An 82,726-nucleotide genomic window follows, 5' to 3' on the forward strand; every position below is an offset into this window, starting at 1 on the left:
AATAGTCGTTGCCCGGATCATGAGCCAATTCTTTAGCTTCGTCATACAGGTTGGACGCATTTGGAACCTTATCGTGGTCGATAGCAGCCACCAGCCCCAAGTTGTTTAATGCTTCGGCAAAAGGCGACGAGACGAAAAGAACGTCGTAGCCCTTACCGCCACCAGCTACGACCTTGCCCATGATTTCTTCGTTGGTGCCATGAACCGAGAGCTCGGCCTCTATACCAGTTTCCTTCGTGAAATTCTCGAGCAGGTCCGGCGGCATGTAGCCGTCCCAGTTCGAGATGACGATTTTCTCTGCTTGGGCCGCTCCGGCGAATACACTGAGTGCGCAGACCGCCCCGGCGGTGAGCCAAGCAAATGGCAAACGGAACGAATTGGTGAACTTGTTGGTCATGTCTTCCTCCCTTGACATTCGCGCTCGCTTCTGGGGCGAGATATATGATGCAATCACGGTATTTTTTGATGAATTAAAACTCAACAATTTTTTGAATCATTTTTGTGTGGCTCGGTGAGGTCATTTAAGATACGGTTTTTATTGTATATTAGTTGGGTATGACGAAAGCGTCCTTCTTATGCCGCCAAGCAAACACTTGAAACTTGCCCAAAAAATACTGGATGTCGCGATGGATCTCGATTTGCATCAGGGTGACAGGCTGGTGGAAAAAACCCTTGCTGATTCGTGCAGCGTCTCTCGCACTCCGGTCAGATCCGCATTGAGGCTGCTGGAGCAGGAGGGGATGGCACGCAAAGCGGCAGAAGGCGGGTTTGTTCTGGAATGTGAACCCGAGAAGGGGCATTCGGTACTCAACCAGCATGCGGTCGGAGCTGGTGCCGATCTCGCCAGTGCCATCCTACGCGATCGCGGCGCCCGACGCCTGGGCGGCTCCATCAATGTCACGGACCTGATCCGGAGATATTCGGTTTCCCGCAGCGCTGCACAGCGTGCGCTCGAAGCTCTCCTGGCCCAAGGCGTGATTCAGAAAGCCGAAGGTCAATCCTGGGTGTTCACGCGCATGCCCGGAGACCGTTCTGGACGAATTGAGAGCTACGAATTTCGTCTGATACTGGAACCGCAGGCCATTCTGTCCGACGGTTTCAAGTTGGACACCAAGCGCGCCGATCTGGTCCGCAGCCAGACCGAAGCGCTTCTGGCGCAGTCGGAAAACTCTTTCAATAGCCAGGATTTCCAAGACGCGGATCTTGCCTTTCACAAGCTCATCGCTCGATCGTCCGGAAACCAGTATCTAGCTTCTGCTCTCATGGCCCATCATGGGTTGCGCCACCTGCCAGGCGGATCATTCGGTATGATCGACTTTCGGATGAGGCAGGCGCTCGATGAACATCTGCGTATACTTGATTTCATAGCGCAGGGTCATTTCGACCTTGCTGCGGATCTGATGAGGGTGCATTTGCGGCTTTCAATGAACCAAAGACCCAGCGTCGCCAATCGTGGTGCTCCGGCGCTAGTCCAAGCGACTCGCGGGTCAATCCGGTGAGTGAATGATGAACCGCAAGGAAGCACCCGTAATCGCGTTTTTCCCCGAAGCTAGTTTTGGGGCTGCACTGAATTGTGTGGGGATCGCTCAGGAACTTCGCGCAATGGGTGCACACCCCGTTTTCCTGACCCACGGTGGCTTTGGTGGCGTATTCGCAGATTACGGTTTTGACGAGTTCGCCGTCCCTGTTCAGTCAGAGTTGACAGAAGAGGAAACCCAGACCTACTGGCAGGAATTCCTGAGCCATCATCTGCCGCATTTTGACATGCATCCAACTGACCAACTGACCACCTATGTAGAGCCCGTTTGGAACGCAATCGTCGAGACTGCGGAATCGGTTGAGCAGGGGTTGGAAACGGCGCTAGAGCGGATCAACCCGGATGTTGTCGTCCTCGACAACGTCATCATGTTCCCGGCCATCGTACGATCCGAGCGCCCATGGGTCAGGGTCATTTCTTGCGCGGAAACCGAGTTGCCAGACAACTGCCTACCGCCGTACCTGTCCGGCTTGCCGGCATCTGACGCTGCCGGGTGCGCGGCATTCCGGAACCAGTACCTGGAGACCCTTGGCCCAATTCATGCTCGCTACAACAAATTTCGCATGGATCGGGGACTTGGGCTATTGCCTAAAGGTGAGTTCCTAGAAACATCACCGCATCAAAACCTTCTTTTGGCGCCATCTATAATTCGCCATGATCGTGATCAGGCGCTGAGTCCTGGACAATTCACCTTTCTCGAAGGCTGCGTACGCCAGGAAGGTCCCTACCGTGTACCTCAGATGCCCCGTAACGACGGGCCTCTGGTGTATGTGAGTTTTGGTAGCCTGGGTGCTATGGATGTCACTTTTTTTGAAAGCCTGTTCGACGTATTCAAGAAAATGGACATGAGGTTTCTGGTCAATGTCGGGGCCCAGATCGATGCCTATTCCAGAGTACCAGACAATGTTCATCTGCAGGAATGGTTCCCGCAGCCGTCCGTGGTTGAACAATGCGATCTGTTTATTCACCACGGCGGCAACAACAGCTTTTGCGAAGCGCTGTATTTCGGGGTCCCGTCGCTGATCCTTCCCTATTGCTGGGACGGACACGATAACGCCCAGCGGGCAGTTGAAACCAGTGTCGGACTCAGGGTAAATCGATGGGATTGGACACCGGAGCAGTTGGAGAATACGATTAACCAACTACTTGGGGACGCGGAGATGAAGACCCGGCTGGCTGCGAACTCAGAGATCATGCAGTTGAAAAAGTCGGTTCCGTTAGCTGCTCAAAAAATTCTGGATTGTGTAAAACCTAACCGAATCTAGTTTATTCCCGTCGGTCATCCGTTTTGTCATGAAGGATGGAAGGGTACATCGCAACGAACTCTAAATCACTGAACCTAAAGGGCTCTGATGATGTGACCGCCCCCCGACGGCATCATTGTGCCAAGGTGGGTCTGCAACGATCCACAAAGGAGAGCGGTCATGTCAGAGATTATCACGGTCGGGCTCGATCTGGCGAAGAATGTGTTTCAGGCCCACGGGGCAGATGCAGCGGGGCAGCCTATTCTGCGCAGGAAACTGCGTAGAGTTCAGGTGCTGACCTTCTTCAGCGAGTTGCAGCCCTGTGTTGTCGCGATGGAAGCCTGTGGCGGCGCTCATTTCTGGGGTCGCAAGATCGGCAAGCTGGGTCATGAGGTGCGGCTCATCCCACCCGCCGGGATCGTGTACATGCCGGTCTCGGCGCCGCTGTCGTCCATCACCGGCCGCACGGTGATGGAACTGAGCAGCGTGCGTCGCGCGATGTCCTCGGCCAGTTCCTCGATCGACACGCCCGCCTTGACGTGGCGCACGTTCGACTGGCTGAGCATCAGCTTGTTGAAGGGGATGTCGCGCGAGGCGCTGAGGGTGATTTTCTGTTGCTTGGTCATCGGGATATCTCCGCGACGGGCCAGCCGGGAGCCTCTCTCCCAACCTCCAAACCCGTCACGGAAAACCCGGCACCCCTCTCACTCTCTGGCTAATTCAAGCGTCTCAACAAGTCGGCAAGCAATTCAAGCTTGCACTTTGACCATGCAAGACAATGAAAGGTCGCACCGACTTGAAATGAAGAAAAAACTATGGAAAGCAATCTATCACTGGGTTTGCCTTCGCATTACCCCCAATACTCGACAGGTAAAAGTTCGCAACAAGAGCCCTTGCTGAAAAAATATCGCTACCTGTGAGCCAGATTTCCGTGGAATAGCGTCGCTCTTCCGTTCCACCAAAGTACACGGCTGGCATTGACTGACTGTACGTAAAGATCGGCGTCAGTTCTCCACTTGTATTTTCCAGGTACAAATCAGCATTGAACGTACCACTTTTCATTTTTACGCCATTTGAAAACGTAACCGTCAGGTTAATCGGGTATGTCCGCCAGTCATGATAGAAAACATACTCAAACCCTTCATCAGCGGCAGTGAACTGATAGAGCTTACCGTCTGGCGGGCGCACCTCTAGATCAATGTAGCCAAACATCTTATCGATGTAGATTCTTCGTCCTGTTGGATACTGCCCATCTCTACAGCGCATTTTTGCTTCAAAGTGCATTGCTGCTGGAAGTATTGCATCTCTCGAAAACGCGATTCTTTGCTCATTGATGACATCTTCAGAGGCAGGTTCTCCGAACAGTACTCCTGCCATCTGCGTGTGAACGTGATCGTTTGTGGGTGTCTCCACTTCATCCCTCCCGATAAAATTGAGATTTGGATGTTCACGCAGAATTTCGTCGATGTCGTGGTCTGCAAAGACTTTTGACCCATAAAGACCTAGCAACAGACTTAACGCAAAGCTCGGAAAACTGAATTTTCTGTACCTCCGTTTCATGCGTAGGTCCTTCTAGAAATTGCGGTTAGATTAGCACATGCGCTTCATCGGAAAATTCAGCCGATCAAGAATTAAATAGGGGTCTCATTTGGATCTGGCTCTTCGCCGTCATCCGCCAAGAATTTCTTGATTTCTTCTTCAGTCAAATTGTATTCAATTTCCTCACCAGTCTCGATATCTTCGCTATCAAGACTTGTAGGTCGAACAAAACCCCCGCGAGGAGGGGTGCCTGGGATCCCAACTCCAGTTGGGTCATGTCGAATAACGTCTACGTCTTCATCGACCGCCGTGGCATAAAGAACGTAGATAGGAAACTTCGAATGCCAACATTTGTAGCCTACGTGATAGTCTAGGTCCTTGTTGTTGCCCGCTCTGGTCCGACGAAATCGAACGCGTCCTGGTCCGCCATTCGCTCGGCTCTTTATCGTGAAGCACGCTTTCTCACCACCAATTGAGGTCCAAATTTTGTGTTCTGTCCCACGCGTAATGACGAATTTGGTACCCATCTTTATGTCCCCCGTTTTAAATCGCCTCTTGCAAGAGTATCTCGTCTAAACGTAGCACGTTGGGACTGATCCTGCACCTATTTCGCGGTCTCCAACAACGTTTTCGCCTTCCCCTCCATCACCAGCCGCGCATCCTGCTGCGGCCTCGACCGGGCGACCGCGGTGATCCCCTGCACGAAGTCGAAGACGCTCTCGGGCGGGCGGCCTTCCTCGGCCAGCACCGTCTCGACAATCCGACCCGTTTCCGCCTTTGAGAATCCGCGCTTGCGGAGGAAGTCCTGACGGTCCTCGTCCGACCGCGCGACGATCTTCTCCCGCGCCGCGCGGATATGCGTGTAGCGACGCAGCATTTTCCAATCCTTGTGGCCGGTGACCAGCGAGACCTGTTCAATGGCGAAGCCGGCCTCGAACAGGCGGCTTGTGCCCTCATGGCGTAGATCGTGGAAATGCAGGTCCTTCACGCTGACCTCGACGCAGGCGCGCCGGAAGGCGGTTCCGACCGATTTCGAGTTATAGGGAAAGATCCGGCCTCTTGCGTGCCCGAGTTCCTTGGCCTGTTCGGTGACCAATGCCCGGGCATCGAACCCCGTGGCGGCGAAGAGTGGGATCCGCTGGTCGTTCCCGGTCTTGTTGCGCGGGTCCTTTCTGTCGCGGATCATGAGCATCCGGCGGTCGACGTCGAGATCGGTCCATGCGACGCGGCAAATCTCGTCGAGCCGCATCGCCGTGGCCACCGCGAACTTCACGATCCGTGTCATCGGCAGGGTCAGGCGTCCGTTGTCATCGAAGCAACGGAAGAGGCGGTTCAATTCATCCGTGGTGGGGCGGCGGTCCCGCTCGGTGCCTTTGCCGATCAGGCCGAACCACTTGAGCGCGACACGTGCCAGATCAACGGGTTCCGGAGAAATGTCGAGCCCGTGCACGGCTGCCGCATGGGTGATGATCATCTTGATCACGCCGATATCGATGCTGAGGGTCACCGGACCGGCGCCTTGATCAGCGCGCGTCTTTCCATAGTCGATCAGCTTTTGCCGGTCGAGGTGCCCGATCTTCTCCTTGCCCAGATCGCGCTTGAGCGTCTTGAGCGTGGCGGCCTTGGCTCGCGACGCGGCGGTTTGCCTACCTCGCACATATCGATTATGTGGAGATCGATGAGATCGCCGAAGGTGGTCAGGCGGGAGACGGACGACTTGTTCGGCGCCAACCCCTGATCTACCCGGGTCTCCGCTAGGCGGGCCCAGCGATGGGCATCGTCGCGACGTAGAAACGTCTCGCTCGCGTAGCGGCCCTTTCGTCTGATCTGGACCCGGTATGCACCGGAGGGGAGCTTGGTGATGGAGGCCATTTTCGTGTGCGCTGTGTGTGCAATGAGTCGTCGTAGAGGGGCAAATTCGGGGATATTGGGGCGTATTCCAGCGTAGCAGAATCCGCCGCCAACAGTTTGAAGATAAACAAAAAATGAAAATAAATCAACACGCTAGATTATCCTGTGCCCCTATGATGGACTGGACGGACCGCCATTGTCGGTACCTGCACAGGTTATTGAGCCGCAATACCCTGCTTTACACGGAAATGGTCACGGCGCCTGCATTGGTGCGGGGTGGTGCGTTGCACCTGCTTGACTACAACACCGAAGAACACCCTGTGGCACTGCAACTGGGCGGTTCCGACCCCGAAGAACTGGCGCAGGCCGCGCGGTTGGGGGTGCAAGCCGGGTATGATGAAATAAACCTCAACTGCGGCTGTCCCTCTGACCGGGTGCAGTCCGGCACATTCGGCGCGGTGCTGATGCAAGAGCCGGATCGCGTCGCCGCCTGCGTTTCCTCCATGCGCGACGTGGTTGACGTGGACGTGACCGTGAAATGCCGCATCGGTGTCGATGACCAGGACCCCGATCAGGTACTGCCGGCCTTTCTGGAGAAGATTGCGCAGGCCGGGTGCGAGCGGGTCACCATTCATGCCCGCAAGGCGTGGTTGCAGGGCCTCAGCCCCAAGGAAAACCGTGATATCCCGCCTCTGGACTATGACCTCGTGCACCGGATGAAGCGCGATTTCCCACAGATGCACATCTCGATCAACGGAGGGATTTCGTCCTTGGCGCAGGCCAGAGCGCATCTTGAGGCCGGGCTGGACGGCGTGATGATCGGCCGCGCCGCCTATCACCAGCCGTCAGACATTCTTTGCGGGGCGGATCGCCAGATTTTCGGAACTGGTCAGATCACGAATCCGTTGGATGCGGTGGCCGGGATGTTGCCCTATATCGAACGGCATCTCAGCCGGGGCGGGCGTTTGCACCAGATTACCCGGCACATGCTGGGCCTGTTTGCCGGGCGTCCCGGCGCACGGGGCTGGCGGCGGGCCTTGTCCGAAGGGGCGGTGCGCGAAGGGGCCGGGCCGGAAGTGGTCGAGGCAGCCCTGAACCGGATCGCGCCTCTGGTCGGGACTGCACAAGCGGTGTAACAAGGCCCGCAGGCTGATCGGGAGGGGACGATGCCAGAGACGATGCTGTTGGTCCAGATGCTGGGCCTGTTGCTGGTGATCGGCGCCTTTGCGGGCGTTCTGGCAGGCCTGTTGGGTGTCGGCGGGGGTATCGTGCTTGTGCCTGCCTTTTTCTACACATTTCAAACTCTTGGCTATGGTGGTCCACAACTGATGCAGATGTGTCTGGCCACGTCGCTGGCCACGATTATCGTCACCTCGGTCCGCTCGGTTCTGAGCCACAACAAGAAGGGCGCGGTTGATTGGTCCATCCTGCGCGGCTGGGGGGCGGGGATCGCTCTGGGGGCAATCATCGGCGTTTTGGTGGCCTCGACCTTGCGGTCAGAGGCGTTGCAGGCGCTGTTCGGTGTGCTTGGTATGGTGATCGGCGCCTATCTGGGACTTGGCAAGTCCGAATGGCGCTTGGGCGATGCGATGCCCGGCGGTCTGCGCCGTATCGCATTGTCGCCGATGGTGGGGTTTCTATCGGTATTGATGGGGATCGGCGGCGGCAGTTTTGGTGTGCCGTTGATGAGCCTTTACAACACGCCGATTCACCGGGCGGTCGCAACTGCTGCCGGGTTTGGCGTAATCATCGCGGTGCCCGGCGTTCTGGGCTTTCTGTTTCTCGACATCGCACCTGAACACCGCCCACCCCTGACGTTTGGTGCGGTCAACCTGATTGCTTTTGGCATCGTTATCGCCATGACGCTGATCACCACGCCCTGGGGGGTCCGGCTGGCACATGCGATGGACCCCAAGCCGCTCAAACGGGTGTTCGCTGTGTTCCTGACGCTGGTGGCGCTCAACATGCTGCGCAAGGCGTTGGGATGGTAAACGACTTCTTTGTTCGCGGCTGGCTCCGCTTTCCCTATGATCCGGTTCTGGCAGACTGGGTCAGCCATGCCTTGCCCGCGGCGCAAAAATCGGTTCACGACCCGGCGCACGCCCAGTGGCATGATTGCGAAGGTACATGGTTCATTGGTGTCGATGCACTGGGCAATGATGCGCAGGGCAGGGTGGGCAACTCCGGCCCCTTGTCCGGCAATGCAGTGGATTTCATCACGCGACATCTTGGGTTTCACCCGCTGCACAAAGGTCAGGTTTCGGTGATTTACCCCGGCTATCCGCGCCCGCGCCGCGGCGAAGGCGAGGCGACCGCGCGATATCGCGTCAGACGCGACGCGGCGCATGTGGACGGGTTGAAACCCAGCGGCCCGGATCGCCGCCGCAAGGTTGACGAGCCGCACGCCTGGATCTTGGGTATTCCCCTGACCGAAACCAGCGCCGACGCAGCTCCCTTGGTGGTCTGGGAAGGCAGCCACAAGATCCTTGGCGACGCCTTTGCTCAGGCGCTCGCGGGCCTGCCGCGCGACACCCTTCACCTGGCCAATGTGACAGACATCTATCAACAGGCCCGGCGTGTTGTGTTCGACACCTGCCCCCGGATCGAGCTGCCCGCGCGCCCGGGCGAGGCCTACCTGCTGCACCGTCACACCCTGCACGGGGTCGCCCCCTGGGCCGATACCGCGACCGGCGGACCTGATGGCCGCATGATCGCCTATTTCCGCCCGGAATTGCCCGGAGGTGTGGCCGAATGGATCGAATCCCCGTAACCTTCCTGCAATTCTTTTTAATTGTGGGGATTTGAGACAATGATCAGCATCACGACCCAAATGGACGGCGCCTTGATCGAGGCGGAACTGTCCGGCGAAATCACCAGCGCCGACTATGCCGACACTCTGGTTCCGGCGGTCGAGGCCGCGCTTGCCGATCACGACCGTGTCCGTCTGCTGGTCATCATGGGGCAGGAGTTCAAGGGGTATGACCTGAGCGCAGCCTGGGCCGATACGATGCTGGGCCTCAGCCATTGGCGCGGCTTTGATCGGATTGCGGTCGTGGCCGATCAGAGGTGGGTGCAGAACGGCGTACGTCTGGCCGCGCCGATCCTGCCCTGTCCGGTGAGCGTGTTCGAACTGGCCGAGGTCGAAACCGCCCGCCGCTGGATTCGCGAGTCGCTGGGAACGATTCACGTTACCGATCTGGGCGGCCCGTGCATTCAGATCAAGCTGATGGGCAAGCTCGACCCCGAAGCCTATGAAGAGGCCGAAGGCGATCTGGACGCAATGATCCGCGCCAAGGACGGGTTCCGCCTTTTGATCAACCTGACCGAATTCGAAGGATGGCAAGGCCTGTCCGGACTGGCTGCGCATTTCCGGCTTGCCGGCAGCCACGTGGGCTTGTTGGACCGGGCTGCCATTGTCGGCGACAAGACCTGGCAGCGCATGGCCGAACGGGTGGGGCGACATATCGTCAACGCCAAGACACAGTTCTTTCCCGCCGCTGAACTGGACGCCGCCAAGGCCTGGCTCGCGGCAGGTTGATGCCGGGGCAATCATGAGTATCCGCACTGAACTGCAATCTCTCTTCGATCGTTATGTTTCGGCCTATCGCAAGGGCGATGCGGCGGGATGTTCAGCCTGTTTTACCGACAACGCCGAACTTTACTCGCCGTACGGACCGGCAGCAAAAGGGCGCAAGGCCATCGTGGATACCCACGCCGAATGGGTCGCGGAGGGCGGCGAGGACAAGACAATCGCGGTCGTGCAGGCTGGTCAGGATGGCGACCTGGCCTGGTGTCTCGCGCAGTTTGCCGAGGGCGATGGAGCCGACGAAGGGATATCTCTCAATGTCTGCGAACGTCAGCCGGACGACACCTGGCTGATCCGGATGTGCAGCCTGAACGAAGGGTAAATTTCAGCGGTCCAGTCGCGCTGCACGCCCGCCGCGCCGCTTGAACAGGCGGGGTTTGCGGTTGGGCAGCTCTTCCATGATCCCGGCGCGCTCTGTGCTGTCCATCTTTGACCAGCGGCTGATCTCGTCGATGGTGCGGAAACAGCCGGTGCAGATCCGTTCGGTCGGGTGCACGACGCAGATCTGGACGCAAGGGCTTTCAACCTCGTTCCGTTTCCAAACCATCTTCGTCATCGGTGGTCTCCGACCCGTTACAGAAAGCGCATCCGATCCAGCGCACCCTGCAAGATATAACCTGCGGCGACGTGATCAATCACCTGTCCGCGACGTTTTCGTGTCGTATCCGCCTCAAGAAGTGCTTTTTCAGCCGCAACCGTGCTTAGCCGTTCATCCCAGAACCCGATGGGCAGGTCCGTCAGCCGCGACAGATTGCGGGCGAACGCGCGCGTCGACTGGCACCTTGGCCCCTCGGTCCCGTCCATGTTTCTGGGCAGGCCCAGCAGGACACCCCCGATCTCGCGATCCCCGGCGATTTCCAGCAGCCGCGCGGCGTCAACACCGAACTTCTTGCGGCGCACTGTCTCCAACGGGCTGGCAATCCCGCGCGTCCGGTCCGAAACCGCGACCCCGATGGTCTTTTCCCCCAGATCCAGCCCCATCAGCGCCGACATGGGCGCAAGTGCTGCGGCAAAATCCTCGAAAACGTCGTGGATCATTCGCCCAGACCCGCCTGCCTTGCGGCGCTGGCGATCATCTCCCGTGCCGCGTCGTTCTCGGCAAATACACTCAGCGCTTCATCGCGAATTGCAACGGCCCTGTCAGCCTCTCCCAGAACGCTCAGGGCCGTGATCAGACGCGCCCATTCCTCCGGCGCGCCGCCCTCGGTCGCAAGGCGGTCGGACAGATTCTCGACCATGCCGCGGATCATGTCCTGCCGTTCTTCGGCCGTCATTTCGCTGGCTGCGTCCACGTCATCACCCGTTGGTCCCGACAAGGGCGCCGGGCTGGCCGGAGGCGTATAGTTGACGCCAGCGCGATAGGCCAGGTCCTCGATCTGCGCGCGAATGGCCTGCGACCACGGCGCGTGCGGCGACGAAATGCGCAGGGTTTCCTCCCACAGGCTGAACGCCAGGTCGGGGCGCCCGACCTGCGTCAGCATCTGGCCCCAGTAATAGCGCGCGGGTCCATTTGCCGGATCGATATCCAGCGCTTGCAGCAACACCGCTTCAGCTTCCGGCGACACGTAACCGCCCGCCGCCTGGATCATCAACTCTGCCTTGTCGCCAAAATCATCCGCCGTGGCCGCGTCGCCCATCAGTTCGATGGCCCTGTCCTTGGCCTGATAAGCCGCCTTGAAGTCTCCGACATTCGCCTCGTGCTGCGCCAGCAGGTTATGGCCCTGAATGTCGTCGGGCCGGCCCGCGACCGTCTCGCGCAACTGCCGCAGCAGGTTGGCGTAACTGTCGTCGATCTCGGGCTTGGGCTGGACGGGCAGCTTATCTTCGGCGGTCAACTGGTCGGGCCGGTCCTTGCGGAACTCTTCGGCCATCTCGATCCGCAGCGTCAGCGGCAGGTCGCCATATCCCGGTGCGCCCAGCCTGTCATAAAGCAGAACACCGCCGCCCGTCAGAATCAGCGCCGACAAAACTGCGACAACGATCGTGACCGCCCGCGTCGGCCCGCCACCGTCACGTTCCTGCTGTATCTGGGCGTCGGCAGCCAGAATGCGGCGCGAAATCTCGGTGCGCACGCGCTCGGCATCGGCCTCGGCAATCACCCCGCGTGCCAGATCCCGGTCGACACTGGCAAGCTGTTCGCGATAGACACGCAGATCATAGGCCGCCGCCGGTTCACCGTTACGCCGTCCACGCAGCATGGTCAGGCCAAGCAGCGCCGCGATCATCAGCGCCATGAGGGAAATCAGAATCCAGAAGGTCATGTGCTCTCCGAGAGTGTTGCCCCCATCTAGACCTGCAGGCGGGTCGAAAAAAGAGGCAAATGGCCGCGATCTTGGGCGTATGTCGCAATAGTGCTCTATTGCGACGCAGTACGGCACGGGTAAACTCCGGTCGCGCGGCATATCTGCGACCAATCACGAACCGGATCGGATTCGCTCATGAGACACTATTCAGCTTTTGCAGTGGCGCGCGAAGCGCTGCGCCATCACACCGGATGGGAACGCGCCTGGCGTTCACCCGAACCCAAGAAACGCTATGACGTCATCATCGTCGGCGCGGGCGGGCACGGCCTGGCGACCGCCTACTACCTTGGCAAGAACTACGGTATCACCAACGTTGCCGTGATCGAAAAAGGGTGGCTGGGCGGTGGCAACACCGGCCGCAATACCACGATCATCCGCTCGAACTATCTGCAGGACCCGTCGGCAGCGATCTATGAAAAGGCGCGCGGGCTTTACGAGGATCTCAGCCAGGAACTGAATTACAACGTCATGTTCAGCCCACGCGGCGTCATGATGCTGGCTCAGACCCAGCACGAGATTCGCGGATATCAGCGCACGGCGCATGCCAACGCGCTGCAGGGCGTCAAGACCGAATGGATCACTCCCGAACGCGTCAAGGAACTGGTGCCGATCATCAATATCCACGGCCCCCGCTATCCGGTTCTGGGTGCGCTCTGGCAGGAACGCGGCGGCACCGCGCGCCACGACGCCGTGGCCTGGGGCTATGCCCGTGCCTGTTCCAACATGGGCATGGACATCATCCAGAAATGCGAGGTCACCGGCGTGCGCCGCGAAAACGGTCGCGTGATGGGTGTCGAAACCACCAAGGGCGCCATCGAATGTGACAAGCTCGGCATCGTGGTTGCAGGTCATTCGGGCCAGTTGGCCGAAATGGCGGGCTTCCGTCTGCCCGTTGAATCGCTGGCGTTGCAGGCGCTGGTTTCCGAACCGATCAAACCCTGCATGGATGTGGTGGTGATGGCCAACACCGTGCACGGTTACATGTCGCAATCCGACAAGGGCGAGATGGTGATCGGCGGCGGCACCGACGGGTTCAACAACTTCACTCAGCGCGGCAGCTTCCACCATATCGAAGAAACCGTGCGAGCGCTCAACGAAACCTTCCCGATGATCTCACGTCTCAAGATGCTGCGCCAGTGGGGCGGGATCGTCGACATGACAGGCGACCGTTCGCCCATCCTGTCGAAAACCCCGCTTGACGGCTGCTTCATCAACTGCGGCTGGGGCACCGGCGGCTTCAAGTCGATCCCCGGTTCGGGCTGGGGCATGGCACAGCTGATGGCCACCGGCCATTCGTCGCTGACCGAGGCGTTTTCGCTCGACCGCTTCAAAGAAGGCCGCTTCATCGACGAAAGCGTCGCCGCCGGGGTGGCGCACTGATGACCATCTATCGGGCATGTCGCGAACGTTCCGGCGTTCGGAAAGGGTGGGCGTGATGGCCTATTCCGAGGACATGGCCGAAATCATGCGTGCGGATCTGGGCGTGGAGCCGGGACTGACCGAGAAGAAGATGTTCGGCGGCCTGTGTTTCCTTCTCCATGGCAACATGGTCTGCGGCGTTCACAAGGACGGGGCGATGTACCGCCCCGGCAAGGGCGGCGAGGCCGAGGCGTTGTCCGCCGGGGCGCAACCGCTCTCCTTCACCGGTCGCCGGATGGGCGGCATGGTCGAGGTGGACGCCGGAGGCTTCGAGAACACTGCGCTGCGCGCAAAACTGACTGAATTGTCGCTGGCCCATGCGGCCAGCCTGCCACCGAAATAACGTGCAAAGGATGACGATATGCTGATCCTGAATTGCCCCTATTGCGGCGTCGACGCCGAAGAAACCGAACTGGCCGCAGGCGGCGAGGCGCATCTCAAGCGCTTCGGTCCCGGCTCTTCCGAGGATGATTTTCACGACTACCTGTTCATGCGTGAAAACCCCAAGGGTGTTCACCTGGAACGCTGGCGGCATGCCAATGGCTGCGGCAAGTGGTTTCACGCCGCGCGCTGCACCAACACGCTCGAAGTGTTCGGCACCTATCCGGCCCAGACCACCGAGCCGCCGCAAGCGATCAAGGATGCCATCTCGGCCAAGCGCCCGGGCTGGTCTTGGAAAGACTTCTCCTGATGCTTCATCTCTTCAAAAATACTCCCGCCGGAGGCTCCGACGCCTCCTCTTGCGAAAGGTCCGCATGACATGAGCACCCGTCTCGCAAATCAGGGCCGGCTGATTAACCGGTCCAAGCAGGTCACATTCACGTTCAACGGCGCCACGATGCAGGGCTACGAGGGCGACACGCTGGCCTCGGCCCTGCTGGCCAACGATCAGATGATGATGGGCCGGTCGTTCAAGTACCACCGTCCGCGCGGCGTGGTGGCGTCTGGCGCCGAAGAACCCAACGCCCTGGTCGGGCTGGGGCAGGGCAGCCGGTTCGAGCCGAACCAGCGCGCCACCACAACCGAGCTGTTCGAGGGGCTTTCGGCCGCCTCGCAGAACCACTGGCCGAACCTGAATTTCGACATCCTGGCGGTGAACAACAAGCTGGCGCGCTTTCTGCCGTCGGGCTTTTACTACAAAACGTTCATCCATCCCAAACCGTTCTGGAAACACGTCTACGAACCGATCATCCGCCAATCGGCGGGTCTGGGCAAAGCGCCCGACAAGGAAACCCGCGACGCGGATACCTACGAGCATTTCTATGCCTTTGCCGACGTCGTCGTGATCGGCGGCGGTGTCGCCGGTCTGCAGGCGGCCAAGGTCGCGGCGCAGTCGGGTGCCAGGGTCATGCTCATCGAGCAGACCGCGCATTGGGGCGGTCGCGCTCCGGTTGACGGCGGCACCATCGACGGCGAGCCTGTGGATAACTTCGTGGAGCAAACCGTTGCCGAGCTGCAGGCCATGGACAACGTCACGTTGCGCACGCGCTGCATGGCGGCGGGCGTCTATGACCACGGCTATCTGTTGGGATACGAACGAATTTCCGATCACAAGCCCGGCGCGCAGGGTCCGCGCCACCGCTTGTGGCGCATTCGTGCCAAGCAGATCGTCACCGCGACAGGCGCCATCGAGCGCCCGCTGTCCTTCGCGGGCAACGACGTGCCCGGCGTGATGCTCGCCGGGGCGATGCGCGACTATGTGGTGAACTGGGGCGTGACGCCGGGTGAGCGGGTCATCGTCGCCACCAACAACGACGATGCCTATCGCACCGCGATCATTCTTAAGCAGGCCGGTGTTGACGTGCTGCGCATCGTCGATGCCCGCACAACAGCAGGCGCGCTGGCCGACGAGGCGCGCGCGCTTGGTATCCGGGTCGACCCCGGCAAGGCCATTGCCAAGGTCAAGGGTGGCAAGCGCGTCAAGACTGTTGCGCTGTGCAATCAGGAAGGCGTTGGCGGCGCACGGGAAGAAGTCGAATGTGATGCAGTCGCCATGTCGGGCGGCTGGTCTCCGGTTGTTCACATGTGGTCGCATTGCGGCGGCAAGCTGATCTGGGACGAGGCCAACGCCCATTTCCGCCCCGACCCCGACCGCCCGCCGCTGGGCGCGAATGGCGAAGGCTTCGTTGTTGCCGCCGGGTCCGCCAACGGTCCGTTGTCGCTGGGCGATGTGATGGCCGACGCGCAGGCGGCAGGCAAGGCCGCGGCCAGGGCCGCAGGCTTCAAGCCCAGGAACACCAAGGCCCCGGTCGGCGAAAGCACCGAAGAGGCCGCGATGCAGGCCGTCTGGCTGATGCCCGCCAATGCCGACATGCAGCTGCGCGCCAAGTCCTGGCTGGACTTCCAGAACGACGTCAAGGTCTCGGACGTGCAGCTTGCTGCGCGCGAAGGCTATGAAAGCGTCGAACACACCAAGCGCTATACCACGCTCGGCATGGCAACGGATCAGGGCAAACTAAGCAACATCAACGGCTTGGCGATCCTTGCTGATGCACTAAATTCCGAGATTCCGCAGGTTGGAACCACCACGTTCCGCCCGCCCTATACCCCCATTTCGATGGGTGTGATCGGCGGAGAGGCGCGAGGCGACATCTTCCAGCCGATCCGCCGCACGCCGATGCACGATTGGCATGATCGCAACGGCGCGGATTGGGAGCCGGTCGGCCAGTGGCGCCGGACCTATGCCTATGTCCGTCCCGGCGAAACCGTGCATGACGCGGTCAATCGCGAGGTCAAGAACACCCGCCAGAACCTTGGCCTGCTGGATGCCTCGACGCTGGGCAAGCTGATCGTCAAGGGACCGGATGCGGGCAAGTTCCTGGACATGCTCTATACCAACATGATGTCCACGCTGAAGCCCGGCAAATGCCGTTATGGCCTGATGTGTTCGGAAAACGGCTTCCTCATTGACGATGGCGTTGTCGCCCGCATCGACGAGGACACGTTCCTGTGCCACACAACCACCGGCGGCGCCGAACGCATCCATGGCCACATGGAAGAATGGCTGCAGACCGAATGGTGGGACTGGAAAGTCTATGTCGCCAACGTGACCGAACAATACGCGCAGGTTGCCGTGGTCGGCCCCAACGCCCGCAAGGTGCTGGACAAGCTGAACGCTCAGGCTGGCGGCGGCATGGACCTGTCGAAAGAGGCGCTGCCCTTCATGGAATGGCGCGACGGCAAGATTGGCGCGTTCGATTGCCGCGCCTACCGGATCTCGTTCTCGGGTGAACTCAGCTATGAAATCGCCGTGCCTGCGTCGCAGGGGCAGGCCTTCTGGGATGCCCTGATGGAGGCCGGAAAAGAGTTCGGCGTGATGCCTTACGGCACCGAATGCCTGCACATTCTGCGCGCCGAAAAGGGCTTCATCATGATCGGTGACGAAACCGACGGCACCGTGATCCCGCAGGATCTGGGTCTGCACTGGGCGATCTCTAAAAAGAAAGAGGATTTCCTGGGCAAACGGGCGCAGGAACGCACCCACATGACCGATCCCGACCGCTGGAAACTGGTGGGTCTCGAGACTGTGGATGGTTCAGTTATCCCCGACGGCGCCTATGCGGCGGGTGATGGCGTCAACGCCAACGGCCAGCGCAACATGATCGGGCGCGTGACCTCGACCTACTACTCGGCCAACCTGGGCCGTGGCATCGCCATGGGTCTGGTCAAGCACGGCCCCGACCGCATGGGAGAGGTGATCGAGTTCCCGGGCACCGACGGCAAAACCTACAAGGCAAAGATCGTTGACCCGATCTTCTTCGACAAGGACGGGGAGAAGCAGAATGTCTGAACCCATCAGCGCACTGAACCACGCCAGCTATGACGGTATCGCCAAGATCGAGGAATGCGGCCTGCAGGGTATGATCACCCTGCGCGGCGATCTCGCCGACAAGGCTCTGGCCAAGGCCGTCAAGGACGCAACCGGTCATAAAGTCCCCGGCCAGCGCGAGGCGCTCGTCGATGGTGACACCGGCGTGTGCTGGATGTCCCCGGACGAATTGCTGGTGCTTGTGCCCTATGCCGAGGTCGAGGCCAAACTGGCCGCGATGACAAAGGCGCTTGGCAGTACTCATTCACTGGCCGTCAATGTCTCGGACGCCCGTGCGGTGTTCCGCGTCTCGGGGGCCTATGCCCGCGAGGTGATGGCCAAGGTCTCGCCGGTCGATCTGTCGAAAGAGGTGTTCCAGCCCGGCCAGATCCGCCGCTCGCGGCTGGCCCAGATTGCCGGCGCCTTCTGGATGGATGGCGACGACACCTTCCGCGTCGTCTGCTTCCGCTCGGCCGCGGATTACGCCTTCAAACTGCTCAAGGTTGCCGCGCAGCCGGGCAGTCAGGTCGACTACTACTGAATATCTGCCAAACGGTCCCTTCGGGGGCCGTTTCAGTCTGTGAACAGATAGGTTCCGAACCGCTCCAACGCCGGGTCACGCACCGCGTCATCCTTCACGATTGGGGTTCCCTTGTCATCCGTACAGTTCGGATAGAATGACAGGGCATCGAACAACTCCAGCGTCCTGTTCTTGCGTTCAGTTTCATTCAGATACGGCGCGTGTGTCGAAAGATAAAGCGCCGGGCGCTGGTCTTTCAGCCAGTCCACCAGCGTCGGAAGAACCGTATACTCCGCCCCTTCGATATCCATCTTGACCAGTGAAACCCGCGACAAATCCGTCGCAGTGCAAAACTGATCCCAGCCGATGGTCAAGGCATCGGTTCCATGATCCGCATCGCTCAGCAGCGAGGTGGTGGAATCCCCCGGCTCCCCGCGCACCGAGGCCATGCGCGCCACGCCGAACCCGCCCGACAGCGCCACCCCAAAGGCCGATACGTTGCGGATATCGTTCAATTCCAGATTCCACGCCAGATGGCGATAGGCGGTCGGGTCTGGCTCAAAGCACCAGACATGCCGTGCCCTGCGCGCGCCATACAGAACCGTCGGGCCGATCCATGCACCGATATCCAGGTAATCCCGGTCGGGTGACAGGTATTCATCAAGCACCGCGAAGGTCTCCGGCTCCCAACCTCCCGCCGATCCCTTGCGCCAGAACTTGGAATGGTACGGGTCCAGCCGGAACCGCTCGCCATTCAGGTTCCCCGCATAGTATCCGCGGGCGCGATAGAACATCTTGCGCGCTTTGGTCAGCATCCCTGCCTCCGGGTTTTCTTGTCTCGGCCCTTGACCTCGCGGCGCTGCCAAAGCATGTAAACTTGGGAACGCAACTCATATTTCAACAGGGGGCCAAGATGGCTTTTGAACTTCCTGATCTTCCTTATGCACATGACGCGCTGGCATCCAAGGGCATGTCGGCGGAAACGCTGGAATATCATCACGATCTGCACCACAAGGCCTATGTCGACAACGGCAACAAGCTGATCGCGGGCACCGAATGGGACGGCAAGAGCCTGGAAGAGATCATCACCGGCACCTATGACGCCGGCGCGGTGGCACAGAACGGCATCTTCAACAACATCAGCCAGCTCTGGAACCACAACCAGTTCTGGGAAATGATGGGCCCGGGCACCAGTGCCATGCCGGGCGAGCTTGAGGCAGCCCTCAATGAAAGCTTCGGCTCGGTCGACGAGTTCAAATCGCAGTTCTCCGCCGCCGGCGCCGGTCAGTTCGGCTCGGGCTGGTGCTGGCTGGTCAAGAACGCCGACGGCTCGCTGGCCGTGACCAAGACCGAGAACGGCGTCAACCCGCTCTGCTTCGGCCAGACCGCGCTCTTGGGCTGCGACGTGTGGGAGCACAGCTACTACATCGATTTCCGCAACAAGCGCCCGGCTTACCTGTCGAACTTCCTCGACAATCTGGTGAACTGGGAAAACGTCGCGTCCCGGATGTGATAGATTGACCCGACGCGGGTTTATCAAGGGGCTGCTGGCGTCGTTGCTGGCAGCCTTTTTTGCGGCCACCTACGGTTTCTTCATCGAACCGGCCCTGCGCCTGCGGGTGCGGCGCTGGATCATCCGGCGCGACGACTGGACAGCACGGCCCCTGCGTATCGCGGTGATCGCGGATCTGCATGTCGGTGAACCCTTTGTCGGGTTGAGTCGCGTCGAACGCCTGGTGCGCCGCACCAACGCATTGGGTGCCGACCTGATCGTGCTGCTGGGCGATTTCGCGGCGGGACATCGGTTCGTGACCGAACCGGTGCCGATCAGCGACCTGGTGCCGGTACTGGCCAAACTCTCGGCCCCGGAAGGTGTCTATGCGGTCCTGGGCAATCACGACTGGTGGGACGACCTGTCGGCGCAGGCTCGTGGCGGTGGTCCGAATCTTTATGGCGAGGCGCTCAGACAAGCGGGCATTCCCGTCCTGTCCAACGCCGCCGTCAAACTGGCCCGATCCGGCACCTGGCTGGCAGGGTTGGAGGATCAGCTCGCGCTGGTGCGGGGCGGGGGCAGGTTCGACGGGCTGGACGATCTGCCCGGAACGCTGGCGCAGATCACCGATGACGATCCGGTCATCCTGCTGGCGCACGAGCCCGATATCTTTCCGCAGGTTCCCGCCCGCGTGGCCCTGACCCTTTCCGGGCATACGCATGGGGGGCAGGTGCGCCTGTTCGGATACTCCCCGATTGTCCCCTCGCGGTTCGGCAATCGCTACGCCTATGGGCACGTACGCGAAGATGCGCGCGATCTGGTCGTCTCAGGCGGCATCGGGTGTTCGATCCTGCCGGTCCGGTTCGGTGTGGTGCCCGAGATCACCCTGATCGAGATCAGCGCTTGACCTTGCCCCGTCCCCGTGGTTCCGGTGGCGGCGGAGGGCGATCATGACAGAAGCATTCAAGGGCATCCTTGCCATGGTCGCGGCCTGCACGATCTGGGGCCTGTCGCCACTGTTCTACAAACTCCTGACGCATGTTCCACCGCCCGAGGTGCTGTCGCACCGCACGCTGTGGTCCGTCGTCTTTTTCGCCGGAATGCTGGCGCTTCAGGGGCGGTTGCACGAGATTGCCTCGGCCTTTGCCGGGCGCAGGCAGACGGCCGTCATTGCCCTCGCGGCGGCGATGATCTCGGCCAACTGGTTCGTGTTCATCCTGTCGATCCAGATCGGCAAGGCGACCGAAGCGTCGCTGGGCTATTACATCTTTCCGCTGATCACGGTGCTGATCGGCTGGTTCTGGTTCGGCGAACGGCTTGGTATCGCGCAATGGGGCGCCATCGCGCTTGCCGCTCTGGCGGTCATCGTGCTGACCGTCGGCCTTGGCGTGGCGCCGTGGATATCGTTGATCCTGTCCTCGACCTTTGCCGTCTATGGGGCAGTGAAAAAGAAACTGGCGCTGGGGCCAGTCGTGTCCGTTACCTGCGAGATCCTGATCTACCTGCCGTTCTGGCTGGCGGTTCTGGCCTGGTATCACGGCATGGGGCAGGGGCATTTCGCCAGTGACTGGCGCACCAGCCTGCTGCTTATACTCGCCGGCCCGCTGACGGCGATGCCCCTGATCCTGTTCAGCTATGCGGCCCGCCGCGTCCGCCTGTCCACCGTGGGCGTGATGCAATACCTCAACCCGACCCTGCAATTCTTCTGCGCCGTCTTGGTTTTTGGCGAGCCCTTCACCTTCTGGCACCAGGTCGCATTTGCGCTGATCTGGACGGCGGTCGCGATCTTTTCGGTCTCGGCGCTCGCTCAGGACAGGGCCGCGCGCAGGGCATCCATGGCGGCGCTTGCTGTATCCGCCCAGATCAGGAACTCCCCCAGCGACGGGTCGGCAAAACCCTGAGCGATCACCTGATCCAGAAGCTCGCGCAGCTTGTCCCAATAGCCATCGACATTCAGAATCAGGATCGGTTTGTCGTGCAGTCCCAGCTGCCGCCATGTCAGCGCTTCGAACAACTCGTCCAAAGACCCCGGTCCGCCCGGCAAAACCACGACCGCATCGGCGTTCATGATCATCACCTTCTTGCGCTCGTGCATCGTCTCGGTGATGACGAAATGGGTCAGATCTGTCTTGCCGACCTCACGGCGCACCAGATGAACCGGGATTACGCCGAAAGTCACACCACCCGCCGCCTGGGCCGCGCGCGCAACTTCGCCCATCAGACCTACATCTCCGGCGCCATAGACCAGCCGCCAGCCCTGAACGGCCAGCATCTGGCCAAACGCCCTTGCCGCGTCCGAATAGGCAGGGATTGCACCATTGCGTGACCCGCAATACACACAGACGGATTTCTGGGACATGAAACGGCCTTTCCGGGCTTGTGTCAGAGCTTTTGACCCGTGATAGCGGGATTGGTAAGCTGGCTCAACTGCGTGGCGCGGATGCCGGCCTGGGGATGGCACACGCCACGGATTGAAAGGACTGAAATGGCTGCGAAGTCGGGAAGCGGGAGTTTCACCTGGGGGCTGCTCGCCGGGGGTGTTGCCCTGATCGGGGCAGGAGTTCTGTATTACACCGGGATTTTCGGGACATCATCCGAGCCTGTGCCGGAACCGGCAGAGCAGGCGGCGCAGTCCGAACCGCAGCCACAGGATACGGCGAAACCTGCGCAAGAGGGCAACACGGACCCGCAGTCCGCAACCGAAGAGGCCGAAGAACACGCCGCGGCCAAGGAACCGGCCCCTTCCGAACACCCGGCCCCCGTGCTCGATCAGATCTATGTCGAAAAAGACGGCAATGCCTTGCTGTCCGGCAGCGCGGTGCCGGGCAGTTCCATCACGGTTCTGCTGGATGGTGCGAAAGTGCACGACTTTGTCGTCGACAACAGCGGCAGTTTTGCCGAGTTCCTGTCACTTCCCTTCAGCGATGCCGCCCGCGGGTTGGTACTCGAAGGCGAACTTGATGGGCAGAAACAACTCTCCGACGACTATCTGATTGCCGCTCTGCCAGAACCGGAGCCCCAGCCGGAACAGGTTGCGAGCGCCGAGAGCATTGCGCCGGAACCCGCCGCCGAACCTGCGCAGGAAACCGCGTCCGCCGATCCGCAGGATAGCCCGGCGCAAGAACCAGCGGCGCAAGTCGCACAGGCCGATACAGACACGGGCTCGCAAGAGCAGGGCACCGAAGCGGCCGCAATCGATGACACCGCAGACGCTTCGACCAACACGGAAACCGCCGAAACCGTCCAACCGGCGGAAACCGCCGAAACTGCCAGCGCCGAACAGCTCCCTCAGCCCGAAACCACCGAAACACCCGCCCCCGAAAGCACGGGCCAGGTTGCCATTCTCCGCTCCGGAGAAGACGGCGTCGAACTGGTTCAATCCCCGGCCAAACAGGCGGACGTGCCAACAGGGCAGGTCACGCTTGACACGATCGGCTATTCCGAGAGCGGCGATGTACAGCTTTCGGGCCGCGCCCAGCCGCGCGCCGTGATCCGCCTTTATCTCGACAATCGCGCGATCACCGACATGCCGACCAGCGATCAGGGCAGATGGCGCGGAGAGATCGAAGGCATCGAACCCGGTATCTATACCCTGCGGCTGGATGAGATCGGCGGCGACGGCACCGTTCTCAGCCGCCTTGAAACCCCGTTCAAACGGGAGTCACTTGAGGTTCTGCAACCAGCAACTCCGGTTGTTACCGCCGAAGCGTCCACCTCCGACACGTCCACCGAGGCACCCGCCACGACCACAACTGCAGAAACAGCGCCTGCGGCAATCGCAGAGACTGAATCGCCGGTGCCAGCCCCAACCCCTGCGCCGGCAATTCGTGCCGTGACCGTGCAAAAGGGCGACACCCTCTGGGCCATTTCGCGCGAACGTTATGGCGACGGATTTTTGTACGTACGGGTGTTCGACGCCAACCGCGAGTCGATCCGCGACCCGGATCTGATCTACCCGGGGCAGGTCTTCACTATCCCCGAATGATCCCTGCCTCTGGCCTTTCCCGGGCCAAGGGCTATCTCTGACCGCAATCAAGGTACGCGATGAGACGTCTGGCCCCTTTGCATTCCGACGACATGCCGCCCGAGGATGACCGCGCCTCGGGCTGGCGCACGATCCGAAAGGTGGCCCCATACCTGTGGCCAGAGGACGAGCCGTGGGTGAAGAAACGTGTCATCCTGGCGATGGCTATGCTGGTGCTGGCCAAGCTGATCGCCGTCTATACGCCGATCCTCTACAAGGGCGCGGTGGATAGTCTGGCCAAGGACGGCGCGCCGCCGATGCTGCTGGGCGCGGTCGGGCTGACCGTGGCTTATGGCGTTGCTCGGATGCTGACGGTCGGGTTCCAGCAACTGCGCGACGCTTTGTTTGCACCGGTCGGACAGCGGGCGTTGCGGGCGCTGGCGCTTGAGACCTTCCAGCATATTCACCGCCTGTCGATGCGCTATCACATCACCCGCCGCACCGGCGGTCTCAGCCGCATCATCGAGCGCGGGGTGAAGGGCGTCGAATTCCTGCTGCGCTTTCTGCTGTTCTCCATCGGGCCGCTGATCCTGGAACTGCTGCTGGTCGCCATCATCCTGATGTGGCTTTTCGATGTCTGGTATCTGGTCGTCGTCGCCGTCACCATCGCGCTTTACATCTGGTTCACCTTTGCGGTGACCGAATGGCGGGTCAAGCTGCGCCGCGAGATGAACGATCAGGATACCGAGGCCAACCAGCGCGCCATCGACAGCCTGTTGAACTTCGAAACCGTCAAATATTTCAACGCCGAAGACCGCGAAGCTCAACGTTACGACGTATCGATGAAGGCCTATGCGCAGGCGGCGCTGAAAACGGCCTATTCGCTGGCTCTCCTGAATTTCGGCCAATCCTTCCTGATCACCTGCGGCCTGATCGGGGTGATGGTTCTGGCGGCTCTCGGTGTACAGAACGGCACGCTGACGGTGGGCGATTTCGTCATGGTCAACGCGTACATGATCCAGATCACAGTGCCGCTTAACTTCCTTGGCACGGTTTACCGCGAAATCCGTCAGGCGCTGGTGGACATGGGCCAGATGTTCCAGCTTCTGGAACAGCCCTCGGAAGTCACCGAAAAACCCGACGCGCCTGCGCTCAGGGTCAATGGCGGCGAGGTGACGCTCGACAAGGTCCATTTCGGTTACGACCCGGATCGCGAGATCCTCAAGGGCATTTCCCTGACTGTCCCGGCAGGACAGACCGTCGCCATCGTCGGCGCCACCGGCTCGGGCAAATCGACCATCGGGCGGCTTCTGTTCCGGTTCTACGACGTCACCGTCGGGGCGCTCAGGATCGACGGACAGGATGTGCGCGACGTGTCGCAATCCAGCCTGCACGCCGCCATCGGAGTGGTGCCGCAGGACACGGTGCTGTTCAACGACACCATTCGCTACAACATCGCCTATGGCCGCGACGGGGCCAGCCAGGCCGAAGTGGAAGAGGCCGCGCGCGCCGCGCAAATCCACGATTTCATCGTGACGTTGCCCGAAGGCTATGACACCCGCGTTGGCGAACGCGGCCTGAAACTGTCAGGCGGTGAAAAACAGCGCGTGGGCATTGCCCGAACCCTGCTCAAGAACCCGCCGATCCTGCTCCTGGACGAGGCGACGTCGGCGCTCGACACCGAGACCGAGCAGGAAATCAAGGGCGCTCTGGCCCGCGCGGGCGAGGGGCGCACGGTGATCACCATCGCCCACCGCCTGTCCACCATTGCCGAGGCCGACCGCATCGTGGTGCTGGAACGCGGTGAGATAGTCGAGCAGGGCACGCATGACGAATTGCTATCGCGCGACGGCCGCTATGCCCAGCTCTGGAGCCGCCAGCAGGCGGATGCCGACGCCGCCTGACAGCTTTGTCGGGCGCAAGGGAAATGATATGATGGGGCCCTGATTCCGGAGGTCTCATCATGTATCGATACCTGCGAATGACCCTGACCCTGGCCACCCTTTCCGCAAGCCCGTTCTTGCTGCCAGCCGTTGCATACGCCGATCCGATCATCGGCGTCTGGAAAACGCAGCCAGACCGCAAGAACCTGACATCGCACATCCGGATATCCGCCTGTGGTGACAAGTTCTGCGGTCAGATCCTCTCGGCCTATGATCCGTCGGGAAAGAAAGTCCAAACCCCCAATATCGGCAAGCGGCTGTTCTGGGGGGTCACCAGCGAAGGCGGCGGGAAATACGGCGGCGGTACTTTCTGGGTGCCGCTGGTCAACGTTCAGGCGGTGCCCCAGATGACGCTCAAGGGAAATACCCTCAAGGTCAGGGGCTGCGCCCACCACATCTGCGGCCACCAGTCCTGGACGCGGCTCTGAGTTTTCTTCGCGTCACATCAACAGCCAGAGTCTGTTTCGGGCGGGAATGAAACGATCAAGCCGTCAACCTTGGGGAGGGCATATGTTCAATCAGGACTTGTTTATCGATTTCTCGCTTGCGCTCTTTGCGTTCGTCAACCCCCTCTATACAGTCCCCGTCTTTGTCGCCATGACACAAGGCTTCAACAACGCAGAGCGCCTGCGAACCTCGCTCATCGCAGCCGCAACGATGTTCTGCGTGCTGATGCTGACCGTGATAGTCGGAGATCAGGTCCTCCTGATTTTTGGCATCAATCTACCGTCCTTCAAAATTGCCGGAGGACTGATTATTCTGGGTCTTGCATTCAAGATGCTCTTTCTGAACCTGGACAAGAACGAAGACCCCGCCCAGTCGTCGCAAGACATGCCCGTGCCGCCAAAGAAGGATATCGGCGTCTACCCGTTGACGATCCCCGTTCTTGCCGGGCCCGGACTGTTCACGACGGCCATCGTTTTCAGCAGCGAGCTGACAACGCTTTCCGATTTCGCCGCGATCTGCGCCGTTGCGGTCGTCACCGCGCTTCAGTACTGGCTATCCATGATTTTTGCAGGTGTCGTGACGCGATACCTGAACAACACGACAATTCAGATCGGCACAAACGTCCTCGGAATTCTGTTGGCCGCAGTTTCCGTGGAACTCATGCTGTCCGGCGTTGAAGAATTTGTGCTTTCTATCCAATTGCCGGTCTGAACGCATTTCCCGGCGCAGGTTCTCGCCGGGAAAAATGGGCTTTGGCCCCTGGCCGTTACTCCGCCGCCTTGAGCGGTGGTGTTGGCGGCTGCGTGCTTTCCGGGTCTTTCGGGCTCCCATCGCGGATCTCCGGCGCCGTACTATCCTCCCAGATCACCTCGGTTGCCTGCATTCCGCTCGCCGCCCGGCCCAGGGCCATGTCCTGCGCGATACGGCTGGACCGGCCGGCGGTCAGACGCGCCAGCGCGCGGCCCAGCCAGATCGCATAGGTCGTGACCCACACCCGCAGCGCCAGGAACGACGGGGTGACGATCAGCGTCAGCACGGTGGCAATGCCCAACCCGAACACAACCGCCGTGGCCAGCTGCTTCCACCACAACGCCGTGGGGCTGTCGATCGAATAGCCGCCATTGATGAAATCCAGCGACAGGCCGAACATCATCGGCGTCAGGCCCGCCATCGTGGTCAGCGTGGTCAGCAGAACGGGGCGGATACGCGCCTCGGCTGTGCGTACGATGGCCTCGATCTTGGGCATATAGGCGCTGTATTCCTGATAGGTGTCGATCAGCACGATATTGTTGTTCACCACGATACCGGCCAGCGCCACGATCCCGGTTCCGGTCATGATGATCGAAAACGGCTGGTCCATCACCAGCATGCCCACCAGAACGCCCGTGGTGGACAGCACCACCGCCAGCAGCACCAGAACCGAATTGTAAAAGCTGTTGAACTGCGCCAGCAGGATCACGAACATCAGCCCCAGCGCCGCCAGGAATGCCTTGGACAGAAACTCCTGGCTTTCCGCCTGATCCTCCTGATCGCCGGTCCATTCCCAGCTGATGCTGTTGGGGAAGGGGCTGGTGTTCAGCCATTCGGTCAGCGCCACGATACGTTCATTCGGGTTGATCGGCGCAAATCGCGCCTCTTCGGCATCTATCCGGTCCTGCAGGATGTCCGCGTTTTCGACGTCGAACAGTCGAACCAGCGCATAGGTCTTGCCGTCGGCCCGTTCGACCGTCACGTCCTGCGCGGAGGTTCCCTCTTCGATTTCGCGCACGATGGCGAGGGTCTGTTCCGACCCGTCCGTATCCGTTGCCACAATCTTGATCAGCCCGCTTTCGACATCCGACTTGACGTCGTAATAACGCTGTTGGTCCACCCGGTTGATCTGGGCCAGCTTGTCGACCGGCTTGCGGGTGATAAAGTTCGACAGCGGCACCAGCCCGTCGGGCGTGCGCACCTTGAGTGTGTCCAGCGTCGACAGCACCCGGTCCTCTTCCGGCAGGCGCACGCGGATTTCGATTTCCTCGTCATTGCTCTCGGGCCGCATTTCGCCCAACAGGATGCCCCGCGTCACCAGCTGCACCATCGCGCCGACGGTGGCCACATCGGCGCCGAACCGGCCCGCCTTGGCCACATCAACGTCGATCTGCCAGTCGATGCCGGGCAGGGGCAGGTTGTCCTCGATCCGGATCAGGCCGGGGGTGGTCTCGAATTTTTCCCGTGCGGCCAGCGTGGCGGCGGTCAGATCCTCCCAGCCATCGCCCTTGATACGCAAGTGCACCGGCTTGGCCGAGGCCGGGCCGCGGCCCAAAACCTCAATCTCGACTTCGAAACCGGGCAGCTTGGCCAACTCTGTGTTCAGCTGTTCGATCACCGTGTTGCCGGCATAGTCCGGCGCGACAACCTCGCGCGACATCAGGCCGCCCAGCATCGGTTCGGCTACCTTCGGGCGGTCCTCCCATGGGGTGATCTCGAACTGCACCCGACCGACCGTGTCGGCAGGTGCCTGCGAGCCTCCGGTATTCTGGTTCAGCCCGCCTTCACCCGCAAAGGCAAAGATATTGGTGATCGCCGGGTGTGCGCCGATCACCGCTTCGGTCGCCTTCACCATCGCGTCCTTTTCGGTCAGCGAAAGGTTGCCGCGTGCCCGGACATAAGCGGTGGCCTGTTCCGGTTCGCTGTCGACAAAGAACTCCACGCCACGGTTGTTCTCGCCATAGATGTTCATGACGGTCATCACCGCAAAGCCGACAGCAGCGATCGAAACGATCGGCATGATCGGATTGCCAACGAGGAACTTGATGAAATGGCCAAACAGCGTGTGTTCCTCGGCGGAATGCACATGATCATCGGTCCGTTCGATCCGCGCCGCCCCAAGCGTCACCGACCCGGCAAAGGCACCAAACAGGAACAGCAACACGCCAAGGAGCGTGCCACCCGACGCACCCTCGGGCAGCAGGTAATGCGGATTCAATAGCTGCATCGCACCCAGGAAGATCGTGTAGAGCGCAGGGGGTACCAGCGCGGCCCGCACCAGCCACGGCGTTCGGACGCGCAGCCAGTCCGAGATGCGGCCGAACACCCGGCTCAGCCGCCCCGAAACCCCTCCCATCACAGGCAGATAGATCAGCGCCACCACCAGCGAAGCGGAAAGGACAAAGATCAGCGTGACGGGCAGCATGCCCATGAACTCGCCCGGAATGCCGGGCCAGAACAGCATGGGCAAAAACGCGCACAGTGTCGTTGCTGTCGACGACACGATGGGCCAGAACATCCGCTGCGCCGCCTCGACATAGGCGTGCATCGGGCCGACGCCTTCCTTGATGCGTTTGTCGGCATATTCGACAACCACGATGGCGCCGTCGACCAGCATGCCCACCGCAAGGATCAGACCGAACATCACGATGTTCGAGATGCTGACGCCCATCACGGCGAGGAAGGCAAAGCACAACAGGAACGAGGTGGGAATGGCGAACCCCACCAGCAGCGCCGCGCGCGACCCAAGCGAGGCCAGAACCACGATCATCACCAGTGCGATGGCGGTCAGGACCGAGCCCTCAAGCTGGCTGACCATCGATCCCACGACGCGGCTCTGGTCGTTCGACGTGCCGACCTCGACCGCCGCTTTCAATTCTTCGGGCCATTTCTCGCTTGAGGCCGCGACGGTCTGTTTCACCGCCTGAACCGTGTCGATCAGATTGAAACCCTTGCGCTTGACCACCTGCAGGGCAACCGTCGGCTCTCCGTCAAAGCGGGCGGTGCCCTCGCGGTCTTCAAAGGTATAGTTGATCTCGGCCAGTTCCCCCAGCGTCACAACCCGGTCGCCATTGACCTTGACCGGCAGGCCATAGACATCCTGCGCGGTCGTGAACGATGACGGGATCTTGACCGAAAACGTGCCCTGTTCGGTCTCGACCTCACCGGCAGCGATCAGCTGGTTGTTGTTCCGGACCACGTTGATCAGTTCGGCTGCGGTGACGTTATAGGCTTCCAGCCGCAGCGGATCGATGATCACTTCCAGCAATTCGTCGCGATTGCCCGCGATTCCGGCCTCCAGCACCGAATCCAGCGCTTCCAGATCATCCTGCAAATCCTTGGCAATGCGCGCCATTGTCCGTTCCGGAACCGCCCCGGTCAGGTTGACGATGACAATCGGAAATTCCGAGAAATTGATTTCGCTCAGCGTATACTGTTCGGCCCCTTCGGGGAAATCGGCCTGCGCCGTGTTCATCGCGTCGCGCACATCGGCGGTGATCGCGGTCTTGTCCCAGCCGAACTCGAATTCCAGCGCCACGCCGGCATAGTTTTCGGCGGCGGTCGAACTCATCTTCTTGAGCCCGTCCAGATCGGCCAGCTCGGTCTCCATCGGCTTGACCAGCAGGTTCTCGCTGTCCTCCGCCGAAATGCCGGGAAATTGAACCGACACGAACAGGGCGGGGATCTCGATATCCGGCTCGCCCTCCTTGGGCAGGCTGACATAGGCAAACCCGCCAACCACCAGCGAGATCGCGATAAAGGCCAGAACCATCCGGGCGCGCTTGGCGGCCCAGTCGACGATGCCGATCATTCCAAGACCTCCCGATAGGTCGGCGCTACGGCGACACCCTTGGTCACGAATTCCTGACCAACCACGATCACGTCAACGGTTTCAGGCAGGCCGCCCAGCCAGACGCCCTCGGTCGTGTCGCGCAACAGGCGCACCGGCAGGAAATCCACCACATTGCCCGAGGCCACGGTGCGCACGCCCAACTGGCCGTCATTGTTCAGCGTCAGTGCCGATTGCGGCAGCAGATGCGCCTTGGCCCCTTCCGACGAAATCGCGATCGAGGCGGTCTGGCCGTCGCGGATCGTCAGGTCCGGGTTCGGAACGGTGATTTCGACCTCGAATGTCCGGGTGGTCTCGTCGGCCGACCGGCTCAGGAACGTGACACGGCCTTGCACCTGACGACCGGTGGCCAGTGTGGCCCCGGCCTCGGCCCCGACCGCAATCCGGTTCACTTCGGTTTCCGGCACGAAACCGACCAGCTTGATCGGATCAAGCTGAATCACGGTCGCGCAGAGGCTGCCCGATTCGCGCTGCATCAGGCTGCCCAATTCGGCGGTATCGCTTTCCAGCAACCCGTCGAACGGCGCCTCGATCGTCAGGCGGTTGATTTCCCGCTCGGCTGCGGCCACGGCGGCGGTTGCGGCCTCGATTCCCGCGCGCGTTGTTTCCAGTCCGGCTTCGGCGGTCTTGATCCCCGCCTCGGCGGCCCGCATCCCGGCTTCGGTCGAGACGCGGCGCGTTTCCGAGGCATACCCCGTTTCCGAAAGTTTCCGGGCGGCGGTGTTGTTTATTTCCGCCTCCGCCAGCCGGGCGCGTGCCTCATCCAACAGCGCCTCGGCCTCCGGCTGCCGGCTTTCCGCCTCGATCTTTCTTGCCTTGGCTTCGGCCAGATCGGCAAATCGCGTACCGGGATCAAGCTCACACAAAAGATCACCGGTCTTCACAAATGCGCCCTTGCGCTTGGGCTCCGAGATCACGGTCGAGGTGGTCTCGGCGCGCACTTCGACCTGGCGGTTCGCCTTGGTCTGGCCTCTCAGAAACACCGCGCTGTCAATCTCGCGCGCCTGAGAACGCAGGGCGACAACCGCCACGGCGTTCGGGTCGGCGGCGTCCTGACCGGCTTCCGCAACGTCATCGCCTGTCTGATCGGCCTGCGGCTGCGCCGCCGCCGCTTCATACCCGGCAAAGGCCAGAAGGGCCGGTCTTTCAAATACAAGCAGGTAAAGCGCAGTGATCACCAGAAAAGCGGTGAGGATTGGGATCAATCGCATCGTGTGCCCTTTTCAAATCTGTCCTGACAACGGAACTCAACGGCATTTGGTATCAGATGGGGACTCATAATCGACTTGTCCATACTGAACGGACTAGTTCAGTTTATTTTTTTTGGACTGACAGCGCAAGGGAGATCGAATTGGTCGATCCGGGGTACTTGGCTTGCAAGTTGCTGCGGGGTATGACAGGCGCGGTACAGCCTGAAGCAACACCCGGGGGCAGGGATGAGTGACGTTGACAGTTTCATCGATGAGGTGACCGAAGAGGTCCGCCGCGACCGCCTGTTCCTGATGCTGAAAAGATGGGGCTGGGTCGGGGCGCTGGCCGTGGTCGCCATCGTGGGTGGCGCCGCGTTCAATGAATACCGCAAGGCGCAAACCACGGCAGCGGCTGAAAAGCTGGGCGATGAAATCATCGCCGCCCTGTCCCGGAACGACGCGGCGGGCCGCGCAGCCGGTCTGGAACAGATCAATGCCGAATCCGCCGGTGGCGACGCGGTGCTGCAGATGATGATCGCAGCTGCCCAGGCAAGCTCCGGTTCTGCCGACTCCGCCGCTCAGGGATTGAATCAGGTGGCTTCCAACGGCGAAGTGCCAGAGATTTACCGCCAGATCGCGGCCTTCAAGGCGCTGTTGATTCAGGGCGACGCCCTGCCTGTGGCCGACCGGCGGCAACAGTTCGAGGCGCTGGCCCAGCCGGGCGCACCCTTGCGCCTTCTGGCCGAGGAACAGCTTGCCCTGATCGATATTTCCGAAGGCGATGCAAGCGCCGCCCTGTCGCGTCTCGAAGCCCTGCGGCAGGACGCCGAGGTCGGAGTTGACTTGCAACAGCGCGCGACACAGTTGATTGTGGCGCTGGGCGGCAAGCCCGAACCCATTCCCGGACAGCAGGGCTGAAACGGATCTGACCCGGACCCGGGTCATTGGTGAAACACAGGCGAGTTCAGAATACGATGGCTAATACGACCTTTCCCCGCCTTGGGGTCACGCTGATGGGGCTGGCGATCATGACGTTGGGTGCATGCCAGCCACCCGAAGCGATCCTGCCCGGCGAGCGTGAGGATATCCGCCCCATCGAAGACACCGTAAGCAAGGCGGCAGGGTCCAAGCCCATCAGCCTTCCTTCGCAACAGAACAATGCGACCTGGGCGCAAAGCCCCGGCACGGCGGCCTATCGCACCACCAATCCCGCGCTGCGCGCCGCCCCGCAACAAATCTGGTCGACCTCGATCGGCAGCGGCGATTCCCGCCGGCAACGGATTACCGCCGACCCGGTCGTTGCTGGCGGCCTGATCTATACGCTTGATTCGGCGGCCACCGTCACCGCGGTGACGCCGCAGGGAGGAACCGTCTGGAGCACCGACCTCATCCCGACGGGTGAAAGCGCCGAACAGGCCACCGGCGGCGGGCTGGCCTATGATGGCGGCGTTCTCTATGTGTCTTCGGGTTTTGGCCGGCTGACCGCGCTGGATGCCAAGACGGGGGCTGTCCGCTGGCAGCAGCGGCTGAACGCCACCGGCAGTGGCACGCCAACGATTCGCGACGGGCTTCTGTATCTGGTGGCCGGGGATGACACCGGCTGGGCGATCCGGACAAAGGACGGGCGCATTGCCTGGCAGGTCGATGCGACACCCAGCGTCGGTAATGTTCTGGGCGCTCCGGCCCCTGCCATGACCTCGGACCTGGTGGTTTTTGCCTTTGGCTCCGGCGATATCACGTCAAGCTTCCGCAGGGGCGGGATCGTGCGGTGGAACGCTTCCATCGCCGGTGGCCGTCAGGGTCGCGCCGTCGCCCAGATCGGTGACGTGACCGGCGGGCCGGTGGTGTCGGGCAACACGATCTATGTCGGCAACCACTCCGGACGCACCGTGGCCTTTCAGGCCGACTCGGGCGAGCGGAAATGGACCGCCAGCGAAGGCGCGCTTGGCCCGGTCTGGCCCGTGGGTGACAGCATCTTCATGGTCAGCGACCGCAATCAGCTGTTGCGTGTGAACGCCTCGAACGGTTCGACCATCTGGGCGCGCGATCTTCCCGGCTTTGTCAAGGACAAGCCTCGCAAGCGCGGCGCGGTCTATGCCCATTACGGCCCGATCATGGCGGGCGGCAAGGTCATCATCGCCTCGGGCGATGGATATCTGCGCTTCTACAATCCCGCAGACGGCGTCATGACCAGCCGCATCGAACTGCCGGGCGGGGCGTCCACCGCGCCCGTCGTGGCGGGGCAGACGCTCTATGTCGTGTCGACCAAGGGCCAATTGCACGCTTTCCGTTGACGGCCAGACGCGTTATAGGGCGCGTCTGAGTCTTGAAAGTAAAGTGACATGTCCCTGACCCTCGCCATCGTGGGGCGCCCGAATGTGGGCAAATCCACCCTGTTCAACCGCCTTGTCGGCAAACGGCTGGCGCTGGTCGACGACCAGCCAGGCGTCACGCGCGACCTGCGCGAGGGCGAGGCGCGCCTGGGCGATCTGCGCTTTACCGTGATCGACACGGCGGGGCTTGAGGATGCCACCGACGACAGCCTGCAGGGCCGCATGCGCCGCCTGACCGAGCGCGCGGTGGACATGGCCGATGTCTGCCTGTTCCTGATCGACGCCCGTGCCGGGGTCACGCCGGTGGACGAGATCTTTGCCGACATCCTGCGAAAGCGCTGCGATCATGTCATTCTAGCGGCCAACAAGGCCGAAGGTGCGGCGGCGGATGCGGGCGTGCTCGAAGCTTACGGTCTGGGGCTGGGCGAACCGATCCGCCTGTCGGGCGAGCATGGCGAGGGCATGACCGACCTTTACACGCACCTCATGCCGCTGGCCGATGCGATGGCCGAGAAGGCCGCCGAGGACGCGCCGGAAACCGACGTGGATCTGGACGAGGAAGATGCGGAAGACGGCGCAGTTCCGGCAATCACCGCGTCCAAACCGCTGCAGGTGGCTGTGGTGGGCCGCCCCAATGCGGGTAAATCCACCCTGATCAACAAGATTCTCGGCGAAGACCGCCTGCTGACCGGACCCGAGGCCGGGATCACCCGCGACGCGATTTCCCTGCGCACCGACTGGAACGGCACCCCGATGCGGATCTTCGATACCGCCGGTATGCGCAAAAAGGCGAAAGTGCAGGAAAAGCTGGAAAAGCTTTCCGTTTCTGACGGCCTGCGCGCGGTCAAATTTGCCGAGGTGGTGGTGGTTCTGCTCGACGCGGCAATCCCCTTCGAACAGCAGGATCTGCGCATTGCCGATCTGGCAGAACGCGAAGGACGCGCCGTCGTTGTTGCCGTCAACAAATGGGATGTCGAGGACCACAAGCAGGACAAGCTGCGCGAACTGAAAGAGGCGTTCGAGCGTCTGTTGCCGCAACTGCGCGGCGCGCCGCTGATCACCGTGTCGGCAAAGACCGGCAGGGGCCTTGATCGCCTGCACGACGCCATCCTGCGCGCCCATGACGTCTGGAACCGCCGGGTGCCGACAGCGGCACTGAACCGTTGGCTGACCGGCATGCTGGAACAGCACCCGCCGCCAGCGCCGCAGGGCAAGCGGATCAAGCTGCGCTACATGACCCAGGCCAAGACCCGCCCGCCCGGTTTCGTGGTGATGTGCTCGCACCCCGACAAGATGCCGGAAAGCTATACGCGTTATCTGGTCAACGGGTTGCGGGCCGATTTCGACATGCCCGGCACCCCGATCCGTCTGACCCTGCGCGGGCAGGGGGACAAGAACCCCTATAAGGGACGGCGCAAGAAAAACGCCGGTGCGCTGGCCAAGCACCTCAATCGCAAGGCGTAACTGCGCCAATTCGCAGCATTTTCACCTCAGACACGTGACAACGCTCGACCTATGGCGTTAGCATGAATGCGCGCACAAGATTCTGCGCGCGGCTTGCATCCCTGCAGGCCGCACCCATTTTTGAACACAGTTTGGGCCAGCCATCGTGGGGAGCGTACGGCATGGATCTGAGAAGTTACACACGTCAATACGCGGTGCAGGACAACCGCCGTGCCGGGTTCAGCTATTTCGGCACATTCGCGGTCTATTTCACCGCGCTCGCGCTGGCGATCCGGTACGTGGATCATTGGGTCATCATGATCCCCGCAGGCATCGTCTTTGCCTTCTGCGCCGTGCGCCTCTATGTGCTGCAACACGATTGCGGCCACCATTCCCTGTTCAAGACACGCGGGCAAAACGAACTGGCCGGCCATGTGCTGTCGCCCTTCACCTTTGCTCCTTTCGAGGTGATGAAGCAGAACCACAACCTGCATCACGTAGGCGTCGGCAACCTGGAACACCGTGAAACCGGTGAGATCCACACCATGACCCTGCGGGAATGGAACGCGGCGGACTGGAAGACGCGCCTGTTCTACCGGCTCTACCGCAACCCGTTCTTCCTGGTGCCGATCGGGGCGCTGTTCACCTATTTCATCCGCTATCGCTGGCCCAAGAACACCACCCGGTTCGGTGTCCGGGGCGTGGTGCTGCACAACCTGTCGATCGTGGCGATGCTGGGCCTGCTGTATCTGGCCACAGGCAAAACCGGCGTTCTGCTGTGGCTGGCCTTTTCCTTCCTCGGCGGCATGCTCGGGGTGTTCCTTGTCTATCTGCAGCACAATTTCGAGGACACGTACTGGGATCGCCGCCCCGATCTCGACCCGCAACTGGCCGCGCTGCAAGGCTCGTCGGCGCTGGATTTCGGCTGGTGGTTCGATGCGTCGGTGGCCTGCATCACGCTGCACGACATCCACCACTTCAACGCGCGCATCCCCTCCTACCGGTTGCGCGCCTGCCACTACAACCTGCCACCCGAATACACCCCGCGCCGCATCAAGTTCCCCGAGGCGGTGGCGGCGCTGAATCTCAAGCTGTGGGACGAAGACGCAAAGCGCCTCGTGCCGTTCCCCGACAGCTCTTCGGCCGATCCGGTGGCGTCGGCCGGATAACCTGATAGATACATGTTGAAACGCGCGCCCCAGGCAACACAAGGAGCAGAAATGAGCCCGGTCACACTCGTACGCGGCATTGGCGCGGCACTGGCCAATGCCCTCAAGGACCACGGTATCGAAAACGTCTCGGCGCTCGCCAAGGCGACGCCCGAGCAACTGATCAAGGTGCCCGGCATCGGCAAGGCGCGCGCGCCCGTCCTGATCGCCGCGGCCCGCGAACTTGCCGTATCCGAACCCGCGGCGAAACCACTGGCGCGTGCCACGCGTAGTCGCAAACCGGCGGCAAGCAAGGCCAAAAGCCGCCGCCCGGCACCGGCCGCTGTCGTGGTCCTGAGCGAGGTTCAAAAGGCCGAGGCCGACCGTAAGGCAGCGCAGGAAGCGGCCGAGCTCGAAAAGATCGAGGCCAAGGCCCGCAAGAAAGCCAAGGCAAAGGCCAAGGCCGAAAAAGCCGCCCGGAAAAAGGCCGAGATGGAGGCAAAGTTCAAAAAGGCCAAGGACAAGATCAAGGCCAAGAAGGACAAAAAGAAAAAAGACAAGAAAAAGAAAGACAAGAAGGACAAGAAGGACAAGAAAAAGGGGAAGAAGTAACGCCTCCCCCTTGTCCCGTCGAAACCGGCCCCGCGATCCGCGGCGCCGGTTTTCTTATGCCAGCGTACCGTCCAGCTGCAGCGTCAGCTTGCCGCCCAGATAGGGGGCCAGAACCTCGGGAAGGGTGACGGTGCCATCCTCGTTCTGGCCGTTTTCCAGCACCGCGATCAGACAGCGCCCGACGGCCAGACCCGATCCGTTCAGCGTATGCACGAATTCCGGCTTGCCGCCGCCTTCGGGGCGAAAGCGCGCATTCATCCGGCGCGCCTGAAAATCGCCGCAGGTCGAGACCGAACTGATTTCGCGATAGGTGTCCTGCCCGGGCAGCCACGCCTCGATGTCATAGGTACGGCGCGCGCCGAACCCCATGTCGCCGGTGCACAGCACCACGGTGCGATAGGGAATGCCCAGCTTTTCCAGAATCCCCTCGGCGCAGCGCAGCATGCGCTTCTGTTCCTCTTCCGATTTGTCGGGATGCGTGACCGACACCATCTCGACCTTTTCGAACTGGTGCTGGCGCAGCATGCCGCGCGTGTCCTTGCCCGCCGATCCGGCCTCCGAGCGGAAGCACAGCGAATGCGCGGTATAGCGGCGCGGCAGATAGCTTTCCTCGACAATGCAATCACTGACGATATTGGTCAGTGACACTTCGGAGGTCGGGATCAGCCACCACCCCTCGCGGGTCTGATAGCTGTCTTCGCCGAATTTCGGCAACTGGCCGGTGCCCTGCATCATTTCCGACAGCACCAGAACCGGGCCGTTGACCTCGGTCAGGCCGTTTTCGTTGATATGCGTGTCCAGCATGAACTGCGCCAGCGCCCGGTGGATGCGTGCAACACCGCCCGACAGCAGCACAAAGCGCGCGCCCGAGAGTTTGGCGGCGGTTTCGAAATCCATGCCGTTCTGCACCGCTTCGATCTCGAAATGCTCCTTGGGCGCAAACCCCATTTCGCGCGGGGTGCCCCAGCGGTTGATCTCGACATTGTCGTTCTCGTCCGCTCCCTGCGGCACGTCGTCCGCCGGCAGGTTGGCGATACGCGACATCTGGTCGTTCAGCAGCGCGTCAAGGTCCTTGGCCTCGTTCTGCATCCGCGCGATCTCGGCCTTTTTCTCGGCCACCAGCGTGCGCAGCCGCGCGAATTCGGCCTCGTCCCCGCGCGCCTTGGCGGCACCCACGTCCTTGCTGGCCTTGTTCTGTTCGGCCTGCGCGGTCTCGGCCGCCAGGATCTTGGCGCGGCGCTCTTCATCAAGACGCAACAGGTCCGACGACACCGGCGCGTCCCCACGGCGCGCAAGAGCGGCGTCGAAGGCGGCGGGATTTTCGCGAATGGCGCGGATGTCGTGCATGGGTTTGGTTCCCTTGATGAATTGCGACTCGATACCCGCCTTATGCCTCAACTGACTGGCAGAGGGTAGGGTGGTTCATTCATCCCATGTCGAGGGGGCATTGGGATCGAAACCGATGGATTTTTGCCACCTGCGCCAAATGTTCTTAAGAGTTTCCCAGCCAGTTAAGTCTTTTGTCCAGTGCAGTTGCTCTTGCTCGGGTTCACGTTCAACGCTCCCGTCGCAAATAATATGGCTAAGTGTTTCATTGCTTAGTTTCAGTTCTCTTAAGTCAGCGTCACGAACCAGGCTGGCACTGACACGACAATTGAATAAAACGTTCTCTAGGCCGGAAGTCCTTCTGAAATAGCATCCGTCAAAAACGGAACCCTGAACAACAGCCCCATCTTCTTCTGACCGTGAACCAGCGGATCGACCGGGCGGTTATCTTCGGGCAGGGCGACAAAGACCACGAGAATGGCAAACAGGACCGCACCCGCGCCTGTCAATATCCAGAACAGTTCCGGCTCAATCGGTATCTCGGTCACGTGCTCGGCCTCACTCGCGTTTGGCGTGCATCATGAGCAGAAATCGGGCCGATGCCAAGACGCTGCAGGTGGCTGAAACCAAGGATATTCAAGTGTACAAAACGAACAAGTGGGGGTCGAAAACCGGTACAATTGGAACATTTCGCCGGTACAAGCCGAACTGCCCAAAGAAAAAGGCCGGGCGTTGCGGCCCGGCCTGAGTGTTCACTAATTCAAAACCGCCTCGATCCGGCTCACCCGGTGACGCGGCGGTTGCATGACGATGTCACCCGTCAAAAAATCGGCATAGTCGCAGGTCAATTCGACCCCTGCCGGGATGTCTTCCTTGGCCACGCCCCAGATCCCGCCCGAAAAATCCAGGTTGGGATACATCGAATGGTTCATGAACCGCCCTTCATCACTTTCCAGAATCAGGTATCCCGGACGATGGATATCGGGATAGCTGTAGCGTTCCAGAAACTCCCGGACATGCGGCTCGACATTGTCGAGCTTGGTTTCGGGGAACGTGATGTCAAGCATTCTGTCATGCCGCCAGACCTTGTCACCCCTGGCAATATCGTCATGACAAAACACGCCCAACCCTTCGATTTCGGAGGGGGCGAGGTAGCAGCGCACCATCATCATGCGCCTGTTCCTTCTACATGGAATGGCCGGGCCGCCTTCCGGGCCGGAAAGAGGGGGCAACCCCCGCGCTCGGCGGCTAGCGCGAGGAAATCCTAAGCGCCGAATCGCGGAAAAAAGCAACTGAAATTATCGTCCTGCCTTTGCGGCGCACCGGGTTCACGGCGGCATCAATCCTCCGCATCATCCCGCATGGCATGAAACCGCGCGATCACGGCGGTCCGCACCTCGTCGGGTTCTGCCTCCAGCGCATCGGTCAGGCGTCGCAATTCGCGGCGCGTCTGGTGCAAACGGTCGATGAGCGTCAGCACGACAGGAACGGTATTTGCCGGAACCGACATTTCCTTTCTCAGATCGCATAACAGGCGCAGGCGGGCGATATCAACCTCGTCGAAAACCGGGCCTGTCCTGCCCTGCGCCGGGCGCACCCAACCTTCGCGAACCCAGACCCGCAATTCCCGCAGGCTCAGGCGTTCGATGCGCTGAACAACGGCGCGTTCATCCAGTTTCATACCCGCCTCCGCATATCCTTGCGCGGGTCGAAGCCCGCGTGATCCCGCCAGCGCCTGGCCATGTCTTCCATCCCGGCGTCGATCCGGTCTGGCAGCATGATTCTCAGGCGCACATACTGATCCCCGGCCGCGCCTTTTGGCGGGGCAATCCCCTTGCCCTTCAACCGCAACCGGTGCCCCGACGATGCCCCTTTCGGGATCGACATCGACACCGTGCCCGAGATCGTCGGTACATCGACCTTTGCCCCCAGTACCGCCTCGTCAAAGGTGATCGGCAACTCCATCTCGATATCGCTGCCGTCTCGCGAAAACACCGGATGAGGCCGAACGCCGATGGTCACCAACGCATCCCCCGCCGGCCCCTGACCATAACCCGGCCCGCCCTTGCCGCGCAGGCGCAGGGTCTGACCGTCCCTGACACCTGCGGGAATCGAGAGTTCGATCTTTTTCCCGTCCGGCATGGTGACGCTGCTTTTTGCGCCCTGCGCGGCATCGAGGAAATCCACGTCGAGGTGATAACGTGTATCCGCACCCCGAGCATGGACCTCCTGCCGGAACCCCCCGCCGCTGCCCCGCGCGCGCCGCCCGAAGAGTTCAGAGAACAGGTCCGACATGTCCTCGTAGTCACCCGGCCCGCCGCCCGGATCGTAACGGCGCCCCGCATCCTGCCCGGCATAGTGGTGATAATACTGCCGTTCGGGCCGCTCCTGTCCGCTGGCGTCGATCTCGCCGGCATCGAAGCGTTTGCGCTTGTCGGGATCGCCCAACAGGTCATAGGCGGCAGAGACCGCCTGAAACTGCGCCTTCTTGTCCGGATCGTCGGGGTGAAGGTCGGGATGCAGGGATTTCGCGAGCTTGCGATAGGCTTTCTTTATTTCATCCTGCGTCGCTGTTTTTGTAACGCCAAGAATGGCATAGGGATCGTCGTTCATCTGTCACGACCTGTTCGTGGCTGTTGAATACCATTCGATATCAGCGCAGTCTCAGGACCGGGTCAACAACATGACGGTACGCGGAGAAAGCGCATTTTGTCGCCGCGCCAGCCTGTCCTGCGCGATCTTCAGTTTCAGATGCGCAACCGCCAGCCTTTGCAGCGCCTTTTCCCGGTCGTCATACAGCCTTCGAATGCGCGATCCCGGGTTGCCGATCATCCAGCGGCTTCGACCGATGGTTTCCGGAACCAACGCCGAAGCTTCGCGCAACCCGGCCTTCCAGGCGGTATCGGCAGTGTCATAGGAACGGGCGGCCCGGAACAGAACACGACGCCGCGTATTCAGATATGGATGCATTGCAATGCCCTCGACAAGCCCCGGCGCGGATGGCCAGCCACCCTTGAGCCGGAGGAGATACGCGTCACCTGTTGCAAGCCTAATTCCGTCTCGGACGGAACGTCAACAGTTGGCAAGGACGGATTGGTTGAGGGGCGCTGCCCCTTTTGCCCTGCGGGCAATTCACCCCGGGGTATTTGAGACCAGAAAGAAGCGGCAGGAAGGGAATGAGAGCTTGTCATCGCAGGTGGAAACGGGTTTGTTTCGGCCAGTTTTCCTTGTTGGGGCAAAACTTGCTGGCTGTCCCGGGCCTCGCTTCGATTTCTCCAGACCGGAAAAGTGTCGTCATCCTGTCCGCCGCCATGCCGATATTCGGCGTCTGCACTGTGCTGGCGCAGGAGCAGGGGCAGGAGGGCATCGCCTCGGTCGCCCTGCTGGCGGCAACCTTCCTGGCCTTTGTCACGCTCTCGGCCGTGTTGCTGTGGCTGAGTTGAGGGTCGACGCGGATGCCGCCGGGCGGCAACGCCAAAGTTTCTCTGGCGCAAGCGCTCCTTCGCCGCTTGCACCTTGCCGCGTCAACGCATAGGTTCCCGGCAAATTTGCGGGGTTGACCCCGCCTCGTCAAAACAAAGGAATATCCCATGGATGGTGGCGCAATTGCCCAGTTTCTCCCGCTGATCCTGATTTTCGGCATCATGTACTTCCTGCTGATCCGTCCGCAGCAGAAAAAGATGAAGACCCATCAGGCCATGGTCGATGCGCTGCGCCGGGGTGATCAGGTGGTCACGCAAGGCGGCCTCATCGGTAAGGTTGCCAAGGTCAAGGAAGACGGCGAAATCGAGGTCGAGATTGCCGAAGGCGTCAAGGTGCGGGTGGTCAAGGCGACTATCGCGCAGGTTCTGAACAAGACCGAACCGGCGAAATAACTTCGTTCCGCAATTCCTTGAAAAGGCAGGGTAATGCTGCAAATTGATACCTGGAAGCGGGTTCTGATCTGGTCGGTCTGCGTGATCGGCCTGCTGTTGGCCCTGCCAAATGCGTTCTATACCCGCGTCGAGCAATCGAACGACGCGCGGACCGCCATCGAACTGGGCAACGATACGCCCGAGATGCAGGCCGTCGCGGGTCGGTGGCCAGGCTGGATGCCGTCGTCTCTGGTCAATCTGGGCCTCGACCTGCGCGGCGGTGCGCATCTGCTGGCCGAGGTTCAGGTCGGTGATGTCTACGAATCCCGGATGGAGGCGATGTGGCCCGAAATCCGCGACGCGCTGCGCGACGAACGCGCGACGGTCGGCACCATCCGCAAGCAGCCCTCGGCCCCGGACGAGATTCGCATCCGGATCAGCCAGCCCGAAGGCATGTCCCGCGCCCTCGAAACAGTCCGCGGCCTGTCGCGCCCGATCCAGACCCTGACAGGAGCGGGGGCGTCGGATATCGACGTGCGCGCCGACGGCGATGTCATCGTGGTTCAGCTGTCCGAGGCTGAAAAACTGGCCTCTGACGATCGCACCGTTCGGCAGGCGCTGGAAATCGTGCGCCGCCGGATCGACGAGGTCGGCACCCGCGAGCCCACCATCCAGCGCCAGGGCGCCGATCGCATCCTGATTCAGGTGCCCGGCATCGGCAGCGCATCCGAGTTGAAAGACATCATCGGAACGACCGCACAGCTGACATTCAACCCGGTCGTCTCGCGCGGCACCGATCCCGACGCCCAACCGGGAATAGGCGAAAAAGTCATCCCGTCGATCGACGAAGAGGGTGTCTATTACATCATCGAATCCGCCCCCGTCGTCACCGGTGAGGAACTGGTCGATGCGCAGCCCTCGTTCGATCAGAACGGGCGCCCTGCGGTAAATTTCCGCTTCAACACCTCGGGGGCGCGCAAATTCGGCGACTATACCCGCGACAATATCGGCGCCCCTTTCGCCATCGTTCTGGATAACGAGGTGATCTCGGCCCCGGTGATCCAAAGCCATATCCCCGGCGGCTCGGGCATCATCACCGGCCGCTTCACCGTCGAGGAAAGCACCAACCTGGCCGTGCTGCTGCGCGCCGGTGCGCTGCCTGCCGGTTTGGAATTCCTCGAAGAACGCACCATCGGCCCGGAACTGGGTCAGGACAGCATCGATGCGGGCAAGGTGGCGACCATCGTGGCCTTCGTTGCCGTGCTGGGCTTCATGGCGCTCAGCTATGGTCTGTTCGGCATCTTCGCCAATATCGCCCTGCTGATCAACGTGGGCCTGATCTTTGGCCTCTTGTCGCTGATCGGCGCCACGCTGACGCTGCCAGGCATCGCCGGGATCGTACTGACAGTCGGTATGGCGGTGGACGCCAACGTGCTGATCTTTGAACGCATCCGCGAGGAACTGAGAACCGCCAAGGGACCCGCTCGCGCGATCGAGCTCGGCTATGAAAAGGCCCTATCGGCCATTCTTGACGCCAACATCACCACCTTCATCACGGCGGTGATCCTGTTCGCCATCGGCAGCGGCCCCGTTCGCGGCTTTGCCATCACTCTGGGCCTCGGCCTGATCACATCCGTCTTCACCGCGATCTTCGTGACCCGTGTTATGATCGTGATGTGGTTCGAACGCCGCCGCCCGAAAACGATCGAGGTCTGACATGCGTATGAGACTTGTTCCCGACGAAACCTCGTTCGATTTCTTCAAGCGCTGGAAATTGTGGCTGGGCATTTCTGCCCTGATGGTCGTGGTGGGCTTTGCTTCGTTCATGATACAGGGGCTGAATTTCGGCATCGATTTCCGTGGTGGCACCACGATCCGAACCCAAAGCACCCAACCGGTTGACGTGGGCCTCTATCGCGATGCGGTCTCGCCACTGGGATTGGGCGATGTGACCATCACCGAAATCTTCGACCCGACCTTCGGCGAGGATGAAAACGTCGCCATGATCCGCATTCAGGCCCAGGACGAGGCCGAGGCGGTCTCGACCGAAACCATCGCCGCCGTCGAAAGCGCCCTCAGCCAGGCCGCGCCCGACATCCAGTTCGTGTCGGTGGAATCGGTCGGTCCGAAAGTGTCGGGCGAATTGATCAAGTCGGCGGTCATCGCCGTCGCCCTCGCCATCGGCGCGGTGCTGATCTATGTCTGGATGCGCTTCGAATGGCAGTTTGCCATCGGCGCGGTGGCCGCGCTGGTACACGACGTCATCCTGACCATCGGCATCTTTTCCGAACTTCAGATCCGGTTCGACCTCGCGATCATCGCGGCCCTTCTGACGATTGTCGGTTACTCGCTGAACGACACGGTGGTGATTTTCGACCGCGTACGCGAAAACCTGCGCAAATACAAGAAGATGGACCTCAAGGAGGTGCTGAACATCTCGATCAACGAAACCCTCAGCCGCACGGTGATGACCTCGCTGACGACGCTGCTGGCGCTGGTCTCGCTTTACGTGCTGGGCGGCGACGTGATCCGCGGCTTCGTCTTCGCGATGATCTGGGGCGTGATCGTGGGAACCTATTCCACCGTGTTCGTCGCCTCGACCATCCTGTTGTGGCTGGGCGTCAAACGCGACTGGTCCAAGCCCTCGAACACCTCGGGCAACCAGTTCGCCAATATCGACGCCTGATGCGCCTGAACGAGGTCACATATACCGATGCCAAACCGGTCGATGGCTATGGCCCCGGCTTCTTCCGCATCGGCGGGGAATTGTTCGCAGGGGCCGTCCTGACCGGCCCCGCCGGAACCGGCCCGTGGGGCGGGTATGATGACATAGATCCGTTGCTGAATCTTGCCGACCGGATCGACGTGCTCTTCATCGGCACCGGTGCCGAGATGGCGCACATCCCGGCCCCTTTGCGCACCACGCTCGAAGCGGCGGGTATCGGGGTAGAGCCGATGAATTCCCCCGCCGCCTGCCGCACTTACAACGTGCTTCTGTCCGAGGGCCGGCGCATCGCCCTGGCGATGATCCCTGTCTGACCTGCGCCCTTCATCTGTTGACAAATACTCCGGAGAGCGCGAGGGGCTGGTCCCTCGCTCCGGTCCCTGCGGCAAAAGCGGCCTTTTGCCGTCGCGTCCAATGGGATAAGCGGACCCCATGACACTTTCCGTTTCCGATCTGGCCATCACGCGTGGCGGCGTGACCGTTCTCGAAGGGCTGAGCTTCAGGCTCGAGCCCGGCAAGGCGCTGATCCTGCGCGGCCCCAACGGCATCGGCAAGACGACCCTGCTGCGCACGCTGGCGGGGCTGCAACCGGCGCGCGCGGGCGCCATCTCGGGGGCCGAGGATCGCATCGCCTATGCCGCGCATTCCGACGGGCTGAAACCGACGCTGAGCGTGGCCGAGAACCTGCGGTTCTGGGCCTCGGTCTTTGGCGCTGCGGATATTCAAACCGCGCTCGACGCCTTTGACCTGAACGATCTGGCCGACCGGCATGCAGGCAATCTTTCGGCGGGGCAGAAACGGCGGCTCGGCCTGTCGCGGCTGCTGGTCACCGGACGCCCGATCTGGATGTTGGACGAACCCACCGTGTCGCTCGATCGCAATGCGGTGGCGATGTTCGCCGACGCGGTGCGGGCGCATCTGGGGCAGGGCGGTTCGGCCCTGATCGCCACCCATATCGACCTTGGGCTTGACGGCGACGTGCTCGACGTGGGGCCTTACAAGGCCAAACCGAAACCCATCGACGACTTCGACGGAGGTTTCCTGTGATCGCCCTGCTCAAGCGCGACCTGACGCTGGCGCTGCGCGCGGGCGGAGGCTTTGGCCTCGGCCTGGCGTTCTTCCTGATCGTCACGGTGCTGGTGCCGTTTTCCGTTGGTCCGCAATCCTCGCTCCTGTCTACCATCGCGCCCGGTGTGTTGTGGCTGGGCGCGCTGCTGGCCTGTCTTCTGTCGCTGGACCGCCTGCTGGCGCTGGATTGGGAGGACGGCTCGCTCGATCTGCTCGCCACCGCGCCGCTGCCTCTGGAATCGGTGGTGACGATCAAGGCTCTAGCCCACTGGATCACAACCGGCCTGCCGCTGGTTCTGGCCGCCCCCGTGCTGGGCGTTTTGCTCAACTTGCCTGTGCCCGGGTTCTTCTGGCTGGTGGTCTCGCTCGCCATCGGCACCCCGGCGCTCAGCGTCATCGGCACTTTCGGAGCGGCCCTGACGGTGGGGCTGAAACGCGGCGGCCTGCTGTTGTCGCTGCTGGTCCTGCCGCTTTACGTACCAACCCTCATCTTCGGGGCCGAGGTCGCCCGGCGCGGCGCCACGGGGATGGAGACCACGACACCGCTGCTAATGCTCGCCGGGATCACCGCCGCCACCATTGCCCTTCTGCCCTTTGCCAGCGCTGCGGTGCTGCGCGTGAACCTGCGTTGACCTTTGTCAATTGAGAATGGACCCGACTCGGACTAGATAAGCCCCATGTCACTAGCAACCAAAGCCAACGCCCTCTGGGAATACGCCAACCCCAAGAAGTTTCTGGCCACGACCGAGCGCGTGCTGCCATTCTTCTGGGTCACCTCCGCGCTGTTTCTGGTGGTGGGCCTCGTTTGGGGCTTCTTCTTCACGCCCGACGACTACAAGCAGGGCTCGACCGTCAAGATCATCTATCTGCACGTGCCCGCGGCGCTGATGGCGATCAATTGCTGGCTGATGATGCTGGCAACTTCGCTGGTGTGGCTGGTGCGACGCCACCATGTCAGCGCGCTTGCCGCCCGTGCGGCGGCCCCCATCGGCATCGTCATGACGCTGATTGCGCTGGCTACCGGCGCGATCTGGGGTCAGCCCATGTGGGGCACATGGTGGGCCTGGGACCCACGCCTGACCTCGTTCCTGATCCTGTTCCTGTTCTATCTGGGCTACGTCGCCCTGTGGGAGGCGATCGAGGACCCCGACACCGCCGCTGATCTGACCTCGGTGCTGTGTCTGGTCGGTTCGGTCTTTGCGCTGCTCAGCCGCTACGCAGTGAATTTCTGGAACCAGGGCCTGCATCAGGGCGCATCGGTCATGCGGGCCGGGGCGATCACGGGAACCGACACCGAAGAAAAGGTGAGCAACATCTTCTTCTACCCGCTGCTGATGTGCATCATCGGCTTTGTCCTGTTGTTCATCGCGCTGGTCTTCTACCGCACCGGAACCGAGATCCGGGCCCGGCGCATCAAGGCGCTTCTGGCGCGTGAAAGGGTCAACGCATGATCCCCGATCTTGGAAAATATGCCGACACGGTCCTGTCGGCCTATGCCGCCTCGGTGCTTTTGCTTGTGGCACTGGTGATTTTCAGCCTCGTGCGTGGCCGCAAGGTGCGGGCCGAGATGGAAAAGGTCGAACAAAGGATGACCCGGAATGGCTAAGGTTTCGCCCCTGATGCTGGCGCCGCCGCTGATCTTCGGCGCGTTCGTCGCCCTCGCGGTGATGCAGATGTTCCGCAGCGACAACAAGGACGAATTGCCCACCGCACTGGCCGGCAAGCAGGCTCCGGCGGTCGAACTGGTGCAACTGGGCGACAAGGCGCTGTGGTCGGACGAGACCCTGCGCGACGGCAAGATCAAGCTGGTCAATTTCTGGGCCAGCTGGTGCGCTCCCTGCCGCGCCGAACACCCAAACCTCGAGGCGCTGAAACAGGAAGGCATCACCGTTCTGGGCGCCAACTACAAGGACGATCCCGACAACGCACTGGCCTTCATGGACGAGCTGGGCGATCCCTATACCGCCGGCGGCGCGTCCGAGCAGGCGATGAACATCAACTGGGGAATCTACGGCGTTCCGGAAACCTTCCTTGTCGATGGCGAGGGCCACATCATCCTGCGTGTCGCCGGGCCGTTGACGCAACGCGAACTGACCAACCGCCTGCGCCCCGCGATGGAGGCCGCCACGTCGGAATAGACGGGCTCAGGGCCTGAGCAGGATCCAGACCATCGCCGCGATAAAGGCAAAGGTCACCAGGTTCATCACGGTATCCGTCAGGTCACCGACCAGCATCGCGTGCTCCCTCCTCGCGCAGGCCACGGAACAGGCACACCATCAGCAGGACCGAGATAAAGACAAAGGGCAAGGCACCCAGCGATATCAGGATCTTGACCGAGTCCACCGACCCCGACAGGATCATCGCGACGCTCAGCAACCCCAGCAGAGCGCCCCAGATCAGACGCACGCGCGGCGCCGGATTGGGATCGCCCCCGGTCGAGAATGTCCCCAGCACAAAGGCCGCACTGACAACGCTTGTCACGATGAACAGGAACGCGGCCAGCACCGTCGCCAGCGTGGTCACAGCGGACAGGGGCAGACGGTCGAGCAGGGCAAAGGTCACGCGCTCGATATTCGTCTGGGTGAGGGCCAGCAACTCTCCCGCACCGTTAAGCGCCTCAAAAAGGCCGATGCCCCCGAACGCGCCAAACCACAGGATCGAAAACAGGGTGGGGGCGAACAGCACCCCGATCACGAACTCACGAATCGTGCGCCCACGCGAGATGCGGGCGACGAAAACACCCACGAACGGCCCCCACGCGATCCACCAGACCATATAGGTCAGCGTCCAGTCACTGAACCACTTGGCTACCTCGTCGCCGAAAAACGTATAGGTCTGAAAGCCTCGGGGGATGACATTGGTCACATAGTCGCCAAACCCCTGAACCACCGTGTTCAGCAGGTATTCGGTCGGGCCAAGAATGATGGTATAGGCCACCAGCGCGATGGCGATCGCCATCGCCGCGTTCGACAGCCGCGCCATGCCCAGACCAAGATCGATCATCAGGGCAGGGACATAGGCGGCGACCATGGCCGCAAATACCCCGCCGATCAGAACCGGCCCGGTCGCATCCTTTCCGGCCATCACCGCAAGACCGTCCGCCACCTGAAAAACACCCATCGCCATCGACCCGCCAACCCCGATGGCGATCGCGATAATGGCCATGAAATCCGACAGCCATCCAACCAGCTCGGCCCAACGCTCACCGGGAAACAGGGATCTGATGGGCGCGCTGACCATCATGCCGGTACCACGCCGAAAACTGAAATAGGCAATCGTCAGCGCGGTCGAACCATAGATGGCCCAGGCGTGCAGCCCCCAATGAAAATTGGTGGCCAGCATGGCCTGCTGCGCTGCAAGGAAATCCGGCGCCATGCCCGAGATAAAGCGGTAATGGGTCAGCGGCTCTGCCACCGCCCAGAACAGCAGCCCCACGCCCATGCCCGCCGAAAACAGCATCGCAATCCACGAGGCGGTCGAGAATTCCGGCGTTTCGTCATCCTTGCCCAGCCGTATGTCGCCATATCCGGAAAAGGCCAGCCCCAGGCAGCCGATCAGCATACCCGACGCGGCCAGCATCACGAACCAGCCCCGGCTGTGAAAACTCTGCTGAACGATCCCGCTGGCCCAGGTCACCAGACCCTCGATGTCGACAATGCCCCAGACCCCGACCACCGCGATCACGCACAAAGAGCATGTCAGCAAGGCGTTGGGCTTGGGCATCCCGGTCTCCCCTCCGGTTCAGCAATCTGAAAAGCCTGCACAATTATCGCGCGAAGGTCCAGAACCTAGATCCGGTAGCCTCCGGACACCGTCAGGATCTCGCCCGTGATAAACCCCGCCGCGTCCGAGGCCAGAAACCGAACCGCGCGGGCCACGTCCTCGGGTGTCCCGATCCGGCCCAGCGCCGTGTCCCTGACAAACGCATCGGTCAGGTCGTCGGCGCGCGGCGCTTCGGGGGTGTTGATCGCGCCCGGCGCCACCCCGTTTACCCGGATGCCCCGCGGACCAAGCTCCTTGGCCATCGCCCGCGTCCACAGGTTCAGCGCCGCCTTGCTGGCCCCGTATGTCGCCGCATCGCGCGGCGGCAGCACCGCGTTGACCGACGAGATGCTGACAATTGCCGCCCCGGCGTCCAGATGCGGCAGGGCAGCAGCCAACAGCGCGGCGGGCGCCAGCAGGTTGAGATCCAGAATGGCCCGGTGCGCCTCGGCGTCAAATGCGTCCTTGGGGGTGGACGCGATCAATCCTGCATTATTGACGATCACGTCCAGCCTGCCGAACTGTCCGATTACCTGCGAAATAACCTCTTCGGCCCGATCCGGTCGGGTCAGATCCGCTCGGATCGCCAGTTTGCCATCCCCGGCTCCCGCCGGTTCCGTCGACCGCCATGTGAACGCAACCGAATGGTCCCGCGCCAGATCGTCGACAATCGAACGCCCGATCCCCCGCGCGCCGCCTGTCACCAATGCAACTTTTTTCATCCCGCCAGCCTAGCGATAAAGGCGCAGGAGGAAAGCCGCTTCTTTCTGGTTCCCAATACCCCGGAGCGCGAGGCAGAGCCTCGCAAAAAGAAAAGGGCGCCCGCAGGCGCCCTTCAAATGCTACTGAAGCGTTCTGTCTCAGCTGGCTTTGGCCAGATTGCGCAGCACATAGTGCAGCACGCCGCCGTTTTCGATGTACTCGATCTCCGGCGCGGTATCGATCCGGCATTTCAGGGTGATGGTCTTCTCCGATCCGTCGCCATAGGTGATGGTGCAAGGCACCTCCTGCAGCGGTTGAATGGTGTCCAGCCCCGAAATCGAAACCGTCTCGTCGCCCTTCAGGCCTAGCGTCTTGCGGGTGTCTCCGCCGGTGAACTCGAACGGGATGACGCCCATCCCGACCAGGTTCGAACGGTGAATACGCTCAAAGCTCTCGGCGATTACCGCCTTGACGCCCAGCAGTGCCGTGCCCTTGGCCGCCCAGTCGCGCGAAGACCCCGCGCCATACTGCTCGCCTCCAAAGACCACGAGCGGCGTGCCCGCGTCCTGATACGCCATCGACGCGTCATAGATCGAGGTCTGTGCGCCATCCGGCCCCTTGGTATAGCCACCCTCGACCCCGTCCAGCATCTCGTTCTTGATGCGGATATTGGCAAAGGTGCCACGCATCATGATCTCGTGGTTGCCCCGGCGCGAGCCATACGAGTTGAATTCGCGCGGCGCCACCTGACGCTCGGTCAGATACTTGCCTGCGGGCGTGGTGGTGGCAAAGGACCCGGCGGGCGATATGTGGTCGGTGGTGACCATGTCGCCCAGGATCGCCAGTACCTTGGCGCCCTCGATATTGGTGATGGTGCCCGGCTCCGTTCCCATGCCCTGGAAATAGGGCGGGTTCTGGATATAGGTCGAGGTCGCGGGCCAGTCATAGGTCTCGGCATCGGTGGTCTCGACACCCTGCCACTTCTCGTCACCCTTGAAGACGTCGGCATATTTCGACTGGAATGCCTCGCGGGTCACAGTGCTTTCGACCAGGTCGGCGATTTCCTTCTGGGTCGGCCAGATGTCCTTCATATAGACATCGTTGCCGTCCTTGTCGGTGCCGATCGGCTCGGATGTCAGGTCGATATCCAGCGTGCCGGCCAGCGCATAGACCACCACCAGCGGCGGCGAGGCCAGATAGTTGGCGCGCACGTCGGGCGAGATACGGCCTTCGAAGTTGCGGTTGCCTGACAGAACGCTGGTGGCCACCAGATCGCCCTCGGCAATCGCTTCGCTGATTTCCTTCTGGATCGGACCCGAGTTGCCGATACAGGTGGTGCAGCCATAACCCACAAGGTTGAAGCCGATCTTGTCCAGATCCTCCTGCAGGCCGGCGGCCTCCAGATAGGCGCTGACGACCTGGCTTCCCGGCGCCAGCGAGGTCTTGACCCAGGGCTTGCGGTTCAGCCCCAGTGCGGCGGCCTTGCGCGCCACCAGACCGGCGCCGATCATCACGTAGGGGTTCGAGGTGTTGGTGCAGGACGTGATCGAGGCGATCACCACCTTGCCCGATTCCATCGTGTAATCTTCGCCCTTGACCGCAACCTCCTTGCCCATCGGGCGCTTGAAGGTCTCGGCCATCTCGCGGGTGAACGCGGTCTTGGCATCGGTCAGCGCCACATAGTCCTGCGGGCGCTTGGGGCCGGAAATGGCGGGCACGATGGTGCCCATGTCCAGGCTCAGCGTGTCGGTATAGACAGGGGCGTAATCGGCATCACGCCAGAACCCGTTTTCCTTGGCATAGGCTTCGACCAGCTGGATCCGGTCCTCGTCGCGGCCGGTATTGCGCAGATAGCGCAGGGTCTCTCCGTCGATCGGGAAAAAGCCGCAGGTGGCGCCGTATTCAGGTGCCATGTTGGCGATGGTTGCCCGGTCGGCCAGCGGCAGACGGTCAAGGCCGGTGCCGTAGAATTCGACGAACTTGCCCACCACGCCCTTGGCGCGCAGCATCTCGACGACCTTCAGAACCAGGTCGGTGCCGGTGGTGCCCTCGACCATCTGGCCGGTCAGCTCAAAACCGATCACCTCGGGGATCAGCATCGAGATCGGCTGGCCCAGCATCGCGGCCTCGGCCTCGATCCCGCCAACGCCCCAGCCCAGAACGGCCATGCCGTTGACCATGGTGGTATGGCTGTCGGTGCCGACCAGCGTATCGGGGTACGCGACTTCGTCGCCGTTCTGGTCGGTGTCTGTCCAGACAGTCTGCGCCAGATATTCCAGGTTCACCTGGTGGCAGATGCCGGTTCCCGGCGGCACGACGCGGAAATTGTTGAACGCGTTCTGGCCCCATTTCAGGAACTGATACCGCTCCATGTTGCGCTCGTACTCGCGGTCCACGTTCATCTGGAACGCGCGCGGATTGCCGAACTCATCGATCATGACCGAGTGGTCGATGACCAGATCGACCGGGTTCAGCGGGTTGATCTTCTGCGCGTCACCACCCAGGCCCTTGATGCCGTCGCGCATCGCGGCCAGGTCCACCACGGCGGGAACGCCGGTGAAATCCTGCATCAGCACGCGGGCAGGGCGATAGGCAATCTCGCGCGGGTTCCTGCCGCCCTTGGCGCCCCATTCGGCAAAGGCCTTGATGTCGTCAACCGACACCGAGAATCCGCCGTCCTCGAACCGCAGCATGTTCTCCAGAACCACTTTCAGCGCGGCGGGAAGCTTTGAGAAATCGCCCAGGCCGGCCTCTTGCGCGGCGGGGATCGAATAATAAGAAACGGACTTGCCATTCACGCTCAGCGTCTTGCGTGTCTTGGCGGTATCCTGTCCAACTTTGATGGGCATCCGTGGCCTCCCTGTCAAAATGCGTGGAAATGGGATTCGCTGATGGCTATCTGCATCACGAACGGCCTGCGTTCAAGGTCCAAGACGGGGGGTGCGGCAATTTTTGTATACCATTGCACACATTTTTGACCGATCCGCTGACATCCAACTCAAGAAACCTTGATTAGCGGTTGAACGGCAGGCGTTCTACACCATGATAACCATCCCAATTCAACCGGGGCCACCCATGTTCAAATCGTTCGCCGCCGCATTGTTCTGCCTGTCCACGATCACGCCGGCATCGGCCGAAGGAAATCCTGTCGTGGTCGAGCTTTTCACCTCGCAGGGCTGTTCCTCGTGTCCCCCGGCAGACCGGATCATGCACGAACTGGCGCAGCGCGACGACGTGATCGGCCTGGCCCTGCATGTCGATTACTGGGACTACATCGGCTGGAAAGACGAGTATGCCGATCCCAGTCATGCCCAGCGCCAACGCGCCTATGCGCGCGAGGGCGGCCGATCGATGATCTATACGCCGCAAATGGTGATCAACGGTCAGCACGATGTGGTCGGTGCCAAAGGGCGCGAACTTGAGCGGCTGATCCGCCTTCACAGCGCCCGGCCGGATGTTGTCAGCGTTTCCGCGGTCCGCAATGGTGACGATCTTTCAATCGACGTTGCGCCGCTCAGCCTGACGGAACGTGGTACCTACTCGATCCAGGTCGTTCAGTATTCCCCGCTGCGCCATGCCTCGATCAAACGCGGAGAGCTGGCCGGGCATGACCTGAACTATGCCAACGTAGTGGAAAGCTGGCAGGTTGCGGGCCAATGGAGCGGATCAGCAGAGGCGAACTTCACCACCTCGCTCGATCCTCATCTCCCTGCCGTCGTGATCGTGCAGCACGCCGATCAGGGGCCAATCGTCGCCGCCGCCACGGTCGAGTGATCAGGGCATGTCCTCGGGCTGAACGCCCAGACCGTTCCACGCTTTCCAGCGGCGGTGGATCCAGAACCACTGGCCCATATGCTGACGCACCATCGCTTCGAGGTCGTCATTGATGTACTGCGTCATGGTCTTGGCATCGGAATGCGGCACCGGGTCGTGCAGAACGATTTCGAAATCGACCCCGTTGGGTTGCCGGACGGCATAACATGGGATCATAACCGCACCGTATTTGATCGCCAGTTCCGCATTCAGGATCGAGGTGACTGCAGGTTTGCCAAAAAAGGTCAGTTCCTCGCCGCCATGCGCGTGCAGGTCCGAGACAATCGCGATGATGCCGCCCTGTTTCAGTGACCGCACCATTTCCATCATGCCCCTGCGGCCCTGTTCGAACATCGGCTCGCCGGTGCGGTGGAACGCGTCCACATACATCTCGTTGAAATAGGGGTTGGCCATGCGGCGATAGAGGCACCCGATCGGCTTGCCGCTGCGGGTCTGCAACGCGATGCGCGCGGCCAGATAGTGACCGAAATGCGCAGTGATCATCATCAGCGGCCGCCCCTCGGCCACTGCCTGATCAAAGGCCGCAACGCCCGCGCCGGACACCTTGGCGTTTCTCTGGCGGTCGGTGAAATCCTCGGGCGAGAAATGTTCCATGATCGCGCGCCCGGCATTGTCGGGCACCTGGCGGCAGATCCGGTCGACCTCGTCGGACGGCAGGTCGGGGCAGGTGAGTTTCAGGTTCTTCTCCACCCGCTTGCGGAACCCCACCAGTGGCGACAAACGGCGCACCATCGCGCCCATCGCCGCAAGGCGGCGCTCGTAAGGCAACAGGTGCATGGCGCCGATCACGCCCTTCAGAAACACGTTGGTGGCATAGTATTTGCCAAGCTCAACTCGGCCGAGTTCCGATTTTTCGATGGGCATATAGGGGTCTCACCGCTGTTGCGTCTCGCGATGCCAGACATACAGACCCGCCCCCGCGATCACAAGCGTGCCAAGGACGGTCCACAGATCGGGGTATTCCGCAAAGAACAGCACGCTCCACAACGCGGCAAAGCCCAGACCGGAATAGGCATAGGGCGCCAGCATCGCCGCCTCGCCCCGGCTGAAGGCCAGGATCAGGAACATCTGTCCCATTGTGCCGAACCCCGCGACCAGCACGATCAGCCCCCAGCCCGACGGCTCGGGCATCTGCCATTGCGCCGGGGCGATCAGGCTCAGCAGAACCGTGCCCACCAGCCCGGTATAAAACAGCGATGTCCACGGGTCCTCGTCCGGACCCACGCGCCGGGTCAGCAAGGCATAGGCCGAATAACAGATGGCCGCCCCGATGGGAAAGAACGCGGCCGGTTGAAACACCGACGAGCCGGGGCGGATTACCATCGCAGCCCCCAGCACGGCCACCACGATCCCGGTGATCCGGCGCGGCCCGAGTGGTTCGCGCAGAAACAACGCCGCCCCCAGTGTGATCAGAACCGGGTTGATCGACATCAGTGCCGCCGCATCCGTCAGGGGAATGCGACTCAGCCCGACAAAGAAAAACCCCGTCGCCCCCATCAGCAGCAGCGAGCGCAGCAATTGCAGCTTCGGGTACCGTGTCCGCACGATCCGCCGCAGGCGCGGCAGAACCAGCACCAGCACCACCAGCATCTGCCCGGCATATCGCACCCAAAGCGCCGAAAGCACCCCGATCTTCGGCGCCAGCGCCTTGACCGAAGCATCCATCAGCGAAAAGCACAGGATCGCCAGCACCATCATCACGATGGCGCGACCCGCCCCGGCGCTCAAGCCGGGTCTCCATCGTGGGGCAAGGGAAGGGCGGTTGTCATAGGGCTTGATAGGCCGGGACGCGTTGCCGGTCCATCCACTTGCTTCGCAATTGCCGTAACGTTCCTGACGCTGGGTCAGGCCGCTTCTTCGGTCTCCGGCTCGATCAGCGTGATTGTCCCGTCATCGACCAGCGTGCGGATTGATCCCACAACTTCGGCCATGGCCTGTTCGGCCTCGGCCCGTTTGACCTTGCCACGCTCGGCGACCTCCTCGCGCAGGTTGTCCGCCATGCGGCTCGACATGTTGGCCAGCAGAAACTCCGCCGCCGCCCGGTCGCCCTCGGTCTCGGCCCCGGCCAGCGCCGCGACCAGAACCGGCTGTTCGACCCCCCGGATCACCGCCGCGACATCGCGCGTCGAAATCCGCTCCGGGATATGGGCAAAGGTAAAGATCACCCGGCGCACATTGCTGGCGAACTCCGCGTCCTCCTCGTCCAGCGCATGCAACAGCCCGTCGCGGGTGCTGGCCGCCGACTGGTTGAGGATGGCGCCAACCCGCGCCTCGGGCCGGTCCTTGAACGCGGGCACCGGCTTGCGGTCCAGTTGCGCCGCCAGCGACCAGCCGATCCGGTCCACCGCCTCGGGCGTCACATTGCCGGTCTGTGACATGGCATAGGTGATGCGCCGCGCCACCGGCCCCGGCAGGCATCCCAACAGTGCGGCGGCCTTGGGCGTGTCAAGCTTGGACAGCATCACCGCCGCCACTTCGGTGCTCTCGGCCTGCGCCATTTCAGCCAGTTCTTTGGCTTCCAGCGCGCGCAAACGTTGCCACGGATCGCCGATCTGGCGCACCCCGGCCTCCTTGCGCAGGCGCGCCGCCGTACTTGCGCCGATCTTGCCGGTCATCGCGTCCAGCGCCCCGGCCAGCCCGTGCGGGAAGGACAGGCCGATCCCCTCCAACGTCTCGGCAAACTCATGCGCGACGGCGTCCAGTGTCACCCGGTCCACCAGCCCCATGCACCCCATCTGCTGCGTCAGCCGGGCCTGCAGTTCCTCGGGCAGCTCCTCCAGCGGGATATCCGCGCCTTCGTTGAGCAACAGCCGCACCACGACGGCGGCCTTCTGAAGGTTGGACAGGTCCCGCGGAACCCTGCGTTCTTCCACCACATCCGGTTCCGGGGCACGCGCCCGCGGCGCACCCGCACCTGTTCGAACCAATGCACTGCCGTCCTGCATCGCCTGCGCCATCCAACAATTGACTTCCGCAGTCAGGCTAGCCGCACACCGGTAAAGAAAGGCTGAACCTCAATAGCTGTAAGTGACCCCCGACCGGATCGCATCGCGCAGCGAGGTTTCGGGCCAGCTTCCCTCGCCACCCCGCGCCTTGATCTCTTTCCATTGCTCGATGGCCAGGCCGGTCTTGCCTTCGGCGACAAATCCCTGTCCCATATAGCTGCGGGCCAGAAGATTGTCGGGATTGGTGGCGATCGCCTTTTGATAATAGGCGTTGGCCAGATCGGTCTGGCCCTGTTTGCGATAGGTAAATCCCCAATAGGTCAGGACGCGGTCGTCGTTCTGATCGCTCATCACCCGCAACACATTCTGTGCATGAGCCAACTGCCCGTCATAGGCCAGCTCGCGCGCGGCTTCGTACAGTTCGTCATCGGTGAAATTGGTCGCGCTCGGTTTGACGCATTTCTGCGTATCCACATCCCAGACCCGCCCGAACAGGCATTTCTTGGTGGTTTTCGTGGTCTTGGGCGGGCTTCCGCTGCCACCGCTGGCGGCAAGGGCCGTATCGGGGGTGAAGGCAAATCCAGAAAGGGCAATAGCAGTCGCGATCAACAGGCGCATCGAAGGTCTCCGGTCAAATATCCGTTCTCAAATCAAATAGCGTGACATTGAAAAAAGCGAGCCGCAAGCGACCCGCTTTCTTTCAAACTTCGGTGAGGCACAGTTCAACTCGTGACCTCTTTCACGCAGCTCTGGCTTTCGCTGTCCCAGACGGTGCCGGGTACGCAGGACTGCGTTTGTTGCTGATGAATTTCGCAGGCCAGGGCGACCGAGGCCGACAGCCCGAAAACAACAGCGCAAGCTAGCGTCTTGAACGTCATCGCGTTTCTCCTGTCTCGACTTGCGCTTTCATCATAGCCGGTTTTGTCCCGTCTGGCAAAAGAACAAAGCCCGGATCACGCGTGCGATCCGGGCCTTGCACTTTGTACTTGAACTGTGACCGGTTACGCGCCGAAAACACGCGCGAAAATCGTGTCCACGTGTTTGGTGTGATAACCCAGATCGAATTTCTCTTCGATCTCCGCCGGACTGAGTGCTGCCGTCACCTCGGAATCACCCAGCAGCTCGGTCTTGAAATCCTTGCCCTGTTCCCAGACCTTCATGGCGTTGCGCTGCACCAGACGATAGGCGTCCTCGCGGCTCACCCCCGCCTGAGTCAGTGCCAGCAACACCCGCTGGCTCATCACCAGCCCTCGGAACTTGTTCATGTTGGCAAGCATGTTGTCGGGATAGACGACCAGATTCTCGATCACGCCGGCCAGACGGTTCAGCGCGAAATCCAGCGTCACGGTGGCGTCGGGGCCGATGCCGCGCTCCACCGAGGAATGCGAGATATCCCGCTCGTGCCACAGCGCCACGTTCTCCATCGCCGGGATCACCGCCATGCGCACCAGCCGGGCGAGGCCGGTCAGGTTCTCGGTCAAGACCGGGTTGCGCTTGTGCGGCATCGCCGACGATCCCTTCTGACCTTTCGAGAAGAACTCTTCCGCTTCCAGTACCTCGGTCCGCTGCATGTGGCGGATCTCGACGGCGATGTTCTCGATGCTGCTGGCGATCACGCCCAGCGTGGCAAAGAACATCGCATGCCGGTCGCGCGGAATGACCTGGGTGGAAATCGGCTCGGGGCGCAGGCCCAGCTTTTCGCACACATGTTCCTCGACCGCAGGGTCGATATTGGCAAAGGTGCCGACCGCGCCGGATATCGCGCCAGTGGCCACTTCCCACCGCGCTTTTTCCAACCGGTTCTTGTTGCGGTCCATCTCGGCATAAAAGCGGGCAAAGGTCAGCCCCATCGTCGTCGGCTCGGCATGGATGCCGTGGCTGCGGCCGATGCGAATGGTGTCCTTGTGTTCGTGGGCGCGCTTTTTCAGCGCCGCCAGCACCTTGTCCATATCCGCCAGCAGGATGTCGGCGGCGCGTACCAGCTGGATGTTCAGCGTGGTGTCCAGCACGTCCGACGAGGTCATGCCCTGATGCACGAAGCGCGCATCCTCTGACCCGATATGCTCGGCCAGATGGGTCAGGAACGCGATCACGTCATGCTTGGTCACCGCCTCGATCTCGTCGATCCGGGCCACGTCGAATTCCACGTCCCGGGCCTTCCACACGGCCTCGGCATTGGCCTTTGGGATCACCCCCAGCTCGGCCTGCGCGTCACAGGCATGGGCCTCGATTTCGTACCAGATGCGGAACTTGGTCTCGGGCGACCAGATGGCGACCATTTCGGGGCGGGAATAGCGGGGGATCATTGGCAGCGGCACCTTTTTGTGATTGGCATGGGGCGTTGGCGCGGGTCTTAGACCCCCGCGCGCGCTGGAACAAGACACGAGACCCCGGATGAGACGGTTTGCCCTGATTTTTCTACCCCCACGCCGGTTACGCCGATGACCGCGCCGCAGAGAATTGCCGATTTCGAGGGCGAATGGCGCCTTGAGCGGGTGATCGACGACCGCCTGTCCGGCCAGATCCTGCGTGCCGACGGGGTCGCGACGCTGCGTCGCAGCGAAGAGGGCCTCGTCTATGACGAAGAGGTTACGCTGCGCATCCCCGGCCAGCAGCCGATGCGCGGAACCCGCCGCTATCTGTGGCAAGCCGCAGGCCCGCAGATCGCGATTCATTTCGAAGATGGCCGTTATTTCCATGGCTTAACCCTGGGTCAAGCAAAACCGGCCGACCACCACGACTGCCCGCCCGACAGCTATGACGCGGCCTATGATTTCTCCGCCTGGCCGCGCTGGAGCGTGCGCTGGACGGTCTCGGGTCCGCGCAAATCCTATGAAATGAGGACGGAATTCTCGCGCCGATAGCGTAAACTTCTTGCAGCAGGCGGCCTGAATGGGCATTGCTGTGTGCCAATGACGGATTGATATGGGAGACCATGGAATGAGCATGAGTGTTCTGGCCGACGCAATCGGCCCGCGCGAAGGAACGGCCCTCAGGGTCAAGCAAGTGGTTCTGGTGGCGCTGGGCATCGTTGCCCTGGCGATTGCCGCAAAAATCAAGGTGCCGATGTGGCCGGTTCCGATCACCATGGGAACGTTTGCCGTTCTCTCGATCGGCACCGCCTATGGCGCGCGCCTGGGCCTGGTGACCATGCTGGGTTACCTGCTGGTCGGCGCGCTGGGCTTTGACGTGTTCGCCGGATCCTCGGCCGAGAAATTCGGCCTGACCTACATGATGGGCGGCACCGGCGGCTATCTGGTCGGTTACCTGCTGGCCACGGTGACGCTGGGCGCACTGGCCGCGCGCGGCTGGGACCGTTCGTTCGGCAAGATGGCGCTGGCGCTGGTGCTGGCCAACGTGCTGATCTACGTTCCCGGCCTGCTGTGGCTGGGCCAGCTCTATGGCTGGGACAAGCCGATCCTCGAATGGGGCCTGACCCCGTTCCTGGTGGGCGACGCGATCAAGCTGGTGCTGGCCGCGCTGCTGATCCCCGGCCTGTGGAAACTGGTGGGCAACGCCCGCGGCTAAGCCTGACGGCAACAAGACGAAAGGCCCGGTGCGCATCGCTCCGGGCCTTTTCTTATGTGGACGACAGTCAAGTGAGGCGTAGACTATGGATAGACCGACAGTTGACAGGCGATTTCACGTAGCTTGTGTTGTGCGCGCCGATCAATGCAACGAGAAAGCGACATATAAGAGCCTGAAGTTCCAGCGTCAGATTCTGGTTGGAGCCAACACCATGTAAACCGAAGCCGAGCGGCTGACCCATAAAGAGGGCTTCATGTACTGCATCATTCCGAATAGCGGCGATCTCAGCCGCCCCTGAAATACTCGAATCTGCCCATTCTGGAACACTCATTTCAAATTGCTGGCACAGCCACTCAGCACGCTTTGCGTGAACTATTCTATTATTTGGTGGTTTCATTTCTTCGGCGATTTTATAACAGGCGTCTAGCGCGGTATACAAATACAAGAAACGTTCAAATTGTAGGGCGGGTGGATATTGCGCCAAGAAAAGGGCGTGAATGGCGGCAGCGAAGCGACAAGACTGACGAGGTTTTGTGTGGTTATCGATCCAGAAACGTTCGGTGAGATCAATACTTTGTGCGAGGTCGTCGAAGAGTGGAGTGAAGTCTACTAGCTTTTCGGGTTTAGTTGGCGTGGCGTCCAGAAAACCTGCGTTTGTAGCGGTCAGACGCAATCCGGTGAAAAACGAGACACTCCAAAGATGAAACGTCAAATGCTCCTCATCGTTTGCACTGCGATGAGTGATCGTGTGTGTCTTGGGTAGCCCGAAGACACGGGCAGAATAGGGTTTTTCGCTTACGATGCCCGATATGAAATTCCTGGTTTTTTGTGGCGGTGCATAAACCCAGTGATTTTCGATGATCTCTGCTTCAAAAAGGTCCGCGACCGTGGATTCGTGTTCCGGTAATGTTCTGATGGTTACTTCACCAGCGTCTATTTCTAACCGATTGGGATGAAAGCCAAAGTTAAGAGATAATTCTGTCATGCCTATGTTTCCTAGTGATCAAATTCCACCAGCATTGTCTCATTCAACATTACCTCGCAACATCGAAGTCTTGGCTTCTCATCGATCAGTTTCGCATTATGCGGTTATTGTTGATTTTCTCTTCAAATCGTTAAGTTTGGGTTATGAAAGCTATCTCGTGCGCGTGATGTCGCCGGGTTTGAGCCATACCATTGCTGTATACCGGCCTTGCGTAAGCCTTTTTGGGTCGCGCCTGTCTGGATACAGGCTCACCAAGTACCGTTTTCGGCACGCGCCGGTGGATGAGGGGGCCGCATATAATTTTCGTCGATCATCCCGGCCAGGGCGCGCGCGGTAACCCGCGGTCGAAAGACCCGACCGCGGTCCCCAAAAGCCCTCAGACGGCCAGCGGGTCTTCCACAAGAACCGTGGTCACATGTGCCGATCCTTCCAATGTCCGGTGCACCGGGCATTTGTCGGCGATCTCCAGCAGTTTCCGCCGCTGTTCGGTGTCCAGCGGGCCGTCCAGGCGGATTCGCCGGTCGAAATGGTCGATCTTGCTGTCCGTCTTCAGCCCGGCATCCTGTGCATGCACCTTGTTGTGGCTGACATCGACACTGATCCCTTTCAGCGGCCATTGCTTGCGCCGGGCATACATGCGGATCGTCATCGAGGTGCACGCCCCAAGCCCCGCCGCCAGGTATCCATAGGGCGACATGCCCTTGTCTGTGCCGCCATAGGCGACCGGTTCATCCGCAAGCGTGTGATGATCCGGCCCCGACTGCACATCCTGCAGAAACCCGTTCACGTCGGCTTCGGTCACCCGCACGATGCCCTCGGGCGCACCCGGGGGCGGGGCTGGGGGGGTCAGGTCCAGATAGCGCGATACCCAGGCCGATATGACGTCGGCGGCATATTCTGCATCCTCCGCGCGCGAGATCAGGTGATCCGCGCCGTCGAGCGTGACAAAGCTTTTGGGGTGTTTTGCCGCCTGAAAGATCTGCGCGGCATTGTCGATGCTGACAGTGTCGTCGCGCGGTGCATGCAGCACCAGCAGCGCCGCCTTCAACCCGCCGATCGCCTCGGTCAGCGAGATGCTGGAAATATCCTCGACAAAATCGCGCCCGATCCGGAAGGGCCTGCCGCCCAGAAGAACTTCGGCGGCGCCTTCCTGCTGAATTCTCGGGATTTCACCTTCGAAATGATGCGAGACATGGCCCGGATCGGCAGGGGCGCCCAATGTGACCACCGCCTTGACCGATGGCAGTCCGGCACGGGCGCGCAGCACCGCAGCCCCACCCAGCGAATGACCGATCAGAACCGATGGCGCCATGTCGCGCCCGCTCAGGTACTGTCCCGCCGCGACCAGATCCTCGACATTCGAGGTAAAGGTGGTGTTGGCGAATTCGCCTTCGGAATGACCCAGCCCGGTGAAATCGAACCGCAACACCGCAATCCCCATCGCCGCCAGCCGCGCCGCGATACGCCGTGCGGCGGGGATATCCTTGGAACAGGTGAAGCAATGGGCGAAAATCGCGGTTGCCAGAATGGGGCCATCGGGCAAGTCGAACCGGGCTGCAAGCTGGCCGCCATCATGGCCGGCAAAGGTGATGCGTTCTGTGGGCATGTTAAGTCTCCTGAAGTCGACAGGAGTTTGGGAAGGGTGGCGCGCGCTTACAAGCCATGTGTCGCCGGTGTCACGTCAAGGTGAGGCCCCGTGCGGTCTCACCGGGGAAATTGCCACAGATCGCCGTTCCCAAGAACCACCGCATTCATCGCAACATCCCAGGGCATCGGATAGATGGTCGCGATCCGCGCGAACCCCTGACCGACGCCAAAGGCGCGCGGTTTGCGCGGCATCGCTGCCAGTGTGCGGTCATAATATCCGCCGCCATTGCCCAGCCGGTAGCCATTCGCGTCGATGCCCAGAACCGGAGATATCACCACATCCGGATCGCAAAAAGCGCCTTCTGCCGGAACCGGTATCCGCCAGAAACCGCGCTCCATCGCGCAGCCGGGTGTCCACTCGCGAAAGACCAGCGGCGCATCCTTTTGCATCACCACCGGCAAACATGTCGTCGCGCCGCGCTCGTGACAGCGGCGCATCCACCCGCGCAGGTCCAACTCGGCCCGGATCGGCCAATAGACCGCGATCACCTTGCCGGGGCCCGGTTCGATCAGCCGGTCAAGACCGTCGGCGATGACCTTTGCCTGCCGGTTCCGCTCCTCGGGGCGCATGGCGTCGCGCAACCCCAGCAGGCGCGCCCGTTCCGCACGGCGAAACCGCGCCACGTCGCGCCACGTCTCGGGGTCAACGGGAAAGCCGTTGACCAGATGATGCGCAAAACAGGGGGCGTCTCCGGGCGTGTTGTCGGTCATACCGACAGCCTATTCCCCCATAAGCGCCTTGTCGAAGGGATAGGTGGTCAGGTTCTCGTACCCGTCCTCGGTGATCAGCACCTGATCCTCCAGCTTGATCGAGAATTCGCCGCCCACTTCGCCGACGCAGGCTTCGACACACAACACCATGCCCGGCTCCAGCGCGTAATCATAGGCCCCCTCGACCGCCTTGTCGGGGTAGGACACCAACGGCCACTCGTCGCACAATCCCACCCCATGTATCATACAGCCGTATTTCTGCGCCTGGAACTTGTCATCCAGCCGGTGCGCGTTGGCGGTCAGTTCCGGAATGGTCACGCCGGGCCTGAGCATCTCCATGTTGGTCATGATATGCTCATGCGCGTGCCGCATCGCATAGACCATTGCATTCGTCGGTTTCTGGTCGCCGATCCACCACGTGCGGCTGATGTCGATGCAGATGCCGTAGGACCCGATCAGATCGGTGTCAAAGGCGATGACCTCGTTCTTTTGTGTGATGCGCGGCCCGCATTCCTGGAACCACGGATTGGTGCGCTGCCCCGAGGCCAGCAGGCGGGTCTCGATCCACTCTCCGCCACGCCGGATGTTCTCGGCGTGCAGCACCGCCCAGATGTCATCCTCGCTGGTCCTGCCATCGCCCACATTGGCGCGGGCAAACTCCTCCATCGCCCCGACGGCCGTTTCACAGGCATGGTGTGCACAACGCATCGCCAGAATCTCGTCCGGTCCCTTCACGGCGCGGGTCTTTTCGGTGACCTCCTCGCCCTCGACGATCTCGAACCCCTGCGCCTCCAGCGCGCGCAGCCCGTGCAGCATGATCTTGTCCACCGCCAGCCGCTTGTTGCCGCCGGAATGCTCCTCGATCAGCACGCGCACCTCGTTCGAGAACACATCCGCCGCCACATCCACCTTGTCGCCCCGGTCGAAATAGAACAGATCCGCGCCCGAGCGCTGCTCGCGCACCAGCGGGTTGAACTTGGACAGGAAAGGCGAGTTCTTGTAGTCCCAGATCACCATATACCCGTCAGCACACAGCAGCACCGCCCGGAACGGGTTGTGCGTGTTCCACAACTGCATGTTGGTCGAATCCGTCGCGTACCGGATGTTGAGAGGGTCGAACATCAAAAGGCCGCCATACCCGCGATCAACGATGGCTTTCGTCAGCCGTTTCCAGCGATACTCCCGCATCCGTTCCAGGTTCGGCAGCACCAGCCCCGCTGCTTCCCACTCGCGAAAGGCCAGTTGCGTCGGCCCGATTTCGATCCGGTCATTGTCGTTGGGCGTGCCGTCCGCCAGCGTTGTGCCCCGTGACGGATCGATCTTGCGGGTGTCTCGGTAATGCGGGTTCAAGGCTTGCCTCCCTGGGTTCTGACCCAGCCTGTCCAGCATCTGACGCAGGGTCGCCAAGGTTTGCGACGGATATTTCGTCGTTTTTCGACCGACAGGCGACAAATGCGGTGCTAGGCCCAGGACATGGCAGATATCTTGCAGAAAACGATTCCCTACGACCCGATGGCCCAGCCGCCCTTGCCGGGCATCCGGCCGCTGCAAATCGCGGACTGGCTGCATCAGGACGATGCCTTTGCCGCCCAGATGGCCCGGCGCGAGACGCTGTTGGCAAACCGCCGGGACGAGGTTCTGGCGCTTGATGACAGCGCCGTTCCGGCCGCGCAGGAATTGCTCGATCTGGTGCTGGCCCAGGTCTATCCCGACACGGGCGATACCGCCCAACGCCCGGATGGCGCCCGCATTCCCATTGATCGCACTGACCCGCTGGGCACCCTGTGCAGGCTGGTGCAGGAAGATTTCTGCATCCTGCACAAGCAGGGGGGAGAGCATATCCTGACCGGCGCAATCCTGTGCTTTCCGGCCAGCTGGACGCTTTCGGAAAAGTTCATGCGCCCGCTGATCGCGATCCACGAACCCGTGGCATCTTATGACGCCGACATCGCCAAACGGGTGCAGCGCCTGTTCGACGGCATTCAGCCCGACAGGCCGCTCTGGCGGTTCAATGCCCTTTGGTATGACGATGCCGAACTCTATCAGCCGCGCCGCGCCCACGCTCCGCGGCCCGCGCGCAACCGCTCACAGGCCCCGTACCTGCGGAGCGAGAGGCAGTGCCTGCTGCGACTGCCACAAAGCCGGGCCGTGGTGTTTTCGATCCATACATATGTCCTGGCGGCGCGGTCGCTGCCGCACCGGGACTGACGACTACAGTCCCAGAGCCGAGGCCAGCTCCATATATGCGCCACTGCTTTCCAGCAACACGATCGCGGCGGTATAGGACAGAACCTGCGTGTTCAGACGAAAATCCTCGCCCCGGATCAGATTGACCGCGGCCAGGGAAACCGCGACCGGAGTTGCCAAAAACGCAACAACTCCGGTCATGCACCAACTGGTCAACCTTTGCAGATCGTTGGAAAGGGCCTCTTGCGGGCATTTGTCGTCCTTTGCCAGGTGATCCGGGTCTGCTCGAAAGGTCAGGGCCAGTACTTGGTCGTCGAATAGCTTGGATTTGTCTTTATGCTTGTTACCGGTCTCTTGATGCGAGCCGGTCCAGCCGCCCCTTATCGAGACAATTTCGGCATTGTCGTTGTCGGCCAGGCCAGTCGGGAACGGGCCACAGACCGCGCTGAACAATTGCTTGCGGCTTCGCTTGTGCTGCGGTGCAAGGCTTGAGAATGCCGTCATGAACTGTTCGACCGTCAGACTTGCATTCGGTGACAGCCACTCGATCAATGTCGATTGCTGAACCTCGACCAGACGGTACAGGATCACAACCAGCATCATCTCTGAAAGTTCGCGGTCGTCCAACAGGTCAGAAACCGGCGACATCGAGATGACCAACCTGTTTCGGGGCGCGGGGGCCACACGTGCCAGAGCGGTTTTCAACCCCGCAATCCGGTCAATACGCCGGTGCCGGGGTTCCTGAACCGGGATATCGGCTTCCAGATGCAAGCGGATCAGATACTGACCCGAAACGATACGCGCATCATAGACCCCCATCACCGAACGGCGCTCGACATGATGGCCATAGTCTTCCAACGTGGAGGTAACGATGCGGCTGAACTGATCCAGCGCGCCCTCGACGCTGCCTTCGAAAACCAGGCCGCCGTGGTATTTGCCGTTCTGCGTCACAGGTGGAATCCCCCTATACGTGTACTGTCAGAATCAAGACTACTGCACGATGTGGGGGAAAGTTAGACCGAAAGTGAACTTTCGAAACGGAATTTATGGATTGATCACGGATTGGAAACCACAAGACCTAGGGGTTTGGGTCCCAATCATAGATTCAATGTGGCGAATATATGGCGTGGGCAACGCTCGCGATTTTGTCATCCATCGATTCGCGCGGCCATTATGGCAATCGCCTTCTGGTAGACGGTGGCGCTGTTCCATTGCTCGATCACCGTGAAATTCGGCTCTCCCGGCTGGTAGCCGCGACCGGGTTTCCACCCCTTCTGGCGCAGGAAATTCGCGGTCGAGGCCAGCGCATCGGTCATGTTGTAGAAATCGACCTGTCCGTCCCCGGTTGCGTCGACGCCATAGGCCAGCGCGTTGCCGGGCAGGAATTGCGTGTGTCCAAGCTCGCCATGTTTTGCGCCTTTTGTCGCCACTGAAATCGATCCCTGATCCACCAGTTTCAGCGCGCCGATGGCATGCGGAACGAAAAAGTCGGAGCGTCGGCAATCATAGGCCAGTGTTGTGATAGCGGAAACAACAGGACTATCGCCCATGAAGCGACCAAATCCGGTTTCCATGCCGTGAATGGCAATCAATATGCCCGCAGGCACACCGTATTGCCGTTCCAGCACCGCATAGAACTCCGGGTTCGCCGCCTTTCTCTTGCGCCCTTGCGCCACGATCACATCCGCGCCGCGCACCTGCATGAATTTGTCGAGAGAATATTTGAAACTCTTCTGGTTCCGATCTGCTGCGATGGTGCTGTTGGCGTACCGGGTCTGGGCCAGGGCGCTCAGCCCTTTCTTGCGCACACCCGCACGTTTCGCTTCTCCGGCAAAATCCTTCTTCCAGTTTTCAAACCCGGCGCTGGTATTGCCGCAGGTTGCCGCAGGCACTGTGGCGGGAAACAGGAACAAGCCGAGCAATGCGGCCACAACGACGCGCCGCATTCCGAATGGTACAAAATGCTCATTCGTGCCTCCAAAACCGGTACAATTCGTACAATTCGGCTTTGCACAGGAGAATTCTCCGAAAATGCGCTGAGGCGGGCGAAGAAAGGTCATGAAACTGTTCCATAGCTGAAATCCGTGACCAAGCGTATCGGCGGAGCCGTAAAGGTCAACGAAAAAGGGCGCCCTCACGGACGCCCTTTCGGTCATAAGCAGACTGCCGGTCAGCAGCTGTAATACATGCCGAATTCCACCGGATGCGGTGTATGTTCGTATGTGTGAACCTCTTCCATCTTCAGGGCAATATAGCCGTCGATCTGGCTCTTGGTGAACACGTCGCCCTGCAGCAGGAAGTCGTGATCCGCCGCCAGGCAATCCAACGCTTCGCGCAGGCTGCCGCAAACGGTCGGGATACCTTCCAACTCTTCCGCCGGCAGGTCGTACAGGTTCTTGTCCATGGCTTCGCCCGGATCGATCTTGTTCTTGATGCCGTCCAGACCGGCCATCAGCAGTGCGGCAAAGCACAGATAGGGGTTTGCCGACGGATCGGGGAAGCGGGCCTCGACGCGCTTGGCTTTCGGGCTTTCGGTCCACGGAATACGGACGCAACCCGAACGGTTACGGGCCGAATAGGCGCGCAGAACCGGGGCTTCAAAGCCGGGGATCAGTCGCTTGTACGAGTTGGTTCCGGGGTTGGTGAAAGCATTCAGCGTCTTGGCGTGCTTGAGGATACCCCCAATGAACCACAGCGCCTCGTCCGACAGATCGGCATATTTGTCGCCTGCGAACAACGGCTTGCCGTCTTTCCAGATCGACATGTTCACATGCATTCCCGAACCGTTGTCACCATAGATCGGTTTTGGCATGAAGGTCGCGGACTTGCCATAGGCATGCGCCACGTTGTGGATCACGTACTTGTACTTTTGCAGCTCATCTGCCTGTTTGGTCAACGTCCCAAAGATCAGCCCCAGCTCATGCTGGCACGACGCAACCTCGTGGTGGTGCTTGTCGACCTTCATGCCCAGTCGCTTCATGGTCGACAACATCTCGGAACGCAGGTCCTGTGCTTCGTCGGTCGGGTTGACCGGGAAGTAGCCGCCCTTCAGACCGGGACGGTGACCCATGTTGCCCATCTCGTACTCAGTGTCGGTGTTCCAGGACGCATCGGTCGCGTCCACTTCGTAGGACACCTTGTTGATCGAGTTCGAGAACCGCACGTCGTCGAACAGGAAGAACTCGGCCTCGGGTCCCATGTAGGCCACGTCACCGATGCCCGACGCCTTGAGATAGGCTTCGGCCTTCTGCGCGGTACCGCGCGGGTCGCGATCATAAGGCTCTCCGGTGTCGGGTTCGACAACGGTGCAGTGAATGCAGATGGTCTTTTCCGCATAGAACGGATCGACATAGGCGCTTTCAGTGTCGGGCATCAGTTTCATGTCCGATGCCTCGATCGACTTCCAGCCCGCGATGGAAGAGCCGTCGAACATGAACCCTTCGTCCAGAAAATCCTCGTCCACCAGGTCTGACACGATGGTCACGTGCTGCAGCTTGCCGCGCGGGTCGGTGAAGCGGATGTCGACATATTCGGCACCCTCTTCCTTGATCAGCTGAAGAACTGCGTCCTTGCTCATTCTTTTAGTCCTCTGTTTGAGATCTCGTTTGTTTCTTACAGCGCGTCCGAGCCGGATTCGCCGGTGCGGATGCGGATGGCTTGTTCGACGGGCGAGACAAAGATCTTGCCGTCGCCGATCTTGTTGGTCTTGGCGGCCCCGATGATCGCCTCGATTGCGGCATCGACCTGATCGTCGTCCAGCACGACTTCGATTTTCACCTTGGGCAGAAAATCGACGACATATTCGGCGCCGCGATATAGTTCTGTGTGTCCCTTCTGGCGGCCAAAGCCCTTGACCTCAATGACACTCAGCCCCTGGACACCGACGTCCTGCAGCGCTTCTTTCACTTCGTCCAGCTTGAACGGCTTGATGATCGCTTCGATCTTCTTCATCGGAGTTCCCTCGCAATCTTGTCAGGCTGGCTCAGATCACGTCTAAGATCGGGCGGCAACGCGTTTGCGGAAATGCGAGGTGTTTGGCAGCCTGAAACCGGGCTTGCGATCAAACTTTGATCGCAGTGCACAAAAAATGCGCGAAAGTGAATCGCGGGGAGAATTGCGATGACGGAATTGCTGACGGCGGCGCAGATGCGGGCGCTTGAAAAGGCCGCGATCGAGTCCGGTGAGGTGACCGGGCTTGAGCTGATGGAACGCGCCGGGCGAGGTGTTGTCGAGGCGATTTTCGAGGAGTGGCCGGAATTGGACAGGCGAGGGGCCAGCCCCTCGCGCTCTCCGGAGTATTTGGACAAAGATGAAGAGAACGCTCAGCGGGCCGTTGTGCTGTGCGGGCCGGGCAACAACGGCGGCGACGGGTTTGTCGTGGCGCGGTTGTTGAAGGAGCGGGGCTGGGAGGTGGAGGTGTTCCTGTATGGCGATCCCGAGAAACTGCCGAGGGATGCGAGGGTGAATTATGAGCGGTGGTGCGCCCTGGATGTTGCCTGTAAATGGGACGATGGTGCTGTCGAAGAGGCGTTGGACAATCAAGAACATGACTTGGTTGTCGATGCTCTGTTCGGTACTGGAATAACACGGACGATGCCGGACGACATTGATCGCGCTTGGCACGGCTTTGTACCGACCGTTACGCATAGACCGCAAAGTGACCGACGGCCAAAATACGTTGCCGTCGATTGTCCCAGCGGTCTTTGCTGCGATTCCGGAGCAAATTTTGGAGCTTTTCCAACTGATCTAACAGTTACGTTCCACGCTCCCAAGCTTGGGCACTACCTGTTGGGGGATGGTCATTATGGCGGAGGTCCCGGACTGTCGAATAAAATTGTTGTCGCTAATATTGGACTAAATTCCAACGCTGCACCTACGGAGGTCCAGTTGATTGATTTGCCTGAGAGCAGTGGTTTTCGTGGAAAATGGGCTGGTCAGCACAAATACAGTCACGGCCACGCATTGATCCTTTCAGGCGGTACTGGAAGAACCGGTGCGGCGCGTTTGGCGGCGCGAGGGGCACTGCGGATTGGGGCAGGGATGGTGACGCTGGCGGTGCCGCCCAGCGCGCAGCAGGAGGTTGCTTGCCAGATCACCGCGCTGATGCTGACGCGTGTCGAGGGCGCCGATGGGTTAGCGGCAGTGCTGGGGGATACCCGCCTCAACGCGCTCTGCTTGGGGCCGGGTATGGGCGTCGAGCGGGCGCGTGATCTGGTGCCGGTGGCGATGGCCGCCAAACGCGCCACGGTGCTGGATGCCGATGCGCTGAGTGCCTATGCCGAAGAACCGGCAGAGCTGTTCGCTCTGTTGCATGAGACCTGCGTTCTGACCCCGCATGGTGGCGAGTTTGCGCGCCTGTTCCCGGACATCGCGGCAAGCCTGGATGCGGAGCCCACGAAAGGGCCGGCCTATTCCAAGGTGGACGCGACGCGAGAAGCGGCGAAGCGGGCGGGTTGTGTTGTTCTGTTCAAGGGGGCGGACACGGTGATTGCGGCACCGGATGGGCGCTGTACGGTCAATTCGGCGCATTACGACCGGGCCGCTCCGTGGCTGGCCACCGCCGGAACTGGCGACGTGCTGGCGGGATTCATCACCGGCCTTCTGGCCCGCGGCTTTGCCCCGATGCAGGCGGCGGAATCGGCGGCCTGGCTGCATGTCGAATGCGCGCGTGAGTTTGGCCCTGGTCTGATCGCCGAAGATCTGCCGGAACAGTTGCCGAAAGTGTTCCGAATGCTTTCCTTGTGAGAGGGCAAAATTCCCCCTCGCACTTGGTTGAAAGCTTTGTTATTGAGCGCCTCATTACAGGGTTCTGTCCCTGTTCGTGCGGGCGTGGCGGAATTGGTAGACGCACCAGATTTAGGTTCTGGCGCCGCAAGGTGTGGGAGTTCGAGTCTCCCCGCCCGCACCATTATTCACCGTTTGACGAACGGTTTCCTTTACATTGTACCAATTGAAGACGCTTGGATTTTGGGCGCGGCAAAACAAGTGAGAGATATTCGAACCTAATTCACGATCAAAAAGTCGGTGAATGCTCACCCCAACAGAATGAGTTGTCCGATGCCCGCTATTGCGATGGCAATCCCCATGGGGAAATGGCCTTTTTGCGAGACACTGGTCAAACCCGCGCCTTGAAATACAGGAAGCCTTTGCATCACGACTGTTAACAGGCTGCCGATCAGCATCGCCGCCGAAAAAATGTAAGCAAAGGAAATTAACCCACCGGTCGGAACGAACAGGATCAGGACCGGAAGCATTTTGGTATCTCCACCGCCGATCAGTCGAAGAGAAAACAGTACAAATACCACCAGGAAAGCGATAGAGGCCGCTGCCAACCGCCACACAACCATGTCGAATGGAAGGGTGAGGCTGAACGTCACGAACAGCACCAACCCGCCCAACGGCAGAATATTTGGGATTTTCATATATTTCACGTCGCAATACGCGACGAGGCTCATCAGGAGGCAAAACATTGCTTGGAAAAACGGTGCCATTGCCGATCGCCTCAGCCAAATTGTGCGCCGACGGCGTCATCCGAGGTGAAAGGTTCAACTGACATCAGTTGATAAATCAGCTCTGCCTGGTTCTGCACGCCGGTCTTGGCGTAGATATTCCTCAGATGTGTGCGCAAGGTCGAAGTGGAAATTGCCAGGGCCTTGAGAATACCCTCGTTTGTCTTTCCACGGTTTAAAAGAACGCAAACTCGGTACTCGGCGCGACTCAGGCGGGCGGGGTTTTCGACGCTCAGGATAGGTTTCCCATCCAGCGGCGCCGTGTCATTGGGTGTCGACCGCAAAAGAGCATCCATGAACAGCCCCTTGGCGCGGTTGCCCCAGGTTTGTGCCAGCGTTTCCGCCAAGATGTTCAAGACGGCAAGAATTTGGGGCGGCACGGCCTCTGGAAAATGGAGTTCCAGCAGATCCGATGTCATGTCGTTGCGGGAGAGCGGTATAACGATCAACTCTCTCAACCGACGGTTCAGGTGAAACTCCATCAACGATGGATCGAATTCGTCGTAAAGCGTCGACTTGGCCCAGGTGGACCCGGGTTTGGCCTGATCCAGATATGGGCCGAGCAGGGTACGGGAATACGATCTGCACGGTCCGTGGCCGGTGGTCGGTTTTGCATCGTAGGAAATAGTCTTGGGAAGCGCGCGTGCCGTTTTTGGCACGCGCGCAAGCACCACGATTTCGGCGCCGAGGCTTTCGGCGATGCTATGAAGAGCATCCATCAACAAAGCTTTGGAGTGAAGGCATTCACACCATTTCGCGACTGCCCCAATCAGGCGGGCTTCGGAAGCGAGGTGGTTATGCTGACCTTCTGTGCGGTCGCCGTAAGAAAACATTCCTAACCCCCCAGGTCAGGTTACTCGTGAACAATGACCTCCACCCGAAAACAAACAGGGCCGAGGGTACAACAACCAAGTTGTGGCGAACTTGGTCACTATACATTGGCGAATAGTTTGAAAGGTTTCTACAAAATGGAGGATTTTCGATTAAATCTGCTGTTATTGAGGCCTGCGGCGAAAACAGTCGAGCCGGTAGTTGCGGATTATTCACGTATTGATGGAATCCGATCCCTAAAACTCCGTCAAAACTGATTCACGCCGCTCTCCAATTGGATACGTAGTTAACGTTGGGTATTGGGTTTGAGCGCGTCACAAAAGTCGCCACACTATCAAAGTGTGGCGACCGCTTTTGTGGAACGACGTGACGCAGGGTGTATGTCCGTCGAATGTCAGGTGAGGATTAGCCGGAGAAATATCGAATATAGCGAATGACATTCGGGCCGATGGTCAGCATGATGAGCGCTGGCAGCATCAGCGCCGCCAAGACAGCAGACATCTTGACCGGCAGCTTGTTTGCCATCTCCTGTGCTTTCATTTCGCGGTAATTACGCAACTCGTCCGAATAGGTCGAAAGCGCCTGAGACATGCTGGTGCCGAATTGCATCGACTGCTGGGTGACTTTCGCAAATGAACGTACGGTATCGACACCGGTACGGTCGGCCATGTCCATCAGTGCGGCATCCCGTGGGCGGCCCGCCTGAACTTGGCGCTGCGCCGAAAGGAACTCCAGCGAGATCTCGGGTGAGATTTCGGTCAACTCGTTACCTACACGGGCCATTGCGGCGTCGAATCCAAGCCCTGCTTCGACGGAGATGCGCATCAGATCCAGCGCGTTCGGAAAGCCTTCCTCGATCTTTTGCGTGCGCTGCTTGACCTTGTTGTTAAGCCAGAAATTCGGGCCGAAATAGCCGGCGCCGACGAGAAATGCCAGGAACAGCTTGATTTGAAAGTTGGTCAAACCGGAAACAAGGGCCGCTAGGCCGCTTGGGACCGACGCGCCGGGCATCTTGGTGATGACGACCAATGCCAGAAGGAGACCAGGAAGGATCAGGCCCAGAACGGCTCTGGTGATAACAAAGTACCGCAATGCGTTGGGCGACGTGAAACCCGCGCGCAGCAGACGCTGCTTGAGCTCCGAGCGCTCCTTTTCGTTTCCCGGAGCAAAAGCTTTGGTGAAACCGTCGAATTCAGCGGTAGGAGTTTTAAGGATCGCCTTGTCAAGACGCGCCATGTTGGGCGCGCCCTTTAAAGCCGCAATACGCGTCGCTGGTACGCTCTTGCGCCCCATATTCGCTGCGATGCTCCAGAAAACGAGTACTATTCCGATCCCCAGTCCCGAGAGGATCGTGATCTCAGGCGAGATTTCCATTGATGCCGCTAGGCTTTGGATATTGTTGAACATGGCTTTCGTCCTCTCAAATTCTGAAATTGACGAGTTTTTTCAGGAAAATCAGATTCAGGGTGGTCAGAACCACCACTGAAATGGCCATCGGCAGGAACAGCGGGTCCTCCATGACGCCCCGGTAATAATTTGGCGCAGTGATCGAGGTGAAGATCCCGATGATCACGGGCAAGGCTGACAGAAACCAGGCGGTCAGCCGGCCTTCGGATGAAATCGCACGGATCTTGCGCCGCATTGCAATCCGGTCGCGGATCACCCTGGATAGGATTTCGATGACGTTGACAAGATCGCCGCCGGTGCCGTGCTGGATGCCGATGCTTGCTGCCAGATAGTAGACATCTTCGATATCCACGCGCTGGGCGAACTCCTGAAACGCATCTGGCAAGTCGTCGCCATAGCTTATCTGGTCAAATACGATACCAAATTCGGTTCCGATCGGGTCGGGCATTTCTCGCGCGATCGCGCCAATCGAGTTGCTGAGTGGATGGCCGACCTTGAGGCCGCGTGCAAGCATGTCCAATGCATCAGGCAGTTGCTTGGTCAGCTCATCGGTACGCTTTTTGTATTTGATTTTGACAAAGCCGACCGGGCCGACAAAGCCTACCAGAATGGCCAGCACAAGAGCTGCGGTGGGGCCGAGCGGGTACAAGGCGAATGCAAACACGCCAAAGCCGAGCAGCAGGCAAAGAAACGTGAACTTGTCGATTCCGATGGTCAGACCGGACTGATGCAATTGCCGGGGCAAATCGCCCACGAACGGTACTTTTTGCCAGAAACCGCTGCTTTGCTTTGGTTTCAGCAGCGCCAACACGTCTGCCGCGTCGTGGCCCTTGGCCAACATCTTGAGACGGCGTGTTTTCGCTTCGTTGATTTTTTCCCTCCGACTGGCCAGTTGTGCCATGCCGGTGAAGGCAAGCAGCGTTCCCACTGCGATGCCGGTATAAACGAGATACGTGAATTCCTGTTGTCCAGCGAAGATTTCCATGATCACGCTCCCTTGGCCAGGAAGGTCGAAAGATCAAGGTCGATACCGGCGGCAACCAGATCGTCCATGCACTGCGGACGAATGCCGGTCGCGACGAACTCGCCGATGATCTCTCCGGTTTCCGATTTGCCCAGTTTGCGGAACACAAAAATGTCCTGCATGGTCACCACGTCGCCTTCCTGGCCGGTGATCTCGGAAATGCTGACGACACGGCGTTTGCCATCGGCCAGACGGGTCAGTTGAACGACAAAGTTGAGGCCCGACGAAATCTGTGCGCGGATGGCGCTGAGCGGCATGTCCAAGCCGATCATCGTGACCATCTGCTCGATCCGACCTATGGCATCACGAGCCGAGTTGGCGTGCACTGTGGTCATCGATCCGTCATGGCCGGTGTTCATTGCCTGAAGCATGTCGAATGCTTCGGCGCCACGAACTTCGCCCACGATGATGCGGTCAGGGCGCATCCGCAACGCATTGCGCACCAGATCCCGTTGCAGCACCGCGCCATTGCCCGAGGGGTTCGGCGGGCGGGTTTCCAGTCGCACGACATGTTCTTGCTGTAGTCGCAGTTCGGCGGCGTCTTCGACGGTAACGATGCGCGAACGATGGTCGATGCCGGCCGAAATTGCGTTCAGCATGGTGGTCTTGCCCGAACCGGTGCCACCCGAGATCAGAATGTTTTTGCGCGCTTCGACCAATGCCATCAGGAACTTGGAGGCGCGCTGGTCCAGCGAGCCCGATTCAATCAGGCGGTCAAGCGTCAGAGGTGTCTCGGAAAACTTGCGGATCGACATGCTGGGACCGTCGATGGCGCAGGGGCGGATGATGGCGTTGACACGGCTTCCATCCTCGAGACGGGCATCCACCCAAGGGTTGCTTTCATCGACGCGGCGACCGATGCGTGACACGATTTTGTCGATGATGCGCAACAGGTGCTTTTCGTCCCGGAAGCGCGTGTTTGTGCGTTCCAGCACGCCGCGGCGCTCCACGAACACGTCGCGGTGGCCATTGACCAGAATGTCATTGATCGTCGGATCGGCCAGCAGTGGCTCAAGCGGCCCAAGGCCCAGAACCTCGTCCATCAGCTCATCCACGATCCGGCGGAAATCATCCGAGCGAAGCGGGTTGTTTTCTGCAGCCAGAACCTCGCTGGTCAGCGCGGCGACCTCGCGGCGCAGTTCCTCGGGCGCAACTTTTTCCACAACCGAAAGGTTGAGGCGATCCAGCAGGGCTTCGTGCAGGCGGCTTTTGAGTTCCAGGAACTTTACCAGCTCCTTTTCTTCTTCCGATTGCTTGGCCACTATCACCGGTTTTACATCTTCGACCGGACGCAGATGAATGGCCTTTGCAGTCGCTTGCTCGCTGCTATTTGAAAAATACTTGAACATTTTTACCCCCTAATCAGGCTTTCGCAGTCGCGACTGCAGTGTTTTCCTTAAGATCTGCAGCGATCTGTCTTCCCATCTTCGCAAGCGCTGCGGTCAGCGCCGATCGCCCGGCTGCTTTCGATAGCGGTTGACCGCGATCGACAGCTTCGCGAGCTGCGTTTTCGTCATGCGGCAGCCAATAGCGGAGCGGGCGGCCCAGGATCGCCGAAGCTTCCTTGTGATGACTGGATTGAACCAGCGGCTTTTTCTCGTGATTGACCACCAGATCAATCTGAAGCGTTGGCACATCCTCGGTGAAGAAATTGGCCAGGCGCAGGCATTGCTGAACGGACGGAACCGCGCTGTCGGTCACAAGGCACATCCGGTCACTCATTTCGAGCACTGGCGACAGCCAGGGCACCAGGGCGCGAGGCAGATCCACGACAACATAGTCGTATTTGCTGCGCAGAACGTTAAGCAGGGATTTCACCTGCTCGGGGCGCAGGGAATCCACGGGCGCAAATCCAGTTGGTGCTGACAGGACATCGACCCCGTTTTCGGCCTTTACCATGGATTGTTCCAAGAATGTGGCGTCGGGCATGGTTCCCTCAACCGCCATCTGGAACAGAGTTTCGTTCGGCTGCACGTCCAGAAAGCTGCTGATCGCGCCGAATTGCAGATCAAGATCCACCAGCGCAACGCTGTTGGTCGGCACCTTCTTCATCATGCCACGCCGGTCCAATAGCTGGTCGGCCACATTGACGGCGACGGTGGTCGAGCCGATCCCACCACGCGCTTGCGCGACGGAGATGATTTTCCCAGCGCGACCGGAATCGGCAGATCCGAATGCGATTTGATTGCCCACATTCATTGCCTTGCAGATACTGTTGCGCAGATCATCGGCATTCATGGAGATAGGCAGCACGTCGGTTGCGCCGGCATCGGTCAGTTTGCGGGCATCGCTGAACAGGATGCCATCATCGCTGAGCGCGATGATCGCTGCATGTGTGCCTCCGCCCTTGCGAATGGCGCGGATCGCTTCGACATCGTCCGAAGCTGCAGCTCCGGTCCGGAACACGATCACATCGGTCGAAGCGGCGAGTCCGGTGGCCTTGCCGTTGATCTGGGGCAGGGTTGCGTTCAAACCCGTCACTTTCAGCGAAGCGTCGGTGCCCAGAGCGGCTTGCAGGCTGGAGTGAACCAGCGGGTCGTCTGATACGACTGCAATTGTCTTATGTCTCTGTTCCATTTTACTATGCTCCTGTCTGAAATTATCCGCTGGTGCCCATTGCCAGGTCTTCACCAGGCATCGATGCACTCATGGAGGGGAAGGTTACGGAGGCCCCGAGATCCGGGGAGGACGTACCTCCGGCCAATGCCACCAGCCCCCCTAGCGGCGAAATGAATTCAAAAGTTTGGTTTTGCACCTCAACTGTAACGATCGGCGTGAACGGACCGCCCAAGAAGCCAAGGTCACTGTCGTAAGTGTAGGAAAAGCGCAGATTGGAAATCGTGCTGTTGATCGGCATTGATCCTTGAACGATGTCCCAGATCTCGCTGGCAGTGTCGTTGGTGGAGTCTCCGCTGCAGCTGATCGTTCCGACGTCGGCACAGACATTCGCGCCGCTGCTGCACATTGTGCCAAAGTCGGGCGCGGTGGAGCCGTTTTGAACCGGTCCGCGGCGGTGCACGTTCGGTACGCCGGTGCAGGCCGGTGGGCGAACAGCGGCGATGCGGGCCGCCACATGCATGGCTCGTTCGGCGGCAGCGTAGTGCATGCTCATGCGGCCAAAATCGATCAGGCCAAAGAACATAAGCAGGAAGATCGACAGGACAACAGCGAATTCGACCAGTGTCGTGCCGCTTTCATCCCGACGCAGGCGTGCCAGTTGCTGGGCGAGGCGGTATTTTCTTGCAATATGTCTCATGCTCCAAATACCCGTGACTGATCCGAAATGACGGTGTTGACGTTTTGCAGGTTGCCCCCGACCAGTGAGAAGACATCGGCAAAGGGGAAAGTGACCGACAGGTTCGCAGTGACCTGGATGACCGGCGCGGGCGAAACGCGGTAGGTTCCGGCGACGCAGTTCAGGCTGAGCGAGACCGAGTTGACGCTGATCCCAGACGGGAACGGCGAGGTGCCGTCGATCCGGTTTCTGACGATCTCTTCGGCCTTGGTCGTATAGGTGCTGACCGCTGTGCCGCCGCTGCACATATCCTTGGGAGCGACGCGGGCCAGATAGCGCGTGGCGTCACGGACGCCTGCGTTGACATTCTGATAGGCCCAGAACAGACGACCGCCTTCGATGGTTACGGCGAACAGAACCAGCATCATCGGCATCAGTATGGCGAATTCGACCAAGGCGGCGCCGGATTCGTCGCGGCGGAAATCCGACAGTTTCTTGCTATGGAACAGACGAGACAACATGGGATCACCTGTAAAGCTGGACAACGTCGTGGAAGAGAGAGCCGGCACCGGGGCTGTATTCGCTGGCGCTGCCGACGACCTCGCCCCAGATGTCAACGGTGGGAGGAGAGGAACCGTCATCGCCGACAGGCTCGGTCAGGAAGATCTTGAAGAATTCCTGGACTGGCACGTTGGTGGCGGCTCCGTTGATCGGGTTGGCAGAGCAATCGATACCGGCGGCGATGATCACGCGGCGATCCGGATCACTGCTTTGATTGTTCGAGCACATCGGGCGACCGGTTTCGGCCTTGCCGGTCAGAAGCGGAGCGGAGGAACTGGCGGCCGCGTTGATCTCGGCAAGGTAGTATTCATACCGAGTTGTGGCGGAAGGGTGCGGATCAGTGCCGTCGTAGTTCATATTGACATAGGCTGTTCGGCCTGCGTTCCAGCTGCCGTCGCCAAATCGGCTGCAGCCACCGCTTCCAAAGCAATCGTCGCGCGGCATGCCCATTGTATCAGGCGAGATCTCCTCATTTCCGCTGATGCAGGTGTTGCCGGTGCCGGGAACAATACCCTTGATCACATTTGGGGCAGGCGGGAAGTTCGCATTGTTCTTCTTGCCATTCATGATCGAGCGGTAGATATCGAAGCGCACGTTATAGATGGCGTTCTCGATGCCGACTTTCTGGCCCGGTTCGATATCGACGCCGCGCATGTTGAAGCATTGCGTGATGCTGCCCTCGGCCCCGATCAGGCAGGCGTCAAGGTTCACACCGCTCAGACCGGCGCAGGGGCCTTCGTCGTCGACCAAAGTCTTGGCCGGGTCGAGGAAGCCGAAATCGCCGGGCCCCCAGCCCGCGCCATTACCGCCAGAGCGCAACAGGATCATATCACCGATATTCTCGTCCGCCTTATAATTTGAATCGGGCAGGCAGAACATCATCGGGGTCACGTCGCAGGCATATTGGGTAAATCCGGCGATTGCCGATCCATTGGCCCAACTGTCTGGCATTGGATTTCCGGTCAGGGCGGCGAAGACAGCGCCGAACGTTGCGGCGACTGTCGAAGGTGTGGTCTGAACCAGAACATATGCAGCTTCGGTCGCATCCGTGGTGGTCGCTGTCACGACATCGGTGTCATCGGCGGGAAGGTCAGACAGAAATGTCAGGGTAAAGTCGGTATTGCCACTCAGCTGGCTGCCGCCGCTGCCGAAAGTCTTGTTGTCGACGATCATGTTCTCGGCGGCTGCGGTTGCCCGGATGATGGCGTCGGCACCTCCGTCCAGCTCTCCGGCGGCGGCCAGGGCGACGTGATCGGCAAAGGACTGAAGTTCGGTCCGGGTGATCGCGGTGCGACCGACGTCAAAAGAAAGTGCGACGATACCGAAGAAGATGGCAAACGATACCCCCCAGATCACCAGCATCGCGCCGTTTTCGTCAGAGGCGAGGCGTTTCATGGTGTTGGCGGGTTTCATCTGTCATCTCCTCGGCAAATCGTTTCAGCGCAGTTCGGTAACGGTCACGTCTGTACCGCGGCGAACGACGACGGTTTTGATCGGTGCTTGTTCCGGCACCGGCGACAACTCGCGCAGAACATCGCTCAGTCCGATGGATTCCAGCGGTTCGTCATTGGCCGCCTCAAGTGTGCGCAGCGTCAGGCTGAGCGTTCCTGCGCGCTGGGCGAGCGCCAGGCGCTGGCCTTCTTCAGGCGTGACTTCGACGGTGACGGTACGGGCGACACCGGGCGCGTCTTTTTGCTCGTCCGCTTCCTGATCAACGCCGATGATGCGCTTGTTCTGCAGGATCGTGACGGTCTTCAGGTCCTTATTGGCACCGTGCGTCAACAGGATGTCGACGAAATCGCCCGGCGTGACAAAACCGCCAACACCGGACTGGGCGTTCACGTTGATTGCCATCGCGCGGTTGTTGGCGCTGATGGTCTGAACGATGGTGACTTTTTCGCCAAAGTTCGACACCTTGTTGGTCAGGATCAGCTCACCCTGAGAGATTGCGCGCTTGGCGCGGCGAAATTCCTTGCCTTGGCTTGGAAGCAATGTGTCGTAGGCGGTATAAACGCCGCTTGGCAGCGCTTCTTTCGGCCAGGCGATAGTGGTCAGTTTCTGGGCGTCCACGACTTGGCCAAAGTCGATGTCCTGGGCGGCAACGATGACGTTGACGACCTTTTCTTCTTCGACGGCTTGTCGTTTGGCATATTCATTCTCGATGTAGTCACGGGCCAGATACACCGAGCCCGCTGCAACCCCCAGTCCGGCGACGAATGTCAGGAAAGAAGAGAAACGCATGGTGGTCTCCAATATTGTTGGTCGGCGCTCTTGATGCCGTTGATCAAATGGCCCGGAGGGGGCGTTTCACCGCTGACTTGGCAGCCATGTACTGATTTGCGGTGAAACGCCCTGTTCAAATCCGTTCGAAGTCGCACTCTTTAAAAAAACTATGGATAACGGTGACGTCTTGCGGATTTGCTCCGGGAGGTGTTGCCGCGAAATCTCCAAGGCCGCGGCAACAATTTCATTTGAGAAAGTGCTTCTCTAAAGTTACGGCGTGGTTCCGCAGGTCGGCACCGAGCCGTCTGCATTTGGCATACAGTTGCCAGCGGCAGTCATCGAACCTGCGACGTCGCCTGCCAGCGTCGAAAGCGCGCCGGCGCCCAATACGACCGCCAGTGCGATTGCGATGCCGTATTCGACCAGAGTCGCACCCGACTCATCACGACGCAGACGCTTGAAGGTATTTGCGATAAAGTTTTTCATATCTTGCTCCAAAAAATGTGGGTCGCCCCAGGTGTTGGGGGCGATGGTGAGTTCGCAGACGATCCACCCCCTGGAAACGCTGCTGACACCCACATTAGAGGACCCGAATATGACGCCGCGTCGTTCAAGAGGATCAGATTTTCCCCTTTGGGTTGAATCTTTTTCCTTCAAGGTCTTTTGAAATCGTGGATTTGAAA

85 protein-coding genes, 1 tRNA gene and 2 pseudogenes (1 of these 88 only partly in view) are annotated in these 82,726 nt (G+C 60.7%); 42 read left to right on the plus strand and 46 right to left on the minus strand.

Annotation, left to right across the window (positions count from 1 at the left end; translation table 11 throughout):
- Window positions 1–397, minus strand: partial view of a polyamine ABC transporter substrate-binding protein gene (locus tag AC2FMY_RS05405; RefSeq protein ID WP_496807088.1) — the 5' end (the start) only. 674 nt of this gene lie to the left of the window's left edge; only the first 397 of its 1,071 coding nucleotides appear in the window; it begins with the start codon at window positions 395–397; the stop codon falls past the left edge of the window.
- Between the two features lie 178 nt (window positions 398–575).
- Between AC2FMY_RS05405 and AC2FMY_RS05410 the strand changes: the two genes are divergently transcribed.
- From AC2FMY_RS05410 to AC2FMY_RS05420, 3 genes and pseudogenes are all read left to right on the plus strand, one after another.
- Window positions 576–1,499, plus strand: coding sequence for a GntR family transcriptional regulator (locus tag AC2FMY_RS05410; RefSeq protein ID WP_480749722.1), 924 nt, complete (start codon window positions 576–578; stop codon window positions 1,497–1,499).
- A 7-nt stretch (window positions 1,500–1,506) separates the two neighbouring features.
- On the plus strand, window positions 1,507–2,802 hold the full coding sequence (locus tag AC2FMY_RS05415; protein WP_496807089.1) for a nucleotide disphospho-sugar-binding domain-containing protein: 1,296 nt from the start codon (window positions 1,507–1,509) through the stop codon (window positions 2,800–2,802).
- A gap of 159 nt (window positions 2,803–2,961) precedes the next feature.
- Window positions 2,962–3,195 (plus strand): annotated as a pseudogene (locus tag AC2FMY_RS05420) (IS110 family transposase); the annotation flags it as partial.
- Here the strand turns inward: AC2FMY_RS05420 and AC2FMY_RS05425 are convergent.
- From AC2FMY_RS05425 to AC2FMY_RS05440, 4 genes and pseudogenes are all read right to left on the minus strand, one after another.
- A pseudogene (locus AC2FMY_RS05425) lies at window positions 3,186–3,407 on the minus strand (DNA-binding protein); the annotation flags it as partial. The pseudogenes AC2FMY_RS05420 and AC2FMY_RS05425 overlap by 10 nt on opposite strands.
- A gap of 187 nt (window positions 3,408–3,594) precedes the next feature.
- Window positions 3,595–4,341, minus strand: a complete 747-nt coding sequence (locus AC2FMY_RS05430) for a hypothetical protein (protein ID WP_496807090.1) — start codon at window positions 4,339–4,341, stop codon at window positions 3,595–3,597.
- Window positions 4,342–4,412: 71 nt separating this feature from the next.
- The gene (locus AC2FMY_RS05435) at window positions 4,413–4,847 is read right to left on the minus strand and encodes a hypothetical protein (RefSeq protein ID WP_496807091.1); all 435 of its coding nucleotides are present in this window, start codon (window positions 4,845–4,847) and stop codon (window positions 4,413–4,415) included.
- Window positions 4,848–4,924: 77 nt separating this feature from the next.
- The gene (locus AC2FMY_RS05440; RefSeq protein ID WP_496807092.1) at window positions 4,925–5,977 is read right to left on the minus strand and encodes a site-specific integrase; all 1,053 of its coding nucleotides are present in this window, start codon (window positions 5,975–5,977) and stop codon (window positions 4,925–4,927) included.
- A 328-nt stretch (window positions 5,978–6,305) separates the two neighbouring features.
- Between AC2FMY_RS05440 and dusA the strand changes: the two genes are divergently transcribed.
- From dusA to AC2FMY_RS05465, 5 genes are read left to right on the plus strand one after another with little or no spacing between them, the layout of a single operon-like run.
- Window positions 6,306–7,307, plus strand: a complete 1,002-nt coding sequence (gene dusA, locus AC2FMY_RS05445) for a tRNA dihydrouridine(20/20a) synthase DusA (RefSeq protein ID WP_496807093.1) — start codon at window positions 6,306–6,308, stop codon at window positions 7,305–7,307.
- 30 nt (window positions 7,308–7,337) lie between these two features.
- A complete protein-coding gene (locus tag AC2FMY_RS05450; protein ID WP_480749727.1) occupies window positions 7,338–8,162 on the plus strand; it encodes a sulfite exporter TauE/SafE family protein in 825 nt (274 codons plus the stop codon).
- Window positions 8,156–8,941, plus strand: a complete 786-nt coding sequence (locus AC2FMY_RS05455; protein WP_496807094.1) for a hypothetical protein — start codon at window positions 8,156–8,158, stop codon at window positions 8,939–8,941. The genes AC2FMY_RS05450 and AC2FMY_RS05455 overlap by 7 nt, the downstream gene beginning before the upstream one ends.
- Before the next feature lie 39 nt (window positions 8,942–8,980).
- Window positions 8,981–9,709 carry a SpoIIAA family protein gene (locus tag AC2FMY_RS05460; protein WP_496807095.1) on the plus strand — a complete coding sequence of 243 codons (729 nt, stop codon included), beginning with the start codon at window positions 8,981–8,983 and terminating at the stop codon, window positions 9,707–9,709.
- A gap of 13 nt (window positions 9,710–9,722) precedes the next feature.
- Window positions 9,723–10,079, plus strand: a complete 357-nt coding sequence (locus AC2FMY_RS05465; protein ID WP_496807096.1) for a YybH family protein — start codon at window positions 9,723–9,725, stop codon at window positions 10,077–10,079.
- 3 nt (window positions 10,080–10,082) lie between these two features.
- On the opposite strand, the gene AC2FMY_RS05470 is transcribed toward AC2FMY_RS05465, so the two are convergent.
- The 3 genes from AC2FMY_RS05470 to ccmI are packed head-to-tail and all read right to left on the minus strand — an operon-like array spanning window position 10,083 to window position 12,018.
- Window positions 10,083–10,313, minus strand: a complete 231-nt coding sequence (locus AC2FMY_RS05470) for a DUF1289 domain-containing protein (protein ID WP_480749731.1) — start codon at window positions 10,311–10,313, stop codon at window positions 10,083–10,085.
- A gap of 17 nt (window positions 10,314–10,330) precedes the next feature.
- Window positions 10,331–10,795: a Holliday junction resolvase RuvX gene (gene ruvX, locus AC2FMY_RS05475; RefSeq protein WP_496807097.1), complete on the minus strand. Its 465-nt coding sequence runs from the start codon at window positions 10,793–10,795 to the stop codon at window positions 10,331–10,333.
- Entirely contained in the window at window positions 10,792–12,018 is a 1,227-nt protein-coding gene (gene ccmI, locus AC2FMY_RS05480) for a c-type cytochrome biogenesis protein CcmI (RefSeq protein ID WP_496807098.1), read from the minus strand. Before ccmI ends, ruvX begins: the two co-directional genes overlap by 4 nt.
- Window positions 12,019–12,195: 177 nt before the next feature.
- Between ccmI and AC2FMY_RS05485 the strand changes: the two genes are divergently transcribed.
- The 5 genes from AC2FMY_RS05485 (at window position 12,196) to AC2FMY_RS05505 (ending at window position 17,828) form a co-directional block, all read left to right on the plus strand.
- Window positions 12,196–13,440 (plus strand): sarcosine oxidase subunit beta family protein, encoded by a 1,245-nt coding sequence (locus AC2FMY_RS05485; protein ID WP_480749734.1) that lies wholly within the window; start codon window positions 12,196–12,198, stop codon window positions 13,438–13,440.
- A gap of 16 nt (window positions 13,441–13,456) precedes the next feature.
- Window positions 13,457–13,822 carry a TfoX/Sxy family protein gene (locus tag AC2FMY_RS05490; RefSeq protein WP_496747563.1) on the plus strand — a complete coding sequence of 122 codons (366 nt, stop codon included), beginning with the start codon at window positions 13,457–13,459 and terminating at the stop codon, window positions 13,820–13,822.
- A gap of 18 nt (window positions 13,823–13,840) precedes the next feature.
- Entirely contained in the window at window positions 13,841–14,170 is a 330-nt protein-coding gene (locus AC2FMY_RS05495; protein ID WP_480749736.1) for a sarcosine oxidase subunit delta, read from the plus strand.
- A 69-nt stretch (window positions 14,171–14,239) separates the two neighbouring features.
- Window positions 14,240–17,269: a sarcosine oxidase subunit alpha family protein gene (locus AC2FMY_RS05500; RefSeq protein WP_496807099.1), complete on the plus strand. Its 3,030-nt coding sequence runs from the start codon at window positions 14,240–14,242 to the stop codon at window positions 17,267–17,269.
- Window positions 17,262–17,828, plus strand: a complete 567-nt coding sequence (locus AC2FMY_RS05505; RefSeq protein ID WP_496807100.1) for a sarcosine oxidase subunit gamma — start codon at window positions 17,262–17,264, stop codon at window positions 17,826–17,828. Before AC2FMY_RS05500 ends, AC2FMY_RS05505 begins: the two co-directional genes overlap by 8 nt.
- A 32-nt stretch (window positions 17,829–17,860) precedes the next feature.
- On the opposite strand, the gene AC2FMY_RS05510 is transcribed toward AC2FMY_RS05505, so the two are convergent.
- A complete protein-coding gene (locus tag AC2FMY_RS05510; RefSeq protein WP_496807101.1) occupies window positions 17,861–18,622 on the minus strand; it encodes an FkbM family methyltransferase in 762 nt (253 codons plus the stop codon).
- 98 nt (window positions 18,623–18,720) lie between these two features.
- Here AC2FMY_RS05510 and AC2FMY_RS05515 point away from each other — a divergent pair, with 98 nt between their 5' ends.
- The 3 genes from AC2FMY_RS05515 to rarD are packed head-to-tail and all read left to right on the plus strand — an operon-like array spanning window position 18,721 to window position 21,200.
- Window positions 18,721–19,320 carry a superoxide dismutase gene (locus tag AC2FMY_RS05515; protein ID WP_496747556.1) on the plus strand — a complete coding sequence of 200 codons (600 nt, stop codon included), beginning with the start codon at window positions 18,721–18,723 and terminating at the stop codon, window positions 19,318–19,320.
- Between the two features lie 4 nt (window positions 19,321–19,324).
- Window positions 19,325–20,206, plus strand: a complete 882-nt coding sequence (locus tag AC2FMY_RS05520) for a metallophosphoesterase (RefSeq protein ID WP_496807102.1) — start codon at window positions 19,325–19,327, stop codon at window positions 20,204–20,206.
- Window positions 20,207–20,249: 43 nt separating this feature from the next.
- Window positions 20,250–21,200 (plus strand): EamA family transporter RarD, encoded by a 951-nt coding sequence (gene rarD, locus AC2FMY_RS05525; protein WP_496747553.1) that lies wholly within the window; start codon window positions 20,250–20,252, stop codon window positions 21,198–21,200.
- Here the strand turns inward: rarD and AC2FMY_RS05530 are convergent.
- Entirely contained in the window at window positions 21,107–21,658 is a 552-nt protein-coding gene (locus AC2FMY_RS05530) for an LOG family protein (protein WP_496747551.1), read from the minus strand. The genes rarD and AC2FMY_RS05530 overlap by 94 nt on opposite strands.
- A 126-nt stretch (window positions 21,659–21,784) precedes the next feature.
- Here AC2FMY_RS05530 and AC2FMY_RS05535 point away from each other — a divergent pair, with 126 nt between their 5' ends.
- The 4 genes from AC2FMY_RS05535 (at window position 21,785) to AC2FMY_RS05550 (ending at window position 26,364) form a co-directional block, all read left to right on the plus strand.
- Complete coding sequence (locus tag AC2FMY_RS05535; RefSeq protein ID WP_496807103.1) at window positions 21,785–23,284, plus strand: LysM peptidoglycan-binding domain-containing protein; 1,500 nt, start codon at window positions 21,785–21,787, stop codon at window positions 23,282–23,284.
- 92 nt (window positions 23,285–23,376) lie between these two features.
- On the plus strand, window positions 23,377–25,167 hold the full coding sequence (locus tag AC2FMY_RS05540; protein WP_496807124.1) for an ABCB family ABC transporter ATP-binding protein/permease: 1,791 nt from the start codon (window positions 23,377–23,379) through the stop codon (window positions 25,165–25,167).
- A 59-nt stretch (window positions 25,168–25,226) separates the two neighbouring features.
- Window positions 25,227–25,634 carry a DUF2147 domain-containing protein gene (locus AC2FMY_RS05545; protein WP_496747589.1) on the plus strand — a complete coding sequence of 136 codons (408 nt, stop codon included), beginning with the start codon at window positions 25,227–25,229 and terminating at the stop codon, window positions 25,632–25,634.
- Window positions 25,635–25,716: 82 nt separating this feature from the next.
- Entirely contained in the window at window positions 25,717–26,364 is a 648-nt protein-coding gene (locus AC2FMY_RS05550) for a MarC family protein (RefSeq protein WP_496807104.1), read from the plus strand.
- A 55-nt stretch (window positions 26,365–26,419) separates the two neighbouring features.
- Here the strand turns inward: AC2FMY_RS05550 and AC2FMY_RS05555 are convergent, their stop codons facing one another.
- Together AC2FMY_RS05555 and AC2FMY_RS05560 are read right to left on the minus strand one after the other, a co-directional pair.
- Window positions 26,420–30,214, minus strand: coding sequence for an efflux RND transporter permease subunit (locus AC2FMY_RS05555; protein WP_496807105.1), 3,795 nt, complete (start codon window positions 30,212–30,214; stop codon window positions 26,420–26,422).
- Entirely contained in the window at window positions 30,211–31,464 is a 1,254-nt protein-coding gene (locus tag AC2FMY_RS05560) for an efflux RND transporter periplasmic adaptor subunit (RefSeq protein WP_480749748.1), read from the minus strand. Before AC2FMY_RS05560 ends, AC2FMY_RS05555 begins: the two co-directional genes overlap by 4 nt.
- 225 nt (window positions 31,465–31,689) lie before the next feature.
- Between AC2FMY_RS05560 and AC2FMY_RS05565 the strand changes: the two genes are divergently transcribed.
- From AC2FMY_RS05565 to AC2FMY_RS05585, 5 genes are all read left to right on the plus strand, one after another.
- Complete coding sequence (locus AC2FMY_RS05565; protein ID WP_480749749.1) at window positions 31,690–32,361, plus strand: hypothetical protein; 672 nt, start codon at window positions 31,690–31,692, stop codon at window positions 32,359–32,361.
- 56 nt (window positions 32,362–32,417) lie between these two features.
- The gene (locus AC2FMY_RS05570) at window positions 32,418–33,737 is read left to right on the plus strand and encodes a PQQ-like beta-propeller repeat protein (protein ID WP_496807106.1); all 1,320 of its coding nucleotides are present in this window, start codon (window positions 32,418–32,420) and stop codon (window positions 33,735–33,737) included.
- Between the two features lie 48 nt (window positions 33,738–33,785).
- Complete coding sequence (gene der / locus AC2FMY_RS05575) at window positions 33,786–35,240, plus strand: ribosome biogenesis GTPase Der (protein ID WP_496807107.1); 1,455 nt, start codon at window positions 33,786–33,788, stop codon at window positions 35,238–35,240.
- A 161-nt stretch (window positions 35,241–35,401) separates the two neighbouring features.
- Window positions 35,402–36,388 (plus strand): fatty acid desaturase, encoded by a 987-nt coding sequence (locus AC2FMY_RS05580; RefSeq protein WP_496747598.1) that lies wholly within the window; start codon window positions 35,402–35,404, stop codon window positions 36,386–36,388.
- A 51-nt stretch (window positions 36,389–36,439) separates the two neighbouring features.
- Complete coding sequence (locus AC2FMY_RS05585; protein ID WP_496747600.1) at window positions 36,440–36,979, plus strand: helix-hairpin-helix domain-containing protein; 540 nt, start codon at window positions 36,440–36,442, stop codon at window positions 36,977–36,979.
- 54 nt (window positions 36,980–37,033) lie between these two features.
- On the opposite strand, the gene serS is transcribed toward AC2FMY_RS05585, so the two are convergent.
- A complete protein-coding gene (gene serS, locus AC2FMY_RS05590) occupies window positions 37,034–38,326 on the minus strand; it encodes a serine--tRNA ligase (RefSeq protein WP_480749754.1) in 1,293 nt (430 codons plus the stop codon).
- A gap of 323 nt (window positions 38,327–38,649) precedes the next feature.
- Window positions 38,650–38,853 carry a hypothetical protein gene (locus AC2FMY_RS05595; protein WP_480749755.1) on the minus strand — a complete coding sequence of 68 codons (204 nt, stop codon included), beginning with the start codon at window positions 38,851–38,853 and terminating at the stop codon, window positions 38,650–38,652.
- A 32-nt stretch (window positions 38,854–38,885) separates the two neighbouring features.
- On the opposite strand from AC2FMY_RS05595, the gene AC2FMY_RS05600 reads away from it, so the two are divergent.
- A complete protein-coding gene (locus tag AC2FMY_RS05600; protein WP_496747602.1) occupies window positions 38,886–39,053 on the plus strand; it encodes a hypothetical protein in 168 nt (55 codons plus the stop codon).
- Window positions 39,054–39,060: 7 nt separating this feature from the next.
- Here the strand turns inward: AC2FMY_RS05600 and AC2FMY_RS05605 are convergent, their stop codons facing one another.
- The 4 genes from AC2FMY_RS05605 to AC2FMY_RS05620 all read right to left on the minus strand — a co-directional run bounded on the left by AC2FMY_RS05605 (window position 39,061) and on the right by AC2FMY_RS05620 (window position 41,275).
- The gene (locus AC2FMY_RS05605) at window positions 39,061–39,477 is read right to left on the minus strand and encodes an SET domain-containing protein (protein WP_480749756.1); all 417 of its coding nucleotides are present in this window, start codon (window positions 39,475–39,477) and stop codon (window positions 39,061–39,063) included.
- A 167-nt stretch (window positions 39,478–39,644) separates the two neighbouring features.
- A complete protein-coding gene (locus AC2FMY_RS05610) occupies window positions 39,645–39,986 on the minus strand; it encodes a chaperone modulator CbpM (protein ID WP_480749757.1) in 342 nt (113 codons plus the stop codon).
- Window positions 39,983–40,918, minus strand: coding sequence for a DnaJ C-terminal domain-containing protein (locus AC2FMY_RS05615; RefSeq protein ID WP_496747604.1), 936 nt, complete (start codon window positions 40,916–40,918; stop codon window positions 39,983–39,985). The genes AC2FMY_RS05610 and AC2FMY_RS05615 overlap by 4 nt, the downstream gene beginning before the upstream one ends.
- 51 nt (window positions 40,919–40,969) lie before the next feature.
- Window positions 40,970–41,275: a hypothetical protein gene (locus tag AC2FMY_RS05620; RefSeq protein ID WP_480749759.1), complete on the minus strand. Its 306-nt coding sequence runs from the start codon at window positions 41,273–41,275 to the stop codon at window positions 40,970–40,972.
- 272 nt (window positions 41,276–41,547) lie between these two features.
- Between AC2FMY_RS05620 and AC2FMY_RS05625 the strand changes: the two genes are divergently transcribed.
- The 10 genes from AC2FMY_RS05625 (at window position 41,548) to AC2FMY_RS05670 (ending at window position 48,090) form a co-directional block, all read left to right on the plus strand.
- Entirely contained in the window at window positions 41,548–41,748 is a 201-nt protein-coding gene (locus tag AC2FMY_RS05625; RefSeq protein ID WP_496747606.1) for a hypothetical protein, read from the plus strand.
- A 147-nt stretch (window positions 41,749–41,895) separates the two neighbouring features.
- Window positions 41,896–42,180: a preprotein translocase subunit YajC gene (yajC, locus tag AC2FMY_RS05630; RefSeq protein WP_480749761.1), complete on the plus strand. Its 285-nt coding sequence runs from the start codon at window positions 41,896–41,898 to the stop codon at window positions 42,178–42,180.
- A 33-nt stretch (window positions 42,181–42,213) separates the two neighbouring features.
- On the plus strand, window positions 42,214–43,875 hold the full coding sequence (gene secD, locus AC2FMY_RS05635) for a protein translocase subunit SecD (protein WP_496807108.1): 1,662 nt from the start codon (window positions 42,214–42,216) through the stop codon (window positions 43,873–43,875).
- A 1-nt stretch (window position 43,876) separates the two neighbouring features.
- Window positions 43,877–44,845 carry a protein translocase subunit SecF gene (gene secF / locus AC2FMY_RS05640; RefSeq protein ID WP_496747610.1) on the plus strand — a complete coding sequence of 323 codons (969 nt, stop codon included), beginning with the start codon at window positions 43,877–43,879 and terminating at the stop codon, window positions 44,843–44,845.
- Window positions 44,845–45,198 carry an Mth938-like domain-containing protein gene (locus AC2FMY_RS05645; protein WP_496747614.1) on the plus strand — a complete coding sequence of 118 codons (354 nt, stop codon included), beginning with the start codon at window positions 44,845–44,847 and terminating at the stop codon, window positions 45,196–45,198. Before secF ends, AC2FMY_RS05645 begins: the two co-directional genes overlap by 1 nt.
- Before the next feature lie 118 nt (window positions 45,199–45,316).
- Window positions 45,317–45,931 carry a heme ABC exporter ATP-binding protein CcmA gene (gene ccmA / locus AC2FMY_RS05650; protein ID WP_496747616.1) on the plus strand — a complete coding sequence of 205 codons (615 nt, stop codon included), beginning with the start codon at window positions 45,317–45,319 and terminating at the stop codon, window positions 45,929–45,931.
- A complete protein-coding gene (gene ccmB / locus AC2FMY_RS05655) occupies window positions 45,928–46,584 on the plus strand; it encodes a heme exporter protein CcmB (RefSeq protein ID WP_496748086.1) in 657 nt (218 codons plus the stop codon). The genes ccmA and ccmB overlap by 4 nt, the downstream gene beginning before the upstream one ends.
- Window positions 46,585–46,629: 45 nt before the next feature.
- Window positions 46,630–47,403, plus strand: a complete 774-nt coding sequence (locus AC2FMY_RS05660; RefSeq protein ID WP_480749767.1) for a heme ABC transporter permease — start codon at window positions 46,630–46,632, stop codon at window positions 47,401–47,403.
- On the plus strand, window positions 47,400–47,558 hold the full coding sequence (gene ccmD / locus AC2FMY_RS05665; protein WP_480749768.1) for a heme exporter protein CcmD: 159 nt from the start codon (window positions 47,400–47,402) through the stop codon (window positions 47,556–47,558). Before AC2FMY_RS05660 ends, ccmD begins: the two co-directional genes overlap by 4 nt.
- The gene (locus AC2FMY_RS05670) at window positions 47,551–48,090 is read left to right on the plus strand and encodes a DsbE family thiol:disulfide interchange protein (protein WP_480749769.1); all 540 of its coding nucleotides are present in this window, start codon (window positions 47,551–47,553) and stop codon (window positions 48,088–48,090) included. The genes ccmD and AC2FMY_RS05670 overlap by 8 nt, the downstream gene beginning before the upstream one ends.
- 82 nt (window positions 48,091–48,172) lie before the next feature.
- Here the strand turns inward: AC2FMY_RS05670 and AC2FMY_RS05675 are convergent, their stop codons facing one another.
- The 3 genes from AC2FMY_RS05675 to acnA all read right to left on the minus strand — a co-directional run bounded on the left by AC2FMY_RS05675 (window position 48,173) and on the right by acnA (window position 53,265).
- The gene (locus tag AC2FMY_RS05675) at window positions 48,173–49,675 is read right to left on the minus strand and encodes a BCCT family transporter (RefSeq protein WP_496807109.1); all 1,503 of its coding nucleotides are present in this window, start codon (window positions 49,673–49,675) and stop codon (window positions 48,173–48,175) included.
- Window positions 49,676–49,740: 65 nt separating this feature from the next.
- On the minus strand, window positions 49,741–50,436 hold the full coding sequence (locus AC2FMY_RS05680) for an SDR family NAD(P)-dependent oxidoreductase (RefSeq protein ID WP_496807110.1): 696 nt from the start codon (window positions 50,434–50,436) through the stop codon (window positions 49,741–49,743).
- Window positions 50,437–50,574: 138 nt separating this feature from the next.
- Window positions 50,575–53,265, minus strand: a complete 2,691-nt coding sequence (acnA, locus tag AC2FMY_RS05685) for an aconitate hydratase AcnA (RefSeq protein ID WP_480749772.1) — start codon at window positions 53,263–53,265, stop codon at window positions 50,575–50,577.
- A 226-nt stretch (window positions 53,266–53,491) separates the two neighbouring features.
- Between acnA and AC2FMY_RS05690 the strand changes: the two genes are divergently transcribed.
- Window positions 53,492–54,190, plus strand: a complete 699-nt coding sequence (locus AC2FMY_RS05690; protein WP_496807111.1) for a DUF1223 domain-containing protein — start codon at window positions 53,492–53,494, stop codon at window positions 54,188–54,190.
- Here AC2FMY_RS05690 and AC2FMY_RS05695 read toward each other — a convergent pair whose 3' ends face one another.
- From AC2FMY_RS05695 to purB, 6 genes are all read right to left on the minus strand, one after another.
- Window positions 54,191–55,114 carry a lysophospholipid acyltransferase family protein gene (locus AC2FMY_RS05695; RefSeq protein WP_480749774.1) on the minus strand — a complete coding sequence of 308 codons (924 nt, stop codon included), beginning with the start codon at window positions 55,112–55,114 and terminating at the stop codon, window positions 54,191–54,193.
- A gap of 9 nt (window positions 55,115–55,123) precedes the next feature.
- The gene (locus tag AC2FMY_RS05700) at window positions 55,124–55,978 is read right to left on the minus strand and encodes a DMT family transporter (RefSeq protein ID WP_480749775.1); all 855 of its coding nucleotides are present in this window, start codon (window positions 55,976–55,978) and stop codon (window positions 55,124–55,126) included.
- A gap of 116 nt (window positions 55,979–56,094) precedes the next feature.
- On the minus strand, window positions 56,095–57,207 hold the full coding sequence (locus AC2FMY_RS05705) for a flagellar motor switch protein FliG (protein WP_496807112.1): 1,113 nt from the start codon (window positions 57,205–57,207) through the stop codon (window positions 56,095–56,097).
- A 57-nt stretch (window positions 57,208–57,264) separates the two neighbouring features.
- Entirely contained in the window at window positions 57,265–57,813 is a 549-nt protein-coding gene (locus AC2FMY_RS05710; protein ID WP_480749778.1) for a tetratricopeptide repeat protein, read from the minus strand.
- A 104-nt stretch (window positions 57,814–57,917) separates the two neighbouring features.
- The gene (locus AC2FMY_RS05715; RefSeq protein ID WP_480749779.1) at window positions 57,918–58,073 is read right to left on the minus strand and encodes a hypothetical protein; all 156 of its coding nucleotides are present in this window, start codon (window positions 58,071–58,073) and stop codon (window positions 57,918–57,920) included.
- A gap of 123 nt (window positions 58,074–58,196) precedes the next feature.
- A complete protein-coding gene (gene purB / locus AC2FMY_RS05720; RefSeq protein WP_496748066.1) occupies window positions 58,197–59,501 on the minus strand; it encodes an adenylosuccinate lyase in 1,305 nt (434 codons plus the stop codon).
- Window positions 59,502–59,636: 135 nt separating this feature from the next.
- On the opposite strand from purB, the gene AC2FMY_RS05725 reads away from it, so the two are divergent.
- Together AC2FMY_RS05725 and AC2FMY_RS05730 are read left to right on the plus strand one after the other, a co-directional pair.
- The gene (locus AC2FMY_RS05725) at window positions 59,637–60,059 is read left to right on the plus strand and encodes a DUF6314 family protein (protein ID WP_496748064.1); all 423 of its coding nucleotides are present in this window, start codon (window positions 59,637–59,639) and stop codon (window positions 60,057–60,059) included.
- Window positions 60,060–60,135: 76 nt separating this feature from the next.
- Complete coding sequence (locus AC2FMY_RS05730; protein WP_480749782.1) at window positions 60,136–60,723, plus strand: biotin transporter BioY; 588 nt, start codon at window positions 60,136–60,138, stop codon at window positions 60,721–60,723.
- A 67-nt stretch (window positions 60,724–60,790) separates the two neighbouring features.
- Here the strand turns inward: AC2FMY_RS05730 and AC2FMY_RS05735 are convergent, their stop codons facing one another.
- The 4 genes from AC2FMY_RS05735 to dddP form a co-directional block, all read right to left on the minus strand.
- Complete coding sequence (locus AC2FMY_RS05735) at window positions 60,791–61,708, minus strand: hypothetical protein (RefSeq protein WP_496807113.1); 918 nt, start codon at window positions 61,706–61,708, stop codon at window positions 60,791–60,793.
- Between the two features lie 376 nt (window positions 61,709–62,084).
- Entirely contained in the window at window positions 62,085–63,314 is a 1,230-nt protein-coding gene (locus AC2FMY_RS05740; protein WP_496748060.1) for a bifunctional alpha/beta hydrolase/OsmC family protein, read from the minus strand.
- A gap of 98 nt (window positions 63,315–63,412) precedes the next feature.
- Window positions 63,413–64,066, minus strand: coding sequence for a 5-formyltetrahydrofolate cyclo-ligase (locus tag AC2FMY_RS05745; RefSeq protein WP_496748058.1), 654 nt, complete (start codon window positions 64,064–64,066; stop codon window positions 63,413–63,415).
- Window positions 64,067–64,075: 9 nt separating this feature from the next.
- Window positions 64,076–65,416 carry a dimethylsulfonioproprionate lyase DddP gene (gene dddP / locus AC2FMY_RS05750; protein WP_496807125.1) on the minus strand — a complete coding sequence of 447 codons (1,341 nt, stop codon included), beginning with the start codon at window positions 65,414–65,416 and terminating at the stop codon, window positions 64,076–64,078.
- A 123-nt stretch (window positions 65,417–65,539) separates the two neighbouring features.
- Between dddP and AC2FMY_RS05755 the strand changes: the two genes are divergently transcribed.
- Window positions 65,540–66,274, plus strand: coding sequence for a heme-dependent oxidative N-demethylase family protein (locus AC2FMY_RS05755; protein WP_496807114.1), 735 nt, complete (start codon window positions 65,540–65,542; stop codon window positions 66,272–66,274).
- Between the two features lie 3 nt (window positions 66,275–66,277).
- On the opposite strand, the gene AC2FMY_RS05760 is transcribed toward AC2FMY_RS05755, so the two are convergent.
- The 4 genes from AC2FMY_RS05760 to AC2FMY_RS05775 form a co-directional block, all read right to left on the minus strand.
- Window positions 66,278–67,204 (minus strand): hypothetical protein, encoded by a 927-nt coding sequence (locus tag AC2FMY_RS05760; RefSeq protein WP_496807115.1) that lies wholly within the window; start codon window positions 67,202–67,204, stop codon window positions 66,278–66,280.
- 197 nt (window positions 67,205–67,401) lie between these two features.
- Entirely contained in the window at window positions 67,402–68,199 is a 798-nt protein-coding gene (locus AC2FMY_RS05765; RefSeq protein ID WP_496807116.1) for a lytic murein transglycosylase, read from the minus strand.
- 224 nt (window positions 68,200–68,423) lie between these two features.
- Window positions 68,424–69,830, minus strand: a complete 1,407-nt coding sequence (gene glnA, locus AC2FMY_RS05770) for a type I glutamate--ammonia ligase (RefSeq protein WP_496744027.1) — start codon at window positions 69,828–69,830, stop codon at window positions 68,424–68,426.
- Window positions 69,831–69,865: 35 nt separating this feature from the next.
- Entirely contained in the window at window positions 69,866–70,204 is a 339-nt protein-coding gene (locus AC2FMY_RS05775) for a P-II family nitrogen regulator (RefSeq protein WP_480749791.1), read from the minus strand.
- A gap of 168 nt (window positions 70,205–70,372) precedes the next feature.
- Between AC2FMY_RS05775 and AC2FMY_RS05780 the strand changes: the two genes are divergently transcribed.
- Together AC2FMY_RS05780 and AC2FMY_RS05785 are read left to right on the plus strand one after the other, a co-directional pair.
- Window positions 70,373–71,998, plus strand: coding sequence for an NAD(P)H-hydrate dehydratase (locus AC2FMY_RS05780; protein WP_496807117.1), 1,626 nt, complete (start codon window positions 70,373–70,375; stop codon window positions 71,996–71,998).
- A 78-nt stretch (window positions 71,999–72,076) separates the two neighbouring features.
- Window positions 72,077–72,161 (plus strand) — tRNA-Leu (locus AC2FMY_RS05785).
- A gap of 124 nt (window positions 72,162–72,285) precedes the next feature.
- Here the strand turns inward: AC2FMY_RS05785 and AC2FMY_RS05790 are convergent.
- From AC2FMY_RS05790 to AC2FMY_RS05840, 11 genes are all read right to left on the minus strand, one after another.
- Window positions 72,286–72,744 carry a prepilin peptidase gene (locus tag AC2FMY_RS05790; RefSeq protein ID WP_496807118.1) on the minus strand — a complete coding sequence of 153 codons (459 nt, stop codon included), beginning with the start codon at window positions 72,742–72,744 and terminating at the stop codon, window positions 72,286–72,288.
- A gap of 11 nt (window positions 72,745–72,755) precedes the next feature.
- On the minus strand, window positions 72,756–73,481 hold the full coding sequence (locus tag AC2FMY_RS05795) for a helix-turn-helix transcriptional regulator (RefSeq protein ID WP_496744023.1): 726 nt from the start codon (window positions 73,479–73,481) through the stop codon (window positions 72,756–72,758).
- A gap of 517 nt (window positions 73,482–73,998) precedes the next feature.
- The gene (locus AC2FMY_RS05800) at window positions 73,999–75,000 is read right to left on the minus strand and encodes a type II secretion system F family protein (RefSeq protein WP_496744021.1); all 1,002 of its coding nucleotides are present in this window, start codon (window positions 74,998–75,000) and stop codon (window positions 73,999–74,001) included.
- Between the two features lie 13 nt (window positions 75,001–75,013).
- Window positions 75,014–75,985: a type II secretion system F family protein gene (locus AC2FMY_RS05805; RefSeq protein ID WP_480749795.1), complete on the minus strand. Its 972-nt coding sequence runs from the start codon at window positions 75,983–75,985 to the stop codon at window positions 75,014–75,016.
- A gap of 2 nt (window positions 75,986–75,987) precedes the next feature.
- On the minus strand, window positions 75,988–77,373 hold the full coding sequence (locus tag AC2FMY_RS05810) for a TadA family conjugal transfer-associated ATPase (RefSeq protein WP_496744019.1): 1,386 nt from the start codon (window positions 77,371–77,373) through the stop codon (window positions 75,988–75,990).
- 13 nt (window positions 77,374–77,386) lie between these two features.
- A complete protein-coding gene (locus AC2FMY_RS05815; protein WP_496744017.1) occupies window positions 77,387–78,601 on the minus strand; it encodes a CpaE/TadZ family protein in 1,215 nt (404 codons plus the stop codon).
- Between the two features lie 22 nt (window positions 78,602–78,623).
- A complete protein-coding gene (locus AC2FMY_RS05820) occupies window positions 78,624–79,280 on the minus strand; it encodes a TadE/TadG family type IV pilus assembly protein (RefSeq protein WP_496744015.1) in 657 nt (218 codons plus the stop codon).
- Window positions 79,277–79,780 (minus strand): TadE/TadG family type IV pilus assembly protein, encoded by a 504-nt coding sequence (locus AC2FMY_RS05825; protein WP_480749799.1) that lies wholly within the window; start codon window positions 79,778–79,780, stop codon window positions 79,277–79,279. Before AC2FMY_RS05825 ends, AC2FMY_RS05820 begins: the two co-directional genes overlap by 4 nt.
- Before the next feature lie 4 nt (window positions 79,781–79,784).
- Entirely contained in the window at window positions 79,785–81,233 is a 1,449-nt protein-coding gene (locus AC2FMY_RS05830; protein WP_496807119.1) for a pilus assembly protein TadG-related protein, read from the minus strand.
- Window positions 81,234–81,257: 24 nt separating this feature from the next.
- Window positions 81,258–82,061 carry a Flp pilus assembly protein CpaB gene (gene cpaB / locus AC2FMY_RS05835; RefSeq protein WP_480749801.1) on the minus strand — a complete coding sequence of 268 codons (804 nt, stop codon included), beginning with the start codon at window positions 82,059–82,061 and terminating at the stop codon, window positions 81,258–81,260.
- A 252-nt stretch (window positions 82,062–82,313) separates the two neighbouring features.
- Window positions 82,314–82,726, minus strand: a 413-nt coding sequence (locus AC2FMY_RS05840) for a Flp family type IVb pilin (protein WP_496807120.1), incomplete at its 5' end; no start/stop codon positions are given.

The organism is Ruegeria sp. YKSE079 (assembly GCF_059612845.1).

Excerpts from the sequence above, each read along its gene's own strand:
- AC2FMY_RS05615 (WP_496747604.1), bottom strand. The coding sequence starts at position 40,918 with ATGAACGACGATCCCTATGCCATTCTTGGCGTTACAAAAACAGCGACG.
- ruvX (WP_496807097.1), bottom strand. The coding sequence starts at position 10,795 with ATGATCCACGACGTTTTCGAGGATTTTGCCGCAGCACTTGCGCCCATG.
- AC2FMY_RS05540 (WP_496807124.1), top strand. The coding sequence starts at position 23,377 with ATGCCGCCCGAGGATGACCGCGCCTCGGGCTGGCGCACGATCCGAAAG.
- AC2FMY_RS05605 (WP_480749756.1), bottom strand. The coding sequence starts at position 39,477 with ATGATGATGGTGCGCTGCTACCTCGCCCCCTCCGAAATCGAAGGGTTG.
- AC2FMY_RS05680 (WP_496807110.1), bottom strand. The coding sequence starts at position 50,436 with ATGAAAAAAGTTGCATTGGTGACAGGCGGCGCGCGGGGGATCGGGCGT.
- AC2FMY_RS05485 (WP_480749734.1), top strand. The coding sequence starts at position 12,196 with ATGAGACACTATTCAGCTTTTGCAGTGGCGCGCGAAGCGCTGCGCCAT.
- ccmA (WP_496747616.1), top strand. The coding sequence starts at position 45,317 with ATGACACTTTCCGTTTCCGATCTGGCCATCACGCGTGGCGGCGTGACC.
- AC2FMY_RS05830 (WP_496807119.1), bottom strand. The coding sequence starts at position 81,233 with ATGAAACCCGCCAACACCATGAAACGCCTCGCCTCTGACGAAAACGGC.
- yajC (WP_480749761.1), top strand. The coding sequence starts at position 41,896 with ATGGATGGTGGCGCAATTGCCCAGTTTCTCCCGCTGATCCTGATTTTC.
- purB (WP_496748066.1), bottom strand. The coding sequence starts at position 59,501 with ATGATCCCCCGCTATTCCCGCCCCGAAATGGTCGCCATCTGGTCGCCC.
- AC2FMY_RS05600 (WP_496747602.1), top strand. The coding sequence starts at position 38,886 with ATGAGCAGAAATCGGGCCGATGCCAAGACGCTGCAGGTGGCTGAAACC.
- AC2FMY_RS05705 (WP_496807112.1), bottom strand. The coding sequence starts at position 57,207 with ATGGCGCAGGCGATGCAGGACGGCAGTGCATTGGTTCGAACAGGTGCG.
- secF (WP_496747610.1), top strand. The coding sequence starts at position 43,877 with ATGCGTATGAGACTTGTTCCCGACGAAACCTCGTTCGATTTCTTCAAG.
- AC2FMY_RS05745 (WP_496748058.1), bottom strand. The coding sequence starts at position 64,066 with ATGACCGACAACACGCCCGGAGACGCCCCCTGTTTTGCGCATCATCTG.
- AC2FMY_RS05555 (WP_496807105.1), bottom strand. The coding sequence starts at position 30,214 with ATGATCGGCATCGTCGACTGGGCCGCCAAGCGCGCCCGGATGGTTCTG.
- AC2FMY_RS05740 (WP_496748060.1), bottom strand. The coding sequence starts at position 63,314 with ATGCCCACAGAACGCATCACCTTTGCCGGCCATGATGGCGGCCAGCTT.
- secD (WP_496807108.1), top strand. The coding sequence starts at position 42,214 with ATGCTGCAAATTGATACCTGGAAGCGGGTTCTGATCTGGTCGGTCTGC.
- AC2FMY_RS05825 (WP_480749799.1), bottom strand. The coding sequence starts at position 79,780 with ATGTTGTCTCGTCTGTTCCATAGCAAGAAACTGTCGGATTTCCGCCGC.
- AC2FMY_RS05660 (WP_480749767.1), top strand. The coding sequence starts at position 46,630 with ATGTCACTAGCAACCAAAGCCAACGCCCTCTGGGAATACGCCAACCCC.
- AC2FMY_RS05465 (WP_496807096.1), top strand. The coding sequence starts at position 9,723 with ATGAGTATCCGCACTGAACTGCAATCTCTCTTCGATCGTTATGTTTCG.
- dusA (WP_496807093.1), top strand. The coding sequence starts at position 6,306 with ATGAAAATAAATCAACACGCTAGATTATCCTGTGCCCCTATGATGGAC.
- AC2FMY_RS05795 (WP_496744023.1), bottom strand. The coding sequence starts at position 73,481 with ATGGATGCTCTTCATAGCATCGCCGAAAGCCTCGGCGCCGAAATCGTG.
- AC2FMY_RS05500 (WP_496807099.1), top strand. The coding sequence starts at position 14,240 with ATGAGCACCCGTCTCGCAAATCAGGGCCGGCTGATTAACCGGTCCAAG.
- AC2FMY_RS05670 (WP_480749769.1), top strand. The coding sequence starts at position 47,551 with ATGGCTAAGGTTTCGCCCCTGATGCTGGCGCCGCCGCTGATCTTCGGC.
- AC2FMY_RS05450 (WP_480749727.1), top strand. The coding sequence starts at position 7,338 with ATGCCAGAGACGATGCTGTTGGTCCAGATGCTGGGCCTGTTGCTGGTG.
- AC2FMY_RS05455 (WP_496807094.1), top strand. The coding sequence starts at position 8,156 with ATGGTAAACGACTTCTTTGTTCGCGGCTGGCTCCGCTTTCCCTATGAT.
- AC2FMY_RS05410 (WP_480749722.1), top strand. The coding sequence starts at position 576 with ATGCCGCCAAGCAAACACTTGAAACTTGCCCAAAAAATACTGGATGTC.
- AC2FMY_RS05725 (WP_496748064.1), top strand. The coding sequence starts at position 59,637 with ATGACCGCGCCGCAGAGAATTGCCGATTTCGAGGGCGAATGGCGCCTT.
- AC2FMY_RS05675 (WP_496807109.1), bottom strand. The coding sequence starts at position 49,675 with ATGCCCAAGCCCAACGCCTTGCTGACATGCTCTTTGTGCGTGATCGCG.
- AC2FMY_RS05430 (WP_496807090.1), bottom strand. The coding sequence starts at position 4,341 with ATGAAACGGAGGTACAGAAAATTCAGTTTTCCGAGCTTTGCGTTAAGT.
- AC2FMY_RS05550 (WP_496807104.1), top strand. The coding sequence starts at position 25,717 with ATGTTCAATCAGGACTTGTTTATCGATTTCTCGCTTGCGCTCTTTGCG.
- AC2FMY_RS05435 (WP_496807091.1), bottom strand. The coding sequence starts at position 4,847 with ATGGGTACCAAATTCGTCATTACGCGTGGGACAGAACACAAAATTTGG.
- AC2FMY_RS05735 (WP_496807113.1), bottom strand. The coding sequence starts at position 61,708 with ATGACAGAATTATCTCTTAACTTTGGCTTTCATCCCAATCGGTTAGAA.
- AC2FMY_RS05570 (WP_496807106.1), top strand. The coding sequence starts at position 32,418 with ATGGCTAATACGACCTTTCCCCGCCTTGGGGTCACGCTGATGGGGCTG.
- AC2FMY_RS05820 (WP_496744015.1), bottom strand. The coding sequence starts at position 79,280 with ATGAGACATATTGCAAGAAAATACCGCCTCGCCCAGCAACTGGCACGC.
- AC2FMY_RS05495 (WP_480749736.1), top strand. The coding sequence starts at position 13,841 with ATGCTGATCCTGAATTGCCCCTATTGCGGCGTCGACGCCGAAGAAACC.
- AC2FMY_RS05505 (WP_496807100.1), top strand. The coding sequence starts at position 17,262 with ATGTCTGAACCCATCAGCGCACTGAACCACGCCAGCTATGACGGTATC.
- ccmD (WP_480749768.1), top strand. The coding sequence starts at position 47,400 with ATGATCCCCGATCTTGGAAAATATGCCGACACGGTCCTGTCGGCCTAT.
- AC2FMY_RS05620 (WP_480749759.1), bottom strand. The coding sequence starts at position 41,275 with ATGCATCCATATCTGAATACGCGGCGTCGTGTTCTGTTCCGGGCCGCC.
- AC2FMY_RS05710 (WP_480749778.1), bottom strand. The coding sequence starts at position 57,813 with ATGCGCCTGTTGATCGCGACTGCTATTGCCCTTTCTGGATTTGCCTTC.
- AC2FMY_RS05460 (WP_496807095.1), top strand. The coding sequence starts at position 8,981 with ATGATCAGCATCACGACCCAAATGGACGGCGCCTTGATCGAGGCGGAA.
- ccmI (WP_496807098.1), bottom strand. The coding sequence starts at position 12,018 with ATGACCTTCTGGATTCTGATTTCCCTCATGGCGCTGATGATCGCGGCG.
- AC2FMY_RS05800 (WP_496744021.1), bottom strand. The coding sequence starts at position 75,000 with ATGTTCAACAATATCCAAAGCCTAGCGGCATCAATGGAAATCTCGCCT.
- AC2FMY_RS05810 (WP_496744019.1), bottom strand. The coding sequence starts at position 77,373 with ATGTTCAAGTATTTTTCAAATAGCAGCGAGCAAGCGACTGCAAAGGCC.
- AC2FMY_RS05715 (WP_480749779.1), bottom strand. The coding sequence starts at position 58,073 with ATGACGTTCAAGACGCTAGCTTGCGCTGTTGTTTTCGGGCTGTCGGCC.
- AC2FMY_RS05790 (WP_496807118.1), bottom strand. The coding sequence starts at position 72,744 with ATGGCACCGTTTTTCCAAGCAATGTTTTGCCTCCTGATGAGCCTCGTC.
- AC2FMY_RS05610 (WP_480749757.1), bottom strand. The coding sequence starts at position 39,986 with ATGAAACTGGATGAACGCGCCGTTGTTCAGCGCATCGAACGCCTGAGC.
- AC2FMY_RS05565 (WP_480749749.1), top strand. The coding sequence starts at position 31,690 with ATGAGTGACGTTGACAGTTTCATCGATGAGGTGACCGAAGAGGTCCGC.
- AC2FMY_RS05530 (WP_496747551.1), bottom strand. The coding sequence starts at position 21,658 with ATGTCCCAGAAATCCGTCTGTGTGTATTGCGGGTCACGCAATGGTGCA.
- AC2FMY_RS05490 (WP_496747563.1), top strand. The coding sequence starts at position 13,457 with ATGTCGCGAACGTTCCGGCGTTCGGAAAGGGTGGGCGTGATGGCCTAT.
- AC2FMY_RS05585 (WP_496747600.1), top strand. The coding sequence starts at position 36,440 with ATGAGCCCGGTCACACTCGTACGCGGCATTGGCGCGGCACTGGCCAAT.
- AC2FMY_RS05535 (WP_496807103.1), top strand. The coding sequence starts at position 21,785 with ATGGCTGCGAAGTCGGGAAGCGGGAGTTTCACCTGGGGGCTGCTCGCC.
- AC2FMY_RS05695 (WP_480749774.1), bottom strand. The coding sequence starts at position 55,114 with ATGCCCATCGAAAAATCGGAACTCGGCCGAGTTGAGCTTGGCAAATAC.
- rarD (WP_496747553.1), top strand. The coding sequence starts at position 20,250 with ATGACAGAAGCATTCAAGGGCATCCTTGCCATGGTCGCGGCCTGCACG.
- AC2FMY_RS05805 (WP_480749795.1), bottom strand. The coding sequence starts at position 75,985 with ATGGAAATCTTCGCTGGACAACAGGAATTCACGTATCTCGTTTATACC.
- cpaB (WP_480749801.1), bottom strand. The coding sequence starts at position 82,061 with ATGCGTTTCTCTTCTTTCCTGACATTCGTCGCCGGACTGGGGGTTGCA.
- AC2FMY_RS05470 (WP_480749731.1), bottom strand. The coding sequence starts at position 10,313 with ATGACGAAGATGGTTTGGAAACGGAACGAGGTTGAAAGCCCTTGCGTC.
- AC2FMY_RS05690 (WP_496807111.1), top strand. The coding sequence starts at position 53,492 with ATGTTCAAATCGTTCGCCGCCGCATTGTTCTGCCTGTCCACGATCACG.
- AC2FMY_RS05515 (WP_496747556.1), top strand. The coding sequence starts at position 18,721 with ATGGCTTTTGAACTTCCTGATCTTCCTTATGCACATGACGCGCTGGCA.
- glnA (WP_496744027.1), bottom strand. The coding sequence starts at position 69,830 with ATGAGCAAGGACGCAGTTCTTCAGCTGATCAAGGAAGAGGGTGCCGAA.
- acnA (WP_480749772.1), bottom strand. The coding sequence starts at position 53,265 with ATGCCCATCAAAGTTGGACAGGATACCGCCAAGACACGCAAGACGCTG.
- AC2FMY_RS05775 (WP_480749791.1), bottom strand. The coding sequence starts at position 70,204 with ATGAAGAAGATCGAAGCGATCATCAAGCCGTTCAAGCTGGACGAAGTG.
- AC2FMY_RS05755 (WP_496807114.1), top strand. The coding sequence starts at position 65,540 with ATGGCAGATATCTTGCAGAAAACGATTCCCTACGACCCGATGGCCCAG.
- AC2FMY_RS05510 (WP_496807101.1), bottom strand. The coding sequence starts at position 18,622 with ATGCTGACCAAAGCGCGCAAGATGTTCTATCGCGCCCGCGGATACTAT.
- AC2FMY_RS05730 (WP_480749782.1), top strand. The coding sequence starts at position 60,136 with ATGAGCATGAGTGTTCTGGCCGACGCAATCGGCCCGCGCGAAGGAACG.
- AC2FMY_RS05415 (WP_496807089.1), top strand. The coding sequence starts at position 1,507 with ATGAACCGCAAGGAAGCACCCGTAATCGCGTTTTTCCCCGAAGCTAGT.
- serS (WP_480749754.1), bottom strand. The coding sequence starts at position 38,326 with ATGCACGACATCCGCGCCATTCGCGAAAATCCCGCCGCCTTCGACGCC.
- AC2FMY_RS05765 (WP_496807116.1), bottom strand. The coding sequence starts at position 68,199 with ATGCGGCGCGTCGTTGTGGCCGCATTGCTCGGCTTGTTCCTGTTTCCC.
- AC2FMY_RS05545 (WP_496747589.1), top strand. The coding sequence starts at position 25,227 with ATGTATCGATACCTGCGAATGACCCTGACCCTGGCCACCCTTTCCGCA.
- der (WP_496807107.1), top strand. The coding sequence starts at position 33,786 with ATGTCCCTGACCCTCGCCATCGTGGGGCGCCCGAATGTGGGCAAATCC.
- AC2FMY_RS05780 (WP_496807117.1), top strand. The coding sequence starts at position 70,373 with ATGACGGAATTGCTGACGGCGGCGCAGATGCGGGCGCTTGAAAAGGCC.
- AC2FMY_RS05645 (WP_496747614.1), top strand. The coding sequence starts at position 44,845 with ATGCGCCTGAACGAGGTCACATATACCGATGCCAAACCGGTCGATGGC.
- AC2FMY_RS05580 (WP_496747598.1), top strand. The coding sequence starts at position 35,402 with ATGGATCTGAGAAGTTACACACGTCAATACGCGGTGCAGGACAACCGC.
- AC2FMY_RS05815 (WP_496744017.1), bottom strand. The coding sequence starts at position 78,601 with ATGGAACAGAGACATAAGACAATTGCAGTCGTATCAGACGACCCGCTG.
- AC2FMY_RS05560 (WP_480749748.1), bottom strand. The coding sequence starts at position 31,464 with ATGCGATTGATCCCAATCCTCACCGCTTTTCTGGTGATCACTGCGCTT.